General features: G+C 46.3%; 69 protein-coding genes and 2 tRNA genes (1 of these 71 only partly in view). 41 read left to right on the forward strand and 30 right to left on the reverse strand.

Features of this window, described 5'->3' with window-relative positions:
- The 3 genes from B5Z18_RS30960 to B5Z18_RS30970 all read right to left on the reverse strand — a co-directional run.
- On the reverse strand, window positions 1–269 hold the start of the coding sequence (locus B5Z18_RS30960; protein ID WP_079473440.1) for a RagB/SusD family nutrient uptake outer membrane protein. Its footprint begins 1,234 nt before the window's first position; only the first 269 of its 1,503 coding nucleotides appear in the window; it begins with the start codon at window positions 267–269; its stop codon lies beyond the left edge, outside the window.
- 56 nt (window positions 270–325) lie between these two features.
- On the reverse strand, window positions 326–3,394 hold the full coding sequence (locus B5Z18_RS30965; protein ID WP_079473441.1) for a SusC/RagA family TonB-linked outer membrane protein: 3,069 nt from the start codon (window positions 3,392–3,394) through the stop codon (window positions 326–328).
- A 185-nt stretch (window positions 3,395–3,579) separates the two neighbouring features.
- On the reverse strand, window positions 3,580–4,890 hold the full coding sequence (locus B5Z18_RS30970) for a glucosidase family protein (RefSeq protein WP_079473524.1): 1,311 nt from the start codon (window positions 4,888–4,890) through the stop codon (window positions 3,580–3,582).
- Window positions 4,891–5,136: 246 nt separating this feature from the next.
- Here B5Z18_RS30970 and B5Z18_RS30975 point away from each other — a divergent pair, with 246 nt between their 5' ends.
- Window positions 5,137–5,868, forward strand: a complete 732-nt coding sequence (locus B5Z18_RS30975; RefSeq protein ID WP_079473525.1) for a GntR family transcriptional regulator — start codon at window positions 5,137–5,139, stop codon at window positions 5,866–5,868.
- A gap of 85 nt (window positions 5,869–5,953) precedes the next feature.
- Here the strand turns inward: B5Z18_RS30975 and B5Z18_RS30980 are convergent, their stop codons facing one another.
- Window positions 5,954–6,838 (reverse strand): COG4315 family predicted lipoprotein, encoded by an 885-nt coding sequence (locus B5Z18_RS30980; protein WP_079473442.1) that lies wholly within the window; start codon window positions 6,836–6,838, stop codon window positions 5,954–5,956.
- A 156-nt stretch (window positions 6,839–6,994) separates the two neighbouring features.
- On the opposite strand from B5Z18_RS30980, the gene B5Z18_RS30985 reads away from it, so the two are divergent.
- Window positions 6,995–11,020 carry a DEAD/DEAH box helicase gene (locus tag B5Z18_RS30985; protein WP_079473443.1) on the forward strand — a complete coding sequence of 1,342 codons (4,026 nt, stop codon included), beginning with the start codon at window positions 6,995–6,997 and terminating at the stop codon, window positions 11,018–11,020.
- A gap of 1 nt (window position 11,021) precedes the next feature.
- Here the strand turns inward: B5Z18_RS30985 and B5Z18_RS30990 are convergent, their stop codons facing one another.
- Both B5Z18_RS30990 and B5Z18_RS30995 read right to left on the reverse strand, forming a co-directional pair.
- Window positions 11,022–11,780 (reverse strand): SDR family NAD(P)-dependent oxidoreductase, encoded by a 759-nt coding sequence (locus B5Z18_RS30990; RefSeq protein WP_079473444.1) that lies wholly within the window; start codon window positions 11,778–11,780, stop codon window positions 11,022–11,024.
- Window positions 11,781–11,790: 10 nt separating this feature from the next.
- Complete coding sequence (locus B5Z18_RS30995; RefSeq protein ID WP_079473445.1) at window positions 11,791–13,509, reverse strand: IlvD/Edd family dehydratase; 1,719 nt, start codon at window positions 13,507–13,509, stop codon at window positions 11,791–11,793.
- A 229-nt stretch (window positions 13,510–13,738) separates the two neighbouring features.
- On the opposite strand from B5Z18_RS30995, the gene B5Z18_RS31000 reads away from it, so the two are divergent.
- The 6 genes from B5Z18_RS31000 to B5Z18_RS31025 all read left to right on the forward strand — a co-directional run bounded on the left by B5Z18_RS31000 (window position 13,739) and on the right by B5Z18_RS31025 (window position 19,782).
- The gene (locus B5Z18_RS31000) at window positions 13,739–16,513 is read left to right on the forward strand and encodes an outer membrane beta-barrel protein (protein ID WP_079473446.1); all 2,775 of its coding nucleotides are present in this window, start codon (window positions 13,739–13,741) and stop codon (window positions 16,511–16,513) included.
- 4 nt (window positions 16,514–16,517) lie between these two features.
- On the forward strand, window positions 16,518–17,294 hold the full coding sequence (locus tag B5Z18_RS31005) for a GLPGLI family protein (protein WP_200817397.1): 777 nt from the start codon (window positions 16,518–16,520) through the stop codon (window positions 17,292–17,294).
- A 23-nt stretch (window positions 17,295–17,317) separates the two neighbouring features.
- Window positions 17,318–18,124, forward strand: a complete 807-nt coding sequence (locus B5Z18_RS31010) for an AraC family transcriptional regulator (protein ID WP_079473447.1) — start codon at window positions 17,318–17,320, stop codon at window positions 18,122–18,124.
- 69 nt (window positions 18,125–18,193) lie between these two features.
- Window positions 18,194–18,643: a VOC family protein gene (locus B5Z18_RS31015; RefSeq protein ID WP_200817398.1), complete on the forward strand. Its 450-nt coding sequence runs from the start codon at window positions 18,194–18,196 to the stop codon at window positions 18,641–18,643.
- A 104-nt stretch (window positions 18,644–18,747) separates the two neighbouring features.
- Complete coding sequence (locus B5Z18_RS31020) at window positions 18,748–19,014, forward strand: hypothetical protein (protein ID WP_079473448.1); 267 nt, start codon at window positions 18,748–18,750, stop codon at window positions 19,012–19,014.
- 252 nt (window positions 19,015–19,266) lie between these two features.
- The gene (locus B5Z18_RS31025; protein ID WP_079473449.1) at window positions 19,267–19,782 is read left to right on the forward strand and encodes a hypothetical protein; all 516 of its coding nucleotides are present in this window, start codon (window positions 19,267–19,269) and stop codon (window positions 19,780–19,782) included.
- Window positions 19,783–19,839: 57 nt separating this feature from the next.
- Here the strand turns inward: B5Z18_RS31025 and B5Z18_RS31030 are convergent, their stop codons facing one another.
- Window positions 19,840–20,274 (reverse strand): acyl-CoA thioesterase, encoded by a 435-nt coding sequence (locus B5Z18_RS31030; protein WP_079473450.1) that lies wholly within the window; start codon window positions 20,272–20,274, stop codon window positions 19,840–19,842.
- A 190-nt stretch (window positions 20,275–20,464) separates the two neighbouring features.
- On the opposite strand from B5Z18_RS31030, the gene B5Z18_RS31035 reads away from it, so the two are divergent.
- A tRNA-Ser gene (locus B5Z18_RS31035) sits at window positions 20,465–20,552 on the forward strand.
- 124 nt (window positions 20,553–20,676) lie between these two features.
- On the opposite strand, the gene B5Z18_RS31040 is transcribed toward B5Z18_RS31035, so the two are convergent.
- Window positions 20,677–21,465 (reverse strand): SDR family oxidoreductase, encoded by a 789-nt coding sequence (locus B5Z18_RS31040; RefSeq protein WP_079473451.1) that lies wholly within the window; start codon window positions 21,463–21,465, stop codon window positions 20,677–20,679.
- Window positions 21,466–21,561: 96 nt separating this feature from the next.
- Between B5Z18_RS31040 and B5Z18_RS31045 the strand changes: the two genes are divergently transcribed.
- The 3 genes from B5Z18_RS31045 (at window position 21,562) to B5Z18_RS31055 (ending at window position 27,258) form a co-directional block, all read left to right on the forward strand.
- The gene (locus tag B5Z18_RS31045) at window positions 21,562–21,912 is read left to right on the forward strand and encodes a winged helix-turn-helix transcriptional regulator (protein ID WP_079473452.1); all 351 of its coding nucleotides are present in this window, start codon (window positions 21,562–21,564) and stop codon (window positions 21,910–21,912) included.
- 699 nt (window positions 21,913–22,611) lie between these two features.
- Window positions 22,612–25,581 (forward strand): SusC/RagA family TonB-linked outer membrane protein, encoded by a 2,970-nt coding sequence (locus B5Z18_RS31050; protein ID WP_159454497.1) that lies wholly within the window; start codon window positions 22,612–22,614, stop codon window positions 25,579–25,581.
- 27 nt (window positions 25,582–25,608) lie between these two features.
- Window positions 25,609–27,258 (forward strand): RagB/SusD family nutrient uptake outer membrane protein, encoded by a 1,650-nt coding sequence (locus tag B5Z18_RS31055; protein ID WP_079473454.1) that lies wholly within the window; start codon window positions 25,609–25,611, stop codon window positions 27,256–27,258.
- A 203-nt stretch (window positions 27,259–27,461) separates the two neighbouring features.
- Here the strand turns inward: B5Z18_RS31055 and B5Z18_RS31060 are convergent, their stop codons facing one another.
- The gene (locus B5Z18_RS31060) at window positions 27,462–27,860 is read right to left on the reverse strand and encodes a hypothetical protein (protein WP_079473455.1); all 399 of its coding nucleotides are present in this window, start codon (window positions 27,858–27,860) and stop codon (window positions 27,462–27,464) included.
- A gap of 187 nt (window positions 27,861–28,047) precedes the next feature.
- Here B5Z18_RS31060 and B5Z18_RS31065 point away from each other — a divergent pair, with 187 nt between their 5' ends.
- Complete coding sequence (locus B5Z18_RS31065) at window positions 28,048–28,521, forward strand: hypothetical protein (RefSeq protein ID WP_079473456.1); 474 nt, start codon at window positions 28,048–28,050, stop codon at window positions 28,519–28,521.
- 16 nt (window positions 28,522–28,537) lie between these two features.
- Here B5Z18_RS31065 and B5Z18_RS31070 read toward each other — a convergent pair whose 3' ends face one another.
- The 5 genes from B5Z18_RS31070 to B5Z18_RS31090 all read right to left on the reverse strand — a co-directional run bounded on the left by B5Z18_RS31070 (window position 28,538) and on the right by B5Z18_RS31090 (window position 34,913).
- Window positions 28,538–30,676, reverse strand: a complete 2,139-nt coding sequence (locus tag B5Z18_RS31070) for a GH92 family glycosyl hydrolase (RefSeq protein ID WP_079473457.1) — start codon at window positions 30,674–30,676, stop codon at window positions 28,538–28,540.
- A gap of 16 nt (window positions 30,677–30,692) precedes the next feature.
- The gene (locus tag B5Z18_RS31075) at window positions 30,693–32,210 is read right to left on the reverse strand and encodes a glycoside hydrolase family 43 protein (RefSeq protein WP_200817399.1); all 1,518 of its coding nucleotides are present in this window, start codon (window positions 32,208–32,210) and stop codon (window positions 30,693–30,695) included.
- Window positions 32,211–32,370: 160 nt separating this feature from the next.
- A complete protein-coding gene (locus B5Z18_RS31080) occupies window positions 32,371–33,282 on the reverse strand; it encodes an AEC family transporter (protein WP_079473459.1) in 912 nt (303 codons plus the stop codon).
- A gap of 78 nt (window positions 33,283–33,360) precedes the next feature.
- On the reverse strand, window positions 33,361–34,209 hold the full coding sequence (locus tag B5Z18_RS31085; protein WP_159454498.1) for a helix-turn-helix domain-containing protein: 849 nt from the start codon (window positions 34,207–34,209) through the stop codon (window positions 33,361–33,363).
- Between the two features lie 38 nt (window positions 34,210–34,247).
- A complete protein-coding gene (locus tag B5Z18_RS31090; protein WP_200817407.1) occupies window positions 34,248–34,913 on the reverse strand; it encodes a TIGR02117 family protein in 666 nt (221 codons plus the stop codon).
- A 100-nt stretch (window positions 34,914–35,013) separates the two neighbouring features.
- On the opposite strand from B5Z18_RS31090, the gene B5Z18_RS31095 reads away from it, so the two are divergent.
- Window positions 35,014–35,757, forward strand: a complete 744-nt coding sequence (locus B5Z18_RS31095) for a tetratricopeptide repeat protein (RefSeq protein ID WP_143313758.1) — start codon at window positions 35,014–35,016, stop codon at window positions 35,755–35,757.
- Window positions 35,758–35,846: 89 nt separating this feature from the next.
- On the opposite strand, the gene B5Z18_RS31100 is transcribed toward B5Z18_RS31095, so the two are convergent.
- The 5 genes from B5Z18_RS31100 to B5Z18_RS31120 all read right to left on the reverse strand — a co-directional run bounded on the left by B5Z18_RS31100 (window position 35,847) and on the right by B5Z18_RS31120 (window position 40,020).
- A complete protein-coding gene (locus B5Z18_RS31100) occupies window positions 35,847–36,761 on the reverse strand; it encodes a bestrophin family protein (RefSeq protein ID WP_079473463.1) in 915 nt (304 codons plus the stop codon).
- Window positions 36,762–36,772: 11 nt separating this feature from the next.
- Entirely contained in the window at window positions 36,773–37,258 is a 486-nt protein-coding gene (locus B5Z18_RS31105) for a hypothetical protein (protein ID WP_079473464.1), read from the reverse strand.
- Between the two features lie 110 nt (window positions 37,259–37,368).
- Window positions 37,369–38,727, reverse strand: coding sequence for a HAMP domain-containing sensor histidine kinase (locus B5Z18_RS31110; protein WP_079473465.1), 1,359 nt, complete (start codon window positions 38,725–38,727; stop codon window positions 37,369–37,371).
- On the reverse strand, window positions 38,711–39,427 hold the full coding sequence (locus tag B5Z18_RS31115) for a response regulator transcription factor (protein ID WP_079473466.1): 717 nt from the start codon (window positions 39,425–39,427) through the stop codon (window positions 38,711–38,713). Before B5Z18_RS31115 ends, B5Z18_RS31110 begins: the two co-directional genes overlap by 17 nt.
- A 17-nt stretch (window positions 39,428–39,444) precedes the next feature.
- Window positions 39,445–40,020 carry a histidine phosphatase family protein gene (locus tag B5Z18_RS31120; protein WP_079473467.1) on the reverse strand — a complete coding sequence of 192 codons (576 nt, stop codon included), beginning with the start codon at window positions 40,018–40,020 and terminating at the stop codon, window positions 39,445–39,447.
- 245 nt (window positions 40,021–40,265) lie between these two features.
- On the opposite strand from B5Z18_RS31120, the gene B5Z18_RS31125 reads away from it, so the two are divergent.
- A complete protein-coding gene (locus tag B5Z18_RS31125) occupies window positions 40,266–41,399 on the forward strand; it encodes a terpene synthase family protein (RefSeq protein ID WP_143313759.1) in 1,134 nt (377 codons plus the stop codon).
- Between the two features lie 13 nt (window positions 41,400–41,412).
- Here the strand turns inward: B5Z18_RS31125 and B5Z18_RS31130 are convergent, their stop codons facing one another.
- Window positions 41,413–43,149 carry a hybrid sensor histidine kinase/response regulator gene (locus B5Z18_RS31130; RefSeq protein ID WP_159454499.1) on the reverse strand — a complete coding sequence of 579 codons (1,737 nt, stop codon included), beginning with the start codon at window positions 43,147–43,149 and terminating at the stop codon, window positions 41,413–41,415.
- Between the two features lie 273 nt (window positions 43,150–43,422).
- Here B5Z18_RS31130 and B5Z18_RS32655 point away from each other — a divergent pair, with 273 nt between their 5' ends.
- Together B5Z18_RS32655 and B5Z18_RS31135 are read left to right on the forward strand one after the other, a co-directional pair.
- Window positions 43,423–43,590 carry a hypothetical protein gene (locus B5Z18_RS32655; RefSeq protein WP_159454500.1) on the forward strand — a complete coding sequence of 56 codons (168 nt, stop codon included), beginning with the start codon at window positions 43,423–43,425 and terminating at the stop codon, window positions 43,588–43,590.
- A 65-nt stretch (window positions 43,591–43,655) separates the two neighbouring features.
- The gene (locus B5Z18_RS31135; RefSeq protein ID WP_200817401.1) at window positions 43,656–44,729 is read left to right on the forward strand and encodes a class I fructose-bisphosphate aldolase; all 1,074 of its coding nucleotides are present in this window, start codon (window positions 43,656–43,658) and stop codon (window positions 44,727–44,729) included.
- 28 nt (window positions 44,730–44,757) lie between these two features.
- Here B5Z18_RS31135 and B5Z18_RS31140 read toward each other — a convergent pair whose 3' ends face one another.
- Both B5Z18_RS31140 and proB read right to left on the reverse strand, forming a co-directional pair.
- The gene (locus B5Z18_RS31140) at window positions 44,758–46,005 is read right to left on the reverse strand and encodes a glutamate-5-semialdehyde dehydrogenase (RefSeq protein WP_079473471.1); all 1,248 of its coding nucleotides are present in this window, start codon (window positions 46,003–46,005) and stop codon (window positions 44,758–44,760) included.
- A 12-nt stretch (window positions 46,006–46,017) separates the two neighbouring features.
- Entirely contained in the window at window positions 46,018–47,052 is a 1,035-nt protein-coding gene (proB, locus tag B5Z18_RS31145; RefSeq protein WP_079473472.1) for a glutamate 5-kinase, read from the reverse strand.
- Window positions 47,053–47,169: 117 nt separating this feature from the next.
- On the opposite strand from proB, the gene bla reads away from it, so the two are divergent.
- Entirely contained in the window at window positions 47,170–48,069 is a 900-nt protein-coding gene (gene bla / locus B5Z18_RS31150; protein WP_200817402.1) for a class A beta-lactamase, read from the forward strand.
- A gap of 40 nt (window positions 48,070–48,109) precedes the next feature.
- Here the strand turns inward: bla and B5Z18_RS31155 are convergent, their stop codons facing one another.
- Both B5Z18_RS31155 and B5Z18_RS31160 read right to left on the reverse strand, forming a co-directional pair.
- Entirely contained in the window at window positions 48,110–48,571 is a 462-nt protein-coding gene (locus B5Z18_RS31155; protein ID WP_159454501.1) for a hypothetical protein, read from the reverse strand.
- Window positions 48,572–48,660: 89 nt separating this feature from the next.
- Window positions 48,661–49,740 carry an alkene reductase gene (locus B5Z18_RS31160; RefSeq protein WP_143313760.1) on the reverse strand — a complete coding sequence of 360 codons (1,080 nt, stop codon included), beginning with the start codon at window positions 49,738–49,740 and terminating at the stop codon, window positions 48,661–48,663.
- A gap of 87 nt (window positions 49,741–49,827) precedes the next feature.
- On the opposite strand from B5Z18_RS31160, the gene B5Z18_RS31165 reads away from it, so the two are divergent.
- The 4 genes from B5Z18_RS31165 to B5Z18_RS31180 all read left to right on the forward strand — a co-directional run bounded on the left by B5Z18_RS31165 (window position 49,828) and on the right by B5Z18_RS31180 (window position 52,705).
- On the forward strand, window positions 49,828–50,742 hold the full coding sequence (locus tag B5Z18_RS31165; protein WP_159454502.1) for an AraC family transcriptional regulator: 915 nt from the start codon (window positions 49,828–49,830) through the stop codon (window positions 50,740–50,742).
- A gap of 15 nt (window positions 50,743–50,757) precedes the next feature.
- The gene (locus B5Z18_RS31170) at window positions 50,758–51,027 is read left to right on the forward strand and encodes an ArsR/SmtB family transcription factor (RefSeq protein ID WP_079473476.1); all 270 of its coding nucleotides are present in this window, start codon (window positions 50,758–50,760) and stop codon (window positions 51,025–51,027) included.
- Window positions 51,028–51,180: 153 nt separating this feature from the next.
- The gene (locus B5Z18_RS31175) at window positions 51,181–51,936 is read left to right on the forward strand and encodes a glucose 1-dehydrogenase (protein WP_079473477.1); all 756 of its coding nucleotides are present in this window, start codon (window positions 51,181–51,183) and stop codon (window positions 51,934–51,936) included.
- Between the two features lie 19 nt (window positions 51,937–51,955).
- The gene (locus tag B5Z18_RS31180) at window positions 51,956–52,705 is read left to right on the forward strand and encodes a glucose 1-dehydrogenase (RefSeq protein WP_079473478.1); all 750 of its coding nucleotides are present in this window, start codon (window positions 51,956–51,958) and stop codon (window positions 52,703–52,705) included.
- A 231-nt stretch (window positions 52,706–52,936) separates the two neighbouring features.
- Here B5Z18_RS31180 and B5Z18_RS31185 read toward each other — a convergent pair whose 3' ends face one another.
- Window positions 52,937–54,364: an aminotransferase-like domain-containing protein gene (locus tag B5Z18_RS31185; protein ID WP_079473479.1), complete on the reverse strand. Its 1,428-nt coding sequence runs from the start codon at window positions 54,362–54,364 to the stop codon at window positions 52,937–52,939.
- A gap of 105 nt (window positions 54,365–54,469) precedes the next feature.
- Window positions 54,470–55,900, reverse strand: coding sequence for an aminotransferase-like domain-containing protein (locus B5Z18_RS31190; RefSeq protein WP_079473480.1), 1,431 nt, complete (start codon window positions 55,898–55,900; stop codon window positions 54,470–54,472).
- 97 nt (window positions 55,901–55,997) lie between these two features.
- Between B5Z18_RS31190 and B5Z18_RS31195 the strand changes: the two genes are divergently transcribed.
- The 12 genes from B5Z18_RS31195 to B5Z18_RS31250 all read left to right on the forward strand — a co-directional run bounded on the left by B5Z18_RS31195 (window position 55,998) and on the right by B5Z18_RS31250 (window position 64,980).
- The gene (locus tag B5Z18_RS31195; protein ID WP_079473481.1) at window positions 55,998–56,345 is read left to right on the forward strand and encodes a nuclear transport factor 2 family protein; all 348 of its coding nucleotides are present in this window, start codon (window positions 55,998–56,000) and stop codon (window positions 56,343–56,345) included.
- Between the two features lie 21 nt (window positions 56,346–56,366).
- Window positions 56,367–56,807 (forward strand): carboxymuconolactone decarboxylase family protein, encoded by a 441-nt coding sequence (locus tag B5Z18_RS31200; protein WP_079473482.1) that lies wholly within the window; start codon window positions 56,367–56,369, stop codon window positions 56,805–56,807.
- 89 nt (window positions 56,808–56,896) lie between these two features.
- The gene (locus B5Z18_RS31205) at window positions 56,897–57,178 is read left to right on the forward strand and encodes a hypothetical protein (RefSeq protein ID WP_133256226.1); all 282 of its coding nucleotides are present in this window, start codon (window positions 56,897–56,899) and stop codon (window positions 57,176–57,178) included.
- Between the two features lie 59 nt (window positions 57,179–57,237).
- Window positions 57,238–58,146 carry a DNA-3-methyladenine glycosylase family protein gene (locus B5Z18_RS31210; RefSeq protein WP_079473484.1) on the forward strand — a complete coding sequence of 303 codons (909 nt, stop codon included), beginning with the start codon at window positions 57,238–57,240 and terminating at the stop codon, window positions 58,144–58,146.
- Between the two features lie 9 nt (window positions 58,147–58,155).
- Window positions 58,156–58,641, forward strand: coding sequence for a methylated-DNA--[protein]-cysteine S-methyltransferase (locus tag B5Z18_RS31215; protein ID WP_111579117.1), 486 nt, complete (start codon window positions 58,156–58,158; stop codon window positions 58,639–58,641).
- Between the two features lie 111 nt (window positions 58,642–58,752).
- On the forward strand, window positions 58,753–60,171 hold the full coding sequence (locus B5Z18_RS31220; RefSeq protein WP_079473485.1) for a pyridoxal phosphate-dependent decarboxylase family protein: 1,419 nt from the start codon (window positions 58,753–58,755) through the stop codon (window positions 60,169–60,171).
- Window positions 60,164–61,084, forward strand: a complete 921-nt coding sequence (locus B5Z18_RS31225) for an EamA family transporter (protein ID WP_111579119.1) — start codon at window positions 60,164–60,166, stop codon at window positions 61,082–61,084. The genes B5Z18_RS31220 and B5Z18_RS31225 overlap by 8 nt, the downstream gene beginning before the upstream one ends.
- A 128-nt stretch (window positions 61,085–61,212) precedes the next feature.
- Window positions 61,213–61,653, forward strand: coding sequence for a GNAT family N-acetyltransferase (locus tag B5Z18_RS31230; protein ID WP_111579120.1), 441 nt, complete (start codon window positions 61,213–61,215; stop codon window positions 61,651–61,653).
- A gap of 48 nt (window positions 61,654–61,701) precedes the next feature.
- Window positions 61,702–62,268 (forward strand): NUDIX domain-containing protein, encoded by a 567-nt coding sequence (locus B5Z18_RS31235; RefSeq protein WP_079473487.1) that lies wholly within the window; start codon window positions 61,702–61,704, stop codon window positions 62,266–62,268.
- A gap of 20 nt (window positions 62,269–62,288) precedes the next feature.
- Window positions 62,289–63,110: a 23S rRNA (guanosine(2251)-2'-O)-methyltransferase RlmB gene (rlmB, locus tag B5Z18_RS31240; RefSeq protein WP_235016096.1), complete on the forward strand. Its 822-nt coding sequence runs from the start codon at window positions 62,289–62,291 to the stop codon at window positions 63,108–63,110.
- A gap of 37 nt (window positions 63,111–63,147) precedes the next feature.
- Window positions 63,148–63,999: a hydroxymethylglutaryl-CoA lyase gene (locus B5Z18_RS31245; RefSeq protein ID WP_079473488.1), complete on the forward strand. Its 852-nt coding sequence runs from the start codon at window positions 63,148–63,150 to the stop codon at window positions 63,997–63,999.
- A gap of 9 nt (window positions 64,000–64,008) precedes the next feature.
- The gene (locus B5Z18_RS31250; protein WP_079473489.1) at window positions 64,009–64,980 is read left to right on the forward strand and encodes a GSCFA domain-containing protein; all 972 of its coding nucleotides are present in this window, start codon (window positions 64,009–64,011) and stop codon (window positions 64,978–64,980) included.
- 35 nt (window positions 64,981–65,015) lie between these two features.
- On the opposite strand, the gene B5Z18_RS31255 is transcribed toward B5Z18_RS31250, so the two are convergent.
- Window positions 65,016–66,476 carry an MFS transporter gene (locus tag B5Z18_RS31255; protein WP_079473490.1) on the reverse strand — a complete coding sequence of 487 codons (1,461 nt, stop codon included), beginning with the start codon at window positions 66,474–66,476 and terminating at the stop codon, window positions 65,016–65,018.
- A gap of 161 nt (window positions 66,477–66,637) precedes the next feature.
- Here B5Z18_RS31255 and B5Z18_RS31260 point away from each other — a divergent pair, with 161 nt between their 5' ends.
- Window positions 66,638–68,908: a patatin-like phospholipase family protein gene (locus B5Z18_RS31260; RefSeq protein ID WP_079473491.1), complete on the forward strand. Its 2,271-nt coding sequence runs from the start codon at window positions 66,638–66,640 to the stop codon at window positions 68,906–68,908.
- Between the two features lie 48 nt (window positions 68,909–68,956).
- Here the strand turns inward: B5Z18_RS31260 and miaE are convergent, their stop codons facing one another.
- Complete coding sequence (gene miaE / locus B5Z18_RS31265) at window positions 68,957–69,553, reverse strand: MiaE family protein (RefSeq protein WP_079473531.1); 597 nt, start codon at window positions 69,551–69,553, stop codon at window positions 68,957–68,959.
- A 79-nt stretch (window positions 69,554–69,632) separates the two neighbouring features.
- Here miaE and B5Z18_RS31270 point away from each other — a divergent pair, with 79 nt between their 5' ends.
- The 3 genes from B5Z18_RS31270 to B5Z18_RS31280 all read left to right on the forward strand — a co-directional run bounded on the left by B5Z18_RS31270 (window position 69,633) and on the right by B5Z18_RS31280 (window position 73,380).
- On the forward strand, window positions 69,633–70,748 hold the full coding sequence (locus B5Z18_RS31270) for an aminotransferase class I/II-fold pyridoxal phosphate-dependent enzyme (RefSeq protein ID WP_079473492.1): 1,116 nt from the start codon (window positions 69,633–69,635) through the stop codon (window positions 70,746–70,748).
- A 52-nt stretch (window positions 70,749–70,800) separates the two neighbouring features.
- Complete coding sequence (locus B5Z18_RS31275) at window positions 70,801–73,227, forward strand: penicillin acylase family protein (protein ID WP_079473493.1); 2,427 nt, start codon at window positions 70,801–70,803, stop codon at window positions 73,225–73,227.
- A gap of 80 nt (window positions 73,228–73,307) precedes the next feature.
- Window positions 73,308–73,380: transfer RNA gene (locus B5Z18_RS31280), tRNA-Lys, on the forward strand.
- A gap of 614 nt (window positions 73,381–73,994) precedes the next feature.
- Here the strand turns inward: B5Z18_RS31280 and B5Z18_RS31285 are convergent.
- A complete protein-coding gene (locus tag B5Z18_RS31285; protein ID WP_079473494.1) occupies window positions 73,995–74,387 on the reverse strand; it encodes an ACT domain-containing protein in 393 nt (130 codons plus the stop codon).
- Between the two features lie 1,195 nt (window positions 74,388–75,582).
- Between B5Z18_RS31285 and B5Z18_RS31295 the strand changes: the two genes are divergently transcribed.
- On the forward strand, window positions 75,583–76,734 hold the full coding sequence (locus B5Z18_RS31295) for an alpha-mannosyltransferase (RefSeq protein WP_159454503.1): 1,152 nt from the start codon (window positions 75,583–75,585) through the stop codon (window positions 76,732–76,734).
- A gap of 22 nt (window positions 76,735–76,756) precedes the next feature.
- On the opposite strand, the gene B5Z18_RS31300 is transcribed toward B5Z18_RS31295, so the two are convergent.
- On the reverse strand, window positions 76,757–78,628 hold the full coding sequence (locus B5Z18_RS31300; RefSeq protein WP_079473496.1) for a biosynthetic peptidoglycan transglycosylase: 1,872 nt from the start codon (window positions 78,626–78,628) through the stop codon (window positions 76,757–76,759).
- A 437-nt stretch (window positions 78,629–79,065) separates the two neighbouring features.
- On the opposite strand from B5Z18_RS31300, the gene B5Z18_RS31305 reads away from it, so the two are divergent.
- Both B5Z18_RS31305 and B5Z18_RS31310 read left to right on the forward strand, forming a co-directional pair.
- A complete protein-coding gene (locus B5Z18_RS31305) occupies window positions 79,066–85,548 on the forward strand; it encodes a non-ribosomal peptide synthetase (protein ID WP_079473497.1) in 6,483 nt (2,160 codons plus the stop codon).
- Between the two features lie 50 nt (window positions 85,549–85,598).
- Window positions 85,599–96,062: non-ribosomal peptide synthetase (locus B5Z18_RS31310; RefSeq protein WP_143313761.1), on the forward strand; the 10,464-nt coding region annotated here is incomplete at its 3' end.

A 96,062-nucleotide genomic window follows, 5' to 3' on the forward strand; every position in this document is an offset into this window, starting at 1 on the left:
GCAAACCCGGTTTGCCCGAGATCACTGTTGGCCTTGCCGGTCATGAACTCCATCAGGTTGTAGACGTTACCGCCATAGGAAGATGGTTGTCCCTGTAAGAAACCCTGCAGGTACTGGTAAGAACCGTTTGCCAGCGCGCGTGCTACTTTAGGATCGGAGAGGTCGGCATCCGGCGGCAGAAAATTCGTGGGTTTTTGTTCCAGGAATTTTTTGCAGGAGCAACTGAGCAACACCAGCAACGCGAGTATGATATGTTTAGTCGTTTTCATTTTCATATTTTTTTAATCACTAAAAAGGTTATCACATCAACGGGTATACGATTTCATCAGAAATCAAGATTCACACCCAGGTTCCACACGCGCGGGCGGGGATAAGGGAAGAAGTCGATGTTCTGGGAGAAGCCGGTGTTAGAGCCATAACCAAAATTGAAAGTGTCTACTTCAGGGTCATAACCGGTGTATTTGGTAATGAGGAAAAGATTTTGCACACTGCCATAAATACGGAACCTGCGGATATGGCTTCTCTGCATCCAGGATTCGGGGAAGGTATAACCCAGTGTGAAGTTTTGTCCCCTGATATAGGAACCATCTTCTACCCACCAGGTATCAAAATGGGAATCCTGTGTAAATTTATAGCTGCGCACCTGTGCAATATGTGTATTCTGATTTTCAGGTGTCCATGCATTCAATACGGTAGCCAGGCTGTTAGCCAGTGTTTGACGATCTTCCACAGAGTGTTTGAAAGCAGCAGCTGTATTCACGCCCTGTACAAAACGGATGTCAAAAGTAAAGTCCCATCCTTTGTATTTAATGGTGCTGCTGAAAGTACCGGTCCATTTTGGATAGGCGCGGCCAATGATATCATACACTGCATTACCGGCAGAATCGTATTCGTATTTTCTGTCGCCGGGCAACAGGGAATGTTTGGCTGCTTCTGCGGCTTCGTCACTACCATAGGTACCTAACCTTTTCATTCCATAAAAAGAACCGATAGGCTCACCTACGCGCAGGATATTGGTTTGACCCAGGAAGTTGGGGCCAGGGAAGATATCCGCGTTACCATCGTTGAGGGTGAGGATCTTATTTTTATTGGTAGCAAAAACGAAAGTAGTGGACCAGGTGAAGTTTGGTTTCTGGATGTTCACCGTATTCAGGTTTACTTCCAGACCGGTGTTTCTTACTTCACCTACGTTTTTATACACATTGGACGTGAACATACCGGCAGACCATGGAATAGGTGTTGCCAGCAGGAGGTCCGATGTTTTACGGTTATAATAATCCACGTTCAGGTTAATGCGGTTGTCTAACATCACCAGTTCCACGCCGGCATCTATCTGGTTGGAACGTTCCCATTTAAGATCCGGGTTACCTATATACCCAGGTACCAGGGTAGGCTGATTGGCGCCGCCAATTACGGTTTGATCGGGACGATACTGTGGAGAGTACTGGAACTGACCAATTTCCTGGTTACCGGAAGTACCGTAGCTGGCGCGGATCTTCAGGTTGTTGATGGTTTTACTGCCCTTCAGGAAGTCTTCCTCAGAAACACGCCATGCTGCCGCAACAGATGGGAAGAACGCGAACTGGTTGTCTTTACTGAATTTGGAAGAACCATCATATCTCGCGGTAGCAGTAAAGAGGTATTTATTCTTCAGGTTATAATTAACACGGCCATAGTAGGAGTTCATCGACCAGGGCTGGGTTTCTGAAGTAATGTTGTTACGTACAGATCCTGCGGCCAGCGAATTCCACTGGAAGTAATCAGACAGGAAATTCTGTGTTTCCGCCAGCGCATTTTCATTGGTGTATTGCAGGAAGGAAATACCTACTACCGCATTCAGGCTGTTGTTATTTTTGAACTGCTTGTTATAGGTAAGATAGTTTTCCGACTGCCAGTATTTACCATAGTTATTGGTGATCCTGGCTACACCGCCCTGATCCTGCGACAGGTGAGGCAGGTTGCCGGCGGAATAGAAATTGGCTTTATTGCTGATCTGGTCGTAACCAAAGTCAGTTTTAAAGTTCAGATCCTTGTTGATCTGAAACTGCATATAGAAATTGCCCAGCGTATGCACCTGGTTATTGAGGGTATACCTGTTCTGCGCAATCTGTACTGGGTTTGGACCACCTTCCAGTCCGGGTATATCGTAGTTGCCGGCCCACTTACCGTCAGGATACCTTACCGGTACAATAGGTACTTCTTCCGTAACCATTCTTGGTACGTTTAAGGAACCATTACCATCAGATACTACTCTTTGTGTGCTGGATACAATGTTCAGGCTACCGCCAATTTTCAGCCAGTCTTTTACCTGGTCATCGAAAGTGGCCCTGGCAGAGTATCTTCTGAACCATGATTCTATCATCAAACCATTCTGATCCAGGTAACCGAGTGAGGCGCTATAGAGTAATTTATCCGTACCGCCCTGGAAGTTCACCTGGTGGCTGGTAGACACTGCCGGTTTGTAGGTTTCTTTTTCCCAGTTGGTGTTGTACAGCGGTTTGTCGTTCTCGTCAAACAGCAATGGAAAATGTTCGTGATCCAGTATAGCGGTTGGCGTCCAGGTGCCATGATCCGGATCAAACTTGGTGGCATTGGCAAATGCTTCGTTGTATACTTTTACAAATTGCTCTGAATTTAAGGTGGGGAGATGACTGGCCAGTGTACTTACGTTTACATCACCCTGGTAGCTTACCTGGGTAGGACCGGCTTTACCACGTTTGGTAGTGATCATAATTACACCGTTGGCGCCTCTCGCACCATAAATAGCAGTAGAGGAAGCGTCTTTCAGTACTTCAATGGAGGCGATATCATTTGGGTTGAGCGCATTGGCATCAACACCCGCCACACCATCTACTACATACAAAGGATCCACGAAAGAGTTGATAGAACCGATACCGCGGATACGTACCTTCGCTGCCTGGCCGGGGGCGCTGCTGTTGATGTTTACGTCCACGCCGGCCACCTTGCCCTGTAAGGCCTGCGAGATATTTGGAACGGGTTTGTCCATCACCTGCTCACCTTTGAGAGACGCTACTGCGCCGGTGAGATCAGACTTTTTTACCGAACCATAACCAATTACCACGAGGTCGCTTAAGGTATTCACCTGTACTTCCAGTGATACATTGATGTTGGTTTGACTCCCCACCCTGACCTCTTTGGTGGCGAATCCGGTGAACGAGAATACCAGCACGGCGTTTTCGTTGGGCACCGACAGGGAATATACGCCGTCTACGTTGGCGATGGTTCCGCTGGAAGTACCTTTAATGGCCACCGTAGTATTTGGAATTACGGATCCATCGGCGGCGCTGGTGACTTTACCGCTTATTTTAATCTGGGCCATTGCATGCATAGAGAGTAGCAGGCATGCAAGCACATAAAAAAGTTTTGCTTTCATAACAAGTCTTTAGAGATGAGGTAATATTAGCCGGTGTGTTTCAGTTGATAGTGATCACAGGATCTGTACGTGGAAGTCCCCGTGATAACAAGTGAGATTAGGTTTTAAGATCATGGTAATGATATGTTTTTTAATAAGATCCGGTTGACGAATAAATAATGAATGAGCAGGCCCAATTGTTTATTCTACTGCTGATTAATTGCCCACTTCTTCAAAAGCGTAATGGCATCCGATAAAACACCTGCTTCGCCCCGAAAATTTCCTGATCCTTTTGGCGTGCCAGTCTGAACGTCGTACCATTCAAAGAATCCGTTTTGAGCAATGACGCGATCCGTCATGGGTTTAAGCTCCGCGATGGCTTCCTGTATAAATCCGTTTATGATGAGGGCCTGGATCATGCGTCCACCAAACCAGGTCCAGTCGCCCGCGTTCTGATACACATAAGGATGCATATTCGGGAACTCCTTTGCCGGGTAAGGAGGATACACCGTGATCCCTATGGTGGCGAATTTTTCTTTGGCGGCGGCCTGTATCATTTGCCGGTTAATGGCCGCTATTTCTTTTGATGTATGAAATCCTGCCAGTATTGCGCAGGCAGTGCCTCCTGTGTAGAGGATTTCTTTTTCGTTGAATGAGGGGGAAAACGGGCTTCCGTTCAAATAAAGATGTGGTATGTATTTCTGTGCCCTGTTATCCCATAAATGTTTGCGTACATTTTTCCGGATATCCGTTGCTATTTTGTGCCAGTCTCTCTGTGCCTGATAGTCTTTTGGTTTGATCGCCAGGAAATCCTGTATAGCGATCACAAACATGGCGTTATCGTATATATCAACCGCCCATTTCGTTTTTTCATTGATCGCCACGCCCCACCCGGTTTCCGGTTGCACATCGCCCCAGTCGATGGTGGTAGCGCCTTTAATCAGCCCGTATTTTTCTGACCAACGCTCCTTTAGCAGATAGGCCATAGAGGCTTCCATCCGTTGCAAAATCGTTTTATCATTTATGGCCAAAAAAAGGAAGGCTTCGTCGCCTGTAACAGCGATATATTTCCTTACTGCCTGGATCAGGGAGGATTCCTGATCGGTTTCCACTGTATTTTTATGAGCCGCCCATTGAGGAGCCAGGTCGGAATACCTGTATTGGTAGCCTACATTGGCCTTCTCGCGCGGAATAACGCCATCAGGAATATTTCCATCTGCGCCCTGCATCCGGAAAAACAACAGCAGCATTTCCTTTACCTGGTCGTGCGGCAATACTTGCAGGGAACCATTGATGAAAGTGTTGAAATCCCTGATCCATACTTCTCCGTAGGAAGTGCCGGCAGAGAAACCGGTGAGTAATCTTAATGCGCGGGCTTGTACTGTATCCAGCCGGCTGTCTGCCAATACAGCCGTCGCCAGGGTCCTGGTATTATTCTGGGCAGTCACGTTTCCTGAAAGGAATACAGGAGCGGTGATACCAGCAATAATGGGAATTATAGAAAGGGTTTTTTTCATAATGTGGCCCTGGATATTATGTACAAACATATAAACATAAATTAATTAATGCAAGAAAAGTTTTTAACATTACCTTAACGCGTAATTTATCTTGTAAGTAATTGATTATCTGTTGTCTATATGATGATGGATTGTAAGATGTGGATACCTTGCACGAATCCTGTTTTTTCAACCGGAGCATACATACGCCCAAAATAAGGTCGCCTAAAATTGTTTTTCTTGTTTATTTCCAGTTGCTTTGCAGGCATGAATTTGAGTATAGATCATAAAAATCCTTTACCACTTCATATACAGGCGGAAAACCTGTTGAGGAATATGATAAAAGATCCACAGTACGCCGGTGGAAAATTTTTACCCAACGAAGTTCAGTTAGCGAAACAACTCGCTATCTCCCGATCTACATTACGTCATGCTTTAAACAAACTTGTATACGAAGGATTGCTGACCCGTAAAAAAGGGGTAGGTACCAAAGTAGCGGAAGCGGCCATCAGCTCTAAATCCAAGAACTGGCTGAGCTTTACGCAGGAAATGACAGCGCGCGGTATCATCATCAAAAACTTTGAGCTGCATGTTACCTGGGTATTGCCCGATGAAACCATTGCCAACTTTTTCGAAATCAGTCCAACCAAAAAAGTGCTCAAACTGGAGCGCCTGAGAGGCAAGGCGGAAGGCCCTTTTGTATATTTCATTTCCTATTTCCATCCACGCGTGGGATTAACCGGGGAAGAGGATTTTAAACGTCCTTTGTACGATATCCTGGAGAAGGATTACATGACGGTAGCAACTTTATCGAAAGAAGAAATCAGCGCCAGGTCGGCCGACAAGTTTATTGCGGCTAAGCTGGAACTGGAACCTGGCCATCCTATCCTTGTAAGGAAACGGTTTGTATACGATCAGGGCGAACGCCCTATCGAATATAACCTGGGGTACTACCGCGCGGATAGCTTCGTGTACACGGTGGAAAGCAGAAGGGAATAATTTTATTTCATATAAATACAACGGCTCAGCATTAATACACAGGTATTAATACTGAGCCGTTTCGTTTTACGGTTACGGGCACTGTTTATAGCTTAGGAGCGGCTGCCACGTTTTTGGTAACTACCGGCCATACACCTGGTGCAGGCACGCTAACGCCTTTGTTGGAGCCTCTTACGCCTGCATCCTGTCCGAAGTAATACAGCGGCCAGCCTTTGTAGGTTAATTGTTTTTTACCGGCAACGGTGATGCTGCCAAATAATGTTTTATCAAGAGTAGAAGGCACTACGATCTGATCTGTTTCGTAGATTGGCCATACCGCATTATTGGAAAAATCAGGTTTGGTGAACTTGTTGATATTAAAGCTGTCTTTAGCAAAAGAGTAGAGCGTAACGCCCTTCCCATCAGTGAAGTATGTGGTTTTGGCGGTACCCTCGGTATGGTTTTCCAGGTAGTTTTTACCATCGGCGCCCACCAGCTGGGCATTGATCAGTTGTATGGTGTAATCGGGTTTCGCTACATACCATATATTACCAACGCCTTCCCCATCTGTTTTACCGGGGGCTTCACGTACATTAACGCCGCCTACGGCAGGTGCGAAGTAGTACAGTGGCCATCCTTTGTAGGCAGTTTGTTTTTTGCCTTCAGTAGTAGTGATAGTGGTGAAGTCTTTGATGTCCAGACCGGTTCCAAGTGCCGTTTGGGCAAGGTTATCACCGGCATAATAAATAGGCCATACCGCTGCGCATCCGCCGGCGCAGTTATTTTGGCCATTAAAGTCGTTGGAGAAATAATAGAGAGAATTACCGTCCACATCTGTCAGGTGATTTCCCAAAGTAGCGCTGGCACTGAGTTGTACCAAAGGTTTAGGCGCAGGAGTGTCGGGGTTATTATCGTTTCCGCCGCAGGCGCTGAAGAAAACGATACCAGACAAGGCTATCAATGAAAGCAGGGAATTTTTTACGCAGTTCATGCTGTTAAAATTTTTAGAAATTTGAAATAATCAATACGTAATTGCAGGTTGTTGATCCGTAACAACCTGGTTGGGCAATCCATACTTATGCGTATTCGTTAAAAACAGGAAAAAGGTTGTCTGCCCCGCAAAATATTTTCAGCTACTTTTGCTGCTATGGTCAATGAAAGTTTCTATTCAGAACAATATGAATCACAGGAAAGGGATACCCGGCTGGTAATGGACGTAATGTCTGTGTACCTGTACCCACTGGAAACATTTACCATTACAGACGCTGTGAACCGCGTGGAAGAAATGAAGGGCACCAGGGTCAGTGAAATATTGAAGCACCTGGTAGCTGCAGGACTGGCCATTAAAAATGTAACAGGCAATTATTCCCTGGTACCGGAAATGAATTTTCTGTTGTTCCCGGTAAATATAAAACAGCCGGCTTATTCGGCGTTGATGGAAAGGACAAGGCACGCCGTACATGCATTTTACAGCATGAGCGCCCGTTTGCAGGATCTGCAACAACTGCTCACTGCTTATTTTACAGGCGACCGTTTCCTGTTGTCGCCGCCGGTAAGGAAACTGGAAATGGAGCTGGATGAATATCAGCCTTATTTGCCTTACCTGTTGTATTTCCCCGCCTACGCAGAACTGTTGCCTTTTTTCAGCCAGGAGAGCCTCGACCGGATGGTATCTTTTGCCTTAAAATATAACCTGCTGAAAATGCCGGCGGTGGAAGAACTGGAGAGTTTTCGCAAGCAATATGGCGCGGATTTTCCTGAGCTGTCGCTGTTACAGGGCCATCTCGATTTGCCTCCGGCAGATAAAACTGCAGATGACCTTTATGCACAGGCCGTGATATTATTGTATAGCGGACAACCGGCAAAAGCACTGACAACATTTGAAAAGGGGATCAAACGTCAACGGCAGTACGATAAAAAGAATACGATGCCGCTGTCGCCGTTGTTTGCTTTTTATTACGCATTCACGCTGGCTGTATTGCCCGGTGAGCAAACGAATCCGCTGATCACTAAAATTGTGACTGCCTATGAACGCAAGCTGTTCCCTGCCATCACCCCGGCCGTTTGTTTGCTGCATTTTCATGCGGGCCGTAAGGAGAAAGGAGAGCAGCTGTTGCTGCTGATACTGGAAGGCAACGAAAGCAACCTGCTGAGTTACCTGTCGGTATTATGTTTGCAGCTGTTGCATCCCAAAAGTAAATTGTTACGCACGTTTAGTACCACCACTGCGAGATTGCTGGCGCTGGGCATGGAGCGTCACTACCGGTTACTGACCTACGAATATTTATATTTATTTAAGGGAGATGATTACCAGGGATATGAAAGCATGTTCCTGGAAGCCGGCGCCATTGCCATGCACCCGCCGGTATTTTCCCAGATGGAGCAAACGCCCGACTGGGAGCGGTTATTAAACACGTTGCTGGGTGCTGATACACATCTCACAAAAAAAGAAAAAAATGTAGTTGCTTCCCGGTTAATTTACCTGATAGACTTCGACCGGTATAAGATTCAGCCGGTGTTGCAAACATCCCAGGGCAATAACACCTGGAGCAGCGGCCGGAATGTGGCATTAAAAAAACTAAAGGAAGGAAAGGCGGAAGCCATGACAGAACAGGATTTCAGGATAGGCGCCACTGTACAGAAAGATCATTATTATAATTACGACGGAGAGTCTTATTCTTTTGCGGAAACGGTATGGGAAGAAATTGCCGGGCATCCGTTGTTATTTTCTGCAGATGATATCACTATTTCTGTAGAAATTATAAAAGCCCAACCGGAGCTGAGCGTTAACAGGTCCGGACAGGGGTATACTTTCAGTGCTAACGTAGACGACTATATCAGTGAAACCGTTTTTGTAAAAGAAACCAACACCCGCCTGAAGATCATCCACCTCACCGCCCAGCAGCGACGCCTGTTGCAAACATTACAGCAGATCCCGGTAGTGCCGGCAGCCGGTAAGGATAAACTGATCCAGGTGCTGAAGAGCCTCGGCGCGCACCTAACCATCCACGCGGATATGGGAGACATTGCCACCAATATCAGCCGTCGCCCGGCCGACAGCCGTATTGTGATACAGCTGCTTCCATTGGGAGACGGACTGAAGGCCGGTATTTACGTGAAGCCATTTACCAGCGATCCGCCGTATTGCAAGCCGGGCATTGGCGCGCATAATATTATCGGTATCAGCAACGGGGAACGCTGGCAGGCCATCCGTGACCTGGCAAAAGAAAAGAGTAATGTAACTACCCTGCTGAACCTCATCCAGGGGGCAATAGAACAGGATCTTTCGGATGATACCATCATTTTTGAAGATCCGCTCGACTGCCTGCAACTACTTGAAATTATTCATCACCATCCCGAACTGGTGCGGGCGGAGTGGCCGGAAGGCGAGCGCTATAAAGTGAAACAACAGGCAGGCTTTGCACAGCTGAGCATTTCACTGAAAGAAAAAGACCACTGGTTTATGTGTACCGGTGAATTAAAAGTGGATGAAATCACCGTGCTGGCGCTGAAAGACCTGCTGGATACCACCCGCACCGTGAAGAAGCGGTTTATTGCTCTGCAAAACGGGGAATATCTCGCATTAACCGGCGACTTACGCCGCCGGCTAAACGAAATGGCCAGCGTAGCTAATATCGATCGCAATAATATAACCATTCAGCCGTATGCCGCGCCGGTGCTGGATGAATTACTGGAACAGGCAGGCAGTGTAACCACAGATGCGGCATGGAAAGCCTTCTCCCGTAAACGCACTACTGCGATGGAACTGGCCGTAACGGTGCCGGTTACACTCCAAACCACTTTACGCCCGTACCAGGAAGAAGGCTTCCGGTGGATGACACACCTGGCCGCGTGGGGAGCCGGCGCCTGCCTCGCGGACGACATGGGACTGGGGAAAACCATCCAGGCTATTGCGTTGCTGCTGCACCGCGCACCGGATGGCCCGGCACTGGTTATTTGCCCGGCCTCCGTGGTGAGCAACTGGAGCAATGAGATCAGCCGCTTTGCGCCTTCCCTGAATGTGGTATTCCTGCATAACGGTCACCGCGCAAGCCTGATTAAAGGCGCCGGCGCTTTTGATGTGGTGATCACCACTTACGGTTTACTTCAAACAGAAGAAACATTGCTGGCCGCTGTGAAATGGCCTACACTGGTACTCGACGAGGCACATACCATCAAGAACTTCCAGACAAAAACATCCAAAGCGGCGATGTCGCTGCAGGCAGGATTTAAACTCATGCTAACGGGAACGCCTATACAAAATCATATGGGCGAGATCTGGAACCTGTTTAACTTCCTCAATCCCGGGCTGCTGGGCACACTGGATCACTTCAACAAGCAATTTGTTTTCCCGTCTGTAAGGAACCCGGAGAGCACAGTAAAGCAACACCTGAAAAAACTGATCGCGCCTTTTATATTGCGGCGTACCAAAACAGGCGTGCTGGATGAATTGCCGCCTAAAACCGAAATTGTAAAGCTGGTGAGCTTATCACCGGATGAAGCGTCGTTTTATGAAGCATTGCGGAGGAAGGCGCTGGAGAATATCAAAGCGCAGGAGGGTAGTATGGCGCAGCAGCATATCCGGGCACTGGCAGAAATCAGCCGGTTGAGGATGGCGGCCTGTAATCCGCGGCTGGTGGATGTTGAAACCGATATTCCATCTTCCAAATTAATGGTATTCCGGGAAATTGTGGAAGAACTGGTATCCAACAATCACCGGGCACTGGTATTCAGCCAGTTTGTAAAGCATCTCGACCTGGTAAGGGAAGCGCTGCATCAACTGGGGATTACTTATCTCTATCTCGATGGCAGTACGCCGATATCGCAACGGGATAAGCTGGTAAAAGATTTCCAGGCAGGCACGGGGCAGTTGTTCCTGATCAGCCTGAAGGCGGGCGGACTGGGACTTAATTTAACTGCCGCCGATTATGTGATTCATATGGACCCGTGGTGGAACCCGGCTATTGAAGAGCAGGCATCTGACAGGGCGCACCGCATCGGGCAAACCAGGCCGGTAACCATTTACCGGCTGGTAGCGCAATATACTATTGAAGAAAAGATCATTGCTTTGCATAACAGCAAACGGGATCTGGCCGATCAGCTGCTGGAAGGCAGCGACCAGGCTGGTAAGCTCAACGCTAAAGAATTGCTGGAGCTGATCGCAGAAAGATAGTTCAGAACGGCGAAGGACTGATACTGGTCCAGCCGCCATCAATGATGAGGCTTTGCCCGGTAATATGCCTCGCCTGGTCGGATACCAGGAACAGCGCAGCATGGGCAATGTCCTGCGTATAAGCAGGGCGTCCCATAGGCGTGAGACTGGACCAGATCTGTTCATAGGAAGGATCGTCCAGCGTGCGTTCCGTGAGGGTAGCGCCGGGAGCAATGGTGTTCACCGTAATTTTAAAAGGAGATAATTCAATCACTAAATTTTTTGCCAGCATTTCCAGCGCTGCTTTGCTCATACCATAGGCGGCGAGATCTTTGTGCGCCTGGTGGCCGGTTACCGAGGACGTGAACAAAATAGCGCCGCCCTGTGGCTGTTGTTTCATTTGGTTGGCAGCGGTTTGCGCCAGGAAAAAAGTACCACCCAGGTTCACCTGCATCACGCGGTTAAATGCTTCAGGCGTATAGGTAAAGAAGTTGCCGAATAAAGTGATGCCGGCGTTGGCAATTACAATGTCCAGCCGGCCGAATTGCGTAACAGCCGTGTTTACCATTTGCCGGATAAAGGCAATATCACCAGAGTCGCCGGGCATGGCTATACATTGCCCCTTTGCGGCAGTAATGGCGCTGGTAGCCTGTTGTGCCAGCTGGGCATCAATATCATTCAGGATAACAATAGCACCTTGTAAAGCCAGTTGTTTGCTTATCTCAAAGCCGATGCCTTGTCCGGCGCCGGTAACAATCGCTACTTTATTTTCAAATGTCATAAGCCGTTTTTTAGTGTGAGTCCCTGGTAACTTCGCTGCCGGAGCTGCCTTTGAGAAAGTCGAGGTCAGCGCCAAGATGCGCCTGCTCTACGTGTTGCTGGTACAGTTGTACATACCCTCTTGTGGACTGTGGATAAAGCGGTTTCCACGCGGCTTTCCTGCGGGCAATTTCTTCGGGAGAAATAGCTGCTTCCAGCCGGCGCTGGTGTACATCCAGCGTAATAACATCGCCATCGCGGAGAATGGCGAGGTTCCCGCCGGCAGCGGCTTCCGGCGATATATGCAATACTACGGTGCCAAAGCCGGTACCACTCATCCGCCCGTCGGAAATGCGTACCATGTCTGTAATCCCTTTGGCCAGCAGCTTTGCGGGCAAGCCGAGGTTGCCTACTTCAGGCATGCCTGGATAGCCTTTGGGCCCTACGTTTTTAAGTACCAGCACACTGTTTTCATCCACATCCAGTGCGGGATCATCGATCCGTTTTTTGTAATCGTCGATATCCTCAAATACGATTGCTTTGCCGGTATGCTGCATCAGGTGCGGACTTGCGGCAGATGGTTTGATCACTGCGCCCTGCTCGCAAATATTTCCTTTCAATACCACGATGCCTGATACTGCATTGAAGGGATCATCCAGTGATGAAATTACTTCTTTATTATAGCTGACAGCATTGGCGTAGTTAGCGCCGATAGTTTTGCCATTGGCAGTAATACAATCTTTGTGAAGATGTTCCAGCAGGGCGTTGATCACAGCTGGCAGTCCGCCGGCGTAGTAAAGATCTTCCATAAAATAACTGCCGGAGGGCTGTAAATTGGCAATCAGCGGGATGTTGGCAGAAAAGGTATCCATGTCCTGCAGGTTCAGCTCTATGCCTATCCGGCCTGCGATGGCCAGCAAATGGATCACAAAATTGGTGGAGCCGCCGATAGCAGCATTCACCCGGATGGCATTTTCAAAAGCTTCTCTTGTAAGGATATCCGTTAAGCGCCTGTTTTCCCGTACCATTTTTACGATCTCGCTGCCCGACAGCTGTGCCAGCACTTTGCGGGCGGCATCCGGCGCGGGAATAGCGGCGTTTTGCGGAAGGGACAGTCCCAGGGATTCCACCATACAGGCCATTGTAGAGGCAGTGCCCATTACGGCGCAGTGGCCATCACTGCGGCACATACCTGCTTCTGCCATAGCGAGTTCTTCATTGGTCATCCTGCCAGCCCTTACATCATCACTAAACCGCCAGATATCGCTGGTACCAATACTATGGCCGCGGTGCCTACCCGTGAGCATAGCGCCGCCCGATACCACAATGGTGGGAATATTTACGCTGCAGGCGCCCATCACCAGCGCCGGTGTGGTTTTATCGCAACCGCATAGCAGCACTACGCCATCTATAGGATTGGCGCGGATAGATTCTTCCACGTCCATGCTAACCAGGTTACGGTACAGCATAGCAGTGGGCTTGATGAGTGTTTCTCCTAACGACATTACCGGGAACTCCAATGGATAACCACCGGCTTCCAGTACACCGCGTTTCACGGCTTCTGCCAGTTCCCTGAAATGGGAGTTGCAGGGCGTAAGTTCCGACCAGGTGTTGCAAATTCCTATTACAGGCTTGCCTTCCAGCTCATGTGAAGGGATGCCCTGCTTCTTTAACCAGGCACGGTAAATAAAACCATCTTTGCCATCACGGGCAAACCAATTAGCGCTTCTTAGTGAGTTTTCGTGCTTCATAACGGGAGTGGATATTTTAAAAGATACAATAAATTATGGATTTCAAAAATGAACATTGCCAGATTTTGTTATCATATGACGGGTTATCTTTTTATTAATATTCTTTCTCTACATGATAAGTAGGTTATCCATTTAACAGATGTTTATCACACATGGCAACAAAAGTTCAATTTTTATTATGGAATTTTAATTTCATAGCATCTGTACACATAACCTGTATAATCCACAAATGAAGAAACTATCCGGATTGATTCTCGGTATGGTCATTGCCCATTGCTGCCTGGCGCAGCAAGCCACTGTTAAGGGAAATGTATCAGACACACTTAATCATGTGCAGCTATCCAATACCGTAGTGGCACTGCTTCAGGCAAAGGATTCCATCTTATATAAATTTACCCGGAGTGATGAAAAAGGACATTTTGAATTAAAGCACCTGCACCCAGGAAAGTATTTACTATTGATCACCTATCCCGCCTTTGCAGATTACGTAGAGCCTTTAACGTTATCAGATACCTCCGCTGTGCAGCTTAATAATATTATGCTCACACTGAAATCCCGTTTACTGCAGGAAGTAGTGATACAGCAAAAGGTAGCCGCTATAAAAATGAAAGGGGATACCACGGAATTTAATGCAGACAGCTATAAAACGGCTGCCAATGCCTCTGTGGAAGAGCTGCTGAAAAAACTGCCGGGTATACAGGTAAATGGCAAAGGACAGATTACGGCGCAGGGTGAAACGGTAAAGAAAGTGTTGGTAGACGGGGAAGAATTTTTTGGAGATGATCCTACACTGGTCACCAAAAACCTGCGGGCGGATATGGTGGATAAAGTACAGCTATACGATAAGAAAAGCGACCAGGCCGCCTTTACAGGTATCGATGATGGAGAACGATCGAAAACGATTAACATCCAGCTGAAGGAAGATAAGAAACGCGGTTACTTTGGCAAAGTAGCCGTAGGCGCCGGGGATAACGGTTTTCACGATAGCCAGGCGATGTTGAATGTATTCCGCGGCAAGAAGAAACTGGCTGCTTTTGGCATCGTGTCCAACACCGGCAAAGTAGGACTCGACTGGGGCGACCGGGAAAAATTCGGCTCCGGCAACGGTGATATCTCCTTTAACGACGATGGCGATGTAGAGCTTAGTTTCCAGGGCGATGACCTGGACAGCTGGGATGGCCGCTATGGTGGCGATGGCTACCCACTGGTGCAAACCGGGGGATTACACTATTCGGATAAGTGGGACAGGGACCGGCAAAACCTGAACGCCAACTACAAGCTGATGAAATTATATATTGACGGGAACAGTGAAAGCATGTCACAGAATATCTTACCTGATACCATTTACTATAATCATTCTAAAGAATATTTCAACAACAGTATCCTCCGGAACCGCGTTAATGGCAGCTATGAGCGGCAACTTGATTCCAGTTCTTCTATCAAACTACAGGTAGATGGCGGCCTGGATCACAAAATATCCAATAGGTTCAGCAACAGCGGAATGGAAATGAATGATATGATCGTGAACCGGGGAGAGCGTAAAACCTCCAATATATCGGACATTGGCAGCATGAACGCCAACCTGTTGTGGCGTAAAAAACTAAAGAAGAAAGGACGCACCCTATCGCTGAGTCTCGCGGAGAATTATTCACGAACCACCGGGGAAGGAATGCTGGACGCCTATACAGAATATTACAAACAGGGTAAGATAGATTCTGTACAAAATACAGATCAGCTAAAAACCACTAATAACGAGAGCATCAGCATTGTGAGTAATCTTACTTACACGGAACCATTGTCTGTAGCCTCTTCGCTGTTGTTCAACTATGGTATTAATATAGATAATAATCATTCTAACCGGAACTCTTATAACCAGCAGACCGATGGGAAGTATACCGCCCTGGATTCTTTATACAGTAATGATTATGCATTTAATATATTAACACATAAGGGTGGTATCAGTTACGGATATACGAAAAAGAAGATCCGCATTAACATAGGTAGTAATGTAGGCCTTACCAGCTTCAGCCAGCAGGATATGTTCCGGAAGAGCAAGGTAGAACGTGATTTCGTTAACTGGTATCCCCGGGCAATGTTCCGGTATAGTTTTTCGCAGCAGCGGCGCCTTACCTTTGAGTATAACGGTTATACCAGTCAGCCGGGCATCGGTCAGCTGCAGCCTATCCGCGTGAATGATGATCCGCTCCACCTGCAGATTGGCAACCCTGCCCTGAAGCCATCTTTTAATAATAATTTCAGCATTAATTTTAATGATTATAAGGTAATGACTAACAGGAGTATCTGGGCCTCTGTAAGGTATGAATCTACCACTAATGCCATCAGCGACCGGAGCGTGATTGATACTTCGGGGGTAAGTACCAGTCAGGCTGTGAACGTGAATGGAAACCGGAACGCGAATTTCAACCTGTATATAGGTTGGAAAATTAATCCATGGGATATGAGAGTAGGAGGCAGGGCCAACGGGGGGTTAAACAGGAATGTAAATTATGTGAACGGCCTATTGAATACTACTAATTCTTCCAATTTAGGATTAGGCATCAACCTGGGAAAGTACAAAGACAAAAAGTATGAATACTCCCTGGAAACAGAGGCGAACTTTAACAACAGCGTATCTTCTGTGGATAAAACTTTACGGACACAATACTGGACATATAATATTTCGCCTAACCTGAGTTTTTTCCTGCCGCTTAAATTTGTGCTGCATGCGGATCTGAACTATAATATCCGGCAGAAAACACCGGTGTTTGCTACCAACAACAATGCCGCTATCCTGAATGCCTATGTTGCAAAGAAGTTTGGAAAGAAGGAGCTGGTGCAGATCAATTTTTCCATGAGTGATATCCTGAATCAGAATATCGGCTTCAACAGATCGGTGGCAACCAATACGATCAGTCAGCGGACATACAGCACCATTGGCCGGTACGGACTGTTGTCTTTTATCTGGAACTTTAACAAATTAGGCGCGGCCGCTCCAAAAGAATAGTGTTATGAAAAATATCATAATGAAAATTCGTGTACTCCTGACCGTTATACTGTGCGCTGTTGTTGTTTTATCAGCACAGGCACAGCATACCACTTTTTTGCAACAGGGGCGGATAGAATTTGAGAAACGGGTAAACCTGTTTGCCCGCATGGATGAAATGAGTAAGGGAGAGGATAATTCGTGGACCGATATGTTGAAAAAGGGGATGTCGCAATACCAGGTCACTTATTTCGATTATTCATTTTCACATCAAACTTCCCTGTATAAACCTGGAAGGGACAATCCTGACAATAAGAAACCGATATGGGAATCGGCCCCGGCCGAAGTGAACGTGGTATATTCCCGGCTGGATAGTATGCAGAGTATTTCACAGAAGCAGGTATTTGAGCAGATGTTTCTTGTAAAGGATTCTATGCGGCAGATCCGCTGGAAGATCACGGATGAAACCCGTAAAATCGCCGGGTTTGATTGCCGCCGTGCCAATGCGGTGATCATGGACTCTATTTACGTGGTGGCCTTTTATACCGATGCTATTGTTACGCCCGGCGGACCGGAGTCGTTCAGTGGTTTACCCGGTATGATCCTGGGAGTGGCCCTGCCACACGAGCATGTTACCTGGTTTGCCACCAAAGTGCTGATAGACGATATAAAAGAAGAAGCGCTGAAACCTCCCGTAAAAGGAAAGCCGGTGGACAATAAAGGGATCCGCGAATCCGTTTCAAAAATACTGGGCAAGTGGGGGAATTATGGAAGCGCGTATATCAGGGCAATTATGTTATAATTGCAGAATGATCCGGGCAGATGATGAAAAACAGTTCCCACATATATACACCAGTACAGCCGTTTGCAGTGCAGCCGGAGGGAGGAGTCGTTTACCGGGAGTTTTTACCGGATCTGCGGTTGCGGGAATACATTTACTGCTATTGGCAGCTTAAAACCACCTGCCCGCTCACAGCGCCTTTTCATTACCGGGTGGTGGCCGATGGCTGTATGGATATTTTTTTTGAACTACACGATCCCAGGCAGAGCTTCATTATGGGATTCAGCGACGCTTATACCTGTTTCCCGCTGGAAGGGGATTTTAATTATGTAGGTATCCGTTTTTTGCCGGGCATGTTTCCCCGGTTGTTTCCATTGAATGCTGCTGAGTTAAGTAAACAGACCACCACGCTGGAAGAGGTGGCGCCGGCTATTACCTGTTTTTTGACAGGTCGCTTTCATGAAGAAATGAAGGAAGAAGAGTTGCGCCCCCTGCTGGATGCCTTTTTGCTGGATCATATCGCCAAAAAAGTATTGCCGGCGGATAATCGCCTGCTGGAAGCCGTGGATCTGATCATTCAGCATTCGGGTGTTATCAGTATTGAAAAGGAACTGCCGCCAGGGATCAGCTCCCGCCAGTTGAGGCGCCTGTTTGAATTTTATATTGGAGATACACCCAAGGCATTTAGTAAAGTGGTGCGTTTTCAGAAGATATTACAATCTACCCATTATCCCCATCATATCCGCAGGAACAGAGCTTACCTCGATGCCGGGTATTACGACCAGGCCCATTTTATCAGGGAATTTAAAACGCTTTATGGCCTTACCCCGGCTAAGGTGTTTGGTAAATAAGTTGTCCGTTTTTTACAATTTTTGTTCTCCCGGCTGTCTTAGTTTTGCTGTTATAAAATTGAAAAGTGTATGAAAAGATGGCTGTTATTGTTTATTTTCTTCTTCTTTATATCCAATATTTATTCACAGGCAAAACCCGGTAAAATGAAACTGAATGCAGGAATTATTACAGCTAAACTAGCGGAGAGTAAAAAATTTTATACAGAGATATTGGGATTTGGAGTGTCCTTTGAGAACGAATTTTACCTGTTGCTGCATACACCGGATAAGCAGGCGGAAATCAGCTTTTTATTGCCGGAGCATGCGTCGCAGCAGCCTTTGTTTAAAACGGCTTTTAATGGTAAGGGCGTGTACCTGACCATTGAGGTGGAGGATGTGGACAAGGTGTATGAAGCCATTAAAGCTAAAGGAGTGGACATTAAGATAGCGATCCGTAATGAGCCGTGGGGCGACCGGCATTTTGCCATACAAGACCCTAATGGCGTGGGTATTGACGTGGTAACTTATTCGCACCCCTGACGCCGTTAACATAATTTTAAGTTAATATAATCTTAAAGGATCCCCGACTGGCACTATACAGGAACCATTTTTGTTTTACCAGGGTTAACCAAAAAATTTTAACCATGGCAAAGCAAAGCAAGGACACAGTAAAACAAGAAATCCAGGTATTGGCAATTGGCAACTACAAAAGTTATCCTGATGATTACGAAGTAGCACCTGCCACGGTTTCCCAGAATATTCAGTCATTGGCGAAGGGTTATTGGGACAGCCGGGAATATAAAGAAGTAGAGCGGGATGAGCGACTGGGCATCCATTTGGAAGATTATCAGCATTGGACAAAAGAAGCATATGATGCATTTATGAAATCCAATCAACAGTCCATGAACTAGACCATTCACCGTTTTTTCAAAAAAGGCAGCCTGAAAGTAACCGTTTTCTGGCTGCCTTTTTTATTATTTAATGCTTACTGCAACCATTTCTCCCTGAATATTGTTTATATAAGACGGTGGATTCACTGCCATAAATGTAGTGGGCACTACACCTGCTTCTTATTTTACTACACCGTTCCGAGCTGGTGTTCGTAACCCCCTGAATACATAGGCTTGTGGCTGAACCTGCCATTAATCCTAAATTTTCAGTGCATGAAAAAGCTTATCTGTTTGTTCATGATCCTGGGTGCAGCCTGGCGGTTAACCGCCCAAATTACGCCAGCTGTAGCTGTATTGCCAACTGAGGATCTTGTAACACAAATCTTTGGCAAAAACAAAGAGTCGTTGTTGAATGACTTTTTAAAGATTTCCCCTTTGGAAGAACGGGCGTTTCAATCTGCATTCCTTGAGTATGAAACGGAGAAGAGTCCGTGGTTGACGGAGCGTATTGCTTTACTGAAGATGTACAACGAGGAATTTTCTTCTATTGATGAGAAGAAGATGAATTCTCTTACCAGGCAGTTTATTAACAATGACCTGGAATTCGGACGTTTGCAAATGCGTTATTTCCGGAAGTTCAACAAGCTGCTGGGCGCCACCAGGGCGGCCAAGTTCTTTCAGCTGGACAATTACCTGGAGCAATCGACGAGGGTATACCTGCAGAACCAGCTGCCTTTTATAAAAGAGCTGGAATCTGATAAACTGGCAAAACCACTTACGGCGAGGTAGCGGATGATGTTTTACCCGGGATTAACCTGTTTCTGTTTTAATCCCGGGTATAACAATCTATGGTTCTTCTACAAAATCTTCACTACGCGGTATGGCTTTGAATTTCTCCATGAGTTCAGGGGGAAGTCCTGTAAGCTTGCGCTTACGGGTATCTATCCATGCGCCGTCTACCAATACAGTAGCGGATTTGGTGCCATCGCCCCGGAAAATTTCATGTTTAATGGACCAGCGGGAGCCATCGGCCCGGCATTTGGTCATTTCACAGCTCACGCGCACTTTGTCGTTAGGGCTGATTTCCCGGTGGTAGAACAGCTCTTCCCGGAAAAGAATGGGCCCCAGCTGTTGCTGTATAAAATGAACCGCGGTAAGTCCTACCTGTTCAAGGAGACTAAGCCTGGCCTGTGCGGCAAAGTCGGCATAGGCCGAGTGGCGCAGGTGCATATTAGCGTCTATCTGTGACCATAGTACTGGTCCTTCAAAGAATATGTTCATACTTAAATTTACGGAAAAGTGGTGTAAAAAAGCCGGTCCAAACAGGCAGGAATTATACCTGTAACGGCTATACGTAAATTGTGCTGGTAGCCGGATGTCTGCCAGGGGGCTACTTCTTAACGAAATTTTTCTAATAAAAAAAGCAAAACAAATTTTTTTAGAATCAATTCGTTTTATACTTTCGCAGCCTGGAGAGTTGGCAGAGCGGTCGATTGCGGCAGTCTTGAAAACTGTTGACTGTAACAGGTCCCGGGGTTCGAATCCCTGACTCTCCGCCAGCAAAAAGAGGAAGAATTAGTAATAATTCTTCCTCTTTTTGCATTAATGCGTCTGTTTTTTTCTATTTGTTCATAGAAAATGTGTCGAATCCCTCTGAGTTTCAATAGGTCGAAATGCCTTTTTTTACAAACTCAGGAACCATTTAGTAGTTTCAATCCTTGAAGCTTCCGGGCCAATCTCAAGACGCCTTGAATAGATTTGCTGTGCCGCTTTGCCGGCAGGATAGCGCAGCTGGTCCTTTCCGTCAGTTGCAGCACTAAAAATAACTTCCGCGATGTTTATGGGTTCACTGGATTGCTGTATGCTGCCGAGCATCTTCTGTATTACGCCATCGTATAAAGAATGCGAAACTACATCGGCAGCGGTAAATAAATTAGTTTTCGTTGCATCCGGTGAAACTGTTTTAACACCTATACCAAACATTGATAATTCAATGGATAAGCATTCGCTTAAACCTTCTAACGCCCATTTGGTGGCGTTGTAGATACTGCTTAGCGGAAAGCCTGTAAGTCCGGCCGTAGATGTGGTATTGATAAACAATCCCGCTTTCTTCTCCCTGAAATAAGGTATAAATGCCTGTATGACTTTCAATGGCCCCAAAAAATTAATGTTAACCTGCTTTAATACCTGTTCTTCATTAACAGCTTCCACAGGGCCAAACAAGCCATGACCGGCATTATTTAATACAACGTCAATGTTGCCTGACGAAATTGCCGATTGAACCGTTGACTGAATTTGTGCATTGTTAGTAACGTCTAAAGGGAGAATGGTCACATTTTCAAGCATTGTCAGCTCCGTTTCCTTTTCCGGTGTTCTCATGGTGGCTAATACCTTCCAGCCTTTAGCCTGAAATAATCTTGCAGTTGCTTTGCCGATGCCTGATGAAGCACCTGTAATAAATATTGTTTTCATATTCTTGATTTTTCGTGAGTATCAAAAATAGACCTGAGAAAGTATATATTTGATACCTGTATCCAAAAGGATACTTAATCCTTTTTTAGTACTCCTATGACACAAAAAGACAATGAAAAGCATTTTAAAGAAAAGATCAAAGCCATACAGGACACCATGTTTGTACTAGGCGGCAAATGGAAGTTACCGGTTATCCTTTCGATTTACAGTGGTAACAAGCGTTTCAATGACATAGCGGGGTCTATTCCCGGCATCACCAATCGTGTGTTATCTAAAGAGCTAAAGCACCTGGAGGAAAATTTACTGATTAGAAGAGACGTGATAAACGACTATCCCGTAAGGATCGAGTATACTATTACGGATTACTGTTTAACTACAGAAGAAGTGGCAGCTCCATTAGAAAAATGGGGCAAAACCCATCGGAAAAAGCTCCACGGAAAACTATAAGTTCAATTATCAATTTAAAACAGTTTTTACTTCAAGGCCTGAAGGAATCCATTTTTGAAACTGTAATAACTCGCTCTCTCCGCCTCACGGCACAAAATCGAACCACTCGATCAGTGAAGTTTTTTATTGGGATAAGGCATCAGGCTTAAACAGCTTCCAATGTTCCCCGGACACGGCCTCGGTTGTGCCGTCTACTGCTTTGATAGCACGCTGGTCGTCTATTGCGTATACAGGAAAAGGTAGTTTTAGATGTTGTAACCTACACACAAATACCATTGGGGCTTAAATATTTTTTGTTTTGACCGCTTATTTTACCCCGGCAATACTAATTTTATTGTATATTAATTACGGTTTGTTCAGCAACTTTAGCCTGGAATTCCTGAAGACCCGATCCACGATTATTTGAAAACCTTTAGTGACAATGTAGTAAGCAACCAAAATCTAATGTAACAATCTGATAACATGATCTTCTGTTAATTCAATAACAACATTTTTAGTTTTATGGCCTGATTTGCTTTTGAGGAGCTGCCATAAATTTATTTTAAAACATCACTTTAACGAATGCTAATGCCACCGGCTTAGTGTAGCCCGTCTTTTAATCAATAATAACGACCAATTATCACTAATTAAACAAACAAATCACTTAAAGATTGCTTTATGAACAAAATCTATTATCGTAGGTTTTCATTACGATTTCCTGTGAAACTCTTGACTGCCTCCCTATGCTGGGTAGTATGCCTGTGCATCGCCTTTTTACCGGCGGTAGCGCAGGACAAATTCAGGGTTCAGGGCAGGATTACAGATGACAAAAATCAGCCCCTCCCGGGTGTAAGTATTTCTGAAGCAGGTACGCGCAATGGTGTGGTATCGGATGTAGAGGGAAATTATCGTTTAGAAGTTACCAATGGTAACAGTACCCTGCATATTGCATTTGTTGGGTACGAAAGCAAGGATGTAAATGTAAATGGAGTGCACAGCCTCCATGTATCTTTGCAGGCGCAGCTAAAACAGCTGAATGATGTGGTAATCACAGGTTATGGTAAAACCAGTAAAAAGAATGTGATCGGCGCTATCAGCTCCGTCAGTTCAGGAGAATTTACACAGGGTGTAATTGCCTCTCCGTCGATGTTACTGCAGGGTAAAGTACCTGGTTTAACGATTACAAAAAGTGGTAACCCCAACCAGAATCCCAGCGTAATACTGAGAGGGCCATCGACCTTGCGCAGTGGGGCCCAGGAACCGTTTTACGTGATTGATGGTGTGCCGGGTGCGCCTATCGATATGGTGGCGCCGGATGATATCGCAAGCATCGACGTTCTCAAGGATGGCGCTTCCACTGCTATCTATGGCGCCAGGGCCGCCAACGGCGTAATCATGGTGACTACCCGCCGGCCCAAAGCGGATCAGCTGCGTATTGCCTATAACGCTTATGTTGGCCTTGAAAAAGTATCCAAACGACTTGAAGTACTTACCGGTGATGAATTGCGGAAATACCTGGCAGATAATGGCCAGGCACTTGCCGCTGTTAACAACAATGTATATCCCGGTACCACTACACCGGTAAATACCGACTGGCAAAAGGAAGTACAACGCGATGCCGTTTCTCATAATCATAACCTGTCGCTCATGGGTGGATCAAAAAGTACTACCTATGGTTTTAGCGTCAACTATCTCGACAACCCCGGTATCATCGAGGGTTCATCGCTGAAGAGAATGGGGTTACGTGCCAACATCGATCAGCGAGCATTTAACGACCGTTTGCGGCTTGGAGTGAACATTTTCAACTCGTCTACCACACAAAACAATGTGCCCGACGCAGTATTGTCGAATATGCTTAACTACCTGCCTACCGTATTGGTAAAACAACCTGACGGAAGTTTTACGGAAGACTATGCCGGTAATATCCGCGGTAGTAATAACCCGGTAGCACTCATCGCCAACAACAGCGACGAAACAAAAATCAACAAGTTCCTGGGTAATGGTCTTGCTGAAGTGAAAATACTCCCCGGTCTTACTTATACACTGAGCCTTTCCACCCAGCGTGAGCAGGTAACCAGAAATGTGTATTACAACAGTTTGTCCGTACTCGCGAAAGGACTCAACGGTAAAGCTACCCGCCTGGCCTGGACCAACACCCGTAACATCATTGAATCTTATTTTAACTATGATAAAACGGTTGGCAAACATAACTTTAAGGTATTGGCTGGTTACTCCTGGCAGGAAGACCATAATGGAGATGGCTTTGGCGTAAGCACACAGGGATTTGGCAGTGATGCACTTTCCTGGAATAATCTTAGCCTGAGCAACCCGCCTCCGGGCACCGTAGTATTCGATAACTCTGCTACCAGTACGCTTACCACCCTGCGTTTGATTTCTTACTATGGCAGGATCAATTACCAGTATGCAGACAAATATTATTTCCAGGCATCGCTGCGTAATGATGGTTCCTCTGCTTTTGGTAAAAACAACCGCTGGGGTTATTTCCCGGCAGTATCAGCAGGATGGCGTATCAGCCAGGAACCGTTTATGAAAAAGAACGACCTTTTTGATGACCTCAAACTCAGGGTGAGTTATGGTGTGTCCGGTAACTCGCTGGGCTTTGATCCGTTGGCGGCGCAGCTACAATACAGCAACACAGGCCGTTATTATGATAATGGTAACCTGATCAATGCCATCGCTCCTGTGCAAAATCCTAACCCCGATCTGAAATGGGAACGTACCGCTATGTTCAATGCCGGTATCGACTTTGCCATCTTTAAAGGACGACTGAGCGGTGCAGTGGACTACTACGATAAACAAACTTCAGATCTTATCTGGAACTACCCGGTATCTACCACTCAATACATTACCACCACGCTGCTGGCAAACGTTGGTAAAGTAAGTAACAAGGGCGTGGAAGTAGTACTGAATGCAGAACCGGTAAGCAATAAAAATTTCTCGTGGAAAACTTCCGTCAACGTATCACATAATACCAATAGCATCAGCGCACTTTCCAGCGGACGGTTTACACTGAAGGACATTCCTACTGCCATACTTGGTGGTAAAGGACAGTCCGGTAACTGGAGCCAGAAAATCCTGGAAGGACAACCCATTGGTACATTCACGCTGTTCCATTACCTGGGGAAAGATAAAGATGGCGTATCTACCTATCAGAAGGCAGATGGTACAGTTACTACCTCGCCAAGCATCGGCGACCTGATGCAGGCGGGCAATGCGCAACCCAGCATTAACTACGGATGGAGCAACACCTTCACCTATAAGGGATTTGACCTGAATATCTTTATCCGCGGGGTATCCGGCAATAAGATACTCAATGCTACCACCGCGGCATTGAACACGCCAACAGATGCGAAAATGACCAACATCCTGAAATTTACAACAGGGGAATCCTATAACGACAAGAACTCTTTCCTGATCTCCGACAGGTTCCTGGAAAATGGTTCCTATCTGCGTTTGGACAACCTGACACTGGGGTATACTTTCAAGATTAAAAGTAACTACATCAGTAAACTACGTATATACGGTAACGTTAACAATGTATTTACTATTACAGATTATACAGGCATAGACCCTGAAATTGATCTTGGTGGCCTTACACCAGGTATTGACGCCAGGAACTATTATCCTAAAACCCGGTCATTCATTTTTGGTCTGAATGCCATTTTTTAATCCATCTGACTATTTAAAAATAAAAATATGCGCTATAAAAAAATCATCGGTATTTTCCTGCTTGCCACAATGGTGCTTACAGCCTGCAGTAAGCTGGATGTAGATGTTGAGTCGAAATATACGCCTTCCAACTTTCCCTCCAACAACGCTTCTTATGCAGCTGCCATTGGAGCCGTGTATTCACAGCTGGCGAATACTAAATCAGGGGATGCCACCTACTGGATGAATGGCACCGGCTTTAGTTACGGAGTGGACTACTGGATGTTACAGGAGTTCTCTACCGACGAGGCCATTATTCCGGCCCGCGATGGTAACTACGATGATGGCGGAAAATACCGTTTTATGCACCTGCATACATGGGGCAGCAGTCATCCATACGTGATTAGTTCCTGGCAGTGGGGTTTTGGCGGCATTAATATCGCCAACAACGCCATCAACCTGGTAAACGGGTTACCTGCGGGGGATTATAAATCCGCTTCTCTTGCGGAACTGAAGACCATGCGTTCGCTTTTCTACTTTTTTATGATGGACCTGTATGGTAATATTCCCGTACTGGATAGTTTCCCGATAAACACGCTCCCGGCCACGAAACCGCGTAAGGAAGTATTTGCCTTTATCGAGAACACATTGAAGTCAGCATTGCCCAATCTTACCACCAAAGTGGATGGCAGCACCTATGGACGTGCCACCAAATGGCTGGCTTTTGCATTGCTGGAAAAAATGTATCTCAATGCAGAATACTATACCGGCACACCGCGTTATACTGAGGCGGTAGCAATGGCAGACAGCATCCTCCTGAATGCGCCTTATTCATTGGATGCCGATTTTGCATCGATCTTTAAACCGGATAATGGCCCGCAGATCAAAGAAACCATTTTTGCCATTCCTTATGACGCCAATCTTATCCCCGGTTGCCACTTTACACGTTTCTGTCTGCACCCTTTCCTGAAGGAACGTTTCGACCTGCCGGCAGCATTTGGTCCCAGCGTGGCGCTGAGTACTATTCCCGACTTCTATGCTTATTTTAACCAGCCGAACGATGTCCGTAACAATACCTGGTTATCCGGTAAACAGTATAACAAAGATGGTACTCCCAACATTGTTCATACCACTACCAAAACGTTGGACGCTTCATCTACCGGTGCTGATACCCCTATCGACTGGTGGGTGGAAATTTCACCAGCTTTAACGCTGAAAGCCGGTGGAGAAGCCAAGCTGGATGTAGGTAACGATTTGAAGGGACAATTAAAAGGTGTGCGTTCCATCAAGTATTACCCTGATAAAAACGTGAATACAGCCACCCGTTTCCAGAACACAGATATTCCCGTGTTACGCCTGGCTGATGTGATCATGATGAAAGCAGAAGCGATTCTCCGCGGCGCCACGCCTACAGTGGTGAAAGGAGAGCTGCAAACCGCCGATGTATTGGTGAATAAGATCCGCAGCCGTGCAGGTACCACTCCATTGGTGGGTACTACGCTGCCTATGATCCTGGAAGAGCGCGCCCGCGAATTTGCCTGGGAAGCCTGGAGAAGAAATGACCTGATCCGCTTTGGTAAATTTGAAGGCAAATGGGGTTTCAAACCGGTTGATAACGATGTTTTCCGCCGTGTGTTTCCTATTCCTGCAATAGAGCTGGCACTGAATCCGAACCTGGTACCCAACCCGGGGTATTAAAATTCTTTTAAAAAAAAATAAATAACGTAGAGGCTGTATCATAAATAAATGATGCAGCCTCTTCTTTTTGTTACTGCATTTTGCCTTATATTAAAAATCAGTTTTACAACTACTGGTAAAATAAAAATGAGCTAAAAATATCAAATCAGATATCTTTTAACTCATTTTGATAATTAGATAATCTTTCGTCAGCTTCAACCTGCTCAAGGATCTGTGCGGTCACGCTCCAATGCTTCCTTCAATTTTCTATACAGGGTCAAATCAGGCTCCGGCTGATTTTCCATCCAGCCATAGGTAAGCCCCTCGAACCTTCCACGATAAAAATCATCGTTTTCCGGATACATTCTTATGCCATCATAATATCTCCTGAGGAAATACTCGTAATTCGCACGGTCCTTTCTGCCGGCAAATTTTGCACCTTCCTCGTAACCGTAATTAAATTCCCGCTCATACACAGACAGTACTGGCCCAGGGGGATTAGGTCGCGGTGGAGGAAGCGTTTGGGCATGAATTGATAATGAACCCAATAACCCAATTAAAAGTACAGCCATTGTTTTAGTCACTGTATTCCATTTTAAACGTCGTTTTATTTTATTTTCCATAAAATAGTATTTAGGAAATGAAATTAGCTATCCTTACTATTAAACAATAGTACAGAAGCGACAAGTTTATACATTCATTATAATCACAGGTTTGTGTTTTTTTAAAGAAACACGTACGCTATCCTGTTTTCATGTGTAATTATATAGGAACACTATATGTTTTAAACATGAAAACGGGTTGGACATCATGATACGTGTAATATTTACAGTTGTTTTATTCTTGTTGCCTTTTGTTGTAATGGCGCAGGAACGTACATCTGATACCATTCCTAAAACCAAAAAGTTGAAGGAGGTAACTGTAAGAGCACGTTGGAAAGACAGGCACCTTGCGTTAAACAAACAGTATGTTATTAAAGATGAATTTAAACCTATTGAACATTATACCTTCGATTTACGGGATCCGATAAATCCCGGAAGGGAATATTTTGTTTTAGACTTTTTGAATAAAGAACTGCCACGGGGATGGGCCACCAATAGTATTCTTTCCTGTTCTTCCGGTATACAATATTATATAGACGAAGTGGAGGTTAGCTATGGAATAGTAGCCAGCCGCCCGTTGTCAGATTTTTCCTATGCTAAAATTTTCCAGGATTTACATCCCCCGTGTCCGGCGGTGGTGTTGTATACCAGGAAGGGAAAGGATTTAATAAAGCGAAGATAATCGCTATGTGAGTCACTTACTTCGTAAGTATCTCTATCTTCCCACCCTGTTTAAATAAATCGTGTGATACAAAATATCCTTTGTTCTCCCTGCCATTTACTTTAATGGCGGTTAAGTTCCTGCCTTTACCCGGTTTGGAAATAGTGAGCAGTTTACCGTTGCTGGTTCTCCATTTTATTTCATCAAACAACGGAACGGTAACAAGGTATTCCGGATCGGTAGCGGAAAAAGTGTAAAGCCCCAACGCACTGAATACATACCAGGACGACATTTCGCCCGCATCATCCATTCCGCAAAGCGCCAGTCCTTCGTCGCCGATGCCGTATAAAGTATTCAAAATAGTGTCGATGATCTTTTGTGATTTTTCCGGTTTTCCGATAAAGTAGTAAGCAAAAGGCGCTTCATGATCCGGTTGGTTGCCGTGGCAATACTGGCCTATCATCGTTTCTACATTTCTCGCAATATAGCTGGGATTCCAGGGAATGGTGAACAGCGAATCCAGTTTGGATTCAAACCCTTTGGCACCGCCATATAGCGCTATCAGGCCGGGCATATCGTGCGGTGCAAAAAAAGATACCTGCCATGCATTGGCCTCCCTGTACATGTATTCGTAATAAGGATATTGCGGATTAAAATCCTTAATCCATTCTCCGTTTTCCAGTTTCCCTCTCATAAACCGGGTAGACGGATCAAACATATTTTTGTAGTTCTTGGACCTTGTCATCAGCATGTTGTAATTAGCCGTGTCGCCAAGTTTTTTTGCAATCTGCGCCACTGAGTAGTCGTCGTAGGAATACTCCAGTGTTTTAGACACGCCCGCCTTCCCTTTCGTTTCTACGTGAGGGTTAGTTACAGCAGGATCGCTGATAAATCCTTTCTCCATATACTCTTTGATAAACGGCCGCGCTCCGCCTTCTACGGTGGCGTTTTTCAACAGTATCTGATACGTGCCTTTGATATCGAAATCGTCAATGCCTCGCAGGTAAGCTCCTGCAATTGATGAGGACCCGTGATCGCCATGAAAAAAGGTAGGTATAAAACCGGTTTTATCTCCCACATCTTTCATAGATTTAATTACATCCAGCGTTACCTGCGGGGAAATAAGCCCCAGCAGCACATCTTTATTCCGGTAGGTATCCCACAAAGAAGGCTCGGTATAATAATTGAAATCAGCTTTTGTCACCTGGTGTTTTGCATCTGTGAATTGTCCGTTTACATCGCTGCGCAAGGCTGGCCACAGGAAGGAGCGGTACAGGCAGGAATAAAACATTTCCTTTTGTTTGGCAGTGCCGCCTTTTACCTGGATAGCAGACAAGAGCGTTTCCCATTTTTGGGTGGCTTCTTTCCGGATGTCATTATAGGATTTATGACCAATTTCTTTCTCCAGGTTTTCTTTGGCGTTCTCTGTACTGACAAACGATATTCCTATTTTCAGTTCAACCGGCGTGGTGCTGCCGTTGACTAAATGCACCATCGCAAAGCCGTTGCTTTTACCTTCTTCTTTCTTTTCCAGTTTTTCAATATTGGTATTGAGGATGGCATAGAAGTAGATTTTTCCGCCTGCCTGCTGATATCCCTGCAACGCGGAAGCACCCACCTGTTCGATGTTCCAGCCGTTTACTTTATTATTGGCCTTTGCCAGGTCGAAGAGGATTTGCCGGTTGGTGTTATTCTTATATTCATACCGGTGGTAGCCGCACCTTAAAGTGGAAGTAAGACTAACATTCACCTCATAGTCGTCCAGGTATACCTGGTAGAACCCGGGAGCTGCACTTTCTTTTTTATGGGAGAAGTGAGAGCCGAATTTTTCCCCAGGATTTGAAACCGGTAACACGGGGATATTACAGAGGTTCCAGTGTCCCTTATTGGTATGGGTAAAGCCGTAAATTACGGAGTCTTCATACTCATAGCCAGCGCCGGAACCGTATTCCGTCATAGGGCTTAACTGCACCATTGCATTTGGGAGGGAGCTGCCGGGGAAGGTAAGCCCGGCCCATGATCTCCAGCCGCGTGGCAGCTCATAGCCCAGGATTTTAGGATCCGTCATCGGTGCAGTACCGATGAAAGTATTTACATATTTTGTATAGGTTTGACTGCTACCCGCAACGGAAGTAAACAGCAGAATCAATAACGCGCCTAAAGTTTGCTTTCTCATTCCTGTGTGATTTATTTTATTGCGGTATTTCACCGGTGTACCTGATATCAAAGAAGCCGAATGCGGCGTTTTCATCCGGGTTGCCCTGGAAGTTCAATCCCGGCCGCGGACTACGGTCCCACGGTGGCAGGAACCCTACAGGATATGCTTTCTTATCCGGTGTAAGCTCTTCCCAGGTTGCCTGTTGTTTCCAATACACCTTACAGGTAAAATCAGGCAGCATCACCATTTTCAGGTGTACAGGCTTACCGGTATCAGGTACTTTCTGTTCGCTGAGTACATTTCTCTTTCCATCCTTTATTACCCAGAATTCCACTTTATCCTGGCGTACAGCAATGCCAACGGCGGCGGATACATCTCCATAAATAATTAATCCTTTGCCGGCCTTGTTATTATTCAATACGGCAGTACTGATTTCATAAGCCGCTGCATAAGGTCTGAGGGTGAGCGCTATGCCAGCCGGATGATTGCTGTTGTATAACCCCGACAGCTGCAACTTTCCCCCCGTTTGACTGAACACCGGCTTCATATTTCTAAAATCCCACTGCCAGAATATTTTCTTTGTTGGTTGCGCAAAGTTATAATGAAGATGAGTGTTCTCTTTGCTGTTTGACGCCACAGGGACGGGCCTGAGCGCAGGCCACTGGTCGGGCTTCCACGACAAAGACGAAATTAATGCTTCCCTGCCGGTAAACACATTGCTGGCTTTGTTATAGGCATGGTAAATATAAAAGTCGTTGCCCGCAGTATCCTGTACAAAGGTGCCATGTCCGGGGCATTTCCAGTTCCCGTTGTCAGTCAGCGCGGGATTATTGGTATCTTCTTCGTAAGGCCCGGTGATGGCGGTTGCGCGGGCTACGTTAACCAGGTAGCTGCATGACACGCCACAGCAATTACCTGCGGAATAAAAGAGGTAATAGTAGTTGCCTTTTTTTATGATGCTTTGTCCTTCCATACCTGAACGGGCATTATCTTTTAACAGGGTGAAAGGCTTGCCTGTCAGTGAAAGTCCATCACCGGAGAGTTTACTCCCGAGGATCTCAATAGGCCGGTCATCCAGGCCGTAGGCTTTCCAGGTGATGTATAATTGCCCGTTGTCGTTAAATACAAATGCGTCGATGGCTTCCTTGCCATGTTCTATGATAATGCCATGATCTTTGAAGCCATGATCCGGAAATGCCGAGGTGGCCACGCCTATGCAGGAAACGCCATCGCTCTTTCTTTTCGCTGTATAATAAACGTAATAGGTATTGTGATGAAAGAAATATTCCGGCGCCCAGAACGAAGAAGAAGTCCAGGAAGGCGCTTTATCAAATAAGAAACCTGTCTGTTCCCATTGTTGCAGGTTATTTGAACGGAAGATCGGAAAGTGTGGTCCCCATTCGCTGGACGTGCCGATGGCATAGAAGCTGCTGCCCTTCCGGATAATGGAAGGATCCGCAAAGTCGCCGGGGATATTTGCCTGCTGGGCTATTGAAGCATGAGTACCTGTCAGAAGTGCGCAGATAGCCAGTACCGGGAGTTTAAATCTCATCTTTATAATCATTTATGGAATAGCCGGGTAAGGTGGATTAGAAACCGGTGGGAACAAAAATAGAAGGTTATGTGGATGTTTTTTCACTAAAACATCTCATTCCTTCATTGTAAAGTCTCATTATGGGGTTGAATCTTATCTTGTTAAAATAGCGGAATAGTTAAAAGACATGTTTAAGTATTTCAAACCAGGCGGCAGTGGTCAGAAAGCTCACCAGGATGCTGATACCAATAATTAAATTTATGACCCTGGTATTCAGCCTGAATTGTTCCGCTATTACGCCGGAGGTTACTAAGGTGGGCATGGCAGCCTCAAAAATACTGATCCTGGCTATATCGCTGCGTTCTTTAAGCAACAGTGCCGCCACCACTACCAACGCGGGCGCCAGCAGAAGTTTGTATAACAGCACCACCGATACCTGGGAGATCTCTTTTCTCCAGCCGCTGAATTTTAACTGGAGGCCGATAGAAAATAATGCCAGCGGCGCTACGGTGGCTACCAGTTTATCGAAGAATGGTTCCGCTACAGAAAGATCGGTTACCCTGCTGAGCAAAAGCGCCAGCACGCAACCCAGGAAAGGAGGAAAGGTGAGGAGTTTTTTCAGAAGGAATCCTGCACTGGCAGGGGAGTTGCCGGAGGCGCCACCCTTCAGCGCCGTAATAATACCGATGGTAGATAAGATCAGGAACGTCATCTGATCACAGATGATAGCGATACTTATAAACTGCTCGCCAAAGTAAGCGATGATCAGCGGGAAGCCAATGAAAGACGTGTTACTGTATCCGCCTGCCAGCTCCAGGGTAGCGTGGGTGCGTTTTGAATATTGTTTGTACCGGCAGTAGATATTCATAAAGCACCAGCTTCCGGCCACCACTATCACGGCGCTTAACACCGGCAGGATCATGGCGGGCGACCAGGTTACTTTTGGGAGATATTTGAAAGATACTGCGGGCAATGCGATGTATAATATCCAGGTGTTGATGCCTTTGTGCGCATCCGGATGAATGATGCGTGCGGACTTCATTACCATACCAGTCATTATACAGAATGCTATCATTATAAAATTGATCATAATAACAGCAAAGCTAGCTACCAGGAAGAAGGGTTAATTGTACTTTCTGGTAGTACAATTGCACTTTTGTGCAGCAGGTTAAACGCCTTTTGTTCTGAAGGCAGCCGGGGTGAGGCGGGTATTCTTTTTAAAAAAACGGTTAAAATAGGAAGGATCGGCAAAGCCAAGACTATAGCTGATCTCTTTAATAGTAAGCGGAGAAGAGGCCAGCAGGATCTTGCTTTCCGTGAGAAGTCTTTCCTGTAGCAGATCGTGCACGGTATAGCCTAATTTTGATTTGACTAACCGGTTAAGATTCCTGGGCTGCAGGTTCAGTGCATTGGCGTAAAAGGAAACCGGCTTACCCTTTTTAAAATGTTGCTCAATCAACAGGGTGAGGTTGCGTACCAGGTGTTTGGAGCTGTTTTTATTTTTCAGTTCCAGTGTGTTTTTCAGTTCGTGCAGTTTATTACCAGCCAACAGCAACAGGGATACAAAGTGGATGAGCATATTAAAATCTTTCGGCGATTTCAACAGCTCTTTTTGAATCATCGTGGTAATATGCTCATAAAGTACTGCAGTATCCTCGTCCAGGTCTACAAAGGGTTCGTGGCCGCCCTGCTGCATCATGCCGTTTAGCTCTTCCTGCGGATGAAAGCGGGTGAACAGTTTATAGATAGGTTCATCAAAGATCACCATCCAGCCGTCACGCTCAAAATCGTTCATTTTATGCACCTGCCCGGGATGAAAGAAAAACACCCTGTTGGTCAGCATCTGATGTTCGTATCCGTCGATCATTTGCGTACCGTGGCCTTTAGTGATCCACATGATCATGTAATGATCGTGCCGGTGCGCTACCGTAGATAGCTCATGTACATATTGGTTCATGCTGATGAGTTGAACCGGATTGGTTTCCAGCAATAACTGCCGCGGAATAAAATCTTTCATAGCCCGGTTCAAATTTACAATATGTGTCCGCATTTTTATCAGCGGTAATGATAAAAGATGCCCGTATCGAAGATAGTCCACCGGCAGGCTTTTTGGCCGCAGCTTTTTAGCCCGTTATTGGCCCAGGTGTTACAGGTATAGAAGAGATGATAGCTGCCTTTGGCTTCATAAAAGGCATCGTTCCGGTCGTAGTTGGCATTGGTGGCAATGTACACGGGCATTTCGCCGGGGAGCGTGCGGAAGCTGTTGTTGATATAATGAACCAGCCGGGCATATTGTTGCTTGTTGACCATAATCCTGCGGCAGCTTTCATCTTCGCTGAGATGGCGGTAGTAAGTGGCATGGATGGCAGCGGTGCTAAGACTGAATGCTGCCTTAAAAGCGGTGCTGGCTTTAAGATCTGCCCAGGTAGGGGTTTCCAGGTAAAAGCCTTTGTCGCCCCAGCCAAAGGCCAGCCATTGTGCGGTGGTGTCTTTGCCAGTGGTATTGCTGAAGGGGATGCGGGTGCTCCAGTCTATTTGTTCCGTGCGTACAGGCAGTACCAGGTCGGTGTGTACGCCGTTGGTGAGGATATAAATGGGGATGTCCGCATCCGGCACTATTTCCCTGCTGGTGCTCATGCGTGAAAGCGTGTAGGCCGATAACAGGTAAACGCTGATCAGCAGCACCAGGGTTAACAGGGAGTAGCCGGTAATTTTTAACATCTTCTTCAAGAATATCCATTTGGTTCAAAGCTACAAATTAGCATATTTTATTATTTTTGCCGGGAATCAGTTTTTCTTAACCCTGGTTGTTGAAATTGCTATGTTCCCATTTTGGAGTGACTATTATTACCTGGTTATCATTCTGCAGATTATATGTGTGGTGCATGTCCTGAAATCGGGGAGAAGCAGGGAGTGGTTATTTTTTATCCTGTTTATCCCGGTGATAGGCGTAGTCGTTTATTTTATCCGCGAAATATTGCCGGATATTACCAATGGCAGCTTTGGTGAAAACCTGTTGCGTACGTTGTGGCCCAACGGGCGTATCCAGGAGTGGGAGAAGAAGGTACGTATATCCGATACAGTTACCAACAAAATGCAGCTGGCAGATGCTTATGCACAGCAAAAGCAATACGACAAAGCCATTGCGCTGACCCTGGAGTGCGCCAATACTTTTACCAAAGATCCGGGTATTATCCTGCAACTGGCCCGGCTCCAATTCCTGAACGGGCAGTATGCGGCGAGTATTGTGAGCTTTGATAAAGTAAATACTTTCAAGGGAGTGCGGATGAGTAAGGCAGAAGATGAGCTGATGTACGCGCGCGCATTGGAACAAACAATGGAAACCGGCAGGGCGGAAGAAGAGTACCAGAAAATTATCCGGGTGCATCACTCACTGGAGGCAATGTATTATTATGGATTGCTGCTGAAGAAGCAGGGCCGGACAGACGAAGCGCGGGCACAGTTCGAAAAAACGGGGCAGGAAATTGATCTGCATCCCCGCTATGTGAGGCGAACGATCCGCAAGTGGGTATGGTTATCAAAAAAAGAATTGGCTACTTTATAAAGAAGAGGCTCCGGTGGATACCGGAGCCTTTGTCTTAACGCTATAAATTACGGCCCTTTTGGAGAGGGCGCCTTAAACACAAATCAGCTTTAAAGTACGTAGTAAGCGGGTGTTTCCACCTGCTCTTCCGGTGCAGCTTCCTGTTCGTGCAACATTTGCCGGAGATCATTTTCAATTTTCCTGGCAATAGTTGTTACCGGTGTATCTGTAGGTTTATTTTCAAACGGGTCCTGCAGGTTGATCGCCATTTTTTCGATCAGCAGGAAAGATGAGGCAATGGCTACCACGAGGGGTATTTCCATAAAGCCCAGCACATCTATCAAGGCAAACGGCAATAACAGTATAAAGAAGATAACGGTGAAGTGTGTATAAAGACTATAAGTAGCCGGGAACACGGTATTTTTAATACGTTCACATTTACCCATTGCGTCGCAGAGCCTGGTCAGCGTCTGGTCCAGGGCAATTTGCTGGTATTGGTTTATCCAACCCTGGTCCATCGCATGTTTCAGATCTCTTCCATGTAAAAGCAACAAGGCAGCCGGCACATTATCATATCTCATCACATAGTTTAATTCCCGTCTTGATAATAATCTGTCTACACCTTTGAGCGGATCTGTCTTACGTAACGATTGTCCCAAACTATAGCACCATGCTGCCTGTCGCTTTACAAAACGCTCCTGGAAAAGGGTAAGGTCTTCCGATTGATACGTAGTATCCATCAGGCTTAGTACCTGTCTTGTCAGCGAGCGTGAATCATTTACAATTGCGCCCCATATTGTCCTGGCTTCCCACCATCGGTCGTAGGCCTGGTTGGAGCGGAATGCGAGTAGTAACGATAACACCGTTCCCAGCACCATTGGCACAGCTATAGGAATAACCAGGTTGGTGAAATCATATTGGTAATAAAGGATATTAATAGCCAGTGAGTAGATGGTCACCAGCAGGATTTCTATCTTTATTTTACCAAAAACATAATTTAAGGGGATATTATTTTTCAGTAACATAACCTAGCTTTTTATTCTGTTGCCAGCAAAAGTGCTGAGATGGTAGACCTGTCTACCACATACTTCCGTTTCTGGAGTTGGATCTTCATCTTTGGATAATTGCATTTGCTGATCAGTTTTTCCGGATCATAGCTTCTTTTGGAAGGCGCATTAAATTCATGATCGGTCGGTTGAATGATCAGGTCAATGTTTTGTGCCAGCAGGAAATTGCGTAATGCTGCGCGGGTGTTGCCATGAAAGAATTCTATCTTCAGCTGGTTAATGGCAGATGAATATTTGTTACGGATTATTTCACAACCATCCTGGAAGTCGGACGAAATAAGTTCCACGTGCCTGCTGTTGCGGGTGTAGGTCATCAGGTCAAACAAAGAGTCCGGCATTTCCAGTGCGTGCATTAATATAATATTTACCTGCTCGCCTGGATGCTGCGCTACGATGTTGTGTACATAACTGAGTGAGCGGATAGAGAAATCTGTGGGTATGAGTATATTTTTCATATCTGGTAGCTTTTATAACAACAAAATTATTGCTGTGAAATAAGTAACCAGTAAGAGCCGCGTTAAAAGATAGTAAGAATGTGGTAAGAATCCGGTAAGAAAAGCAGCCGCTACAGTGGAAGTTCCACCCTGATCTCGGTTCCGTGGTTTACACGGCTGTTTACAATGATGTCTCCTTTATGCATACGAATAATATTCATAGCCAGTGGCAGCCCGATACCATACCCTTTGAAACGGCCGGTATTGGAGGCGCGGAAGAAGGGGGAGAAGATATAGGGCAGATCTTCCGGGGGGATGCCGATGCCCTGGTCTTTTACGATAATAATATTTTTCTTTTCTGTAGCGGCCAGTGCAATAGACACGGGTTCGTTGTTGGAATATTTCACCGCATTCATTACAATGTTGCTGAGCGCCAGTTCCAGCAGTTGTTCGTTGCCGGGGATCACTAATTTTTCTTCTTCTTCCGGGAACAGGCTGTAATCTATTTCCACCTGGTTACCCGGGTGCAGTTTATCGATAGTGTTTTTTACGGTGAACAGCAGTTCATCGCTGCGGATTTGTCCCCATTCCTGTTTCTTGCCGTCAAAGCCGGTTTGGGCCAGGTGCAGCAGGCTTTTGGTGATGTGTTCCAGTCGCCCTGCTTCATGAAGGATATTCTTCAGGGAGTAGATATATTTATCCTGGGTACGTTCTTTATTAAGTGCCAGTTCTGCTTCGCCGATGATGGCGGTGAGAGGGGTACTCAGCTCATGGGAGGCGTTGCTGACAAAATTATTTTGTGTTTCAAACGCGGTTTCCAGCCGGTCCAGCATATTGTTAAAGGTACCTGCCAGGTCGTTGATTTCATCGCCGCTGTCGTCTACATTCAGCCGCAGGTGCAGGTTGCGGGAGCTGATGCTTTTTACCTGCACCATCATGTGCCGGATAGGTTTTAGAATATATTTGGAGAAGAAAATGCCGGCGCCAACCAGGATGACGCTGGAGGCCACGGAGCAGATGATCAGGATTTTGCGCAGCCATCCCAGGTATTCCACACTGTATTGGTTAATGGCCGATACAATCACGATATACAGTCCCTGTTTGCTTTTATACAACACGCCTTCGTAGAAGCGGTCGCCTTCGCGGTAGGTAGCCTTGCTTTCGCGGTACACCTGTTCGTAGAAGGAGTTGGGAAGGGTGAGTTGTTCATCTTTATGAACGGTGCCATCGGCGGCCACTTTCAGGAAGTATTCCTTTTCGGCCGGCAGTTTTTCCAGGTGTTCCTCCCGGATCTCGTTATAGATCACGGAGTCGGATTCATAATAGGGAAGGGTGGCTTTTGCAGTAAGATAGGCGCGTATTTCCAGCCGTTTATAGAAGTCTTCAAAGGAGTGTTGATTGGCGAAATAATACACCAGTCCACTCATCACGAGGATTGTAGAAATCGTTAACCCGGCAAATAGCAGTAATATCTTAGTGCGTATCTTCATCGGCCTTATTTTCCCTGATCATATAACCCAGTCCCACTACAGTATGTATCAGTTCTGTGGGGTTATATTTATTAATTTTTTTCCGGAGATAGTTAATATAAACATCTACCACTTTGGTATTCATATTAAATTCGATGCCCCATACCTGTTCCAGTATTTCCAGGCGGGAGAGCACTTTTCTCGGATTTTTAAGTAAATATTCCAGCAGCCGGTATTCTGTGGCGGTGAGCTGGATATTTTTTCCGTTTCTGCTGGCGGATTTGGTATCGGTATCCAGTTCCAGGTCCGCCATGCTGAGTATAGCGGCGGAGGTAACGGGAACGGGTGTATCTACCGGGGTTTTTCTCCGCATCAGGCTACGGATGCGGGCTTCCAGCTCCTGTAGCTTAAATGGTTTCACCAGGTAATCATCGGCGCCGCTGTCGAGGCCCATTACTATATTTTCTGTTGTACCCAGTGCGGTGAGCATGAGTATGGGCACATCCAGCCGGGCTTTGCGGATGGAGCGGCATACTTCTATGCCGTTCATACCGGGCAGCATTACATCCAGTATGATCAGCCGGAATGATGGGTTATTGAGTGCCATTTGCAGTCCGCTGGTACCATCGGGGGCCACGCTTACTTCGTAGCCGGCTTCCGAGAGGCCGCGGGTAATAACAGATACTACAGCAGGTTCATCTTCTATCAGTAATAGTTTCATGAACAACAAATATAATTCTATTCGAGGTGGCTCACGCAATTAAACAGTTCGCATTTCCAGTTTTCGTCGGAGAACTGGAGCCTCGTGATGGAAGTATTTTTCATGGCGGGAGTAGGATGCATTTGTGGCAGGAGGGCGTCCAGCATTTGCCGGATAAAGCTGCCATGACTTACCAGCAGTATCTTTTTGCCACTATTTTCGGAGAGGAGGTCCTGCATAAAGGAGAGTCCTCTTGTTACCACGGCATTGTTGCTTTCCATACCGAGGTCCATCAGTTTCCAGTTGGCGCCCCACCGGAGGATGCGTTCTTCCTCGGTGGTACCTTCAATGAGGCCGCCGCCGGCTTCCCCGATACGTTGGTCTTCAATTACACTTTCTATATTAAGCTCCTGTGCAATGATGGCCGCTGTTTGCCGGGCCCGGAGCAGGTGACTGGAATAAATGAGGTCCCAGGTTTCGCCGGTGAGCCGTTGTCCCAGTTTCAGGGCCTGCGTAATGCCTTCTTCATCCAGCGGGATGTCTGAATGGCCTTGCAGTTTGCCTGCTTTATTCCAGGAAGTGGTACCGTGACGAATAATAGCGATCTGGGTCATATTGGGTCTTTTAGTCATTCCGGGGAACAAATATATATAAAACACCCCGGGGTTAATAGTTAAAATTCCCGGCGCAGGCAGAATTCAGCGGCGTTTTGTATATTAAAAGTATAATATATTTGTTCGGAGTGTCGCCCATACTTACTTTCATCCGCGGCTGTTTTGTTCCTGTGAAAATCAGCATGCCCTATAACCGGATCCAATTAATACAGTTTTCTTCATTTCTTATTCAAAAATTAACATTTATGAAACACAATGTTCAGATGCTGGCTCATGCCAGAATGCAAAAAATGCAAAAAGAATACGCTGCCATGATGAGGGAGGGGGTGGAACCCTTTTCTTTATTTCAACTATTTAATCATGAAGAATTCAGGCTGGATGAATTTTGCCAGTCATTCAGACCTCATCCTTATTCCCGCCAGCTGAAACGGGTGGCCCAGGAGTTTTGCGAGCGTTATGGTATCTGGCTTGAAAATGCGGAGCATTACGTCACCTGTGCCATATACCTGTTCCCTACCGCCAATTTGTATCGTATGAATAATATTCTTAAAAACTGCACTGTAGACTTTTTTCTGAATGACACAATGGGACGGGAAGTTTTTACGCACCTGAGTGCCGGTGAACAGGAACGCTGCAATGTGGTCAGGCAGCGTATCGGAAGAATGGATTATCCTTTCGAAAGCATACCGGAGGCTCATGGCGTGGAAACTGCCAATGCAGAGATGCTGCTGGATATTTATAATACTTCGCCAGCCCATTGGTTCCGGGAATTTAAAAAGATGTATAACTATCACATTGATGTAACACACCTGGATTGCAACACCAATTCCCTCGGACATATTCCTACGGTGGAAGAGTATATTGACATGCGGGGGCATATTTCCGGCATGCATCATACCATACAGCTCATTGAGTATAGTGACGGGCAGTTTCTTGACTGGAAATGGATGGAAACAGCAGGTATCAAAACTGATATGCAGCGCCTTCAATATGTTACCGCTGCTATTGGCTGTTTGATGAATGATCTTTTTTCTTTTGAGAAGGAGGTGATCGACAACAGTTCAGATTCAAACCTGCTGATGATCCTTGCGTTAAATGATCCGGGCCTTTCACTGGAGGAAATTATCAGGAAGGCTGCTGCCATTGTACAGCAGTTTTTACTGGAATTTGCATTGCTGGTGACCAGGGTAAGAAACAGGAGTTACCAGCAATTACCTGCTGGTTCAGAAATGGTGGATAAGCTGGATGCACATATTGGCGGCCTGGAAAGATGCGTACAAGCCAGTTGGGTATGGCAGGTTTATACCAAACGTTATAAACGGTCAAATTCTATCTGGAAAGAAACGCAATTAGTACCAGCTATTGCTGCCGCAGTTTAAGCATATTCATTTCTTATTGTAATTCGCCACTGAGTGGATGCAGTTGCTGACTAAGTACTTTTATCAGGAATTTATAGTCAATTGGTTTTTCAATAAAGGCACTGGCGCCGGCTTTCATCATTAGCTCGCGCGACTCTAAAAAGGCATCCCCGGTGGCGATAATAACAGGGATATGTTTCAATAACGGATCTTTTTTCAGACTAACCAGGGCATCTTTCCCATCCATAATGTCCATATGGTAATCCATGATGATGATATCGGGTGTGCGTTTCCTGCTTTCCTCCAGAACTTCAGCCCCGTTTGTAGTCAGGCAAATAGAGCAGCCGGTTTGGGTAAGGAACCTGGATATCAGCAGGGCGCTCATTTCGTTGTCTTCAGCAACCACTACATGAATGTCGCTCAGGTCAGTAATTTCATCTTCCTCATTGTTTTCCGTTTTGAGATCATCATATCTGCCCGGTACCAGGGGAAGCACTACTTTGAAACTGTTTATCCCGGTAGGGCTGCTTTCTGCAGTAATAGTGCCGTTCATGGAATTGACTTTATTCTGAACAATATAAAGTCCCAGCCCTGCACCTTCTGTGTACTTTCTTTTATCTGTAATGAACGGATCAAATATTGTTTTCAACTTATCTTCTGTAATGTGATTACCCATATTAACAATATGCAGCGACCAGGTATTTTTGGCAGCGGCAATGTAACAGTTGATGGTAGTTCCTTTGTGGGAGTATTTAATGGCATTCCCCAACAAATTTGTTATAACCTGGTTGAGTTTTAAGGTATCAGCAATAATCACAGGAGGTATTTCACCTATGCTTAGTTTAATCTTAATATTCCTGGTTTTTGCTATTATCCTGTTTATGTCCACTAATTTTTCAATGAAGGGTTTTATTTCAAAAGCTTCGCTGTTCAGCACTTCCGAATTTCCTGATTCTATCTGTGCCATATCCAGCACGTCATTTACGATATTGCGGGTATGGTTGCTTGCCAATAAAAGTTGATCTACCAATGGTTCTATCCCCCTGAGTTGTTCATTTAATTTTATCTCCCGCTTTAACAACTGTCCTACGCCAAAGATTGCATTCAGCGGCGTTCTCAGCTCATGTGATACCTGGTATACAAATATCTTTTTAAAGTGATTACTTCTCTTTAACTGTTTATTGAAATCATTACTGTGAACATATGGTTTGCTTACCACGATGATAAGTGTTAAAACACCCGCCATCGCTGAGATGCGAAAAATAAATGCCACATCTTGCTGAAGATGTATCACTTCCACAAAATGATAATGGTAATAGGTTTCAAGCAGCAAAAGAATGCCTACAGCCACCACCAGCGATATTCTTCTCGATATTCTGTCTGGAAATATCAGGTATATAATAGAGATCAGGAAGATGATCATTGCCTGCAGCTCAATAAGGTTACTGAGTAGTATGCCAAAATAAATAGACGCAAAACACTGCACCAAAAAAGTACTGGCAGCCGCCACTCTGTAGTATCCCCTGTGATTCATATAAATGGCCGAAACCGTAAGGAGGAATTCTATGGAAGCAGGTATGAGTATAGATAATTCTCTTGTGAATACCATAAATATGGCGCCCACAACGAGGATTAAGGAAGCCAGCACCAGGCTGAGTGTGTTCACAAGTATAATCCTGGATACCAATTCATCGTCTGTTTGCCCCTGCGTACCTGCTCTTGTAATTGATTTTACAGTTTGTTTGATCTGGTTAATGATTTTAATAGTCATGTTAAGCATCGTAGGGTTTAAGTAAGTTAAGCTCGGGATAGCCTTAAATAAAGGGCTATGACAGTTTGTGTTGCAGGCAAAAAAATCTTTTCATAGAAACCTAATGATCTTCTGAGGGTTATTATCCTATTGATAATTCTTCCGGCATCCTTTTTAAGGGGTATGAACGCTGGCAACCAAAGTTATAGTATTTATTCCTAAAGTTAAATTCATTTCATTTTTTTCATGTCCTACCCAAATAACGATTTATAAGTAATCAGTACATTTGTTATTATGGAAATGAGTATCAATCCCAACGAAGAAAAACCAGTCAAAAAGGAAGACGAAGTAAAGCCGGAACCTATTATTCATGACGGCTCCGGAGGCGCATTTGAAGGTACGGAAATGGTAACGGAAGAGCGGGAAGACCAGCCCCGCCCGAAAGGCCCAACCCCTTACTGAATAACTGCCGCATACCGGTGCGGTATTAAATCCTTAAATTAGGTGTATCAAAAAAAGTCATGCTTATGTTATCCTTGGAAAAAATCAGCGAATTATTAGGCAAAGAAAGCGATACCCTGTTGCAGCATCAAAGCAAAACTATCAGTAAAGACCTGCTGCACCTGCCCGGACCGGATACCGTCAATAAAATTTACCAACCTTCCAGCCGTAACCCTCAGGTGTTGCGCAGTTTGGGGCAATTGTTTCAGCATGGCCGTCTCGGAGGCACCGGCTATATGTCCATTCTTCCTGTAGACCAGGGCGTGGAACACAGCGCCGGCGCATCTTTTGCCAAATACCCGGCTTATTTTGATCCGGAAAATATTGTGAAGCTGGCGATAGAAGGCGGCTGTAATGCAGTGGCTTCCACCTTTGGCGTGTTATCGTCGGTGTCGCGTAACTATGCGCACCGCATTCCTTTTATTGTCAAGCTCAATCATAATGAACTGCTCACTTATCCCAACCGGGCGGACCAGGTAATGTACGGCACCGTGGAAGAAGCCTGGAACCTCGGCGCAGTAGCGGTTGGCGCCACCATCTATTTCGGCTCTGAGCAATCCGACCGCCAGATTGTGGAAGTATCGCGGGCCTTTGCAAGGGCGCATGAACTGGGCATGGCTACTATTCTCTGGTGTTACCTGCGGAATGATGCTTTTAAGAAAGATGTGGATTATCACCTCTCAGCCGATCTTACCGGGCAAGCCAATCACCTCGGTGTAACTATCCAGGCGGATATCATCAAGCAGAAATTGCCGGTGGTAAACGGTGGCTATAAAGCATTGAATACCGGAACGTCTTCGTATGGTAAACTGGATGAGCGTATTTATACAGAACTTACCTCAGATAACCCCATTGACCTGTGCCGCTACCAGGTAGCTAATTGCTATATGGGGCGCATGGGACTGATCAATTCCGGCGGCGCCTCCGAAGGAGAGGCCGATCTGGCAGAGGCAGTACGCACCGCGGTGATTAATAAAAGGGCCGGCGGCGTAGGACTGATCTCCGGGCGTAAAGCCTTTCAACGCCCGATGGTGGAAGGAGCAGCATTGCTGAATGCCATCCAGGATGTATACCTGAATGAACAGATCACGATCGCGTAGCGAAGGGAGTGGAGGGGAGTCCCTCCACTCATCTTATCTGGCCGTTGCCACGGACAAACCATTTTTCAGTTACCAGCTTTTCCAGTGCAAAAGGTCCCCGCGCGTGCAGTTTCTGCGTGGAGATGCCTATTTCTGCACCTAAACCAAATACGCCGCCGTCGGTGAATCGCGTAGAGGCGTTCACGTATACCGCTGCGGCGTCTACTTCATTGAGGAAACGCTCACTGATGGCGGTATCGCTGGAAATAATCGCTTCTGAGTGACGGGAAGAATATTTTTGAATATGCGACAGCGCTGCGTTGGTGTCGGGCACAACTTTTACGGAACATTTGAGCGAAAGGAATTCCCGGCCAAAATCTTCCGGCTGCGCAGCGAAGAGATGCGGATAATTATTTTTCTGCAGGATATCGAATGCTAACGGGTCCGCATATACGTCTACTGCATAATGCTGCAGCTGCGGCGCGAGTAACGCGAGGAAATCTGCTGCCACGGCTTCGTCCACCAGCACGGTGTCGAGCGAATTGCATACCGACGGGCGGGAAACTTTCGCATTGGTAACAATGGCCGCAGCCTGTTGCAGGTCGGCAGTTTTTTCCACGTAGGTATGGCATACTCCCGCGCCGGTTTCAATGACCGGTACCCTGGAGTTGGTGCGCACAAATTCGATCAGTTGTTCAGAGCCACGTGGTATAATGATATCGATATACTTTACGGCAGTCAGCATTTCCATTACAAAGCTGCGGTCAACCGGCAGCAGCTGCACGGCATGTTCATCTACCCCGAACTGCGTTAATACGGCCTGGATCAGCGCTACGAGGATGGTGTTGGTATAGAAGGCATCCGTGCCGCCACGCAGCACGCATACGTTGCCGGAGCGGATACAGAGCGCGGCTACGTCCACGGTTACATTGGGCCTCGATTCATAGATCACGCCTACCACGCCGAGGGGCACGGTTTTCTTTTGTACCAGCAGGCCGTTACCGAGGGTTCTTTCCAGCACCAGTACATTGGCGGGATCAGGCAGGCCGGCAATATCTTCCAGGCTGGAGGCGAGATCGCGGATGCGCGCATCTGTCAGCAGCAGCCGGTCTTTTTTCGGGTCTTCGTCCGGCATGCGGTCGAGGTCCTTCTTATTTTCTGTGATAATATCTTCCGACCGGATCAGGATCACCGATGCCAGTTTGCGCAGCAATGCCTGTTTCTGTGCATCGGCGAGGGTACGTATGGAAACGCCTGCCTGTTGCGCTTTTTCCAGTAATGGTTGTATCGTTTGCATGATTGTTTTTCTTTATAACAGCACGATGTCATCGGCGTGGGCCACTTCAATGTTCTGTGCTTTGTGTTGGGTGTCGAGAGTGTCTGAAGCAATTTTCGTCCTGCCTACGGCGATGGCGATATTGTCTTCGTTCACAATTTCAATGACTTCCCCGCATTCAAATTTTTCGAGTACAGCCTGCACGCCTACGGCGAGGAGACTGTGACGCTTTTCCAGGGCTTTTTGTGCGCCGGCGTCAATTTGGATCCTGCCGGTAACCAGGCTGCCGCTGGCCAGCCACTTTTTGCGGGCGGGCATGCTGCAGGGCTGCGGCAGGCACAAGGTACCTGTTTTGCCCGCAATGGCATTGAGGATGCCATCTTCTGTGCGGATACCGAAAATAACGACCCTGATGCCCATCCTGGTGGCCAGGCGGGCGAAGGTGAGCTTGGATACCATGCCGCCCAAGCCGAGAGCGGATTTCTCTTTATCTGCCAGTCCCAGGGCTGCCTTGTCAATAACGTCTATCTGTGGCACCACCTGCCCCTCCCTGTCCAGTACGCCGGCTACGGAGGTGCTGAACAACAGTAGCTGTGCACCAAAGCCCACGGCTATCAGCGTGGCCAGCTCGTCGTTGTCGGAAAATTTCAGCTCCAGGCTGCTCACCACGTCATTTTCGTTGGCAATGGGGATAATGTTGCTGGCCCACAGTTCCTCATAAGTACGTTTTAACTGGAGGAACTGGTTCCTGTCGGAGAAATGCTGGCGTTCACAAAGGCTCTGCGCTACTGCAATACTATAAGGGGCAAAATAACGGCTGTATTTATTCAATAACAACGGATTACCCACGGCTGCCGCGGCTTTGCGCTCGCTGATGGTGCCGTTGTAATGACGTAAAAACTGTTTGCCGGCGGCTACCGCCCCGGACGACACCAGCACAATATGATAATCGGCATGTAACTCTGCTACCTGCCGTGCTATACCGGCAATCACGGTTTCGTCGAGGTCACCGTTCTGATGGGTGATCGACGCTGTTCCAAATTTTATAACTAATATCGGTTTACTCAATTTCTGCTCTATTTGGAGCCTAAAATAATATTAACACGGCGAAATTCTAAATGCATAATTTGTTCCGGTTGCCGGGAAAGCCCTATTTTAACTTCTTATATTGATTTAACCAGCTATATGAGAAAGCCTGTTGCCATGTTTATAACAGCCACTATGGCCGTTTCTGTTGCCTGTCTCCCAACGGCCAAAGGCCAGCAAACACTTCGTCAGCAAATTGCAGGTATCGCCGGAAATATATCTGGGAAAGTTGGGGTATATGCGGAAATCCTGGAAACAAAGGACACCGTTTCCTTTAACCGCGACCAGCATTTCCCGATGCAGAGCGTGTATAAATTCCCGATTGCCATGGCCATGCTCCACCAGGTGGACCAGCACAAATTCCGGCTGGATCAACCCATACACGTAACAAAAGACGATCTGATAGGGCCGAGAGGGGTAAGCCCGGTACGGGACCAGCATCCGGAGGGAAATTTTGATATGCCACTGGGAGAACTGATCGATTATAATATCCGCGCCAGCGATGGCAGCGCCTGTGATGTGCTGTTGCGCTTACTGGGCGGCACCGCCAAAGCAAATGCTTATGTACACAGCCTGGGCGTAAAACAGCTGGCCATTTCCACCACGGAAAAAGTGCAGGTGCCCAGCGAAATGATCCAGTATAAGAACTGGTCTACCCCAATGGCCATGACACAGCTGCTGAAAATATTTTACCAGGAACCGGTGTTGTCGGACAGCAGCAAAAATTACCTGATGCATCTGATGGTGACTTCAAGACCCGGTGCAAAAAGATTAAAAGGATTACTGCCGGCCGGCACAGTGGTAGCGCATAAAACAGGCACCTCGTGGACCACAGACGGGTTAACCCGTGCCACCAATGACGTTGGTATTATTACTTTGCCAAACGGACATCACCTGGCTATTACGGTATTTGTGTCTGATGCAAAAGCAAGTGAGGAAGAGCGGGAGGGAGCCATTGCTAAAATTGCGAAAGCAGCATACGACCACTGGAGCAAATAAAAAAACAGGCAGTTTCATTTTTGAAACTGCCTGCTGAAAATTATTTCATGTATTTCTTATACTCGTTTTCAATATCCATGATATCTATTTTGTGGAGTTTGTCCCCATCAAATAACCACATCTCCCAATTGTATTTAACATCACTTAAATTGAGCGTAGCGGCACTTCCTTTGGCCGAATGAAAACTGATGTTGCCACCGGCAGGTTCAATAATCTTTATGCCCTTTTCCTCCAGGAAGGCGCGGGCATCTGTCATGTAGTTCTGGTAATCTTCATTGATAGTATAAAATGCTTCTTCCCCGTTATCTTTTTTCAGATGTTCCAGTTGAATACTGTCGGGCGTATGAAGTATTGCGCAGGGACGTGTAATCTGGCTGGCGCTTTCGGTTACAGCCTGCACAGGTGGAGCTGCATCTGTCGGAATTTTTTCCTCCGGAATTTTTCTTTCCTGGCATGCATAGAAAGTAATGAGCGCTAAAGGTAAGATAAGGTGCTTTTTCATGGTTTTCATAGCAATAGTTGTTTGGCATATTCGTTACACTTTACTACAGCGTAATGGCGTAAAGATAATATAAAATATACCCCATGCAACTATTGCAATATGTTCATACATGGATAATCTATCAGCCCTGCTGCGCCACCTTGATAGAAGGTGCTTTTATCGCCCGGCGCCAGTGGATGCTGATGTCTGAAACGCTCTGGCAGATCAGGATTAGAGATAAAGGGGCGTCCGAATGCAATAAGATCTGCTTCATTTCGTTGCAGTGTTTTTTCTGCACTGTCTGCTGTAAAACCACCTGCCAGGATCAGCCAGTTTTTAAACTGCTGCCGTAATAAACCAATGTAATTTGAAGGGATCGGTAAACTGCCGTTGGTAGATTGATCAGAGAGATGAATATAGCGTATATCCATCTGGTTTAGTTTCGGGATCAGGTACAGGTGAGTAGCTATTTCTTCATCGTATAATGGCAAGCTATTGTGTGCTGCAAAAGGAGAGAAGCGGATGCCTACCCTATGTGCTCCGGCAATATCAATGGTGCCTTGTACGATCTCCAGTAAAAAGCGGTTCCTGTTTTCAATGTTACCGCCATATTTATCCGTACGCCTGTTGGTATGCGGATGCATAAATTGTTCAATAAGGTAACCATGTGCAGCATGTACTTCTATGCCGTCGAAACCTGCGGCAATAGTATTTTCCGCTGCTTTGAGATGCAGCCCGATCATTTCTTCTACTGCGGTGGTGCTCATTGCTTCAGGTACGGGCATGGGCATAGGGCCTTGTACCGTAGTGATACTGCCATTGGCAGCTATTGCTGATGGCGCCAGCAAAGGCCCGCCACCGGGGAGGTTCAGCGGATGGCCAATTCTTCCGCTATGTAAAAGCTGGAGGAATATGGTACCGCCTTTTTCATGAACAGCATCTGTTACTTTTTTCCATGCGGCTATTTGTTCGTTGTTGTAAATGCCAGGCAGGCGGTAGTAGCCTACGCCATTAGGGCTTATGGCGGTGCTTTCTGCTATGATCAATCCTGCGCCTGCACGCTGACTGTAATACGTGGCCACCATATCATCGGGTACGCCGTTGGTAGCTCTTCTTCTGCTCATGGGCGCCATCACGATCCTGTTGTTTAATGTGAATGTGTTTGAGGCAACCGGTTCCAGTAATTTCATTTTCATCTTTTTTATATCACAAAATTAGACAGGTGTGCAGACATGGAACAGGTAGAATCCGGGGTGATTATTGTAATTTTACAGGTTATGGGAGAAAGAAATTTATATACGCCGTTTGAGTTGTTACAGGCAGATATGTCGGATTGGGATCCGCAGCCGAAGGTGTATTTCTTTTTTGAGATCATCCATATCCGCGAAGGTAGCGGGTTCCGGACGGTAAATAATAACCGGTTCCCTTATCATAAAGGCAGCCTGTTTTTATTTACGCCGCGCGACTGCCGCGGGTTTGAAGAAGAAACGCCTACAAAGTTTGTATCGATCCGCTTTTCTGAAATGTTTGTGGGCATGTCTCATTCTGCGTCCGAAAAGGCGAGGCTGGGCGAGTGGCTCCGGCAACTGGAGTACCTGTTCTTTTACCACAACCGGCAGGAACAGTTATTGATCAGCCAGGAGAACGATTGTGACATGATCATGGTGCTCATCTGCAATATGATGGATGAATATGAGAAGAAGCCGCCCTATTACCAGCAAAACCTGCAGCACTATGTAAGTTTGCTGTTGAATATAGTAGCGCGGAATGTGGCGCAGGATATAAATGTAGATGGAACAGACAACGCCGCTCCGTTGATCAGCCGGATGATCGGGTATATCCGGCAATATATTTATTGCCCCGATATGCTGAAGCAGGAGCACCTGGCGAAACAATTCAATCTTTCCCCGCACTATATCGGGGAGTTTTTCAAGAAGCAAACGAACGAGAGCCTGCAGCAATTCATTATTCATCACAAACTCAACCTGGTGCAGCTCAGGGTGAGCTATAGCGACCTCACCATTTCGGAAATCGCCGATGAGCTGGGGTTTACAGACGAAAGTCATATGAGCCGGCTCTTTAAAAAGTATTACGGCCTTACCCCGGCCGCTTACCGGAAGGAGCAGGTTCAGGCCAAAAAAGAGGGGGCGGAAAAAAATATTCATCGAAATATTTCGATATTTCAAAAATAGTCTTACTTTTGCTTTATGGATTTAGCAGTTATAGAAAAAGCAGCAAATGCCATCGCCGACAAACATCGATTATCTATTATAATGGAGGTTGTTAAGAAGGGAAAGCTGGTTTGTGGTGATGTGTGCGGGTTTACGTGTTTGTCGCAGCCTACGGTGTCGCATCACGTAAAGATCCTGGTAGATAGTGGCGTACTGCATTCTGTGAAAAATGGGAGATCTCTGGAGCTGACGCTCAATAAGGAGATGATGAAACAGTTGTCTATGTTCTTTTTACAATTAAGTTAGGTACAAAAAGGGGCTGAGGTGCTACCGGGCGGGTAACCAACAGCTTTTTTTATACTTATATATATTGATACTTTTAAATTAATGGATTGATAGAGAAAGATTTTCTCTTTTTTTTAGACATGACACATTGATAAACTTAAATAAATCAATAGAATGGACCAGTTACAGAATAAAACAGCTGTCATCACGGGCGGTAACAGCGGTATAGGATATGCAACAGCAGCAGATTTTTTGGCGAAAGGAGCAAAGGTATTGATTACAGGACGCAAGCCGGAAGCCGTACAGCAGGCTGTGGCAGCGTTAGGAGGAGAGATAGATAGTTTTATCGCAGACCAGGGAAAAATAAATGACTCACAGAAACTAGCGGAGTATGTGCGTGACCGTTATGGCAAAATAGACATCCTGTTTGTGAATGCGGGAGTAGCAGCGTTTGCATCATTTGCTGATGTAACAGAAGCTTCCTTTGATACGGTAATGGACATTAACCTGAAGGGCGCCTTCTTCACCGTGCAGCATCTGCTGCCGCTGATCAACGAGGGTGGTACCATTATTTTATTGTCTTCCGTAAATGCACTCGCAGGTATGCCGGGAGCAGTAGTATACAGCGCCAGCAAAGCAGGACTCAACTCGCTGGGACGCACCTTATCAAGGGAGCTGGCCTCCAGGAAAATCCGGGTAAATATTGTAAACCCCGGACCGGTAGCCACACCTATCCTTGAAAAGGCAGGTATTCCAAAAGAAGCGATCAGTGAAGAACAATTGGCCAAAGCATTACCGATAGGCAGAATAGGACAACCGGAAGAAATTGCCAAACTGGTTTCTTTCCTCGCATCAGACGACGCATCCTTTATCACAGGTGCAGAGTACAATATCGACGGAGGTATCAGTGTTCATCCATTAATCGGTTAATCTCAAACAAACATCATTCATGTCATCTCTGAAAGACAAAATAGTTGTTATCACAGGCGGTAACAGTGGAATTGGATACACAACAGCAAAGGCATTTTTAGCAAAAGGAGCAAAGGTTTTGATAACAGGTCGTCAGCCTGGTGCGGTACAAAAGGCCGTACACGCACTGGGCCACCCTGCAGAAGGTTTTAAAGCAGATCAGTCAGACATGAATGATATACGGCGCCTGTATGAATACCTGCAGGGCCGTTTCGGGAAAATAGATTCCTTATTTGTAAATGCTGGCGTGGCGAAATTAGCGCCGTTTGAAACGGTAACAGAGGCACAATACGATGAATTAATGAACATTAACTTCAAAGGTGCTTATTTCACCATCCAGCAATTACTTCCCCTCATCAGCGATGGCGGCTCTATCACGCTGCTGTCGGCCCTGAACGCATATTCAGGAACACCCAATGCCACAGTACTGTCTGCCAGTAAAGCAGCACTGAATTCATTGGGCAGAACATTATCGAGGGAACTGGCGGAAAGGAAAATACGGGTAAACATAGTGAACCCCGGTATTATCAGCACGCCACTACTGGAGAAAGCAGGATTGCCGGATGAAGCCAGGACACACCTGAGCAATATCACGCCCCTGGGCAGGTTAGGACAACCGGAAGATATTGCCAGCCTGGTCACTTTCCTGGCATCCGATGATGCTTCGTTTATTACAGGTGCAGAATATAATGTAGACGGCGGCCTTATGGTGCACCCGTTGATCGCTTAATAAATGATCCTGGCGTTGCAGTGTGCAGCATTGTGCAAATGCTGCACCGGCAGCAGGGACTTTAAAAAATTCTTTGTTGATTTACAGTTAACGGTTGTTTAGGATGTTTGCAAACCCCATTGGTTGCCTGCCGGATGCCGCTTGCTATACGGGTATCTGGCAGCAACTTTAAAAATTTTAAGTTGTAGGTTTAACAGCGGCCGGAATAATCTTATTCCGGTCTTCGCTTTTTTAGCCCATCTTCCGGATCAGTTTCCCCAGCGTTTTCAACCCGTCATCCACCTGCTTGCTCCATACCGGGCCAAAACTGATACGTAAACAGTTGTTGTATTTATTCTGCAAAGAAAAAATCCTGCCGGGACAGAAGCTGATCTTATGTTTCAGCGCCTGCTGGAACAGTTCAAATGTATTGATGGATTCGTCGAGTTCCACCCAAAGCACGCAACCTCCCTGCGGCCGTGATATCCTGGTGCTCTCCGGGAAATATTCGCTGATGGCCTGTGAATACCGTAAACTCTGGGTGTGCAGCACCTTCCGCAAATTGCGCAGGTGAAATTCGTACCGGCCTATTTCCAGGAAATGCCCTACCGCCGCCTGTGGCAGCGATGCACAGGCAATAGAGTGGTTCTGTTTCATCATCAGCACCTTTTCCTTATATTTTCCCGGTAACGTCCAGCCAACGCGGTAGCCGGGCGCCAGCGATTTGGAAAAGGAATTACATAACAACACATGACCGTATTTATCAAACGTTTTGCAATTGGCAGGACGTTGTTTTGTAAAATACAGATCGCCGTAAATATCATCTTCTATCAACGCTATATCATACTTCACCATCATGTCTACCAGCGCCTTTTTATTTTTATCCGGCATACAGGAACCCAACGGGTTGTTGTAGTTGGTAACAAATAAACAGGCTTTGATTTTATGACGCGGAATGGCTTTGTCGAGATAATCGAGATCAATGCCGGAAACCGGGTGGGTAGGCACTTCCAGCACTTTTAAGCCAAGACTTTCCGCCAGCTGCATAGAGCCATAATACGCGGGGCTTTCAATGGCAATGGTGTCGCCGGGGCGTGTTACCGCCGACAGGCACAGCGTCAGCGCATCCATGCAACCACTCGTAGTAATAATATCATCTTCCGTATAGGCGCCGCCCCAGGCAAGCGACATCCGGGCTATTTGTCCGCGCAGCAGCTTGTTGCCCTGTAACTCCTCATAGCCGATGCCATTGTTGGGCAGGTCACGCAGCGCATGCACCACGGCCTTCGCCATTTTAGCGGCAGGCATTAGTCCCGGCGGAGGCGTAGCCACAGAGAAGTTCAGGATGTTCGGGTTCCTCATATGACTGAACACTTCCATCACCATATCGCTCACCGTGGCTTCACTGGCTTTCTTTACCGGCGCACAGGTACCCGGCATGGCAGGCATGCGCCTGGAATTAAAGCGGATGTAATAACCGGATTTGGGCCTGGACTCAATCAGTCCTTTTGATTCCAGGTGATAATACGCCTGGAAGGCAGTGGTTAAACTGATCCCTTGTTGCTTGCTGAGCATGCGCACAGACGGCAGTTTCTCCCCGATTTTCATCACGTCTTTTTCTATCAGCTGTTCAATATTATCAGCTACCTGCAGGTACAGGTGATCGGCGGTTTTTATCATGGCATTGCTAATCTGATCTGGTCAAAAATACAAAAATAGCATCTGTTTTATTTTAATTTTTTCGGGAGAGAGGAATGCGGTAGTTCATCCGCCGGCCACCCGTGCCTATCGCAGTTGTTTCCCTATCAGCCTGCCCAGCGTTTGAATGGCCCAGTCCTGGTCGTCGCTCCAGGGGTTGGCATTGGTAAGCCGGATGCAGTTCTGGTAGCGGTCCTGGCTGGAGAACAGTGCGCCGGGCGTAAACGTGATCCCTTGCTCCACCGCTTCTTCATGCAGCTTCCAGGTGTTTATTTTTGGCGAAAGTACTACCCATAAACTGATGCCGCCGTTGGGGCGCGTCAGTTGTGTATCTTCCGGAAAATACTCCTGTATCGCTTTCGTGATCTGCATGGTTTGCATACTCAGCGATTGCCGCAGCGATTTCAGGTGCAGGTCCAGCCGCTGCTGATCGAGGAATTTGCTCAGTACTAATTGCGGCAACATCCCGGTGGCGCCGGAGGCCATAAATTTCAACTGCGCAATTTTTTCCCTGTAACGGCCGCCAATCACCCAGCCCGTGCGCAGCCCCGCGGCAATGGACTTTGAGAAAGACGAACAGTAAAGTACCAGTCCTTCTTCGTCATATGATTTCACCGTTCTGGGTCTTTCTGGTGCGAAATGCAGATCGCCGTACACGTCATCTTCTATCAGCGGCACCTGGTATTTTTTCAACAGCTTCGCCAGTTGTTCCTTGCTGTTGTCGGGGATGCAACAGCCCATCGGGTTGTTGTAGTTGCTTACAAAAAGACAAGCCTGTACTTTCTTTTGCTTAAAAGCGTCTTCCAGTTTATCCAGGCTCACGCCGGTTACCGGGTCGGTGGGGATTTCCAGCGCTTTCATGCCCAGGCTCTCAATGGCCATCAGCAGCCCAAAAAAAGTAGGTGACTCAATGGCAATGGTATCGCCGGCTTTGGCTACCGCGCGGAGGCAAAGACCTGCAGCCTCAATAGCGCCGTGGGTAACAATAATATCCTGCGGCGATACCGCCCGGCCCCAGTTAAGACAATGCCTGGCAATGTGTTTCCGGAAAGGTTCATGGCCGTAAATATCACCGTAAGGGATATACGAAGTATCCAGTTCACGCGCTACCAGCTGCAGCGCTTTCTTCAGCTTCACATCCGGTAGCAGCGCCACATCCGGCGATGCGCCTATCAGTGAAATGGTTTTATGTGATCCGCTGGTTTTCCGGAACATGGCCAGCTTTTCATTGATCTGTACTTTCAGTGGAGTAGGCAAAGGGTTTGTTACCGGCGGCAGATCGGGGCGTAATTTTTTTGAATAGTGTACAAAGTATCCTGATTTTTCCCGGGAGGCCACCCAGCCTTTTTTTTCCAGGTGGGTGTATACCTGCAGCGCCGTGCTGATGCTGATGCCGTGCTCCTGGTGCAGGGATCGTACAGAGGGCAGCTTGTCGCCCACCGCATACACGCCCTCACTGATCATATGCTGGATCTTCTCCGCCAGCTGAAGATAGATAAACCCGTTATTCTTTTTCATCTTCCCAAAGTTAATCTGTTATGGTTTAATATCGATAATTCTGTATCTGTTTTGGTGGCGTTTTTTGCCGTTATTTTGTAATCCTAAACCCACAATCATGACTGCTGTTAAACGAATTGCACAAACGCTGGTACAACTTTGCAGAGCGTGGAAATTTCCGGAGGCACAGGCCACGCTGTTCCATGAAGATGCGGTAAACCTGGAGCCGGACGGCCGCACCACTACCGGGTTAACAGCCATCATGGCAAAGGAGCAGGCATTCCTCGACAGCATCTCGGAAAGACACCTGCTGGAGATCTCAGAGCCCGTAGTAGCCGACGATTATTTCGCGGTGCAGCTGCTGATGGATGTAACGGTCAACGGCGTCGGCCGCCGGACGAGAAATGAACTTTGCATCTATAAAGTATGCGACGGTAAAATTATCAGTGAACAGTTTTTCTACTAATCATCTTAAAAAAATATAATTATGGAAGCAAGAATGGACATCTACAAACTCCTGCCCGGCGCATATAAAGCCATGATGGGATTGCAGGCTTTTGTTAACGAATGCGGCCTTGATAAAACCCTCACGGAACTTATAAAGATCCGCGCCTCACAGATCAATGGCTGCGCTTTCTGCCTGAATATGCACACCAAAGAAGCCCGCCAGATGGGAGAAACGGAGCAACGCATCTACGGGCTGCCGGCCTGGGAAGAGGCGCCTTATTATACCGACAAGGAGCGTGCTGCCCTCGCGCTTACAGAAGCCGTTACGCTGGTAAGCGCTACCCGCGTGCCGGATGAGGTGTACAAAGCCGCACAGGCCGTTTTTACGCAACAGGAAATAGCAATTATCACAATGGCCATTGTCGCCATTAATTCATGGAACCGCATTGCGATTACATCAAGAACATTGCCGCAGGGATAATATCATAAGGGTGTCTCCGGCTGAATGATTAGTTGGAGACGCCTTCCGGAATATATATTATCTTCCCCGCAGGTAATTTTATATCGGATATGTTTAATAAGATAGCGCCTGATAAATGGAAGCATTTTTTCGCAGGCATCCTCATGGGGGCGGTACTCGAAGTGGTTTCAGCATTAACGTTTCCCGGCCGCCCGTTACTGGCCGCCCTTGTGGCCCTGGCAGTGGTCATCGTTATCAGTTATGGCTTTGAGTTGTTTTCATTAATCACCGGCAAAGGACACCACGATGTAATGGACGCCGTGGCCAGTATTATCGGCGGTATTACCGGCATGTTACCGGGAGCGCTGGTATACCAATGGATGTTTGCTTAACCGGGCAAATCCGCAAGAAACCGTAAATCAAAAATCCCCGCTTTCCGTATTTTCGCAACATGGCTTTGCAGAAAATAAAGATCCCCATCAACGACCCGGCGCATTTCTCCTTTGAAGAATGCCTGCGTTTCCTCGGGAGATCGGATAAAGAATGTTTGCATTATATACACCATGGAAAAGTGCGGCGCATGCTGTTGTCGGAAGGTGAACCGGTGGTAGTGGAAATTGCGCCCGGCTCAAAAAACAACTTCCTGGAAGTAACCGTCCTGGCGCCCGCCGGGGAGGCGGTGGCAGAAGCGCCCATTATCAGGTATATCACGCATTGGTGGCACCTGGACGCGAACCTGCAACCATTCTATCAGTATACACAAACAGACCCGCTCTTAAAAGGACTGGCAGAAAAATATAACGGTCTTCGCCTGATAGGTATGCCTGATCTTTTTGAGGCCATCACCTGGCCCGTGATAGGCCAGCAAATAAACCTCGCCTTCGCCTATACATTGCGGCAGCGGTTTATCCGGCAGTTTGGGTATCACGTAGTGGTAGACAACACCGATTTTTATTTATACCCCCATCCAAAGGTGATAGCCGCGTTAACACCGGATCAGCTTACGCCGATGCAGTTTTCCCGCAGTAAAGCATTGTACCTCGTGGAAACCGCCCGGCAAATGGCCAGTGGTGCGCTCAGCGAGGCTACGCTGGATACTATGAGTTATGAAGCCGCGCGTGAAAGCCTGGTAGCCATGAAAGGAATCGGTAACTGGTCGGCCAACTATGCGCTGATGAAGTACCGCCGTTTTCCGCAATCCGTTTTACTGGAAGATGTTGGTTTGCAGAATGCAATAAAAAATAGATTAAATTTGGAAGCGAAGCCTTCTATGCCAGCATTGCAGGAGTATACGAGGCCGTGGAAGGAGCATGCAGCATACGCCACGTTTTATTTGTGGAGGTCACTATTACCCCAATAGATTAAATTTATGGAAGACGGATTGTATCATCTACGTATAGACACCCCCGTTGGACCGCTGCTGATCAGTGGTACAGCACATTTTATAAACGCTGTTTCTTTTACAGATAAACCCGCAGTGGATTTCCCTCAGGCGCCTGCACTACTGCTGGATTGCGCGCAGCAGCTGTATGAATATTTTGCGGGCGACCGCAAAACTTTTGACCTGCCCATTTCCCAGGAAGGAACGGAGTTTCAACAAACGGTGTGGCAACAACTAACTGTTATTCCATTCGGACAAACCATTTCTTACCAGCAACTCGCCCGCCGGATCCATAATCCCAAAAGCATCCGCGCAGTAGGCACTACCAATGGTAAAAATAAACTGGCCATCATTGTGCCCTGTCACCGCGTAATTGGCAGCAATGGCACGCTCACCGGCTATGCCGGTGGTCTCTGGCGTAAACGCTGGCTCCTGGAACATGAACGCACAGATTTATTTACCGGTTTGTTCTGAAAAATCTGATCTGGTCAATATTTCAAAAACTGAATCTGTTTTCAGATAATAAATTATCTCAATTTTGTTCCTGCATTACCACCCGAAAATTCTCATCAACAACGAGTAATCATGGAATTGAAATTGCAGGAAGACCTGAAACATACAGATCAGTTATTACAGTTAACCAAGGATTTCAGCAGCAGGTTTTTATCGGCAATAGATAAACTGGCAGCCGATAAAAAGGTGCAGATCAATAGCCGTGTATCCATTCCCGGTACCGGGATAGGAGGTGCAGCTACATTGGAAGCTTTCCGGCAACAATATGGCAACAGCATTACCGCCGCCGCAGGGCCGCGCTACTGGGGCTTTGTAACCGGCGGCGTTACGCCTGCCGCCCTGATGGGCGACTGGCTCGCATCTGCAATGGACCTCAATTCTTCTGATAAAAGTTCAGCCGCATATTATGTTGAAACGGAAACCATTGCTTTACTGAAAGAATTATTCGGACTGCCGGAAGCATTTTTAGGATGCTTTGTTTCCGGCGCTACCATGTCCAACTTCACCGGCCTGGCTACCGGCCGGCAATGGGTGGGATTGCAGCATGGGGTGGACATTGCAGCCGATGGTGTTGCCGCACTGCCAGGACTGAAAGTAGTATCTGCCGTGCCGCATTCCAGCATCGGTAAAGCCATTTCAATGATGGGAATAGGCCGAAATAACCTGGTGCGTGTTCCGGTATTGCCCGGTCGTGAAAGTGTGGACATCGCCGCGTTGAAAGAATACCTCGAAGCGAACAAGGGAACTCCCATTATTTATGTGGCCAATGCAGGCACCGTGAACACTGTTGATTTTGATGACATCGCCGCATTGGTACAACTGAAAAAGGAATATGGTTTCTGGCTGCATGTAGATGCCGCTTTCGGCGGATTCGCCGCCTGCAGCGATCAGTGGAAACACCTGCTGAACGGATGGGAACAGGCCGATAGTATCACCATCGATGCACATAAATGGCTGAATGTACCTTATGATGCCGCGATGATCTTTTGCAGACACCCGGAGTTACAATCGGCCGTATTCCAGAATGCAGGCGCTGCATACCTGGGCGACCCGGCAACGCAATTTAATTTTATAAATTATATACCCGAAAACTCGCGCCGCCAACGCGCTTTGCCGGCATGGTTTTCTTTGATGGCATACGGCAAAGAAGGATATCGCTGGCTCGTTGAAAATAATATTTCACTGGCCAAACAACTGGGCAGCCTGCTGGACACAGATCCGAATTTTGTGGTGCTATCACCGGTAAGGCTCTGCGTGGTTTGCTTCACACTGGAAGTAGCGCCGGAAGCAGCGGCAGAAGCCGTGCAGGAATACCTGGATGCACTGAACGACAGCGGCGTGGTATGTATGACTGCTACCACTTATGCCGGCCGGCCGGCCATCCGCGCGGCATTGGTGAACTGGCGCACCAGCGGGAAAGATGTTTTGTTGGCCTACGATACCATGAAGGTACTGGCAGAAAAAATAGTGAATAAATATGCTTATGCGTAAATCAAATACAAATGCTTACATCGCGCTTGCCATTGTAAGTATTTTTTGGGGAACCACTTACCTGGCATCCAGTGTGGGCGTAAGACACATGCACGGAGTGATGCTGGCAGGCATAAGACAGGCAACAGCCGGATTTCTGATCACCGGATTTTTTTTACTGAAGGGATATAAATTACCGGGGAAGATAGTGTTGTCGAAATTATTTGTCATTGGTACACTCATGCTATGTGGTGGTAACGGTTTGCTTACCTGGGCGCTGAGATATATTCCCAGCGGACTGGGAGCGATCATTGCAGCTACCATTCCCATCTGGATCACCATCACCAGCTATTTCCTGGTACAACGTACCCGGCTTAGTTTACAGCTGATCATTGGTATGATCCTGGGCTTTGGCGGCGTGGCAGGTATCTTTTATAATTATTTATCAAGCCTCATGAACCCGGATTTCCAGTTCGGAATCATCATCGGTTTTATCTCCTGTATATTCTGGGCACTGGGTTCTGTACTTACGGCGAAGTGGTCGCTGGGTGTGAATTACCTGTATGGCGCAGGATTCCAGATGTTTTTTAGCGGCATCATCATGTTGCTGGTAGCTACTTTGTTCCTGGGACAGCATGTGGAAGTGCAGAGTTTTACTACTGAATTATGGGAAAGCCTGTTGTACCTGGTGTTGGTAGGTTCGGTGTTTTCATATTCCGCTTATGTGTTTGCGTTGAATAATCTTCCGCCTGCACAGGTATCCATTTATGCTTACATCAACCCGGTGGTGGCGGTATTGCTGGGATGGCTCATCCTGCACGAGAATCTCACCTGGTTAACCGGTGTATGTTCACTGGTCACCATCGGTGGCGTATACCTGGTGAACAGTGCGGTGAATAAAAGTAAGAAAAGCCTTGCAGCGGCTGCAAAATAGTAATAGCTATAATTTTTTAAGGTAGAAGTTAATAGACAGATGCTCACCCCGGTGTTTACCGGACGAGCATCTTTTCTTTTGTTATGGAAATGAATTAAATTGAGATGGATTCTTAAATCTGTTATCTTATGGACGTTATTCAGGCAACGGAGTTACATACGAATGAGGTGGCGGTATTGTTTGATGCCTACCGCGGCTACTATGATCAGGCGCCCGATTTCAAAGGGGCACTGGGTTTTATTACAGAAAGGATTGCGAAAAAAGACAGTGTAATATTTGTGGTGATGCTGAATGCCGAAATTATTGGTTTCACACAACTTTATCCCATCTTCACTTCCCTGGGAATGAAAAGAGGCTGGTTGCTGAACGACCTGTATGTATTGGAAGAACACCGCGGTATGGGCGCCGGCAAAGCCCTGCTGGATAAAGCGACGGAATATGGTAAGTCTACCCATGCTGCCTGGCTGATGTTGCAAACCTATATTGCCAACACCGGGGCACAAAAACTCTACGAAAAAGAAGGGTTCATAAAAGATACGAACTCCTACTACTATTATAAGTCACTTTAAAAAACAGGGCGCGAAGGAAACTTTCCGCGCGCTGCTCCGTAAAAAACGATGGACACAACAAAGAATCCCTGGACCATTCACTCCCGGGAAATGCGATATGACAATAACTGGATCAGTATATGGCATCACGAGGGATTAAATCCTGCCGGTAGCGCCGGTATTTACGGCGTGGTACATTTTAAGAACCTCGCGGTGGGAGTAGTGGCGCTGGACGATGATATGAATATTTACCTCGTAGGGCAATACCGTTTCCCGTTAAAGCAGTTTTGCTGGGAAATCCCTGAGGGCGGCGCTCCGCTGGGAAAAGAAACTGCGCTGGATACCGCCAAAAGGGAATTACTGGAAGAAACCGGCCTGGTGGCATCTCATTGGGAAGTGATTACGCGCATGGCGCTGTCCAATTCTGTTTCTGATGAAGAAGGTGTGGTGTTCCTGGCGCGGGGACTGGAGCAACGGGAGGCTGAACCCGAAGAAACCGAGCAGCTGATTGTTAAAAAAGTGCCTTTTGAAGAAGCCTACCGGATGGTAAATGACTTTGAGATCACGGATTCCTTATCGGTAGCGGCCATACAAAAAGTAAAGCTAATGGGCTATGAAGGCTTATTAAACAAATAAACCCGTTACCTTTGCAGCAAATGGAAAGGAAATTTAACGCTTTCAAAGGTGAAAGAAGAGACGGGCAACGAGGCCCGAAAAAATATGCAACGCAGCGGGCAAAGCAATCTACCATGATTATTGGCCGTCAGCCGTTATTGGAAGCCCTGAGCACCGGGAAGTCGATTGAGCGCATCTTCATGCTGCGCACCGCTACCGGCGACATCATTCCGCAAATAAGGGAGCTGGCCCAAACCAACAATATCCCCATCAACTATGTTCCGGTGGAGAAGCTTAATGGGCTTACCCAGGCCAATCACCAGGGAGTGGTAGCCATTGCCGGCAACGTAACCTACCTGGATCTGCAGGATGTGATTTCGCATGTTACAGAAAAGGGCGAAACCCCGCTGTTCCTCATACTGGATGGTATTACAGATGTACGTAATATAGGCGCAATTGCCCGCAGTGCGGTGTGTTGCGGCGCACAGGCCATCATTATTCCTGATAAAGGCATTGCCGCACTGAATGAAGAGGCCGTGAAATCGTCTGCCGGTGCATTGGAAAGTATCGCGGTTTGCCGGGTCAACAGCCTGAACAAAGCCATTGATACCCTGCATCTCAACGGTATCAAGGTAATGGCGAGTGAAATGGAAACGGAAATAAAGTTGTACGATTGCGATCTCCGGGAGCCGGTGGCGGTGATCATGGGTTCGGAAGACAAAGGCGTGTACCCCGCGCTGATAAAGGCTTCTGATGTGTTATTCCGTATTCCGATGGCTGGCAACTTCGAATCCTTCAACGTATCTGTGGCAGCCGGCATCATTTTATATGAAGCGCTGAAACAAAGAACGGTAAATATTTAAGCGGACCCGCGGGAACCCGCAAAGAAAATGGTTTACTATGCTAAAACTAGTTGAATGCCCTCGTGATGCCATGCAGGGTTGGCACAGAATGATCAGTACGGATGAAAAAGTGCAGTATCTGAATTCCCTGTTAAAAGTAGGCTTTGATACGATCGATTTTGGCAGCTTTGTATCTCCCAAAGCCATCCCACAGATGGCAGACACCAAAGACGTGATCCCCCGACTGCAGCTGTCTGGCTCCAAAAGTAAGCTGCTGGCCATTGTGGCCAACCTGCGGGGAGCAGAAGAAGCGGTGGTATTTGATGAAATAAATTACCTGGGTTTTCCCTTCTCCATATCAGAAACTTTCCAGTTAAGAAATACCAATAAAACAATTGCCGAATCCCTGGAACAGGTACATTCCATGCAGGAACTGTGCATTAAGAACAGGAAAGAACTGGTAATCTATATTTCTATGGGCTTTGGTAATCCTTACGGAGACCCTTACAGCCCGGAAATTGTATTACAGTGGGTAGAAGAAATGGTGAAGATGGAAATCGGCGTTATTTCCCTCGCTGATACAGTAGGTGTTGCAGATGCCGCTACTATTACCGGCCTGTTCAAACACCTCATCCCCGCGTACCCGGATGTGGAGTTCGGCGCACATTTTCACGCAGCACCGCATAACTGGGAAGATAAGGTGCTGGCCGCCTATGAGCAGGGCTGCAAACGGTTTGACAGCGCAATTAAAGGAATCGGCGGTTGCCCCATGGCTAAAGATGAGCTGGTAGGCAACCTGGCTACGGAAAACATGATTGCTTTCTGCCATCAGCGGAAAGAGCCGCTCACACTGGATATGACGGCATTGAGGGGCACACAGCGACTGGCAGATGCTGTTTTTAAAGATTAACTGTATTACATGCAATTTCATTTAAGCTTTCCGGTAGCGCCATTGTCTGCAGCTATCCAGTACGATCATGAGCTATTGCTGATGGGGTCCTGTTTTGCAGAAGAAATCGGTGAAAAGCTGCAGGAGCACCGCTTTAATACCGTGGTGAACCCTCATGGTATTTTATACAATCCGCTTAGCATTACCAAAGCCCTTACTTCCTATCTCGACGGGAAAGTATATACGCCCGGAGATCTTTTCCAGCACAATGACCTCTGGAACAGCTGGGATCATCACAGCCGTTTCTCCGGCCTTACGCCGGAAGCCACGCTGGACAACATTTCCCGGATGCAGGCGGCCGCCACGCATGCTATTGAAAACGCCGATTGGCTCGTGATTACGCTGGGGTCCGCGCATGCATACATCTTAAAAGAAAATAACCGCCTGGTGGGTAACTGTCATAAGGTGCCGGCCGGAAACTTCTACAAACGCCTGCTCACCGTAGATGAAATAGTGACGGCGCTGGATAATGTGATGCATCGGCTATTTTTCCGTAACAAGAAAATTAATATACTCTTCACCGTTAGCCCGGTGCGCTACATCCGTGATGGGGTGGTGGAAAATAATCTCAGCAAAGCCATACTACTGCAGGCGGTTCATCACCTGGTGAATAAGTTTAACCGGCTGTTTTATTTCCCGGCATATGAGCTGGTGATAGATGATTTGCGCGATTACCGTTTTTATAAAGAAGATATGGTGCATCCCAATGAACTGGCGGTGAACTATGTTTGGGAGCAGGTGGTGAAGGCGGGTATCAGTCCGGCCAGCCAGGAACTGCTGCACAGCATTGCAGAAATAAACCGGGCGGCCAATCACCGGCCCTTTAACCCGGAAAGTGCCCAGCACCGGCAGTTTCTACAGCATTATGCGGCAAAGGTACAACAGCTGATGGCGGCTCATCCGCAACTGAAGCTGGATGATCTGCTGCAACGTTTTCAATAGTAAAGCGGAGGGAATATCCCTCCGCTTTACCCCGTTTACAACGGAATACCTCTTTTATCTTTCAGATAAATAATACCAACTACAAAACAGATCACAGCAATACCAATCGGGTAGATCAATCCTGCCAGGTGGTTGCCGGTATTGGTAACCAGGATGGTGGAAATGGTGGGTAGCAGTCCGCCGAAAACGCCGTTACCAATATGGTAGGGGAGCGACATGGACGTATACCGGATGCGTGTGGGGAACAGTTCCACGAGGAAAGCCGCAATAGGCGCATATACCATTGTTACAAACAGTACCTGGATGAATATCAGGATCACCAGCCACAGGATATTCATACGGCTTACGGTTAGTTCCTTTTTATCCGCTGTTTCCTTCAGGATGCTGCCATCCGTATAGCTGTGTACGCGGGTGGTTTTGAGTACCAGTTCCCCGGATTCACTTTTGGCAGAATTACTTTCTATCCTGAAAAGCTCAGTTTGTTCCTGCTTCAGTTGCACATTCCCGATATTATCCATCGCTTTATAGATCGGATAGTAGGCGAGAGCCGCCAGCAGCATGCCTGTTAGCATGATCTTTTTACGGCCGATGCGGTCGGACAGGGAGCCGAAGTAAATAAAGAACGGCGTACCCAGCAGCAGTGCAATGGCAATGATGATATTGGATTGCACAAATTCTATGTTCATAGTTTTCTGGAGAAAAGAAAGCGCATAGAACTGTCCGGTGTACCAAACCACGCCCTGACCCATCGCGGCGCCAAACAGCGCTATCATTACCAGTTTCAGGTTTTCCTTATTGGCAAAGCTTTCCTTGATGGGGTTGGTGGAGGTTTTACCTTCCTTTTTCATCTGCGCAAACAGCGGGGATTCGTGCAGGCGTATCCGTATGTAATAGGACATAATGACCAGCAACACCGACAAAAGGAAAGGTATCCTCCAGCCGTAGTTGTTGAAATCATCGGGTGTCATGAGCATGCGGGTAACGAGGATTACACCCAGCGATACAAACAGGCCCAGTGTGGCGGTGGTTTGTATGAAGCTGGTGTAGTAGCCGCGCCGGTTGTCGGGCGAATGTTCTGCCACATAGGTAGCGGCGCCGCCATATTCGCCACCCAGGGCCAGGCCCTGCGCCAGGCGGAGGATCAGTACCAGTATGGGCGCCAGTATACCAATGGTATGGTAGCTGGGAATAAGGCCGATAGCGAAGGTGGAGCCGCCCATGATGAGCAGCGTGAGCAGGAAGGTATATTTACGTCCTACCATATCGCCGAGGCGGCCAAATACAATAGCGCCAAAGGGGCGCACAATAAAGCCTACGGCAAAGGTGGCCAGCGTGGCAATGTAGGCCAGCTGCGGATTACTGGGCGGGAAAAACTTTTCAGCAATGATGGCGGATAAGCTGCCAAAAATGTAAAAGTCGTACCATTCAATGAGCGTACCAGCCGACGAGGCCATGATAACCTGCCAGATGTTTTGCGAGGGGAGCGAGTTCTTCATACGTGTTAATTGTAAACGCTAGCTTTTAGTAGTGAGCTTTTTGCGGGGAATAAGATAATGAATATTTACTATGAGAGCAAATGTCTAACTAAAAATCTCTTGTGCTTAACATCCGGGAATGTTTATAAAGCCTTATCTTTAATAAGGGCCAATTATTTACAATGAAGCAGGGATCAAAAGCTCATATCTGGCGTGTTATCAGTTTATTGTTGTTAGCTTGTATTACGTGTCACTATACCGTGAAGGCTCAGCAAACGATCAGCAACAGACCAAAAATAGGATTAACGCTCAGCGGCGGCGGAGCCCGGGGCCTTGCGCACATCGGCATCCTCGAAGCGATAGACAGCGCCGGGCTGAAAGTAGACCTGGTAACCGGCACCAGCATGGGAAGCATCGTGGGCTCCCTGTATGCAATGGGGTATTCCGGGAATAAAATTGAAGAAGCCGCCCGTAAACTGAACTGGAACAGTTTGTTCTCCAACCAGCCCGTTCTTACTGATATTTCCTATGAAGAAAAACGGGAGTATAACAAATACATCATCGAAATTCCTTTTGAATATGGCAAGCCCAAACTGGCTTCCGGCGTAATTTCCGGGGAAGCGTTGTGGCTGGAGCTGGCCAAGCTGTGCTGGCCCGTAAAGGATATCAAAAACTTTGAAGACTTTAATATCCCTTTTAAATGTATTGCTACCGATGTAGCTACCGGTGCTATTGTAACGCTCGACAGCGGTGAAATTGTGACCAGTCTGCGTGCCAGCATGGCCATCCCTTCTGTTTTCACCGCCGTAAAAATCGGCGACCGCAAGCTGGTGGACGGAGGGGTAGTCCGTAACTTCCCTGTGATCACCGCGAAGGAAATGGGCGCAGATATCGTGATTGGCGCCAATGTGAGCGGCGGTCTGCGTAAAGCAGATCAGCTGGTTACTCCTTTTGATATCCTTTACCAGCTGGGATTTTATAAAGATGCGGACGATTTTACCAAAGCCATTAAACACTGTGATATTTATGTGCCGATGAATAAGGAGCTGGAGAACTATTCCGCCGCCAGCTTTGGCAGCGTGGACTCTATTATTGAAGCCGGGCGCAGGAAAGGAAGGGAGATGTACCCGGTTTTTAAGCATCTCGCAGATTCATTGAATGCGTTATATCCACAGCCTCCTTTTGTGGCGGACCGTCTGCCATTTGCTACAGATATAGAATTGAGCAGCATACATGTGAACGGCCTGATTCACTCCGATCAGAAATTCTTTTTACAACGGCTGCATCTCAAACCCGGCGGTTGTTATACGCCATCGCAGCTACGAAATGCCATCCTGAATGTATACGGCACCCGCTTCTATAAACTCATTACCTATAACCTGGTGCCGGAAGGATATGGTAAAAGCCGGATGGATATACAGGTAGAAGAAAACCCGCTTACCTATGTGAAGTTTGCCCTGAACTATAACACGTTTACCGGCGCAAATGCGATCATCAACTTAACACAGCGGAATTTCATTGTGCCCAACTCCCGGTCGTTTGTAACGGCGGTGATCAGCGAAAACCCGCGACTGGAAGCAGAGTATTTCAAGTACCTGGGACGCAGCCGTAACTTCGGGTTTGGCTTGAGCACGTATTATGAAAATAACGGTCTTACTTTTTATGATATTGATTTTAATAAGCTACAACCATATCGCAGCAAGTATGCCAACGTAAATGTGGACATGCAGTATACCTTTACCCGGAATATGTCTATAGGTGCGGGAACACGCTGGGAGTATATCAAATACAAGCCGCAGCTGTCTAATTTTATGGAGGTGCGGGGAAGTACCAACCAGCTGAATACCTATATTAATTTCGGTATCAATTCCCTCAACCAGAAAATATATCCTACCAGAGGATTGTTGCTGGACCTGGAAGCGGGGCATATCTACAATCAGCACCCGGGCATTAAAGTAAGTTCGCAGGGAGTAGAGCAGGACTATGATACGCTTGGCGTAAACTTCCACGATTATCAGCGCCTGGCACTGAACCTGAAATATTATATCCCGGTGGGCCGCAAGTCGGCCATAGAGCTGGATGGCAACATTGGGTATAATCTTAACTATAAAGAGTCGGTGGTGAACGCGTTTGTAGTGGGTGGTATGACCAATATCACCCGCAACCAGGTGCCTTTTGTGGGGATATACGAGGGAGAAGTGATTACGCCAAAAATCAGTGCGGTGCAGGTGGCCTGGCAGTACGAAGTGCTCCGGAATATTTTTGCTATCCCACGGGTTGGCGCGGCGGTATATGACGGGGAAATTTCCGGTGGCGGAAAATACGAGTACCTGGCCGGTTACGGTTTGGGCGGGGGCTACAGCAGCCGCCTGGGACCAGTAGAGGCCACAGTGATGTATAATGATCAGTCGGGCCGGCTGAAGTTTTATGTGAACCTCGGGTTTAACTTCTAACAGGGATGTTGTCTTTTTCAGTGTAATCCTGAAAAAGACAACGTCCGCTTAGTGCATTCTGTCACCACGGACATCAATATTCTGCAATATTTCTGCTTCCATTTTTAGCCATTCCTGCCAGCGGTCCCGCACTTTTTCTTCCGGGAAATATTCATTGGCGAGGTCAATAAAAAGGCGGTAGTGTCCTGCTTCGGAGATCATGAATTTGCGGTAGAATTCGCGCATGTATTCATCTTCCAAACCTTCACTCAATAAACGGAAACGTTCACAGCTGCGGGCTTCGATCAATGCAAAGATCAGCAGGGCATCGAGGAAGCTGTCGTCGGCATGACCACCTTTCACCCGGTTATCCATCAGTGCATTTACATAATCATCTTTCCGTTGCCGTCCTAAAGAGAGGCCGCGTTTTTTCATTTCAGCAAGTACCTGCCGGAAGTGTCCCCATTCTTCTGTAACGATGGGCGCCAGTTCCTCTACCAGTCGTGTTCTTTCCGGGTTGCGCTGGATCAGTGAAATGGCGGAAGATGCCGCTTTTTGTTCGCAATAGGCGTGATCCGTAAGAATGTCCTGTAATGAAATGGCTGCCAGATTCACCCATCGTGGATCGGTAGGCAGTTTTAGTCCGAGTATTGATACTTTGCTCATATGAAAATAGCGGTTAGCCTGCGGCTTTTTTGCGAAGATAACGGCAAAGTTTAAATTGTGCATCGATAAAGACAGATCAATGAGTAAAGACAGTACTTCTTTTTTAACGCGGTTGCTTGATGAGCGCAGGGAACAGCAGTCGTTCCGCGAATTGCGGCTGCCGGGAGATAAAATAGATTTTTGTTCCAACGATTACCTCGGGCTGGCCAGGAATGCGGAAGTGAGGGAATATATCCATACGCTGATGGAGGAAAGGCATCCGGCCCACGGCAGCACCGGATCAAGGCTGCTGGCAGGTAATTATGAATGGATTGTTTCTGTGGAACAGGACCTGGCAGATTTTCATGGCGCAGCAGCCGGGTTGCTTTATAACTCCGGTTACGACGCCAACCTCGGCGTATTTTCCTGTTTAGGCCGCAAAGGAGATACTATCATCTACGATCAGCTGATCCATGCGTCTATCCGTGATGGCGTGCGTTTATCGGCCGCACAGGCGTTTTCATTTGTGCATAACGATGTTGCTGACCTGGAGAAGAAGCTGAAAAATGCTACCGGGAATATTTTTGTTGCCATAGAATCGGTGTATTCCATGGATGGTGATCTGGCTCCGCTGGCCGGTATAGCAGCCATTTGCGAACAGTATAACGCGCACCTGATAGTGGATGAAGCGCATGCTACCGGCATCATCGGCAACAGGGGAGAAGGGCTGGTGCAGCACCTGCAATTGACAGGCGCCTGCTTTGCACGTATTCATACTTTCGGAAAGGCAGTTGGCTGTCATGGCGCCGTGGTGCTGGGTTCCGGGATATTACGTGATTACCTGATCAACTTCTCCCGGTCCTTTATCTATACTACCGCTTTACCACCCGCTGCTCTGGCAGCTATAGAGGCCGGGTATGCCGCATTTCCCTATATGCAGGCAGAAAGAAAAAAGCTGTCGGAGTTGATTGCGCAATTCCGCGCAGGCATTGTTAATGCAGAGCTGTTGCCCGGTACTACACCCATACAGGCGGTGCTTACACGCGGTAATGAGCATACCCGCGGTATTGCCCAACGGATGCAGGCTGCCGGCCTGGATGTGCGGCCTATCCTGCATCCTACGGTGCCAAAAGGAGCGGAGCGCCTTCGCATCGTATTGCATAGTTTTAATACGCCGGAAGAGGTGGCCCATCTTACAAAAGTATTACAGGCATAAGCGGTTATGAATCAAATTTGATGTATTTTACATATTACATCCGATATGTAATATGAGAATCATCCCCGCAGTTATCACCGCAGCAATTACCTTATCGCTTACATACGCTTTCAGTCATAAACTGGGACAGATACCGCCACTGGGAAAGCTGTTAAGTCCGCAAACGGGCTTCTGGCAAAATGCAGAACCTATTGGAGAATTCCCCCGTGAACAACTGGTGTTACCCGGACTGTCCGGCAAAACAGAAGTTTGGTATGACGACCGTATGGTACCGCATATTTTTGCAGAAAACGAAGGAGATGCCTATTATGTACAGGGATATGTAACTGCACGCGACCGCCTCTGGCAGATGGAGTTGCAGACCTACGCCGCCGCCGGCCGCTTATCGGAAATACTGGGCCCTAAACTGGTACAGTACGACCGTAAGCAACGCCGCCTCGGCATGGTATACGCTGCAGAAGGCACTGTAAAAGAGATGCTGGCAGATCCGGCTACCAAAGTAGCCGTAACTTCTTACGCCGCCGGCGTTAACGCTTATATTGCCACGCTTACCCCTGCCACTTATCCCGTAGAATATAAAATACTGGATTATAAACCGGAGAGATGGGATATTATCAAGTCGGCCTTATTGCTGAAATACATGGCGCACGACCTCGCGGGATTTGCCAATGACCTTGAATTCACCAACGCGCGCCGTTTGTTTTCCCTGCAGGACTTTGACCTGATGTATCCTGACTTCCACGAAGCCACTGATCCCATCATACCGAAAGGCACTCCTTATCCGGCGGCTACGATAAAACCCACTGCGCCACCAGACAGCGTGCTGGCCGCGGCCGCAGCATACATGAAGTTTAAAACGGACAAGCCCGATCCGGACAACGGCAGCAACAACTGGGCCGTGGGCGGCAGCAAAACCCGCTCCGGTGCGCCCATTCTTTGCAGCGATCCGCATCTCAGCCTGTCGCTGCCTTCACTCTGGTACGAAGTACAGATCCATACACCCGATATGAATGTATACGGCGCTTCTCTTCCGGGCGCACCCGGCGTGATCATCGGCTTCAACGACCACATCGCCTGGGGGGTTACCAACGGAGAAGAAGATGTGAAAGATTATTACAGCATGCAATTCCGCAACGGTCGCTCCGAATACCTGTATAATGGCAGCTATCGTAAAGCAGATCTGCGCATAGAAGAAATAAAAGTACGGGGCGGCGCCACCGTTCGTGATACCGTTGCCTACACCGTATTTGGGCCCGTTATGTTTGATAACACCTTCCCGGATAAAACAGCCGGACAAACCTTCCTGGCCATGCGCTGGAAAGCGCTGGACCCATCCAACGAACTGGCCACCTTTAACAAGCTCAATAAAGCCCGTAATTACGACGATTATCTCAATGCGCTTAACAGGTATACCTGTCCTGCGCAAAACTTTGTATTCGCCGATAAAGCGGGCGATATCGCCATCTGGCATAATGGTCAGTACCCGCTGCGCTGGAAAGATCAGGGTAAATGGATCATGCCCGGCAGTGACAGCACCTATGCCTGGCAGGGATTTATTCCTCATGAGGAATTGCCGCACATAAAAAATCCTGAAAGAGGATTTGTGAGCTCCGCCAATCAACGTCCCACCGACAGCACCTATCCATATGCCCTGTACGGTGAATATGATCTTTTCCGTGGCAAGCGTATCAATGAAAGATTATCTGCCATGAGCGCCATCACCACACAGGATATGATGCAGCTGCAAAATGACGACAAAAACCTGTTCGCCGCCGCAGCCATGCCCATGATCAGGAAACACATTGATACCAGCTCACTCACTGCGCAACAGCAGCCCTACTGGCAGCTGTTAACCTCCTGGGATTTTATGGCCACACCCGACAGCAAAGCAGCCAGCATCTTCAACGCACTATGGGCACACCTGGAAGACACCATCTGGCACGATGAACTGCATCCCAAAGACACTACCATCCTGACTTATCCGCAATCCATCACCACATTGCAATTACTGCTGCGCGATACCGCCTTCCATTTTATAGATAACATTAACACGCCACAAAAAGAAACCTTATCACAATTGCTGCAAGGCGCATTTGCGCAAACAGTAACGGAGTTGTCGGAGTTGAACAAAGCGGGCAGGCTCGAGCTGGGAAAAGCACGTGGTACAGATATCAATCACCTTTCCCGCGGCATTCCTGCCTTCAGTGCTTTACACCTGAATACAGGCGGCGGCCAGCATATTGTGAATGCCACCAAGCAAACGCATGGACCTTCCTGGCGTATGGTGGTGCAGCTATCAGACAAAACAGAAGCATATGGTATTTATCCCGGCGGACAGAGCGGAAATCCGGGCAGTCCGTTTTATGATAACAGTGTAAATGACTGGGTATCGGGCAAATATTATATGCTGCATATTTTCAGTGCGGAAGAAAAAGATGATCCTGTAATCCGCTACAAGCTTGTGTTTACGGGGAAGTGATAAAATAATTTCAATAAAATTTGGCTGGAAATAAATAATTCCTATCTTTGCACTCCGTTAAACAAAAAGACGGGGTAAAAGATTCCCTAGCTCAGTTGGTAGAGCAATACACTTTTAATGTATGGGTCTTGGGTTCGAGTCCCAAGGGGATCACTGGAGAGTTTCAAAGCCTGCGCTAGTCGCGGGCTTTGTTGTTTTGGCCTATTTGGTAGTCTATCAAAGTGCGGATTCGCTGTTTCGGTTTACTTAGTTTTATGTGGGTTGACTTATCAATACTAATTTACTTATTTTTAAACTAATTGGTGTCTGTCGTTCTTTGCAGTTAGATGGGACATTAACGATCACTCTTTATATTTCTATATTAGAGAAATCTACATTTTCTGCAGGAAATGAGAGTGCTTTCTCCTCTCGACCAATTTGCTCGCAAATACCTGAATTTGTAGATGATTTTAATCTCGTTTTACCACTGATACCCTGGTATTCAACTGTTAATTTATTTTTGCTAGTGTACCACCAGAGATTATACAGAAATTGAGAAGAATGGATTGCTCATTGAAACTCCATTCCGTTAATAGTATCTTTTATAATGAGTTGTGCATTATTCTCGTCAGCCTTAAAGGAAATTATCTCAAACCTTTCTTTGCTTATACAAACTTCGATGGCTGCCAACATTCCCTCAATTCTCAACTTAGGATTTTCTTCAAAACAGAACTGTAGATTTTTGAATTTCTCATAATTATCCCATAGAAGGTGATTCTCAATAAATCCTACGCAGAAAATCTGTTTAGCACTTCAATTGCTTTTGGGGTATCCTCCTTGGGCACAAAAATATGGTCGTGGTAAAATGCGGCCACCACATTGCAACTGATGCCCGCTTCTGAAAGGGCTGCCGAAAAGGCAGCAGTCAAGCCAATGGCCTCCAGTGATGAATGAACGGTTAAAGTGATCCAACCCGAAACAAAAGAGTAGTCAAGTTTTAAATGGTCAGCCAGCTCCTTTTTTATAATGATAGTGGTTCCCTCTTGCTCTTTAAAAAACAAGACAATATCGTCCATATTGATTCCTGTGAAGTCATGAATGACACAAAAAACATAGTCGCCAATATTATGCTTTGGTTTCATCGTTCTTAAGAGCGTATGTAAATCTTTTTCCCCCTTCATTTTATACGATTTGCTTACAGTCCTCAAAATTATAAACATTCAACCAAAGAAAAGTTGAAATAGTTCAACTTCATTTCCTAATCAACTTCATTTTTTGCCATAGCCCAATGTTTCAATTTTGTATGGTCAATTTCGACATGGAAAAAAATAAAGATGCAAAAGTTAAAAAACAAAATAGCAGTAATTATCGGAGGCAGCAGCGGCGTTGGCTTAGCCACAACCCCAAAATGCCATTTTATGTAAATCTCTTATAAATTGGTTCGGGATTTGTACCACAGGGATCACTGGAAATTCTCGAAGCTCGCGCTGGTGTAGTGCCCCCAAAAAGTTAGACACTTCTTGGGGGCACTACACCAGCGCGAGCTTTGTTATTTGATCTGTTTTTAGTCGATCAAAAGGGTGGATTCGCAGTTCTTGATTACGGGGTTTCATTTGGGTTAACCTATCTGCACTACCAGGGTATTTCTCCTGTTTCAGGATTATTTTCCTCACTGAAAAATTTCCCTGTTGGGCCATCATCGTCAATCAGCGCATATTTTACGATCCGTTTTCCGGTATCTTTAACCGTTCAGAGACCACGATGTCCATTGAAATCTGTCTTTGTATATTATCTAAGTACAGTATCTGGTTTAAAATTCCAAAAACCTTTATTACTCTTTCTTTTGCAGCACTGTCAAGAGCTATAGTTGGTTCGTTTAAAGGGTTGACTAAAAAAGGGAATAGTTGTGGCAACAAGGCCAATGTATTTTCATCAAACAGCAATTTGAAGTATTTGATATTGTCTGTTTTAGCAGGTGGCGTAAAAATCTGATTGGGCATTGCAAAAAGCAAGTGCCGTCAGTAAGCATATAGTCTTGTAATTCTAAATTGTATGTAATTGAGCCGCTTTCAGGAATGAGCCGGACGACTGATCGAAAAACTACGTTATAAATGAAAAGAAAGACAAACCCGGAAATGAGGAAGAGGGGGACAAATCTTGCCAACTCTTGCGCAATAATTTAAATTTCTTATTTCGTTTGATTGTATTTAGAAAATAATTTTAAAATTTTTTCTTATATTAGTCTGATGCCACGGATTCGTTAATTTGTTTAAACCCGACATCGCTATTATGCTCACGACTAAGTTTCTCCAGCTTTTTAAAAGGCGTACTTCCGGATCTTTAAAAGAAGGAAAGTCAACATTTACGGATGATTGTGTGAGAAAAGTCCATTGCACAGGTAATAGACAATGGATCAGGAAATTGAATACCCAATGGAAACAATTCGTTACTGAAATAGAACCTTTTCCTGCCCGTTTTTCAGGAAGAGGGATTGTAATTTGTGCAGGGGGCGTGAATTATTTTACCTGCGCCTGGATCAACATCAATATGTTGAGAAGAAATGGCTGTACACTCCCGATAGAAGTATGGTATACCGGAATAGAGTTGAATGCAGAGGCCATCACGGCATTGGAACGATTGGATGTAAGGTGCAGGAATTGCAAGGACTGCACAACAACCAATCTTACTGCACTCACGAGCTACGCCATGAAGCCATTTGCCATTTTACAAAGTGATTTCAGGGAAGTGTTATACCTGGATGCTGATAATAATTGTATCTCAGATCCTGCATTCCTATTTGACAGTAAAGAATACCAGGAACATGGAACGATTTTTTGGCCCGACTTCTGGACAACTGACCGCCATAATCCTATTTGGAAAATTATTGATTTCGAAGAGGATGGTTCGATAGAGCAGGAGAGCGGGCAGCTGTTGATTAACAAAGAAAAGTGCTGGAAAGAACTTAACCTTTGTCTGCATTTTAACCTGAATAAAAAAGACTATTACAGGATGTTATTGGGGGATAAAGATACCTTCAGATTTGCCTGGAAAGCATTGCATACACCTTATTATATGATTGCAGATGGCGTAGGACTATGTGGAATGGACGAGTCTGCCGTTGGCTTCTGCGGTATGTCAATGGTACAACATGACCCGGCCGGGGAAATATTATTTCTCCACAGAAACTGGTTCAAATGGGATATTATGAAGGATGACGAGATCATGTGGACAACCATCAAAAGATACCAGCCGGGAACCACCAGATTGTTCAGGTTGAAATTTTTAACAAGAGGAAAAATAAAGTTGAAATTTCTGGATCTGGGCGGAGATGTCGAAACTGTTTCATTCCGGGAACTATTCGGCGACTATGAAATCAGATGTCTCGAAATACTTAAGGAACTCAGGTCCAGTGAGCTTTACAGCCGGTTCCTGCAACATACCTATTTTTCATTGTCAAGACCGGCTTACGCAGATGGGCATACGGAAAACATTTTTTCCGCATCCCAGACGGAAGTCTTATCTGATTAATGATGTATGTTGTTTGGTCAGGTTAACTACCGGTGATGGCAGCCTCCGCCTCTGTCAGATTCAACTCTCCCAGGCTGGGTGCAAATGTTATTTTGTATTGTATGTTTTCAAATTCTTCTAAAGAGATGATGTCCTTTTTAAGCATCACTTTTGAATTGTGCAGGATGTGTGCTGTCAGGTTCTTTCTTAATTTCGGTGAATTCATTTTAAGGGCTTCCAGGAAGAATTTTGGTCTTGGTATAATATAGGCCAGGGCAAGCGATTCGGTCAGGGTGAGCTGATTAGCCGGTTTATCAAAATAGAAGTAAGCAGCTTCCTGGACGCCATAGATACCCGGACCGAGTTCAATGATATTGAGGTATATCTCCAGTATACGGTCCTTTCCAATAGAAAACACCTCTTCCAGGTACCACGTCAGTATAACTTCCTCTATTTTTCTTTGAAAATTTTTTCTATGGTACAGGAAAAGATTTCTGACCACCTGCATGGTTATGGTACTGGCGCCGCGGCTTAGTTTCCTGCTTTTTATATTGGATGCCATAGCAAGAAAAATAGCCTCAGAGTCAATTCCTTTATGGGTGTAGTAATGAGGATCTTCGGTACAGATAATTACCTTTTTAAGGTCTGCTGATATCTTGTCCAGCGGAAGAAAAAAAGAATTACCGCTATCAAGGTTAATTGACTTTACAGCGATATCTCCATCATAGACGTTATGAACAAAAGGTTGTTTTAAATAGGAATAGTCTGCGCCACCATGATCCAAAATGCGAAGATTGTTATCCAGTTTGATTTCAAATTCTCTTTTGAATGAGTTGGTTAACTCAAACCGTAAGCGGGAAAAGAAGCCCAGGGTACCGGAAAATGAACTCCTGTATAAACTTTGTGTAGTGAAGTCCTGAAAAGATTTCAATATATCCTCCATTTGACAAGAAACCAGGTTTACCCCTAACTCGATAATGTCATTTTCCCTGTAAAAATGATCCAGGTAGAAAGGGAATCTGAGGTTATTCAGATGAAAACAGGATTGACGGTCGATATGAAATCCTTCTGAGTCGGGTTTGGCATACAACATCAGGCCGAGGTCACAGGTAAATGCCTGCTGATTACTTACCTTACTATTGTGCAAGGTGAGGTCGTGCGTATTGGTTTCAAGATCATAAGAGATCCCGTTGTTTTCGTCTTTACCCCGGCTAAGCCTGAATGTTAATTGTTTGGCAGTTACCGTGGTGGAAGGAGTATCTGTCTGTAGATCAGCAACCATGGTGAAATTACCTACATCCACCGTTAGCTGTTTTTCCGCAACCAGCTTTCTGGCTATTCCTTTTGGCTGGAAGCGTCCATCCTGGTGGGAGCCAGGCGCCGTGTTGTAATAGCGTTTGTTCAAGGCGAACGAACTGATTTTTACCTGTACATTTTTATGACCCGAAAGAATTATTTCCAGATTCTCAATGTTGACCTGCGGAGGAATCGATTCAAACGCAATGTCTACCCGGGTGGATATGCGTTTGTAAAAGTTTCTGATCATATCCTGGGGACTGATAACTACCGTACTCTTCGCTGTCGTATTTGCAGGTATAGTTTCTCTTTTGTTAATAACAATTTTGCAATCAGATATTTTTACAGAGATCAGTTTTATCCTGCCTTTTAAAAGGGAATACCAGCTGAACTTAACCTGGATACTGCCGGTTTCGCAAATCATATTCCGGGCGTTATTATATAAGCTTACAGGCTTTATTTTTACGCTGTTTATGCTGGTGATGCTGACAATTCCGAAATCTGCGCTTATCCGGTAGCGTGATTTTATTTTAAGCAGGATTTTTTCTTTTAAGGATCTGGCTACTGATGAGGTTTGGAGCTTCGTTAATAAACCGGGTTTTGTAACGTTGGATTGCATAAACAGAAATTAATTGATAATTGAAGATTCAAAATGTGTGATGCACTATAGGAAGGCATATGGATACAGCACAGTAAACATTGGGTTATTATACAAAAAATAGAAAAGCAGTTTTGACTCTTCTAATAATTTTGAAATTATCATTTAAAACATTATTTTGCAAATATTAAACCCGAATTTCTCAGTTTTTTTTATTGACCCTCGATTTGTAACAACCCTCAGCGGAGCTGTGTCTTGCTCCATTCAAATTCAACCTGACACTCATTTTGCCGTTAGCGTACTTATTTTTTCAGAATGTAATAATTCTGTGAACAGAGCAAGCTATGCGATAAAAATTTATGCTGTGCCGCTACGTGATTGTACTGACGGGATTTTCCTGTAATTCCACGTGAGCATTCCGCTGAGTTTGGAAGCCAGATCTGAGTTAACTAAGCGATATGCGTATAACAAACCTCACTCAACTTATACAGGCACAAAGTACATTGGGAGATGCTGGCATCACCTTTATTGAAAGCCATACTGATGAACATTTCCTGTTGTATAAAGATCTGTATGAAAAAGCATTGCAGTGCTTACTGGTGCTGCAGAAACGGGGCGTTTGCCGAAATGACGAGGTGATCCTGCAAATTGATGATAATAAATCTCTTCTTATTGCTTTCTGGGCCTGCATATTAGGAGGTATGATCCCGGTGCCGCTGGCAACGGGAGGAACGGATATGCATCGGCAAAAACTGTTTAATGTCTGGAAGATATTGAACAGGCCCCACCTCATCTCCTCTGCAGCGCACTTTGAAAAGATGACCGGATATGCCCTGTCAAACTCTCTTTTTTCAAGCAGTGACGAGATCAGTAAGCGTTACATTAATGAGTCGGAAGTGCTATCAGCCGGTGCGGCTGCTGAGCCGGTAACCGTAAGTCCGCAGGACATTGCGTTTATCCAGTTTTCTTCAGGCTCTACCGGAAATCCCAAAGGCATTGTACTCACTCATGAAAATCTTATTACCAATATACAGGGCATTAGTAATGCTGCGCAATATTCGGTTTCAGATTCCACGTTGAGCTGGATGCCACTTACCCATGATATGGGTATGATCGGCTTTCATCTTAATCCTTTACTGCATGGAATGAATCAGTGCCTGATACCAACAAGCCTGTTTGTTCGCAGACCTGCACTGTGGCTGGATGCACTTTCCCGGCACAGAGCCACCATTACCTGCTCACCTAATTTCGGCTACCGGTATTTTCTGAAGCATTATACACCCAATGATCATCACGACTGGAACCTCTCCAGTCTGCGGATTATCTATAACGGCGCTGAACCCATATCTACAAAAATCTGTAAAGAGTTTACAGATAGCATGAAAAGATTTGGGTTGAGGGAACAGGCAATGCGCCCCGTGTATGGACTGGCAGAAGCGAGTGTGGCAGTTACCATATCGGATCTTGATAGCGATGTGGTCGCTGTAATGGTTAATAGAAATCATGTTAATATCAATGATAAGGTAGTGTTTAGTGAAGAGACTGCTGACGCAGTTTCTTTTGCAGATGTTGGCAAACCGGTGGATGGTTGCTCACTGAGAGTAGCGGATGATGATGATCATCCGGTTGATGCCGCTGTAATAGGCCATATACAGATAAAGGGAAATAATGTAACAAAGGGTTACTACAATGATAAGCAGGCTTCCGGACAAGTATTCAGTGCGGATGGATGGTTGAAAACAGGTGACCTTGGCTTCCTCAGCGACAAGGGATCATTATTTGTTACCGGAAGAGCGAAAGATATCATCTTTATTAATGGTCAGAATTTTTACCCGCACGACATCGAACGCATTGCGGAGGAAATTGATACCATAGAACTAAACAAGATAGCCGTTGGTGGTTTTTTTAACAGGAATACGCAGAGAGACGAAGTGATTGCTTTTGTGCTTCACCGGGGCGAGCTTTCTTCGTTTATTCAAACCGCAACACAGCTGAAGAAATTGATCAATACCAGGTGTGGATTTGAGATTGACCAGGTGATTCCAGTAAAGAATATACCCAGAACTACCAGTGGTAAGCTGCAACGCTTTAAACTGATAGCGCAATACCTCGACGGTAAGTACAGGGAAACAACGAATGCATTATTTCGCTTAACGGAAGATGCGGCCAATGATTTTGACGTGTTTCACCCGGAGACACCTATCGAGCAAAAGCTATTTGATATCTGGCAGCGGGTTCTGAAGTATCCGCATTTTGATGGGAAAGGTCACTTCTTTGAAAATGGCGGGGACTCTTTAAGGGCATCTGAAGTATGCATGTTGGTGAAAAAGGAATTGGGAGTAGAGATGGGCCTGGAAGTACTCTTCCGCTACCCTGCCATCCCGGCACTCGCCGCTGAAATAGCCAACCTGGAGAAAGCGGCGCCTTATCATTCCATCCCCCGTGCAGCACCGTCAGATACGTATGTATTGTCTGCTGCACAAAAACGGATGTACTATACATGGGAAGTAGATCAAACGTCTACCGCATACAATATACCTGTTACATTAAAGATAGACGGGCCTGTTAACCGGGAGAAACTGAAGGCAGCCATAGAAACACTGATATCCAGGCATGAAGTGTTACGTATGTCATTTAAAGACCCTCAACAGCCGGTATACAGGATTCACGAAACAGTGGCTTTGCCGTTTGATTACATAACTTCCACTCCGGAGAACCTGGATCAATTGTTCCGGGAGCTGATTACCCCTTTCGACCTGCATCAATCACCACTGTTCAAGATCCGCCTGGTAAATATTCCGGGGCAGCAACATTACTTGTTTTTAGATTTTCACCATATCATCTGCGACGGTATATCCGTGAATATTTTCATACAGGAATTATTCGAATGCTACAGGGGGGATGAGCTGCCTTCTATTCCCGTTACTTACAGTGATTACTCGGATTGGGAGCATCGTATGTTTGCATCAGGCAGCCTCCAAAGGCAGGAATTATTCTGGAAACAGCAATTAGCTCAATCCGTTCCGGTACTGGACCTGCCCATTGATTTCAACCGTCCCGTTATTTTTAATCCCAAAGGCGAAAAGCTGGAAGTGCTGCTGGATAAAGATATTACCGCCGGTCTTTCCCGGATAGCCACACAATATGCCTGCTCACTGAATACACTCCTGTTCACATTATACAGCGTGCTATTGTCAAAGTACAGCAGACAGCCACAGGTTGCAATAGGTATTGCCGCCGCTGGCAGAACCCATCCGGATCTATTGAATATAGTCGGCATGTTCGTCAACAGCCTGCCTTTGATATGCGATATTCCCGCCAATACTTTTTTCCCCGACCTGCTGGAAAAACATCATCACCTGTTAACGGCCGTGTTGGATAACCAGGATTATCCCTTTGAAAGGATGATACAACAGGCGGGAGCACCTGCTGATGCCAGTCGTAATCGTCTTTTTGATACCATGTTCGTTTATCAGAACATTGGCTACGATCATATGAAGACCGGCGATCTGCAGGTGCAGCGCCATTTCTTCGACCCGGGAATTGCCAAGTTTGATCTTTCGATGGAAGTATTTTATTATGACCAGACATTAAAGTACGTCATCGAATACAACACAAGCCTCTTCAAAAAGGAAACGGCAGAACGGATTTCCGGTCACTTTGCTAACCTGGTAAAACAAATAACGCAGAAGCCGGACGTCAGCATTCATGAAATAAATTTGCTAAGCGGAGTAGAATACCAGGATATCATTCATCATTTTAATGATACCGCTGCAGATTTTCCGCTCCATACCACTATACATGAACAGTTCAGGCGGCAGGCGGAAGCCACGCCGGAGGCGATTGCGATAGAATACGGGGATGATACTATCACTTACCGTCAATTGAATGAGCAGGCTGACCGGTTATCATTTATACTGAGAAGTAAAGGTATCAACACGGAGAGTATTGTGGCCGTGCTGATGGACAGGCGTCCTGAACTGATGGTGACCATACTGGCAGTGCTGAAAACGGGAGCCTGCTTTTTGCCCATTGATATATCAACGCCTGTCCGGAGAATCAGTTACATGCTTACAGACAGCAGGGCAAGTATGATGATCACAGGCAAAGAAGAAAGCGACCTGCCGGAAGTAGCTTTGCTACTTTCTGAGCTGCCCTTGTTGGAAATATTGGATATCAGTTCGCTGACACTACCGGAAAATGTTCCTGCTACTTATAGTCCGGCTGAGCCAAACAGCCTGGCTTACATCATTTACACTTCCGGTACCACCGGGAATCCCAAAGGCGTGATGATTGAGCATCATTCATTGGTCAATTATATTATCTGGGCTTCGGACATGTATGTGAAAAAAGAGGAAGCTGCGTTCCCGCTGTATACCTCTATTTCATTTGATTTAACCATCACCTCTTTATTTTTACCGTTGGTAACCGGTAACAGGATTGTTATTTATAGCGCTGCGGAAGATGAGTTTTTGATGCGGAGAGTGGTGCTTGATAATAAAGTAGCAGTAGTTAAAGCCACTCCCTCGCATTTGATATTGATCGCCTCCTGCATTTCCAGGGAAGTTGCGCGTAACAGTAAAATAAAACGCTTTATCGTTGGTGGTGAGGAATTGACCCGTTCCATTGCGGCGGAAATACACCTGCTTTTTGGTAGTCATATAGAGATCTATAATGAATATGGACCGACAGAAGCAACTGTAGGATGCATGATTCATCAATTTGACCCGGCAGACAAGGCCGCGGCAGTGCCTATTGGCATACCTGCCGCTAACACCCGCATATATGTGCTGGATGATTCGCTTAAGCCGGTACCCATCGGTGTTAAAGGGGAATTGTATATTTCCGGCGAAGGGGTAGCAAGAGGATATTTGGGTAGCCAGGAACTCACCGGGCAGAAAATCATCAACGACCCTTTTGTGACAGGGTTAAGGATGTATAAAACAGGCGATATTGCGAAGCGCCTTCCTTCCGGCCTTATTGAGTATATAGGCCGGACAGATAAGCAAATTAAAATCAGCGGCCATAGAATTGATCTGACTGAAATTGAACACCAGGTGGCAACTTACGAGGGGATTGCTTCTTCGGTAGTCATTATCAGGGACGGGAAGAAGTCTCCTGTTATAGTAGCTTATTACATTGTTTCGGGGAGACAGGAGACCATATCAGAACCGTTGCTCAGGTCTTACCTGTCAGATAGACTACCCTACTACGCCATGCCGGCTTATTTTATTCAACTGGATGCTTATCCGCTTACCTCTAATGGAAAAGTAGATCATGCAGCACTTCCGGCGGTGGAATTTTCTGAAACTTCGGATGTCCGGGAGATAGATGCACACGATAAAACTTTTATAGCCATATGGAATGAGGTATTTGGGGTAGATAATATTTCGGCCAGTGATAATTTTTTTGAACTTGGAGGAGATTCTATCAAGGCTATCCAGATATTATCCCGGTTAGCTGATGAAGGTTTTATGCTGACCATAAAGGATATTCTCATCTATCAAACGATCCGGCAGATTGTCTCCAACCTGCAGAATACGGAGAGTCGTCAGGAATATGAGCAGGGATATATAGAGGGCTCCCGTGAGCTGATGCCTATTGAAGCCTGGTTTTTTGATCAGGATTTTCAACGTCCGGATTTCTACAATCATTCCATGTTGCTTTCGTTTCATGAAGAGATCGATCTCCATTTGCTGCAGTTGTCTTTTCAGGCACTCATCAGGCAACACGATGGAGTGAGAATCAACTATGATCCCAGGCGGGAAACATTATTCTATAATAAGCATCACCGCGATAATCCATTCACCATAACATCATATGACCTGGACGTTCAGGGTCAGGAAATGAAGGGAATATGCATGTCTCTTAAAAGTAGCTTTGATATTTCAAGGGATCTTCTTTTGAAAGCAGCTGTTTTCAGAATGGGAGGCAACCACAGGATGTTATTTATCACAGCACATCATTTAATTGTTGATGGTGTTTCCTGGAGAATTTTGTTGAAAGATCTTTATACTACGTACAAAAGTCTGAAGAACAATAGCCCGGTAAAATTCCCCGCTAAAACAGCAACTGCCAGAGAGTGGTACGATGCTTTGCTGCGTTATCCGCATGTTGAAGGCAATGCGGCGGAACTGGCATTCTGGCAATCAGTGGCCAATGTTCCATTTTCACTTCCCCTGGATAAGCGTCCGGCAGACTGGCGCACGATGAATGCCGCAAGTGAAAAACGTACGATAGATAAAGCAGGCACGCGGGCGTTATTGAAGCTCGCACACCAGGTATATAAATCGGACATAACCATCCTGTTAAATGCGGCTTTAGCGCTGTCTGTCAGGGACTGGACGGGAAAGAATGTATGTGTTATCGAGCAGGAAAATCATGGGAGATATCTCGATGGCCTGAATATCTCCAGGACTGTTGGCTGGTTTACTTCTATGTATCCCCAGCAATTGCAACTCCATGAGGGATCCCTTGAAGCTGTTATACGGGAGGTCAGGGAACAGATGACCCATGTTCCCGGCAATGGGCTGGGATACGGTATTTTCAGGTACCTGCATCAGACCCTGCAGGTTAGCAGGGAGAAATTGTCTGAAATCAGGTTTAACTACCTCGGACAATTTGACCAGGAATTCGACAATGATCTGTTTGCTTATTCCGATGACGCCAGGGGAAGTAACACAGACCCGGAAAATGTGATGACAGCTAAGCTGGAACTCAATGTTATTGTATTAAAGAATACACTGGAAATAGATATACAATATAATCGTTTAGCCCATGAAAAGGCTACCATTCAGTCATTTGCAGACAACCTGGTGAAGTGGCTGCTGCATATGATGGCATATAATAAATTTCGGGAAGAGTTACCAGTTACTTCCTTTTCCCTGGGCGCGCGGGCGGATGGACTTGACGACGATGAGCTGTCAGTTCTTTTTAATTAATACTTACCGGTTATTTCTTCAAAAATATTACCCACTTAAATCTTATTCCCTTGAAAAAGAAGCTTGAGAAATCAAATGTGCAGGAGATCAGCGAGCTTAGTATGGTCCAGAAAGGCATGTTGTATCATTATTTGAAGGAAGCAGATTATAATCTTTACAATGTCCAGATATCCTTTGCGGTATCGGGACCGCTCGATATGAACATCCTGAGACGGGCATTCTCCCTGGTACAGTCGGAGAATGATGTATTGAGATCTGTGTTCAGATGGGAGGAAATAAAGGCTCCTATACAGGTAATTCTGAAGTCCTGTGATCTCGACATTAAGTATTACGACTACTCAAAAGAGAGCCCTGAGACAGCTGCCGGTATAATCATGCGGGAACTGTTGAACGATCAGCAGAAGAAATTTGATCTGACAGCATTACCCCTGCGGGTTAGTGTATTTCAGAAAGCAGCGGAGGATTTCATCATTGTCATCACACATCATCATATTTTATACGATGGATGGAGTACGGCAATAGTGATAAAAGATTTGCTCCGGTATTATAATAGCCTTAATAAAGGGGTTACGCCTGAACAAACTGATAAACCTGCCTTTGGCGCTGTTTATGCGGATAGCTGGCAACGGGTGGATCACGAGGCGTCGGAAAATTACTGGAAGAACTACCTGGAGGGATATGAAATTGGACACCCTTTGTCGGACGCTGCTAACCAGGGAGAACTGTCGCAGGATGTCAGCAAGCTGAGAATCAATAAAAACCTGGATGGCCTTGATGAATTTGTGAAAAAGAATAAAGTTACCAAAGCGGCAGTTATTTATACCGCTTATGGTCTGCTGCTGCAACAGTATGGTAATACAAATGATGTGGTGTTTGGAACGACCGTATCTAACAGGAACCCCTTTGTGCAGGGAAGCCAGGCGATAGTGGGAAATTTTATCAATTCTATTCCAATCAGGATTCATATTGATGAGCGGATAACGCTCGGAGAGCTGGTAAAAAGTGTGAATACGGGATTGATAGAGAGAAGTCAATTTCATCATTCATCTTTGCACGAAATTAACCAGGCAGTTGGCATCACCGCAAATGAGAGCCTGTTTCAGTCGAGTATCGGCTTTGAAAATTATCCGGTTGATCAGCATATTCTCGACAGCGTAGATGGATTAGATATCATGCTGCATGGCTATTATGAGAATACAAACCTGCCGCTGTCTATCCAGGTATTTACCGATGAGGCATTGGTGATCGACTTCAACTATAAGAGCAGTATTTTTTCAGCGGACTATATAGAGAGCTTTTCAAGCTACTTCATTCATCTTATCGGGGATGTGCTAACTTACCCGGATAGGCTTGTCAGTGAGGTATTGTTGTTGAACGCGGCTGAAAAGGATGTCATCCTGTATGCCTTTAACGATACAAAGTCCGGTATACCACCTTATCAGTCTGTTATTGAAATGTTTGAGCGGCAGGTGGCTGCTTACCCGGATAATATTGCGGTAGTTTTTGGAGAAACCAGGCTTTCCTATGCCGCATTAAATAAACAGGCCAATCAGGTGGCGGCCGCGGTACTAAATAGTCATCCGGGACTGGATATCATCGGTTTGCGGGTAGAACCCTCCGTTGAAATGATGATCGGCATGCTCGGGATATTAAAAACCGGGGCTGCCTTTTTGCCTGTCAACCCTGAAACATCCGTATCCAGGCTGAAGAAAATTTGTGAGGAAGCAGGCTGCCGGTTAATATTAACGCAGCAACAACTGTTGGTTGATGTTCCTGTTGGAATTGATCAGCTGACACTGGATCATCCGGACCTGGATAACAGTTCCCCGGAAAACCCGTTAGTGACCATTACGCCTGGTGATCTGCTGTATGTGATATATACTTCTGGAACCAGTGGCATACCTAAGGGCGTGATGATTTCAAATGAGAATGTGATTAATTATGCTACCTGGATCAACAAATTCGCAAAGATAAACCATACCGATAAAACCGCATTGGTAACATCATTTGCATTTGATCTGGGTTATACAGGAATATTTTCCTCCATATTGTCCGGTGCGGAATTGCATATATTGCCTGCGGAAGTTTACATGCAGCCCGCCTTTTTTCTACGGTACCTCCGGGAAAACCATATTACTTACCTGAAGCTGACGCCTTCCCTGTACGGCGCTGTAACAGATCATCCTGATTTTAAAACCGCAACCGGCTTAAGGCTGGTGATACTGGGCGGAGAAAAGATCAGGGTGCGGGCAATAGAACAAACATCCGTACTGCATCCATCCATAGAAATTATCAATCACTACGGACCAACTGAAACAACTATTGGCGCTGTAGCGAGATATGTTCGCCGCGATCAGCTGCTGGACTTTAAGAAAGCGCCCACTATTGGAAAACCAATCAGCAATGCCCGGTGCTATATATTGAATCAACACCTTATGCCTGTTCCTATCGGCATGAAAGGAGATTTGTATATCGCAGGAGCAGGCGTGGGCATTGGATATCTGGGGCAACAGGACTTAACTGATGAGCGGTTTATCGCAAATCCTTTTGAAAGCGGTGCCAGAATGTATATGACAGGAGATATTGCCCGGTGGCTGCCGGATGGGAATATTGAATTTTTAGGAAGAAAGGATCACCAGGTAAAAGTAAGAGGATACCGGATAGAGCTGTCAGAAATTGAAACGGCGATGCTGTCGCTTGATGGTGTGGACCAGGTATTGGTAAAGGCTGAAACGCAGGATGACGATACTGTTTTGGTTGCCTATTATCTCTCTGAAAGTCTGTTGAGTGAAGTGGCCATCAAAGATTTTCTTGCTGATGTGTTGCCGGACTATATGATTCCTGCGTTTATTGTTCATCTGACAGCATGGCCTTTAACTGCGAATGGCAAAATCAACATGAATGCCTTGCCTGTGCCGTCTGTAAATCAACTTGGATATACTGCTCCCACCACAGAAACAGAAGAAAAATTGATTGAGATCTGGTCTGATATTCTGAAGCGGAATAGGGAGGAGATTGGTATCGATCGTACGTTCACGGAGCTTGGCGGTCACTCCCTGCACATTATAGTGCTGGCGAGCAGGGTTTATAAGGTATTTCAGGTATCTGTTTCCATAAAAGACTTCTTCCAACACCAGACAGTAAGGAGCTTAGCGTTATTACTGGCACAGTCGGAAACCCGTAAGCATATAGATATTCAAAAGGCGCCAGTGCAGGAATATTATAAGCTTTCATCCGGGCAAAACCGCCTTTATTTCTTATATCAGTATGATAAGCATTCCATTGCTTACAACGGTGGTATTGTGATGATGCTGGAGGGGTCCCTTGACAAACCGAGGATTGAACAGTCATTAAAAGCACTCGTATCCCGTCATGAAATTTTACGGACCGGTTTTTTTGTAAGAGATGGAGAGCCGGTGCAGCGTGTGTTTCCGGATGTAGCGATGAATTGTGTATATTATAAAGCACGGTTTCCGGATGTGGAGGAGGTGGTAAGAGACTTCATTAAACCATTTGATCTTGAAAATCCACCATTGATCAGGGTGGGTATTATTGAGTTGTCAGAGAAGGAACATATCCTGATGGTAGATACCCATCATATTGTTAGTGACGGTGTTTCCCAGCAGGTGCTTTTTGATGAGTTTATGTCCTTGTATAACGGGGTGCACCTTCCCGAACTAAAACGTCAGTATAAAGATTTTGCAGTTTGGCAGGCCGGCGAAGTGCAACAGCGCCAGATGCGTACCCAGCGGGACTTCTGGTTGAAGGAGTTTTCAGAACCGCCTCAGCAGCTGGATTTGCCGGCAGATTTTCCAAGACCTGTAATTAACAGCTTTAACGGACATGCGGTTGATTTTTCTATCCCCGTCCGGGAAACACAGCAACTAAAATCAATAGCAGAAAAGGCCGGCGCTACCATGTATATGGCAGTAATGTCCGTCTTTAACATCTTTTTGTGCAAACTAACGGGGGAAGAGGATATTGTTATCGGAACAGGGGTAGCCGGGCGACAGCATGCAGACCTGGAAACGATGGTAGGTATGTTTGTTAATTCATTACCTATACGGAATCATCCTGCAGGCGGCAAATCTTTCAGCGGATTTTTGCTGGAAGTGAAAAACAAGATGTTGTCCTGCTTTGATCACCAGGACTATCCATATGAACAGTTAATTGATGATCTCAGTATTGAAAGAAAGACGAACCGCAATCCCTTGTTTGATGTGGCACTTTCTTACGAGAACTACAGAGAAAAGGAGCTGGTACTCCCTGGTCTGAAGATTTCTGTTTTTAAAACAGCACATGCTATCTCAAAATTCGATATTACCCTACGGGCATACGAGAAAGACAATCAGCTATTCTTAAGTTTTGAGTACGCGACAGATCTGTTTAAGGAAGCCACCATAAAAAGGTTTGTGCAATTTTTCACAAATGTAGTATCGGCGGTTACCTCCAATAGCAGCATCAGTATCGCTACGATCCAACTGATTAATCCTGTTGAGCAGCATCAGATCCTGCACGAATTCAACAGTATTGCATCTGCCGGCACACCGGCGGCTACCGTGCTGGAACGGTTTAAGCAACAGGCAGCACAGCATCCGGATGCCGTGGCCATCCGGGATGAAGTAGCTAACCCGATGGAGCTATGGCCTTCTACGGCAGAGTATTTTATTTATGACGACATGTTGTATCATGCGATGACGAACGATATAAGACGAAATGCATGGTATGAAAAGGAGATCAGAAGACATGTGAAAGGAAAGGTGGTGGTGGAAATAGGAACAGGCCCCAATGCTATATTGTCGAGGTTATGCATAGAAGCTGGTGCGGAAAAAGTGTATGCAATAGAAATACTGGAAGAAACCTATAATAAAGCAAAACAGTTTTTAAAGGATGCCGGATTGGATCAAAAAATTCACCTGATTCACGGGGATGCCATGCTGGTGAACTTACCCGAGAAAGCTGATATATGTTTATCGGAGTTGGTAGGCCCTATAGGGGGCTGCGAAGGCGCCGCCGTAGTGTTGAATAATGCCAGGCGTTTTCTGAAGGAAGACGGTATTATGATCCCCGGCAGAAATCTGACCAGGATTGCACCGGTTAGCTTACCCGGATATTTTATTGATACACCCGGTTTTTCTGATGTTTCTGCTCCTTATGTCCGTAAAACATTTGATTACATTGGCAGAACTGCAGATATAAGGCTTTGTTTGAAGAACTTTTCAAAGGAATATCTTTTATCCGGCGCTGAAACATTTGAGGACCTGGATTTTAACGAAGGAGCGGTAAAACCGGAAGATAGCCATGCTGTGAAATTTTATATCCGGAGGGAGGATACTATACAGGGATTCCTGGTATGGTTAACGATGCCGGGCGCAAATGGGGAAGTGCTGGATACACTTGAATATGAGTATTGCTGGCTGCCGGTATTCGTGCCTGTTTTTTACCCCGGGCTTCCGGTTGGCAAGGGCGATATGATTGAGATGGTGATTGACAGGCGGCTGAATGATAACGGAGTTAATCCCGACTTTAGCATCAAAGGTTGTCTGACCAGGACCTCCGGTGAGAAAATTGATTTTGATACTGACTTGCCTCATTTCCCGCAACGTTTCCGTAGTGAACCATTCTACCATAAAATCTTTAATGAAGAGGGCGCCGTTGCAACAACAGGCAACCGGAAGCTGTATGAAAGCATGACCTATAAACGGCTGGATGAGAGGTCTGATCAGGTAGCCGGGGTACTGATGGAGAAAGGGGTATCGCGTGGTGACATTGTAGGCATCCTGCAGGAATGCTCCGCTGCAACAATTGCCAATATACTGGGCGTGATGAAGGTCGCAGCCGTTTACCTGCCGCTGGATCCGCGTTGGCCGGCGGGGAGGATCTGGTCAATCCTGGAAGAGAGTAAACCGGGCTATTGCATTACTGACAGGCCATATCGTGACTTTCTATCCGGAGGCACAGGAGTTATAACAGGCCAGGAACGCCTGCCAGACAGCTTCCTGCCGGATTTTTTATTACAGGATGATTTGTTCATCGAAGGAGATCTGTTTTCTGGTACGCCTGGCCAGGAAGTGCAGGAAAGGGATAATGCTTATATTATTTATACATCCGGATCTACCGGCAGGCCGAAAGGCGTGCTCCTGGGGCATAAGGGCCTGTCTAACCTGGCAACTGTTTTTACAAACGTATTGGCACTCGCTCGCGAAACCAGGTTGCTACAGTTTTCGTCCCTGGGATTTGACGCGTCGGTTGCGGAAATTTTCCCGGTGCTATCTTCCGGAGCTACATTAGTCATCTTCAAAAGATCTGATACTTTTTCTACAGATGTTCTGTATTCAGTGCTGAAAGAACAGGCTATTAATGTTGTTACGCTTCCTCCTTCTGTTTTAAGGGTGCTGCCCGCTGAGGGCCTTCACCAGCTGAGGGCCATCGTTTCAGCAGGAGAGGCATGTGACAGGAAGATTGCATTGCAATGGACTCCTGGGCGGACTTTCCTGAATGCATACGGACCTACGGAATATACAGTTTGTACTTCCGTTCTTGCTATGAAAAATGAGGTGCCGGCGCAGATTACTATTGGAAAGCCGATAGCAAATACCAGGATATTGATACTTGGATTGAATAATGAATTGCAACCTGTTGGCGTACCGGGAGAACTTTGCATTTCCGGGTATGGACTGGCAAAGGGGTACCTGCATAATGAAAATCTCACGTCGCAGAAGTTTGTGCCAAATCCTTTTTATCCCGGTGAAATGATGTATAGAACAGGGGATTTTGGGATGTGGGATGCTGACGGTAATATCGAATTTCTGGGCAGAACAGATGACCAGGTAAAGTTGCGTGGCTTCAGAATAGAACTGGGTGAAATTGAAAACTGCCTGCTGGAACACGAAGAGATTCAGGGGGCAGCGGTGATCATCAGGGACGGGAACGGAACAAAATCACTGATTGCCTATTACGTATCAGCGTCATCCGTTCCCGTAGATTCGTTGCGTGCTTTCCTGCAACAGCACCTGCCGGATTACATGATTCCTGCCCTGTTTGTACAACTGGAATCTATGCCTTTGACTTCGAGCGGAAAGATCAACAGGCGTGGTTTACCTGATCCTGAAATATCTTCAGCCGGAGAGTTCGTGTCAGCTATTACACCGGAAGAAAAACTGTTATCAGAAATATGGTTAAGCGTACTGGGAATCACAAGGGTAAGTGTAACGGAGAACTTCTTTTCAATGGGAGGTGATTCTATCAAATCCATACAAATCATGTCCCGGCTTCGTTCGGCAGGATATGAAACAACGATCAGGGATATCTTCGACAGTCAGACCATCAGGGGATTATCGTTAAAGCTGAGACGTTTATCAACCACCTCTTCCCAAACAGCAGTAACGGGAGACGTTGGACTGACGCCCATCCAGCAATGGTTCTTCCAGAATCCATTTGAGCAACGGCATCATTTTAACCAGTCGGTAGTGCTTCACTTCCCCGGCAGGATCGGGACAAACCGTGTGCTTGACATATTCAGGAAGCTGACTGATCATCACGACGCTTTACGCATGGTGTTTGAAGAACAGGGAGGAACAATTGTTCAGCGTAATCTGGGTATTGGTGTGCCGGTGTCCCTGGAAGTAATTGAACTATATAAAAAAGACGACTGGCAGGCGGATTTCATATTACATTGTAATGTCCTTCAGTCAGGTATCAACCTGGCCACAGGCCCGCTGTTGAAGCTTGGATTGTTTTATACGCCGGACGGCAGCCGCCTGGTGGTGATTGTTCATCATCTGGTCATTGATGGTGTTTCCTGGCGGATCCTGTTCGAGGATATTGAAACGCTATATCGTCAAACCGCGCAGGGAGAAACACTATTGCTACCATTGAAGACGGATGCTTTTCAGCAATGGTCTGCTACTTTGTTGCGGTATGCAGAAAGTGATGCCTTCCGTTCGGCCAGTGCGTACTGGTCCCGGATCGATGAGCAGCCTGTCTTCCGGCTGCAGCGGGACCACCCTGTTGGGCCGGGGAGACGCACTTCCTTACGCCGTGAAGCCTTTACCTTAGACAGTAATACTACTGTAAAGTTACTTCAACATGCGCAGCATATGCAGGTGAATGATATGTTGTTAGCCGGTCTTTACCTGAGTATGCGCAGGCAGTATGCGATGCCGGTATTACGTGTTGACATGGAAGGACATGGCCGCTCAGATATTGGCGATATGGTCAATGTAAGCCGCACCATAGGCTGGTTTACGACTATTTACCCCGTAGTGCTAACAAGCGATAGCGATGACCTGGGCGTATTGATCCGCGATATCCGGCAAACGCTCAGTAGTGTTCCAAACGGAGGCATCGACTACCTGCTCATGCAACAGCGCAGTTCAGCCCCGGAAAGGCAGGACAAGTACGCCGGGATCAGCTTTAACTACCTGGGACAATTCGACAGCGACACGATGGGCAGATCTTATGGTATCTCTTCAGATCCGCACGGAGAAACCATCTCGCCGGAAGAAATACGGTTGTATGATTGGGACATCATCGCAATGATCAGCTCTGGTCAGTTGCAGGTACAGCTGAATTATAGCACGTCACAGTATCGTCCGGATACAATAGCCGCGTTCATGGATGTATACAGGGAGTGTTTGAGTGAAGTCATTGATTACTGCACTTCAGGACAGAAGGTGTTACTGAGCCCTTCTGATCTCACCTGGAAAAGCATCCCGGTAAGTTTGCTTGATGAGTTACAGGAACAACAGGAGGTGGAAGACATATACCCGCTGTCTCCTACACAGGAGGGACTTTTATTTCACGCTTTGCTGGATAAAGAGTCCGATCATTACTTTGAACAGATGCTTATCCATATGGATGGCGAACTGGATATTGCAGCGGTTGAATCGGCCATGAATGTGCTGGTAGCACGTTATGCTGTACTGCGGACGCGGTTTGTGCATGATCGTTACCATCGCCCGCTGCAAGTAGTATTAAAGAGTGGAAAAACCGACTTCCAATATCACGACGTTCGTGAAGAATGCCTGGAATCAGGCAGAAAGCAGGTGCTGGAAGCTTACCGGCATCTTGACAGGCGCCAACCCTTCCTGTTAGAGGAAGGCAGGTTAATGCGGCTGACAGTTCTCCAAACGGGGCACAGGGAGTATGAGCTTTTATGGAGTCATCACCACATACTGATGGATGGTTGGTGTATTGGTATTATCGTCAGGGATTTTAAAGAAGTTTATACCAGGATGTTGTCAGGTGAATCCATCTCAATGGGTATGGTAACGCCATATTCCCGGTATATAGAGTGGTTAGAGAGGAGAAACAAAAATGAATCGGCCGCCTATTGGAAGGAGTATCTCCGGGGATATACCCAACAGGCGGATTTGCCTGGGAAAGCGTTGCGTATTTCAGAGAGTTCATCCTATACTATCGTTACACATCAGGCGCCTATCAGTGCGGAGCTGACAAGATCCATTGAATCACTTTCCGCAAAAATGGGGGTAACCATTAATACCATATTTAAAGTAGCCTGGGGAATAATGCTCGGTCGCTATTGTAATTTGGACGATGTTGTATTTGGTACGGTCGTATCCGGCCGCCCCGGTGAAATTGCCGGCGTGGAATCTATGGTCGGTTTATTTATTAATACTGTGCCGGTACGAATCATACTGGATAATGCAGCGGTAGTGGAAGAACTACTAAAAGATACACAGCAGCAGGACCTGGTGGCGAATTTGCACCATTATTACCCGTTGTCAGAAATACAGGGCGCAAATGAATTGGGCAGCCGTTTGTTCACCCACATTATGGCCTTCGAGAATTACCCGCTTGATGAAGACGTAAAAAATATCAGTGATGGACTCAGCATCACAGCGGTAGAAACATACGAGAAAACGAACTATGACCTTTGGGTAACGATATATCCCGGCAAAGACATCCTGCTGAAAATCAGTTATAATAGTAACGCATATGCTGATGAGATGATCAGAAATATGTTGCACCATTTACAACAGGTACTTAGCCGGATGGTAGCTGCGCCTGCATTAACCCTATCCGGAATCGAGCTGCTTTCTGAATTGGAGAAAGCAGCACTGGTAGATAGCCTGGACTATACCAACAGCCACTATCCTGAAGATAAAACGATACTTGACCTGTTTGATGAACAGGTAACAAAATGGCCTGGGAATACAGCCGTACAATATGAAGGCGTCGCTATTACCTATGCACAGCTGGATGAACAGGCCGGTCAGGTGGCCGCGCAGCTAACGGCGCGTGGAGCGAAACCGGATGCCGTAGTAGGTCTTTTGATGGACCGTTCGATAGAGATGGTAGTAGGCATGCTGGGTATTCTGAAAGCCGGTGGCGCCTATTTGCCGGTTGATATTACCTATCCTGAAGAAAGGAGGAATTATCTGCTGGATAATAGTCAGACCCGGTTGGTGCTGACAACAAATGAATTTGCCGGCCTGGTAAAGCCTGGTATATCGGTGGTACTGATAGAAGACAGGGAGCCGTTCAACGGT

The sequence above is a fragment of the Chitinophaga ginsengisegetis genome (genome assembly GCF_900168065.1).
Classification (GTDB): domain Bacteria; phylum Bacteroidota; class Bacteroidia; order Chitinophagales; family Chitinophagaceae; genus Chitinophaga; species Chitinophaga ginsengisegetis.

Excerpts from the sequence above, each read along its gene's own strand:
- B5Z18_RS30965 (WP_079473441.1), bottom strand. The coding sequence starts at position 3,394 with ATGAAAGCAAAACTTTTTTATGTGCTTGCATGCCTGCTACTCTCTATG.
- B5Z18_RS30970 (WP_079473524.1), bottom strand. The coding sequence starts at position 4,890 with ATGAAAAAAACCCTTTCTATAATTCCCATTATTGCTGGTATCACCGCT.
- B5Z18_RS30975 (WP_079473525.1), top strand. The coding sequence starts at position 5,137 with ATGAATTTGAGTATAGATCATAAAAATCCTTTACCACTTCATATACAG.
- B5Z18_RS30980 (WP_079473442.1), bottom strand. The coding sequence starts at position 6,838 with ATGAACTGCGTAAAAAATTCCCTGCTTTCATTGATAGCCTTGTCTGGT.
- B5Z18_RS30985 (WP_079473443.1), top strand. The coding sequence starts at position 6,995 with ATGGTCAATGAAAGTTTCTATTCAGAACAATATGAATCACAGGAAAGG.
- B5Z18_RS30990 (WP_079473444.1), bottom strand. The coding sequence starts at position 11,780 with ATGACATTTGAAAATAAAGTAGCGATTGTTACCGGCGCCGGACAAGGC.
- B5Z18_RS30995 (WP_079473445.1), bottom strand. The coding sequence starts at position 13,509 with ATGAAGCACGAAAACTCACTAAGAAGCGCTAATTGGTTTGCCCGTGAT.
- B5Z18_RS31000 (WP_079473446.1), top strand. The coding sequence starts at position 13,739 with ATGAAGAAACTATCCGGATTGATTCTCGGTATGGTCATTGCCCATTGC.
- B5Z18_RS31005 (WP_200817397.1), top strand. The coding sequence starts at position 16,518 with ATGAAAAATATCATAATGAAAATTCGTGTACTCCTGACCGTTATACTG.
- B5Z18_RS31010 (WP_079473447.1), top strand. The coding sequence starts at position 17,318 with ATGAAAAACAGTTCCCACATATATACACCAGTACAGCCGTTTGCAGTG.
- B5Z18_RS31015 (WP_200817398.1), top strand. The coding sequence starts at position 18,194 with ATGAAAAGATGGCTGTTATTGTTTATTTTCTTCTTCTTTATATCCAAT.
- B5Z18_RS31020 (WP_079473448.1), top strand. The coding sequence starts at position 18,748 with ATGGCAAAGCAAAGCAAGGACACAGTAAAACAAGAAATCCAGGTATTG.
- B5Z18_RS31025 (WP_079473449.1), top strand. The coding sequence starts at position 19,267 with ATGAAAAAGCTTATCTGTTTGTTCATGATCCTGGGTGCAGCCTGGCGG.
- B5Z18_RS31030 (WP_079473450.1), bottom strand. The coding sequence starts at position 20,274 with ATGAACATATTCTTTGAAGGACCAGTACTATGGTCACAGATAGACGCT.
- B5Z18_RS31040 (WP_079473451.1), bottom strand. The coding sequence starts at position 21,465 with ATGAAAACAATATTTATTACAGGTGCTTCATCAGGCATCGGCAAAGCA.
- B5Z18_RS31045 (WP_079473452.1), top strand. The coding sequence starts at position 21,562 with ATGACACAAAAAGACAATGAAAAGCATTTTAAAGAAAAGATCAAAGCC.
- B5Z18_RS31055 (WP_079473454.1), top strand. The coding sequence starts at position 25,609 with ATGCGCTATAAAAAAATCATCGGTATTTTCCTGCTTGCCACAATGGTG.
- B5Z18_RS31060 (WP_079473455.1), bottom strand. The coding sequence starts at position 27,860 with ATGGAAAATAAAATAAAACGACGTTTAAAATGGAATACAGTGACTAAA.
- B5Z18_RS31065 (WP_079473456.1), top strand. The coding sequence starts at position 28,048 with ATGATACGTGTAATATTTACAGTTGTTTTATTCTTGTTGCCTTTTGTT.
- B5Z18_RS31070 (WP_079473457.1), bottom strand. The coding sequence starts at position 30,676 with ATGAGAAAGCAAACTTTAGGCGCGTTATTGATTCTGCTGTTTACTTCC.
- B5Z18_RS31075 (WP_200817399.1), bottom strand. The coding sequence starts at position 32,210 with ATGAGATTTAAACTCCCGGTACTGGCTATCTGCGCACTTCTGACAGGT.
- B5Z18_RS31080 (WP_079473459.1), bottom strand. The coding sequence starts at position 33,282 with ATGATCAATTTTATAATGATAGCATTCTGTATAATGACTGGTATGGTA.
- B5Z18_RS31085 (WP_159454498.1), bottom strand. The coding sequence starts at position 34,209 with ATGAAAGATTTTATTCCGCGGCAGTTATTGCTGGAAACCAATCCGGTT.
- B5Z18_RS31090 (WP_200817407.1), bottom strand. The coding sequence starts at position 34,913 with ATGTTAAAAATTACCGGCTACTCCCTGTTAACCCTGGTGCTGCTGATC.
- B5Z18_RS31095 (WP_143313758.1), top strand. The coding sequence starts at position 35,014 with ATGTTCCCATTTTGGAGTGACTATTATTACCTGGTTATCATTCTGCAG.
- B5Z18_RS31100 (WP_079473463.1), bottom strand. The coding sequence starts at position 36,761 with ATGTTACTGAAAAATAATATCCCCTTAAATTATGTTTTTGGTAAAATA.
- B5Z18_RS31105 (WP_079473464.1), bottom strand. The coding sequence starts at position 37,258 with ATGAAAAATATACTCATACCCACAGATTTCTCTATCCGCTCACTCAGT.
- B5Z18_RS31110 (WP_079473465.1), bottom strand. The coding sequence starts at position 38,727 with ATGAAGATACGCACTAAGATATTACTGCTATTTGCCGGGTTAACGATT.
- B5Z18_RS31115 (WP_079473466.1), bottom strand. The coding sequence starts at position 39,427 with ATGAAACTATTACTGATAGAAGATGAACCTGCTGTAGTATCTGTTATT.
- B5Z18_RS31120 (WP_079473467.1), bottom strand. The coding sequence starts at position 40,020 with ATGACCCAGATCGCTATTATTCGTCACGGTACCACTTCCTGGAATAAA.
- B5Z18_RS31125 (WP_143313759.1), top strand. The coding sequence starts at position 40,266 with ATGAAACACAATGTTCAGATGCTGGCTCATGCCAGAATGCAAAAAATG.
- B5Z18_RS31130 (WP_159454499.1), bottom strand. The coding sequence starts at position 43,149 with ATGACTATTAAAATCATTAACCAGATCAAACAAACTGTAAAATCAATT.
- B5Z18_RS32655 (WP_159454500.1), top strand. The coding sequence starts at position 43,423 with ATGGAAATGAGTATCAATCCCAACGAAGAAAAACCAGTCAAAAAGGAA.
- B5Z18_RS31135 (WP_200817401.1), top strand. The coding sequence starts at position 43,656 with ATGTTATCCTTGGAAAAAATCAGCGAATTATTAGGCAAAGAAAGCGAT.
- B5Z18_RS31140 (WP_079473471.1), bottom strand. The coding sequence starts at position 46,005 with ATGCAAACGATACAACCATTACTGGAAAAAGCGCAACAGGCAGGCGTT.
- bla (WP_200817402.1), top strand. The coding sequence starts at position 47,170 with ATGAGAAAGCCTGTTGCCATGTTTATAACAGCCACTATGGCCGTTTCT.
- B5Z18_RS31155 (WP_159454501.1), bottom strand. The coding sequence starts at position 48,571 with ATGAAAAAGCACCTTATCTTACCTTTAGCGCTCATTACTTTCTATGCA.
- B5Z18_RS31160 (WP_143313760.1), bottom strand. The coding sequence starts at position 49,740 with ATGAAATTACTGGAACCGGTTGCCTCAAACACATTCACATTAAACAAC.
- B5Z18_RS31165 (WP_159454502.1), top strand. The coding sequence starts at position 49,828 with ATGGGAGAAAGAAATTTATATACGCCGTTTGAGTTGTTACAGGCAGAT.
- B5Z18_RS31170 (WP_079473476.1), top strand. The coding sequence starts at position 50,758 with ATGGATTTAGCAGTTATAGAAAAAGCAGCAAATGCCATCGCCGACAAA.
- B5Z18_RS31175 (WP_079473477.1), top strand. The coding sequence starts at position 51,181 with ATGGACCAGTTACAGAATAAAACAGCTGTCATCACGGGCGGTAACAGC.
- B5Z18_RS31180 (WP_079473478.1), top strand. The coding sequence starts at position 51,956 with ATGTCATCTCTGAAAGACAAAATAGTTGTTATCACAGGCGGTAACAGT.
- B5Z18_RS31185 (WP_079473479.1), bottom strand. The coding sequence starts at position 54,364 with ATGATAAAAACCGCCGATCACCTGTACCTGCAGGTAGCTGATAATATT.
- B5Z18_RS31190 (WP_079473480.1), bottom strand. The coding sequence starts at position 55,900 with ATGAAAAAGAATAACGGGTTTATCTATCTTCAGCTGGCGGAGAAGATC.
- B5Z18_RS31195 (WP_079473481.1), top strand. The coding sequence starts at position 55,998 with ATGACTGCTGTTAAACGAATTGCACAAACGCTGGTACAACTTTGCAGA.
- B5Z18_RS31200 (WP_079473482.1), top strand. The coding sequence starts at position 56,367 with ATGGAAGCAAGAATGGACATCTACAAACTCCTGCCCGGCGCATATAAA.
- B5Z18_RS31205 (WP_133256226.1), top strand. The coding sequence starts at position 56,897 with ATGTTTAATAAGATAGCGCCTGATAAATGGAAGCATTTTTTCGCAGGC.
- B5Z18_RS31210 (WP_079473484.1), top strand. The coding sequence starts at position 57,238 with ATGGCTTTGCAGAAAATAAAGATCCCCATCAACGACCCGGCGCATTTC.
- B5Z18_RS31215 (WP_111579117.1), top strand. The coding sequence starts at position 58,156 with ATGGAAGACGGATTGTATCATCTACGTATAGACACCCCCGTTGGACCG.
- B5Z18_RS31220 (WP_079473485.1), top strand. The coding sequence starts at position 58,753 with ATGGAATTGAAATTGCAGGAAGACCTGAAACATACAGATCAGTTATTA.
- B5Z18_RS31225 (WP_111579119.1), top strand. The coding sequence starts at position 60,164 with ATGCGTAAATCAAATACAAATGCTTACATCGCGCTTGCCATTGTAAGT.
- B5Z18_RS31230 (WP_111579120.1), top strand. The coding sequence starts at position 61,213 with ATGGACGTTATTCAGGCAACGGAGTTACATACGAATGAGGTGGCGGTA.
- B5Z18_RS31235 (WP_079473487.1), top strand. The coding sequence starts at position 61,702 with ATGGACACAACAAAGAATCCCTGGACCATTCACTCCCGGGAAATGCGA.
- rlmB (WP_235016096.1), top strand. The coding sequence starts at position 62,289 with ATGGAAAGGAAATTTAACGCTTTCAAAGGTGAAAGAAGAGACGGGCAA.
- B5Z18_RS31245 (WP_079473488.1), top strand. The coding sequence starts at position 63,148 with ATGCTAAAACTAGTTGAATGCCCTCGTGATGCCATGCAGGGTTGGCAC.
- B5Z18_RS31250 (WP_079473489.1), top strand. The coding sequence starts at position 64,009 with ATGCAATTTCATTTAAGCTTTCCGGTAGCGCCATTGTCTGCAGCTATC.
- B5Z18_RS31255 (WP_079473490.1), bottom strand. The coding sequence starts at position 66,476 with ATGAAGAACTCGCTCCCCTCGCAAAACATCTGGCAGGTTATCATGGCC.
- B5Z18_RS31260 (WP_079473491.1), top strand. The coding sequence starts at position 66,638 with ATGAAGCAGGGATCAAAAGCTCATATCTGGCGTGTTATCAGTTTATTG.
- miaE (WP_079473531.1), bottom strand. The coding sequence starts at position 69,553 with ATGAGCAAAGTATCAATACTCGGACTAAAACTGCCTACCGATCCACGA.
- B5Z18_RS31270 (WP_079473492.1), top strand. The coding sequence starts at position 69,633 with ATGAGTAAAGACAGTACTTCTTTTTTAACGCGGTTGCTTGATGAGCGC.
- B5Z18_RS31275 (WP_079473493.1), top strand. The coding sequence starts at position 70,801 with ATGAGAATCATCCCCGCAGTTATCACCGCAGCAATTACCTTATCGCTT.
- B5Z18_RS31285 (WP_079473494.1), bottom strand. The coding sequence starts at position 74,387 with ATGAAGGGGGAAAAAGATTTACATACGCTCTTAAGAACGATGAAACCA.
- B5Z18_RS31300 (WP_079473496.1), bottom strand. The coding sequence starts at position 78,628 with ATGCAATCCAACGTTACAAAACCCGGTTTATTAACGAAGCTCCAAACC.
- B5Z18_RS31305 (WP_079473497.1), top strand. The coding sequence starts at position 79,066 with ATGCGTATAACAAACCTCACTCAACTTATACAGGCACAAAGTACATTG.